The following is an 89,952-nucleotide window of genomic DNA, read 5'->3' on the forward strand; positions in this document are numbered from 1 at the left end:
GGCTGCAAAGCCGATGTTCACCCGGTCGATGTAGGCGATGAAGTACAGCAGCATGATGAACGGCACGATGCGCCAACTGATCTTGCGCAGCGTACGCTTTTCGATATCTAGTTCCATTTTTGTCTCCTTGGTGCTCCATACAATCCCAAGCTCGGTGCGGGCTCTTTCTTTATCGAGTTCTCATCGCACTTCGCTGGTCACGTTCCTGCATGCTTCATCACTGAACCTGCGCGATGCGCAGTAGGTTGGTCGTGCCGGCGACCGTGAAGGGCAGCCCCGCAGAGATCACGATGGACTGGCCACGCTCGCCGAAGTGCTCGTCGAGGACGGTCCGGCTGGCCAGCTCTGTCATCTCCAGCACGTCGACCACTTCGTGGCACAACACCGCATGCACGCCCCAGGCAAGCGCCAGCCGGCGCGCAGTGGCCATGCGTGGCGTCATGCCGAGGATCGGCACTTCGGGGCGCTCCCGCGCCATGCGCAGCGCGGAGTATCCGGAGCTGGTGTAGGCGACGGTGGCGGGCACCTTGAGCAGCCCCGCCACATGCCGCACCGCATAGCCGATGGCATCAGCGGCGTCTGCGCGCGGAGGCGTATGGTAGGCCTGGATGGCGTCGTGATAGAGCGGATCGGATTCGGTCCGTCGGATGATGCTGTCCATCATCGTCACGGCTTCAATCGGATAGCGGCCGGATGCCGATTCCGCCGACAACATGACCGCATCAGCGCCATCGTAGACAGCGGTAGCAACGTCGGATGCCTCGGCGCGCGTGGGCACCGGAGCCGTGATCATCGACTCGAGCATCTGCGTGGCAACGATCACCGGTTTGCCCGCCTTGCGGCAAACACGCACGATCTGCTTCTGGATGGAAGGCACCTGCTCGGCAGGCATCTCCACGCCAAGGTCACCGCGGGCCACCATCACGGCATCCGCTTCGTCAATGATCGCTTCCAGGCTTTGAATGGCGGCAGGCTTCTCGAGCTTGGCGACGATGCTGGCGCGCCCTTGGACGATCGCCTTGAGCTCCCGGATGTCTTCGGGCCGCTGGACGAACGACAGCGCAATCCAGTCGATGCCGAGTGTCAGACCGAAATCGAGGTCGCGGCGGTCCTTCTCGGTCAACGCCGACAGAGGCAGCACGACGCCCGGCACGTTCACACCTTTGCGATCCGACAACGTGCCGCCGTTGACAACGGTGGTGTCTGCAAAATCAGCGCCGCAGGTGTCTACGCGCAACCGGATCTTGCCGTCGTCGAGTAGCAGCTCCGTGCCCTTGTGCAGAGCGGCGAAGATCTCCGGGTGCGGCATGCCGACACGCTGGTGCGAGCCGGGTGCATCGCGGTCGAGATCGAGTCGGAATGCATCGCCGGAAGTCAGTTTGACGGGACCATTCTCGAAGGTACCGATGCGCAGCTTCGGACCCTGCAGGTCCAGCAGGACACCGATGGGCCGGCCGCGCTCGCGCTCGATCACGCGGATCGTATCCAGGCGCCGCCGGTGGTCGTCGTGTGTGCCATGGCTGAAGTTCAGCCGGAAGACATCGGCCCCCGCCTCGAACAGGGCATCAATAACCTCCGGGGTGGTACTCGCCGGGCCCAGGGTGGCGACGATCTTCGCGTTGCGCAGGCGTCTCATGGGAGTTGCTCCAGATCAGGCGCGATCAGGATCGCGCGGAAGTCGTTCACGTTGGTCATCGTGGGGCCGGTCACAACCGCGTCGCCCAGCGCCTCGAAGAAGCCGTGTCCATCGTTGCAAGCCAGCGCGTCCTGCGCACGGAGGCCGAGCTGCCAGGCGCGCTGCAATGTGTCCGGTGTGACGATGGCGCCGGCGATCTCCTCCAACCCATCGACGCCATCGGTATCGCCCGCAATCGCGTGAACCCCAGGCTGCCCGCGCAATGCGAGCGCGAGTGACAAGAGGAATTCAACATTGCGCCCGCCCCTGCCCTTGCCGCGAACGGTGACCGTTGTCTCGCCGCCCGAGAGCAACACGCACGGGACCGGGAACGGTTCAGCGTGGCGCGCCACCTCCAGTGCCATGCTGCCTAACACCTTGCCGACGTCGCGCGCTTCACCTTCGATGGCGTCACCCAGAACGTATGCGGCGAAGCCGGCTTCGCGGGCCACACGCGCGGCAGCCTGTAACGCCATGCGTGGTGTAGCGATCAACCGGGTTTCGATGCGCGGCAGGCGTGTGTCGCCCGGCTTGATGGTCTCCGCGTCTTTAGAGGTGAGGACATTGCGCACCGGCGGAGGGATCGCAATGTCGTAACGGCGGATGATGTCGAGCGCATCGGTCAGCGTGGACGTATCGGGAACGGTAGGCCCGGACGCGATATCGACCGGATCATCGCCTGGCACGTCGGACAGCAGCAGATTGCAGACGCGCGCCGGATAACAGGCCGCAGCCAGGCGTCCGCCCTTGATGGCAGAAAGATGGCGCCGCACGCAGTTCATTTCGGTGATGGTCGCGCCGGAGGCCAGCAGCGCACGGTTCACGGCCTGCTTGTCGGCAAGCGAAATACCCGGCAGGGGTAGCGGCAGGAGTGATGAGCCGCCGCCCGAGATCAGGCAGACCACCAGGTCATCCTCCGTGAGCCCCGACACCAGGTCGAGCATCTCGCGGGCGGCCAGAAGGCCAGCGGCGTCCGGCACGGGATGTGCCGCTTCGACAATGCGAATCTGTTTGCACGGGACGGCATATCCGTAACGCGTCACGACAAGCCCGTTCACCGATGTGCCCCACGCCTGTTCGAAAACGTGCGCCATCGCGGCCGACGCCTTCCCCGCTCCAATCACGATCGTGCGGCCTTTCGGGCGTTCCGGCAGATACGTGGGCAACGTCAGTGCCGGCTGCGCGGCGGCGATAGCAGCGTCAAACATATCGCGCAGCAGCTTGCGGGCGGTGTCGTCGCGCATGTCATGTCTCATCGGGTTAGCCAGCAGCGCGCTGGCGCAGAGATGGCACTGCGGGATGCCGAGCTTGCCGGGTGCGCTTTACCACCGAGCAGGCACAAGGCTCGCCGAACACGCGTCGAGTCATTGCTGTCTCCTATCTGCCTTGTAGTTGACACACGCCTGCAGCTCTTTTTCGTCTGCTTCAGTGATTACGTGCTTTTCGTGCGGGGACGGTCTCATGGGCGAGCCTCCTGGCCCGCCCCGCTGTCATGCGGCTTTGGCTGTTCGGTTCGTAGCGAGGTATTGGCAGACGGCCTGGGTCACCTGCGCAGTGGTCGCCTTGCCCCCCAAATCGCCGGTGTGCAGTGCCGGGTTGCCGGTCACCGCTTCAATGGCAGCCATGACCTGACGCGCGGCCTCGGTCTCGCCGAGGTGTTCAAGCAGCATCACGACCGACCAGAAGGTGCCGACTGGATTGGCCAGCCCCTTGCCCATGATGTCGAAGGCCGAACCGTGGATCGGCTCGAACATGGACGGGTACCGGCGCTCCGGATCGATGTTTCCGGTGGGCGCGATACCCAGGCTGCCGGCCAGCGCGGCGGCCAGATCACTCAGGATGTCGGCGTGCAGGTTGGTTGCAACGATGGTGTCGAGCGTGGCCGGGCGGTTGACCATGCGCGCGGTGGCGGCGTCCACGAGTTCCTTGTCCCACTTCACGTCTGGGAATTCCTTGGCAATCTGCACGGCGATTTCGTCCCACATCACCATGGCATGGCGCTGGGCGTTGGACTTGGTGATGACAGTCAGGAGCTTGCGCGGACGCGACTGCGCCAGCTTGAAGGCGAAGCGCATGATCCGTTCGACACCGGCTCGGGTCATCATCGACACGTCGGTGGCAGCCTCGATCGGGTGGCCCTGGTGCACACGACCGCCCACGCCGGCGTATTCGCCTTCGGAGTTTTCACGAACGATCACCCAGTCGAGATCCTTCGGGCCGCAGCGCTTTAGCGGCGCGTCGATGCCGGGCAGGATCCGTGTCGGGCGCACGTTGGCGTACTGATCGAAACCCTGGCAGATCTTCAGGCGCAGCCCCCACAGCGTGATGTGGTCGGGAATCTGCGCGTCACCGGCCGAGCCGAACAGGATGGCGTCCTTGTCGCGCAGGGCGTCCAGGCCGTCCTCCGGCATCATCGCGCCATGCTGGCGGTAATAGTCACCGCCCCACTCGAAGTTCTCGAACTCGAAGCCGAAGCCGGCGCCCGCGGCAGCCAGCGCTTCCATGACTTCCCGACCGGCCGGCACGACCTCCTTCCCAATGCCGTCGCCTGGGATGGTTGCAATACGGTATGTCTTCATGGGGTGTCTCCTGAATGGAACCGGCGGTGCGTCGCCGTGGGGTGTGCAGCGATTCTCAGGCGTGGACACGGTTGCTGATCGGCTCTAAAGTTAATCCATTCTTAACTATGAGTTAAAGGTAAAACGGTGTCGGCTCCTGGCGTCCAACCTGCAGAACTCGGCTTTTTCGTAGCGCTGGCGACCGCCGGCAGCCTGAGCGCGGCGGCGCGTAATCTGGGCATCACCACGCCCGCAGTCAGCAAGCGCCTGGCGCAGATGGAAGCGCGCATCGGCATGCCCCTCGTGACGCGCACGACCCGGCGCATGAGCCTCACCCCGGAAGGCGAGGTCCTCCTGGAACGTGCGCGTCGCATCCTGGGCGAGATCGACGACCTGGACCAACTGCTCACACAGGCCAAGGGCCGCCCCAGCGGCCTGCTCCGCGTCAACGCCACGCTCGGCTTCGGGCGCATGCACATCGCGCCGGCCATCTCGGAGTATGTAAAGGCGTATCCAGACGTGGACGTGCAACTGCAACTCTCTGCCGACCCGCCCCCACTGAATGAGGACCTGTTTGATGTGTGTGTGCGCTTTGGCGAGCCACCCGATGCACGCATCGTCGCGCGCAAGGTGGCATCCAACCGGCGCCTGCTCTGCGCGTCGCCCGCCTACCTGCGCGAGCGCGGAACGCCCACAACGCCGGCCGAGCTGGCGCGCCATAACTGCATCGGTATCCGCCAGGGCAGCGATGCCTATGGTGTGTGGAGGCTGGCATCCGGCAAAGGTGCCAAGCGCCGGACCGAAACCGTGCACGTGCGCGGCAATCTCACCACCAATGACGGCGAGATCGCGGTGAACTGGGCGCTGGAGGGGCACGGCATTGTCATGCGCGCCGAATGGGATATCGAGCGCTATCTCAAGAGCGGCCGGCTCGTGCAGGTGTTGCCGCAATACGCAACGCCCGAGGCGGACGTCTATGCGGTGTACCACCAACGCCATCAGCTTTCATCTCGCATCCGGCTGTTCGTGGATTTTCTGATGGGCAGGTTCGAAAAGACCCGTATGGGATGACGCTCGATCACCGATGTTCCATATCTTCGTGGACGTCGTGCGCACGCTCGCGTGCCTCGTGCTCACGGAGCTTCAGGGCTTCGCGGTCACGCCGGATGTTGCGATGCTCGGCACGGAGTTCACGGTGCGCCTCGCGGCGCTCCATGCGTTCGGCACGTTCATGACCATGGTCTTCCGGATGTGTTGGCGGCATGGGCTGCGCAAGGGCAGCAGTACCGGCGACTGCAAACAACGCAGCGAGCAAGGTGTGTTTGGTTTTCATGGGGTGGCTCCTCTTGAGTTGTCATGCGTGCCTACCCCCGACGGCTGGTGCGTCGAAATTTCAGGATAGGCCTCTGCAATTCAGCAAGAAGCCGGCCCCGTGGCGCGCAGGCGCGCGCATAAGCTGCGCCCGGGCCACCGACGGTGTGTTTCTGTTTGTATCGACCGCAGGCACGTCACTTGACGCCTGGACTTTGCGCCCAGGCGGCGACTGGCTGCACTGCCATGAGGAGGATGGCCTAGTGAGACACGGCGACCGTTCGGCGGCCGCTGGTGCGAACGTGTCCGGATGCCTTGAGTAGCGCGTAGCCCTGGAGAGTCACCCGGGCATAGCAATGATCCGGGCCACGGCGCTCCAGCGTCACGAGCTGACGTTCGATGAGCGCTTCGACGTCGGCGCGGTCGAGGTCGTCGGATTCGGCACCATCGTTGACGAGAAGCAAGACAGCAAATTCATGGGGACTCAGCACAGTCGGCTCCAGCTTGTCTGTTGGCCGTCGCACGCAATCGGTGCGGGTGGGCGGGCGTGGTTTTCACTGACACCATGAGCACTGCAAGAGCCGCCGAGAACACCGGGAGAGAGCAGCTGGGTTTGCAGGAGAAGCCAGCATAGGCACGTGCGCAGCCGCATTCAAGAGGGCAAATCCCGTGCGTCGTGCGAGGAGATCTGCGACCCCTTGGTCGATGGTGGTCCGCCAACCGTTTGCCGTGCCGTACAGCGCACAGGCGGCAACGATTGCGCATTGCAGAAAAGTCCGCCCTCCTCCGTTTGCGCTAAGTCAATTGCACAAAAGAATGCGCCCCGGTGACTCGCATCACCGGGGCGCTGAGCACTGCGCTCTGGGTTGACCTTACACGTCGTCGGCGACGACGTTGGCGCGGCGGCCAAAGCCATGCAGCGGGTCAACGCGTTCGACGCGCTGGAGTCGCGCGTAGGGGTCGTCCAATTGTGCATGCGCACCAAATGCATGGAGTGCGCGATGGCGTTCCGTGGCACGGTCCGCTGCCTGCACTGCAGCACGGCCATGCACCACGGCGGTCACGCTGCCGTAATGGCGGGCCATGCCGGGCCGAATCGCGTACGTCTGCGCCGGCGAGTCGGGCGATTGCGGCTCGACCCAATCGCTGCGGCCCAGGCGGCCGCGATAGCCAAACCGGTGGAAGCCCGCGGCATCGGCTGTCACCGCATCCACAGCCTTCACGAAGTCGCGCGGTTGCTGTGCAGGCGCATCAACGCGTGCCAGCGAGGGCTCTTCGCGGTCGAGGTTCTTCAGAACGATCGCCTCGCCGACAGGGCGGGAGCCGAGCACCGGCTCGTCCGGGTTGTATTCCGGGCTGCGGGTAAACGGCGTGGGCGGTGTGGCGGTGCCGGCAGGTGCGGGGCGGCCCGCCCACTCCTGCCACGAGCGCACGTGGGTGATATCGCCGTCATCGTCGTGGTCGACCACCAGCAGGCGCGTATTGCGCGGACGCTGCCAGGCGGGTTGCTGCTGCCCATGCAGCCCCCCACGCGACGCGCGAGCGGCAGCACCGGCGGAGGCAGCCGGCGCTGCCGGCGCACGGGCGATCTTGCGGCGAATGGCGCGGTCCAGCCGCGACAGCACCATCCACACCACGAGCACCCCGCCCATGCCGGCGATGATGTTGCCGTACATGCGCAGTTGCTCGAACGGCAGGCCGCTCGGGCCCACGCTGCTGATGGAGTAGCCCACGTACAGGCCCAGCAGGCCCCAGATCGAGATCACGAGCACCGGCCGGAAGATGCGGAACCACAGCACGTGGTGCAAGGTACCGACGACACCCTTGTCCGAAAACGACTGTCGGATCGAGTTTCGCGAAACATCAATGACGAGCATGGTCATGGCGAATTCCCCTGTTGTTGTTGGATGCCCCGGTCAGGGCTGGTCCAGCGGGCACGGGCACGCGTACGCTGGAAGGCGACGGCCGGAAAGCCGACCACCGTGGTGACAAGGTTCAGGATCCAGAACGCAACCGGATACCAGACCGTGTCGATGAAATAGCGCAGGATGTTGTCGTCGTAGCGGCGATCGATAAAGCAACCAACCAGCAACTGCAGCACACAGGTGATGAAGAGCAGCGTGCCGTGCCAGCGCGGGAGCGCTTCCATACGCCATTCGGGCGGCAGGGTAATGAAGAAACCGAGCACCGACCACGTGATGACGATCAGCATGTTGTACGCCCACACCACCGACAGTGCGTACTCGAAGAAGATCGGCCACATCATCGACTGCCGCAGGCTCGCCATCGCCGGCGCGTACTTGATCAGCGCCTGGATACCGCCCTTGGCCCAGCGCAGGCGCTGCTTGTACAGGCCGCGGAAGGTCTCGGGCATCAGGATCCACGACAGCGCGCGCGGCTCGTAACGGATCATCCAGCCACCCACCTGCAGCTTCCAGCTGATGTCGATGTCTTCGGTGAGCATGTCGTTGCTCCAGTAGCCGACATCCTCGATGGCGTGCTTGCGGAACATCACGACCACGCCCGACACCGTCAGCAGCCGCCCATAGATCTGCTGCGTCCGCTTGATGAGCCCCACGATCGACGAGAATTCGCCCACCTGCATGCGACCGAGCAAGGTCGAACGCGTGCGGATGCGCGGGTTGCCTGTCACCGCACCAATGGTCGGGTTCTCCATCAGGTGGCGGATCATCCAGGCAATCGCATCCACATCCAGGATCGAATCGCCATCAATGCACATCAGGTACTCGGCGTCGGTCACCTGCGCGGCGGTGGTGAGGCCGATCGCCTTGCCCTGGTTTGACGACTGGTGGATCACCACCAGCTGCGGGTATTCCGCAGCGAGTTCGTTCAGGCGTTCACCAGTGCGGTCGGAACTGCCGTCGTTCACGGCGATGATGTCGTAGTTCGGATACCGCATGCGCACGAGGTGGCTGATCACCTCGCGCACGTTCGCCTCCTCGTTGTAGCAAGGCACGATGATCGACACCTTGGGGTAGCTCTTAACCCCCAGCAGCGCCAGCGGATGCCGCACATTCTGCGTGCCCCGTTCGAGCAGGAAGTAATGCAGCAGCCCGCCGATCATCCAGAAATACGACATGAAGAACGGGTAGTAGAAGACAAAGCCGGAGATCCAGCGCTTGGCGGCGAGTGCGTCCACCATCTCAGCCTCCCGCCTTGTTGGTGTGGGACGGCGCGGCCGCTTCCGTCGTCGCGGGCTTCTTGTCTGCAGCCGCCTCGCCGGCCTTTGGCGGCTGGCTCTGCGGCGCAGCGCTGCTGTTAAGCTTCTCGACGCTTGCCGCATTGCCGCCCGGCGGCTTGCGCGTCTCGATATACGTCTTGAGCGACATCACATCGCGCAGCACCTCGGTATCGGGCCGACCGGCAATGAAGTCATCCGGGTAGTAGCCGTAGTTGAGCGCACCGGCCGCACGCAGCGCGCGCATCTGGTCACGCAGTTCGGTCGTCGGGATCGGCTTGTCCTGGTTGCGCCAGTCCACCGCCTGCAGCTCGAAGATGGTCTTCTTCAAGCCATCCTTGTGCTTGGCCACGGCGGCGGTCAGCTTCTTCATCCAGTCCTTCGGGTCCTTGGCCTCTTCCATATACGGCATGGCTTCGAGCGCCACGTAGTCGTACGCTTCCAGGAAGTCGTCATAGTTTTGCGCCGTCCACGTTTCAGCCTTCGGATCGAGCACCGGGCCCGAAAAGATGTTGCGCGCAGTCAGCATGTCGCGGCCGTTCTGATAGCCCTGCGCCACCGCGATCAACTCTTTCGAGAACGAGATCAGCGCAGCGGTCTTGGCCCGCGACCACTTGCGCATCAGCTCGGGCGACTGGCGGATCTGGTTGATGTCACCGGGCAGGCCCATGGCCTCGTAGGCCTTGAGCGCAGCGGGGCTGGCATCTTCGTAGTCATCGAGCACGCCATCGTCGTGGAACAGCACACCGTCGATGATCGAGTTCTTGGCCAGATCCTCATAGATGTCGCGGATCATCTGGCGCGCCTGCGGATCGAACGGTGACAGCCGTGGCGGCTTGACCGTGCCCGGCTTCTGCGGCGCACCCGGCAACGACTGCACGAGGTGCGTGGCGGCCGGGTTGTTGGCCGGCAGCTTGTACGACAGCATCGGCAGCCAGGCGTACACCTCCACCTTGGCCCGCGTCTTCAGCTGCCACGACACGCGCGAGAACAGGTCCGCACGCACCGGCATGTGCCGGTTCGGGAAGTACACCGCGTCCACGGCGCCGTTGCCCTTCGGATCGGCGAAGGCCTGCAGGTAGACCACGCGCGGCGCGAGGTCCTTGATGCGGTCGATCAGCTTGCCGAGGTTGGCTTCCTGCTGCTTCGGGTCCGGGTCATAGATGTAATCCATGTCGACCTGCACCACCCGCTGCACAGGGTTGATCTCGCCGTGGTGGGTCACGGGCTCGCGCAGCGAACGCTCAAGATCGCCGGTGTTGGTGTCGTAGCCCATCAGGCTTCGGCGGATGGCGGTCAGCGGCACGTCGGGCGTGTTTGGGCCCGGCTCCAGCGTGAGCATGTACTTCAGGCCCACGTTGGCGGCCTCCTGGTCAAGCATCAGGTTGTGCGCGCCATACGGCCACACCACGGTCTGCACCTTGGTGCCCACGTTCTTCTGGATGATGTCAACGCTGCGCTGCAGGTCGTCGCGCACGCGCTTGCGGTACTCATCATCGGTTTCGTACCGACCCAGGTTGCGCAGGTATTCGTGCGTGCTGGCCGCCGGCATCTCGTTGCCCTGCGGGTTACCCAGCGCGCCGTGGTGCATGTCCTGCGTGTGGGTGGCGAACTCGGCCAGGCCCGAGGCCTGCATCTCGCGGATCTGGTTCCAGTTCATGAAGAAGTCCCGCGGCACGATCTGCTTGTCCGACAGCTTGATCTTCGCGCCGGGTGGGGCGTTGGTCCACTCCGTCACCAGACCGAACACTGCGGGGAACCGGAACTGCTTGAGCAGCGGGAAGACCTTCGTGTAGTGGCTTTCATAGCCGTCATCGAACGTCAGCAGGATCGGGCGCTTGGGCAGCGGCTTGCCGCCACGGCGCGCCGCATCGATCTGCGCGAGCGTGACCGGGTGGTACCCGTTGGCCTGGATCCAGCTGAACATGTTCGTCAGCATCTTGGTATCGACGGCAAACCCGTCGGGCAGCGTCTCGAAGCTGGCGCGCAGGTTGTCGCGGATGTCGTGAAAGCACAGCACGCGGAAGGTCTTGCCGTCGTCCGGATCGGGCTTGGGCAGAAAGTCGACCTGGACGGCGGCAGCAGGGCGAACGGCGGCCACGAGTGCCAGCACCACGGCCAGGGCCATCCAGGCGATGAATCGTCGCAATGACGGTTGTCGGAGAGCTTGCATGGGCATCACAGCGGAATGTTGAGGTTCAGGTACAGGAACTTGCGGTTCTCGGGCTGGCCGTCGTAACGATGGCGGCCAAAGCCGATGCCGTAGGAAACCTGCGTCTTGCGATTGATCTGCCAGACATGTTCCAGCCGCGCTTCGACCATCGGGCTGTTGCCGAACGACTGCTGGTTGTACACGCCGCCAGTCAGGTACAGGCGCTGCGTGAACGACTTGTCGGCATAGCGCCAGGGCGTCCACGACCAGATGGCGGTGGCCGTTCCGCTGTAGTCGCGCGACGGCGTGAAGTAGTTCAGGCCGGTCATGGTGTTGGTGCTGGTATCGGCCCCCAGCAGCACGCCGACGGTGTGGCGCGGCGAGGTGAACACCTGCTGGTAGAAGTTCGCCGCCCAGCGCTTGCGAAGGTTGTTGTCGGTGTAACGCGACACGCCGTACGTCAACGACGCGTAGCGCGTTTCATCCCAGGTGTAGCGCACGTTCCCGCTGAGGGTCTTGCCGGTCACGCCCACCTGGTACGCCTTGTAGGGCACCTCCAGGTCATCGTTGGTGACCATGCCCGACACCTTCCAGTGATCGCTCGGGATCCACGCGGCATCAAGCGTGCCGCCGGTCTTGCCCGCCGCACCCACCGACTGGTGCACCTCGCCATTCACTTCGACGCCGGTGTCGAACCACTGCAGGCCAGCGCCGTTGCGCACGCGGCTTTGCGATGCGCCGTCAAACTGCGCACGGCCGGCAAAATTGTGGAAGAACAGGCGGTAGTGATCGGCAAACGGGCCGCTGTAAGCCTTGGTGCTGATGCCGAATTCGTTGTTGGCGAACACTGAATTGCCCTTGTCCGCCGTGGATTCGATGATGAGCTGTGGGCTCTGATAGACGTCCAGATCCTTGCGCAGCGCGTGCACGGAGCCGTTCTCCGGAAAGCGCTCGTCCAGTCCGTTGGCGACATCCTTGGCCGTCTTCAGGTCGTCCACCGCCAGCGACGCGCGGCCATAGCCAGCCACCACGCTCAGGTCATCCGGGTGCTCGGCAAGCGCCGTCTTGTACATGTCGCGCGAGCGGTACGGCTCGGTCTGCACCATCGCGCCGTCGGCACGAGCGCTGACGAGCGAGGCGGCGAACGGCGCTTCGTGGCGCCACTTGTCCAGCTCGGCAATGCCCTGGTGCGTGCGGCCCGTCAGGATCAGGTACTGCGCTTCCAGCCGCTTGATGCGCGAGTAATCGGGGTTGGGCGTGCCGGCTTCCGGCGCCAGGCGCACGTATTCCGGGTTGTCCGCCTTCATCTTGTCGAGCAGCGCGCGGGCGTCTTCAAAGCGGCCCGTATCCAGCATGGCGTAGAACAGGCCTTCCTGAACGTCACCGGTTTCGATTTCGCCGGGGCTCGCATCCTTGAGCGCACGGGCGTAGGCATCGGCAGCCTTGTCGGGCGTATCGAGATACGCATACGCATCACCTGCGGCCACACGCGTGTACGCTGGCACCTTGCCCGCCTGCGACATGGACTGGTAGCGCTTGACGGCGTCTTTCATGCGCCCGCGCGAGGCCAGAGCCACCACTTCATCGGCCACAATCTCCTGGCGGAACTCTGCGTTCTCTGGCGTATCGGGCACCTTCTTGAGCAGCACCTCGATCTCGGCCACGGCCTGATCGATGATGACGAAGCGTTCCGGCCCGTTGATGACCTTCAACTGCTGGCGCCCCCAGCGGATGCGCTGTGCGGCGGCCGCATGGTCGACGTGCCACGATTCGCTCTCCTTGAACCAGTCCGGGTGCTCGCGCAGATGCTCTTGCGCCAGCGTGGCTGCGCCCTCGCGCGACTCCCGCATGACCTCATCGTGAAAGGCCTGGCGGTCGGTCGGCATCGGGCCGACAGGCGCGTTGTCGGGGGCATTGCCGGCGGCATGTGTGGCGGCGGCATTGGCGGCTTCCGGCGACACCTGTAGCGGTTCCAGGGCACCCGGACCCTGAGCGCTCGGGCCCGACGGCATGGCCGGCGCCCGTGCCGCCGGTTCCGGTGTCGGAGCGCCCGGCGGCAGGATCACCGTAGGCGACGGCGGTGCAGACGGAGGCGCCGGGGGGGCTGCCTGGCCAGCAGGCATCGACGATGCGGGGGCCTGCGTGGTTGCCGCGGGCGATGTCGTGACGGACGACTCTGCGGGCGGCACCGCCTGTTGTGCAACCAGCAGCGTGCTGGCCGGAGACACCGGCAGATCGTCACCGCCGACGATGACGGTGGTAGATGCAGAGGTGGCCGGGCCCTTGCCCGCCGCGTCGGCCAACTGCGTGTCGATCAGGCGACGCGTGGCCGCGCTGGAAGCAGCGTCGGTCGCGGCGTGCGCGATCATGGGCACCGTACCGACCACCACAACGGTGGCGGCAGCAATTGCGCAGCGGCGGGGATGCCATGCCACAGCCGCGCGGGTGCGCTCGGCTGGCAGGCTCCAGGAGAGTGGCTCGTGGGGTGTCATTGTTGTCATGTCCAGTGGGCGGCCCGTGCAGGCGCACGTCATCCGCATTGCATGAAGAGGTGCCTGGGCTGCGTCAGCCGAGGCGGGCCGTACCGTTGGCGGTGCGCACCGGGGCGCGCATCGGCTTGGCAGGAGCTACACCGCCGGTCACGCCGCCAAAGGCCCGCGTCATGGCGGCCCAGCGGGATTCGGCGCCCAGTTCAGTGACCGATGCGTTCACCGATGCATTCGTCCGCTCGGGCGCCCCCATCTGGGGGGAGGAAGACGCCATCACCGCGTCTCGGGCCGGTGCGCTGGCCTGGAGCGGAGTCGGTGTGCGTGCAGCGGTTTGCACGAACAGGTCTGCGTCTTGTGCATCGCCAGACACCTGGACCGATGTCTGTGCAGATGCAGCGCCGATGGTGGCGGCAGCCCCGCCCTGCAGTTCCAGCGGAATCCCCAGGCGCATGGCGGCGTACACGGCCTCGCTCTTGTTGCGCACGTTCAGGCGTCGATACAGCGTGCACGCGTGCGTCTTGACGGTGGCTTCCGAAATGCCCAGCAGGCGACCGACACCCTTGACGGAGTGGCCGCGCGACAGCAACACGAGCACTTCGTACTGTCGCAGCGAAACATTCAGCCGCTGCGCCGCTTCGGACGCCTCCATCGAGAGCATCGGCAAGGCCGCGCTGGCCGCACGTGGCATCAGCGCCGGATACGACTGGCCGCCGGCCAGCACGAGCCGCAGCATGGCCAGCAAGACTTCCTGCGGTTGCGATTTGGCGCAGTAAGCGTCCACACCGCACGTCATGGCAACGTGCGCCTCGTCGGCAGACAGGCTGGCCGCGAGCAGCACCACCCGGCTGGCCTCGCTGCTGTCGATGGCCTCGCGCAATTGGGCAGCGAGTTGGCCGGCGTCAGTCGGGCCATCGGCCTCGTCCAAACCGATGACGAGCAGGTCGGCGCGTTCATCGCAAGCATGCAGTTCGCCAGGGACGCCAGCGGGCAATGCCGGGGCGATGACCTCCAGGCCGAGGGTGGGATGCGCGAGCAACTGCGCAAGTCCGGCTCGTAGCAACGGATGATTCTCCAGCAGGACTGCTTTCATGGTTTCCTCGTTTTCTTGTGAAGCGATTCCGGTCAAGCGCGCACACGCCTGCAGCTGCGAGCGAGCACGCATATGACCGTCGAAACCCCGGGACCGTCCAAAAGAAGCGCCCTGCCGCCGGCGATGTGCCGGCTCTGGAGAAGCGAAGTGCGAATGCCGTGGGGACCGTGGGGACCAATCCGGTTCCGGATTCGCTTATTGGAAAAACCTGTCTGCATGTGGCGGAACTGCCTTGCACATACAGAGTGACCGCAGGACATAGAGCAAGCATCGGGCCACCTACGTGCAGCGCAACATCTGCTTACACTTGGAGCACAAATGACGTCGTGCAGAGGGCGGTGGAAACCCACTGTGGCAAAGGATTGGCGGCCAGCAGCAGCGATTGGTGCGACGCCGCAAATCCACTCCATTTCTGTAACGATTTGGTTACGAATCGGAGGCGTGTGACGACAGGCCGGATCATCCCGCCGGTTGTCCACTGAACGTTTTTACAACCTGTTTTAAAACTTACCGAGTGAGCGCCGCATTCGCCACATCATTGGCGGGACCGCAGGCGGATAGATGACCGATGCGCCTCTTCAGGGCTTATGGCGCATGGCAAAGAGGAAGAGGCTGTCGATGGCGCCCACCACGAAGATGAGGCCAGCAGCCGTATGCAGCATCCAGGCCCCGTCGGCGAACGGCAGTTGGATCGAAGTGTGCGGAATCGCCGCCACCACGCCCGCGGCCACCGACATGCGCAGCACCGGCACCCACCATGTGCGCTTGGCGGGCGGATCGTCGCGATGGCGCGGCGCGGGGTCGGGCGTCGAACGGGGCATGCGGCAGGGACGAGAAGTGATGGCCATGCTGCATTGTTGAACACAACCGATCGAAGCGAAACAGAAAACAGCGCCGTGCAATGCCCGCAATTCCGCTGACTGAAACTGGCTAGGCGGGGTGCGCAGCCAAGTGCCCCAGGTTCTGCAGCATGTCGGCCGTCATCTCTGCCACACCGTATTCGGGCTTCCAGCCCCAATCGCGCCGGGCAACCGAGTCGTCGATGGAATTGGGCCAGCTGGCCGCAATCGCCTGGCGGAAATCCGGCGCGTAAGCCACCTCGAACGACGGACGGTGCCGGCGGATCTCCGCAGCCAGCTGCGCCGGCGTAAAGCTCACGCCTGCCAGGTTGTAGCTACCGCGCTCGCTGATGCGTTCGGCGGGCGCCTCCATCAACTCGATCGTGGCGCGCACGGCGTCGGGCATGTACATCATGGGGAGCGCCTCGTCGTGCTCAAGGAAGCACGTATAACGCTCGCCCTTGACGGCCGAGTGGAAGATGTCGATGGCGTAGTCCGTCGTGCCGCCGCCCGGCGCGGTCTTGTACGAGATCAGGCCCGGATAACGCAGGCTGCGCACGTCCACGCCGTGGTGCTCGAAATACCAGCGGCACCAGCCTTCTCCCGCCAGCTTCGAAATGCCGTAGACGGTCCTGGGCTCCATGATCGTGCTCTGCGGCGTGTTGTCCGCAGGGGTGGTGGGCCCGAACGCGGCGATCGAGCTGGGCCAGAAGATCCGCTCAAGCTGATGATTGCGCGCCGCTTCCAGCACGTTCAGCAAGCCATTCATATTGAGCGCCCAGCCCCACGTGGGCGATTGCTCTGCCGCGGCCGACAGCGCCGCCGCCAGGTGATAGATCTGCGTGATGCCGTGGCGCTCGATGATCTCGCGCAGCTGGCCGCGATCGGTCACATCCAGCGTTTCGTGGCGGATCTGCGGGTGGCGGCCCCGGGGCACCATGTCGCTGGTCACCACGTTGCCGTTGCCGTAGCGCTCGGCCAACGCAGCGGCCAGCTCCGTCCCCAATTGCCCGTTGGCGCCGATGATGAGGATGCGCGGCGCCGTTCCAACATTCGCGCTGATACCGGTGCTCATCAGATAATCCCCAGTTCCTTGCCGGCGGTTTCAAACGCCTTGAGCGCCGCATCGAGTTGCACGCGCTCGTGCACTGCGCTGATCTGCACGCGGATGCGCGCCTGCCCCTTGGGCACCACCGGGTAGAAGAAGCCGACCACGTAGACGCCCAACTCGAGCAGGCGTTTGGACAATGCCTGCGCCTTCTGTGCGTCGTACACCATGATCGGCACGATGGGATGGTCGCCCGGCTTGATATCGAAGCCTAGTTCGACGATCTTGCGGCGGAAATACAGCGCGCTGTCTTCCAGCTTGTCGCGCAGCGCGGTGTCGGCTTCCAGCAGATCGAGCACCTTGATGGTGGCCCCGACAATGCACGGCGCCACCGTGTTCGAGAACAGATACGGCCGCGAACGCTGGCGCAGCAGTGCCACCACTTCCTTGCGCGCACTCGTGAAGCCGCCCGATGCACCGCCCAGGCCCTTGCCCAGCGTGCCGGTGATGATGTCGATCTTGCCAAACACGCCGCGGTGTTCGTGCGAGCCGCGCCCCCGCTTGCCGAGAAAGCCCGTGGCATGGCATTCATCAATGCCCAGCAGCGCACCGAATTCATCGCAGATGGCGCGGATCTCATCCAGCCGGGCGATGGTGCCGTCCATCGAGAACACGCCGTCGGTAAACACAAGCTTGAAGCGCGCGCCCGCCGCGTCAGCGGCCTGCAATTGCGAGCGCAGGTCGTCCAGATCGTTGTGCTTGTAGCGATAGCGCTGCGCCTTGCACAGGCGGATGCCATCGATGATGGACGCGTGGTTCAGCTCGTCGCTGATGACCGCGTCTTCAGCGCCGAGCAGCGTTTCGAACAGCCCGCCGTTGGCGTCGAACGCCGAGCCGTAGAGGATCGTGTCTTCGGTGCCGAGAAACTTCGCCAGCCGCGCTTCCAGCGTCTTGTGCAGGTCTTGCGTGCCGCAAATGAAGCGCACCGAGCTGAGGCCAAAGCCGTGCGTGTCGAGCGCCTCGTGCGCCGCCTTGAGCACCTCCGGGTGCGACGACAAGCCGAGGTAGTTGTTGGCGCAGAGGTTGATGACCTCCTTGCCGTCCGCCGTGCGGATCACAGCGCCCTGCGGCGAGGTGATGATGCGCTCGGTCTTGTAGAGACCGGCTTCCTCGATGGCGTCCAGTTCACGGCGGATGTGCGCGTAGAAGGCGTCGGTCGTAGCGCTGGCCTGCGTTGTCCCCATGGTGCTGCTCCTGTAGACTGCGTTGATCGATAAATCGAACATGTTCGATATATCGAATAATTTGTTCAATTTACAAGATACCACCCGATGGCACAAGCCCCCGCCACCGAAGTCCTTGCCAACGGCCCGCCCGCCGTTGGCGCCAAGCTGCAGGCGCTGCGTCAGGCACGCAAGCTGTCGCTCGATGAACTGTCGCGGCGCGCAGGTGTGTCCAAATCCATGCTCTCGCAGGTGGAGCGCAACCTGGCCAACCCGACTGTCGCCGTGCTGTGGCGCCTGGCCACCGCGCTTGGCGTGGGGCTGGCCGATTTTCTGTCGCCCGAAGGCACGGCCGATGCGGCGCCCGCGGTAACGGTCATCCCCGCTCACTCCATCCCAGTCATCAAAAGCCCGGATGGCAAGTGCGAATTGAAGATTCTTGGCCCCGTCGACCTGGCAGCGCGCTTTGAATGGTATGAACTGGCGATCCAGCCCGGCGGCGTGCTGGCGTCAGAGCCGCACGAGCTGGGCTCGAAGGAGCACATCTCGGTGCTGAGCGGCACGGTGACGGTGCAATCCGGCCCGAGCGAGAAGAAGGTGCGGCATGGGGAATCGGCGCGCTATCCGGGGGATGTGCAGCACGCCATCTCAAACGCCGGCAAGACGGTGGCGACGGCGTTGCTGGTGGTGGAATACGCGCAGTAAGCGCTGCAGATCGGCTGCTGCCTAGGCTGCCTGCAGTTCAGGCGCGCGCCACACGCGCGGCAGCAGCACCCCGAGCATCAGCCCGCGCAGCGCCATGAACCCCAGCATCGACAACCACAGCCCGTGGTTGCCCCACAGCGGCTGCAGCGTGACTGACAAGCCCAAGAACGCGGCAGCCGCCACGGCCATCGTCACCAACAGTTCACGCGTGCGCGTCGCGCCGATGAACACCCCGTCAAACTGGAAGCCCCATACCGACACGATCGGCAGCAACGCTGCCCACACCAAATAGTGGCGCGCGGCTTCACGCACGGCGGCCTGATCGGTCAGCACGCCGATGATGCCGGCGCCCGCCAGCGCGTACACGGCGGCAAAGAGCGCCGCGCCCAGCAATGACCAGAACGTCGACACCTGAACCGCCATGCGCAGCGCAGCACGGTCCCGCGCGCCTATGGCGGCGCCCACCAGGGCTTCGGCCGCGTGCGCAAAGCCGTCCAGCCCGTAAGCCATGAAGGTCAGGAAGTTGAGCAGCAGCGCGTTGGCGGCCAGCACGACATCGCCCTGCTTGGCCCCTGCGTGGGCAAACCAGCCGAAGGCAGCCAAAAGGCAAAGCGTGCGCAGGAAAATGTCGGTGTTCAGCCCCATCAGGCGGCGCCAAGCGTTGCGGGCAAGCAGTTCGGCGCGCGTGAGCGGCGGCAGACCAGTGGGCCGTTGCAGCCAGAGCAGCAGCATGCCGAGCCCAAACCCTGCGATATCAGCCAGCGCCGTTGCGGCGCCAATACCGCCGACGCCCATGCGGGCACCCAGCACGAGGGTCAGCACGGCCAACATGTTGACGGTGTTGATGAACACCTGCAGCAGCAACGCCCGCCGCACCTGCTGTCGCCCGAGCAGCGTACCGAGCACCACGTAGTTGGCCAGTGCAAACGGCGCCGACCAGATGCGTGTGTGGCAATACACCTCGGCCATGCGGGTGACGGATTCGCTCGCACCGAGCAGCGCCAGCGTGATCCGGATCGCCGGCACCTGCAGCACCAGCAATACCGCTCCAATGGCAAAGGCCAGTAGCAGCGCGCGCACCACGCTCGCCCGCAACGCCTGTGTGTCGCCCGCGCCGTGTGCCTGCGACACCAGCCCCGTGGTGCCCATGCGCAAGAAGCCAAACCCCCAGAACACGAAGTTGAAGAAGACCCCGCCCAGCGCCACGCCGCCGATGTATTCCGGCCCCGGCAAGTGCCCCGCCACGGCGGTATCCACGGCCGACAGGATCGGCTGCGTCAGATTGGCCAGCACGATGGGAAACGCCAGCGTCAGCACGCGCCGGTGCCACCGCGCGGGTGACGCAGGTGCAACCGAAGGGGCGAAAGAGGACTCCATAGGGAGGAAAAACTGCGAGGAACGATGAAAAAGGCGGTGCAACCGCTCACGATTTCGCTATCATTGCGCCCCATTGCGGGCTCCGGAATCGGGCGGCAAGTGTGGTACCCCGCACAACGTCGCCGATGACTATACGCGAATCCCCCCGGAAGGCAGACACCGTGTTTTGCCTTTCATCGCGGCCGGACAGGTGCGGTTGATGCTACGCGTCACCCAGCACACGCATGTCCTGGGCTGGTGAGACCCACCACATGGGACGGCGGGCGGCGCCCAAACAGCGTCGCCTCGGTAGAACTAAGCGGACTGGTAAGCAAACCGCGGTGCCCTGTCGAACTTCCGACTCGCCGGGGCGGAGACTCCTCTTGGAAAAAAACGTACAACGCAATCTCGGCGCCTGGGCATTGATGTTGACCGGGTTGGGCTCGATCATCGGCTCCGGCTGGCTGTTCGGCGCCGGCCACGCTGCAAAGGTCGCGGGCCCCGCAGCCATCTTTACCTGGATCATCGGCGCCATCGTCATCCTGGCCATTGCCCTGACGTATTCCGAACTGGGCGCAATGTTTCCGGAATCGGGCGGCATGGTGCGCTATGCACGCTACTCGCATGGCTCGCTGGTAGGCTTCGTGGCGGCCTGGGCCAACTGGATCGCCATCGTCACCGTCATCCCCATCGAAGCCGAGGCGTCCATCCAGTACATGAGCAGCTGGCCGTGGCCCTGGGCGCAGTCGCTGTTCCAGCACGGTGAGCTGACGCCGCCTGGGCTAGTGCTGTCGGCAGTGCTCGTCGTCGTGTACTTCCTGCTCAACTACTGGGGCGTGAAGGTATTTGCCAAGGCGAACAACGCCATCACGATCTTCAAGTTCATCATTCCGGCCGCGACGGCGGTGGCGCTGGTTGCCGCGGGCTTCCACCCAGGCAACTTTGGCATGAGCACGGGCGCGAATGTGGCAGGACAGGGCTTTGCGCCGTACGGCTGGTCTGCCGTGCTGACCGCCATTGCCACCAGCGGCATCGTGTTTGCGTTCAACGGTTTCCAGAGCCCGATCAACCTGGCGGGCGAGGCACGCAACCCGGGCCGCAACGTGCCCATCGCGGTGATCGGGTCGATCCTGCTGGCCGCAGTGATTTACGTGGCGCTGCAGGTGGCCTTCCTGGGTGCGGTGCCGCCTGAGGCGCTGGTGGGCGGCTGGCACGGCATTGACTACCACTCGCCGTTCGCACAGTTGGCGATTGCGCTGAACCTGAACTGGCTGGCCATCGTGCTGTATATCGATGCCTTCGTCAGCCCGTCGGGCACCGGCAGCACGTACATGGCCACCACCACGCGCATGATCTACGCGATGGAGCGCAACAACACCATGCCGGCCATCTTCGGCCGCGTGCATCCGCTGTTTGGCGTGTCGCGTCCGGCCATGTGGTTCAACCTGGCGGTGTCGTTCATCTTCCTGTTTTTCTTCCGCGGCTGGGGCGCGCTGGCTGCTGTCATCTCGGTGGCGACGGTCATCTCGTACCTGACCGGCCCGATCAGCGTGATGTCACTGCGCCGCACTTCGCCGCAGCTGCATCGTCCGCTGCGTCTGCCGGGGCTGTCGCTCATCGCGCCGTTTGCGTTTGTGTGCGCATCGCTCATCCTGTACTGGGCCAAGTGGCCGCTGACCGGAGAGATCATCGTGCTGATGCTGGTGGCCCTGCCCGTGTACTTCTATTACCAGGCCAAGGCCGGCTGGCCCGACTTCAAGACCGAACTCAAGGGCGCGTGGTGGATGATCGCCTACCTGCCGACCATCGCCGCGCTGTCGTACTGCGGCAGCACGGAGTTCGGCGGCCACGGCTACATCCCGTACGGCTGGGACATGGGCATCGTGGCGGTGCTCTCGTTGTTCTTCTACCACTGGGGCGTGGCCAGCGGCTGGCACACGCGCTACCTGGATGAGGTGGACAGCGTGCACGAAGAGCAGACCGAGGTGCGCAGCCGCAAGCGTGCACCGCGCGAAGTCCCGCAAGGCGTCTGACACCGTTGTTGCACGCTGGAGAAAAACGCCCGACCGGTTCTGCCGGCGGGCGTTTTTTCTTGCACTGTTGCGGTGATGCCGCAGCGAGAGCCACGGCCGCTAAAGCTGGGATCGCGTCCTAGTCCGAACCGGCCTTGACGAAATCAATGAACGCCCTGAGCGGAGCCGGCACAAGCCGCCGCCCCGGATAGTAGAGATACGGCCCTGGGAACGGACGCCACCATGCCTCGAGCACTGGCTCGAGCGCCCCGCTGGCCAAATGTGGACGCAGCCAGTCTTCGTAGAGATGCACGACGCCGACGCCGGCAACAGCGGCGTCCACGACAAGATCGATCGCGCCCCCAATACGGACGAGCAGCGGGCCCGATGGGTCAACATTGACCACTTCACCGTCGCGCTCGAACTCCCACGGCGGCATGGCGCCGCTCGCAAATCGCCCACGCAGGCAAGCGTGGTCCAGCAGGTCGCGCGGATGGTTTGGGCGGCCGCGTCGATCGAGATAGCCGGGTGCCGCTGCCGTTGCGAAGCGCTGCGATCGCGGGCCGATCGGAACGGCGATCATGTCCTGTTCGAGCCGCTCGTCATAACGGATGCCTGCGTCGAAACCCGCAGCCAGGATGTCAACAAAGCTCTCTTCCGCCACGACCTCCAGCTGTATCTCGGGATAGGCGTCGAGAAAGCCCGGGATGATGGCGGGCAACACGAGCCGCGCGGCGCTCATCGGCACATTGAGCTTTAGCGTGCCGGCCGGCCTTTCGCGGAAACTGTTGACGACATCGAGCGCGGCTTCCACCTCGCTCAAGGCCGGCCGCAGGCGGCTCAGCAGACGCTGCCCCGCTTCGGTGGGTGAGACGCTGCGCGTGGTGCGGTTCAGCAGGCGCACACCGAGCTGCGTCTCCAGCCGCCGCACCGCCTCGCTGAGCCCGGATGCGCTCGCGCCCATCAGTCTTGCACCTTCGCGGAAGCCCTTGGCCTGCGCCACCGCCGCGAAGGCATTCAGATCACCCAGATCGATTTTCATTGTTCGCCTTTTCGCACAACCCGTGCGGATTATGTCCCCTTATCGCGCACCGCGCTTGCACCTAATCTGCTGTCACCCTTTCTTCTTCGATCTTCGACACAGGAGTGTGACCATGTCTCTCATCGTTCAGTCCGGCACGTTTTCCATCGGCGGCCACCAGGTGCGCCGCCTCGGCTATGGCGCCATGCAGCTCGCCGGCCCCGGCGTCTTCGGCCCACCCAAGGACCGCGACGCCGCGCTGGCCGTATTGCGTGAAGCCGTTGCCTCGGGCATCAACCACATCGACACGAGCGATTTCTACGGCCCGCACATCACGAATCAATTGATCCGCGAAGCGTTGCATCCGTATCGCGACGACCTGCTCATCGTCACCAAGATCGGTGCCCGGCGTGACTCGAAGGGTGCGTGGCTGCCGGCGTTTTCTGCGCAGGCGCTGACCGAAGCGGTGCACGACAACCTGCGCAACCTCGGCGTGGAGGTGCTGGACGTGGTGAACCTGCGAATCATGTTCGACACGCACGGCCCCGCCGAAGGGTCGATCGAGGCGCCCCTCACGGCCCTGGCCGAACTGCAACGGCAGGGGCTGGTGCGGCATATCGGGCTGAGCAACGTCACGGCCAACCAGATCGCAGAAGGACGGCGGATCTGCGAGATCGTCTGCGTGCAGAACCACTACAACCTCGCCCACAGAAACGACGACGCGCTGATCGATGCACTGGCCCGCGACGGCATTGCGTATGTCCCGTACTTCCCGCTGGGTGGGTTCAGCCCGCTGCAGTCGTCCACGCTCAACGATGTCGCGGCGCGGCTGGGTGCAACACCCATGCAGACCGCACTCGCCTGGCTGCTGCACCGGTCGCCGAACATCCTGGTGATCCCGGGCACCTCGTCGGTCGCCCACCTGCGCGAGAACCTGGGCGCAGCGGCGATGACGTTGCCGGAAGACGTGATGCGCGAACTCGACGCCGTCGCACATGCCTCGCACCAGGCGGCGTGATACTGCGCATGACGGCGCCGCGCCATGCCAGCAGCACCCCGTCGATTTGGCTCAGGTGCTGCACTATCATTGCCGACGACCTGACTGCGCGGGACCATCATGGAGCTTCGGCATCTTCGGTATTTCATCGCTGTGGCCGAGCTGCGCAGCGTGCGGGCCGCTTCAGAGCAGTTGCACGTCACGCAGCCGGCCATCTCGCGCCAGATCCAGGACCTTGAAGACGCCATCGGCGCAGCGCTGTTCGAGCGCACGCCACGCGGCCTGAAGCTGACGGCGGCAGGCACTGCATACCTTGATGAAGCGCGCGACATTCTCACGCGCGTCGATGCGGCAAACCGTCTGGCGCGGCGCATTGCAGACGGTGTGCATGGCCAGCTGCGGCTCGGCTTTGTCGAGAACGCCGCGTGGATCGGCATCGTCTCGCAGGCATTCAGCGCCTTCCAGCAGACCGCGCCCGACGTCGCGCTCGAACTCACGCCGATGAATACGCCGGAGCAATTTGAGGCGATTGCAGCGGGCCAGCTCGACGGCGGCTTCTGTTACCGCCTCGGCACGTTGCCGCAGAGCATCGCCGGCGTGCCCGTGCTGGAACAGAACGTCGTGCTGGCGGTGCCGCAGTCGTGGTCTCTTGGCAGCGAGCACGCGGTCCTCGCCAGCGAGCTTGTCGGTACGCCCTTCATCGCGTTTCCGCGCCGCATTTATCCCGCCTACTACGACCGGCTCCTGTCAGCCTGTGCCGAACGCGGGCTCACGCTCGATATCCGGCAGGAAGCATCGACGGAAACCGCCATCCTGTCGCTCGTATCTGCCGGCATGGGTGCGGCCATCGTCAACGCCGCCAATCGCCATCGGCCACCCGCCCGCGTGCGCTTTGTCGAACTGCGCGATCTGTCGGTACCGCTGCCGCTGGAATTCTGTTTCCTTTCGGCGCACACCAACGCGGCACTCCAGCGTTTTATCGCGCAGTTGCAGTAGACCCGGGCGCGTTCCGAGCGCGATGCCTGCAAGGCATCGGCCGCCGCAGAAATCGGCATTGGCCGCGCTTTTTGGCGTCGGCGATAGTGAAGACACCTCGTCTTCACGCTTGCCGCCATGACAACGTCTGCCTCGCTCATCGCCACTGACATCGACTTCGAACGCGTCGGCTTCCAGACCGGGACGCTGCGCCTGCCGTGGTCACATGACCGCTCCGCCTACGGGCATATTCCGATCCCCATTGCGGTGTGCAATGCCGGCGCAGGGACCGGCCCGACTGTGCTGCTGACCGGCGGAAATCATGGAGACGAATACGAAGGCCCCGTCGCCCTGATGAAGCTGCTCCAGCGGCTGCCGTCCATGGCGACGCGCGGCCGACTGATCGTGATCCCGGGGCTGAATTTCCCGGCTTTCCTCAATGGCTCGCGCACGTCCCCCATCGACCGAGGCAACCTGAACCGCATGTTTCCCGGTGTACGCAACGGGCAGCCGACCGAAATGATTGCGCACTATGTCGAGACCGAACTGCTGCCGCGGGCAGATGTCGTGATCGACCTTCATGCGGGCGGCGCATCGTTCGATCACCTGCCAACGCTGCTGGCGTCCCCACCGGCGCACGGTGAACAACGCGCGCTGTACCTGGAACTGGTGCGCGACTTTGGCGCACCGCACACCACGATCATGGATCTGCTTGGCGAAGACCGGACCTTCGCGGCTGCCGCCGAGCGTCACGGCAAGTTGTTCTTCTGCGGAGAGTTTGGCGGCCATGCCGGCTGCGACGCCGACAACCTCGCGATTGTCGAAGCCGGCCTGCAGCGCGTGCTGCATCGGCTTGGCGTGATGCCGGAGCCGGCAGTGCCAGCGCCAAAACAGACGCGCTTTCTGCGCGTGGAAGGCGCGCGCCATTACGTGTACGCAGCGCATGCGGGCGTCTTCGAGCCGACCTTCGCCCTGGGCGACCAAGTCCGCGCCGGTCAACTCGCCGGGCGGCTTTTCGACCCGCACCGCCCCTGGGCAGCCCCCGAGAACATCCCGTTCCGCGGCGACGGCACGGTCATGTGCATGCGTACGTTTGCACGTGTGGAGCCGGGTGACTGCATCGCCCTGCTCGCCTCGGAAGCCCATCTCGACTGAGCGGGCAGCCATTCGGTTGACCTCGCCACATAACAATACGGAGACCACGATGCGTACCCAAACCCTTTCAACGGAGCCGCCCGATGACGTTGCGCCGCTGCCTGTTACCGGCAATGTCGGCCACCCCGTCTACATCGTCCTGCTGTTCTTTGTGTGCTTTGCGTTCTCTTACCTGGACCGGCAGGTCGTCAGCATCCTCGTGCAGCCGATCAAACAGTCGCTTGCGCTGAGCGACACGCAGATCGGTTTGCTGCAAGGCTTCTCTTTCACGATGTGCTATGCGACGGCGGGCGTGTTTGTCGCGCGGCTCGTCGATCGGGCCAATCGCGTCAAGTTGATCGCAGCGTGCATCGCCATCTGGGCGATCTCGACTACCGCGTGCGGATTCGCGACGAACTTTCCGGAGCTGCTCGTGGCGCGTGCCGGCACTGCCATTGCCGAAGCGGCGTTAAGCCCCGCTGCACTGTCGATCTTCAGCGACATCTTTGCGCCGCGCCGGGTCGCGCGTGCAAGCAGCGTCTTCATGCTCGGGCCGTACGTAGGCGGGGGCCTGGCGCTGTTCGGTGGCGGCATGTTGTTGTCTGCGGCGGCGGCGGGCGGCGCAAATGCCTGGCTTGCCGCGCACCACATCGCACCTTGGCAAGCGGTGTTCATTGCGGTGGGCCTGCCCGGACTGGTGCTGGCCGCGCTCGTTGCCCTGACCGTGCGCGAGCCGCAGCGGCGTGAAGTGCTCGCCCACGCGGCGCGCGCCGAAGACGATGTGCCACCGCTCAAAGACGTGCTGAGTGAGCTGTTCGTGCGCAACCGCTTTTGCCTCGCGTACTTTGCAGCGTATGTCGCGCTCATCACGCTGTTCTACTCACACGCGGCGTGGTTTCCGACGCTGTTAATGCGCCGGTTTGATCTTGCACCGAATGTGGTCGGCCAAATGGCAGCACCCGCTTACATGATTGGCGGCATGCTCGGCGTCGCATGCGCCGGCATACTGGCCGCACGCGTCACCGACGAGACGGCATTACGGCGCGTGTTGGGCTTCTCGGCGTGCGCTGCCGCCGTGTTGGTGCCCGCAGCCATTGCGATGCCGCTGGTGGTGCAAAGCGGCGTTGCGGTGCTGCTCTACGGCGTCTGCGCATTTGCCGCCAGCATTGCGATGGGCCTGGCACCCGTGCCGCTGCAGATCGCCATGCCAAATCGCATGCGCGGCCGGTCGCTCGCCTTGCTGGTGTTCATGACCAATGCAATCAGCGGCGGTGTCGGCCCGCTGTCTGTCGGCTACCTGAACGAGCGCATGGGGCAAACTGGCACCAGCCTGGGAATGGCACTTGCAGTGGTGGGCGGTGTGTCTGCGCTGGTCAGCGCGGTGCTTTACACAATTGCGACACGGCGGGTGCCCGCTGCCAACGCCCGATGACTTTTGGAGAACCGTCATGCTGGTGAAATCTGCTTCCCCCGTCCATCACGTTGGCGCGGCAACCATCACACGCGTTGACGAGACCGATTTTGCGCTGCCGCCGGAACGCCTGTTCCCGCTCTGGAACGAAGAAGCGGGCCACGCGCTCGACGAGCGCTTTGCCACCGCGAGCCTTGATCTGACCAACCGCCGCGTGCCACTGAAAACGCATCTGTGGGTGGTGCAGGCCGACGGGCTCACCGTCGTCGTCGATACCGGCATCGGCAACGGCAAATCGCGTCCGTTCAGCGCGTTGTTCGACCGGCTCGACAATCCTGTGCTCGAGCGTTTTGGGGCCGCCGGCTTTCGGCCGGAACAGGTCGATTACGTCCTGCTGACGCACCTGCACGTGGACCATGTCGGCTGGAACACGCATTGGCAGAACGGGCGGTGGACGCCGGTCTTTCCCAACGCGACGTATGTGTTCGGACAGCGCGAGCGGGACTTCTTCGCGATGCCTGAAGGCGAACCGCGGCGCATGGTCTTCGAAGACAGCGTGCTGCCGCTGATTGAAGCGGGGCAGGCCCGCGCAGTGAGCAACGCGGGCGAAGAGATCGTTGACGACATTCGCTTCGTGCCCACGTTTGGGCACAGCTTCGGCCATATGGCGATCGAGATGCGCTCACGCGGCGAAACGGCGCTGTTCTCTGGCGACGTCATGCACAGCGCGATCCAGGTGCACCAGCCGGAATGGAACTCGGTGTTCTGCCTGGATCAGGCGCAGGCGCGTGATTCGCGGCGCTGGCTGTTGGACCGGGCGGCCGAAACGGATGCAATCGTCTTCGCCGCCCATTTTCCGGAAACATCGGCGGGCAAGGTGCAGCGTTCAAGAAACGGTTTCGAATGGAGCTACGCGCAGGCGCAGGTGTAGCACTGGCAGCCGCACGCCACAGGCCGGCGGCATGCTATGTGGATTGTGCAAACGACTGACGGGCCCCTCTGTCATCACGGAAACGCGATGGAACCCGCCCCGCCGTCTGCAGCGGCGCCACTATGCCGCCTTCATCAGTCCCTCCATCGCCTCACGCACATAGGCAATCAGGTCCGGCCCCATCCACGGGCTGGCGGAAAGCTCCGGCTCCCGCTCCATCGCCAGGCGCACCTTGGCCTGCGTCTGCGGATCGTTCCCTGCATACGAGCGGAACAACGCGATCCAATGCCGCGCAAGCTCCTGCATGGCAGGTGCATGCGCCGGCGTGCCCTTGGCCAGATGCTGCCGCACCTCGGCAATGAGGGTCGGCCACTCATTGGCACGCTTGCCGAAGTTCTCACGCATGAACTGCAACTCTTGCGCCGACAGATACTTCGCGTAGATCGCCAGCTTGGTCTCGTTGGCCGCCTCCATGATGAAGTCGAGCATCGCCAGGCTGATACCGGTGCGCGCCTGCAACGCCGGCTCGTTGATGTGCATCGTGTGCAGCTTGGCCGTGAGGATTGGGTCCAGCGCCGCATCCTGCGCGAGCAGCGCCATCCATTGTTTGGCGAGCGCCTGCGCCTCGCTGCTGCGTGAGGCCACCTGGCGCTTCATCGCATCCTGCACGGTCGACACCAGCGCCGCCCACCGCTCATGACGGGCCATATCGGCGTCCATGCGTTCGGCGCGGGCACGTTCTTCCTGCGAAAGATATTTGTCGTACATGGTCATCCATTCCAAGGTCGTGAGCCACTCGGTCAATTCGGGCTCCTCCTCGCGCACGAGCTGGCCGTGCAGGCGCAACAGCCGATCGCGCAGCACGCTGGCTTGCGTGATCTGCTGATCGAGCATCGCGATCTGCCGTTCCACGATCGTGGTGAAGGGGATGTCCGGATTGGCCAGAAAAGCCCCGACATCGGCCAGCGACATGCCGAAGCGCCGCAACGCCTGGATCTGGAGCAGGCGCGCGACGTCAGCCTTGTCGTACAGCCGGTAACCGCTGTCGGAGCGGGCCGAAGGCGTGAGCAGGCCGATGGTGTCGTAGTGATGCAGCATGCGCACCGAGAGGCCGCAGCGTTTGGCGAGATCGCCCACTTTCAACAACATGGTGGCTCCTGTCTTCTGGCTTGGACACAGGCTAGGACCTCACACAATGTGAGGGTCAAGCCCGGTGTGGATGGATCGCAATGGACAGTGCCCCGTGAAGACGCAGGCGCTTCCGGCATTCTGAACCGGGCCCCTCTGTGGTGGGGACCATGTCCCGCGAACCCGCGCCGCTGCGTGCGTCACAAAAAGTTCATTCAACTCTGTGTTCAGCGGGTCGTTTAGCAGAATGTCCGATCTAGCGTCTGCTGCCAACGTCATGACTTTCTCACCGACTCCCTTGCCCGCGGGCATTGCGCCCGAGATGCTGCGCACGGTGTTTCAACCGATCTTCCGCCTGTCGACCACCGAGGTGCTCGGCTACGAAGCACTGCTGCGCGGGCCGGCAGGCTCCGCCATGGAGTCGCCCGCTGCGCTGTTTGCCGCGGCATCGGACACCGCGGGCACGATTGCGCTGGAGACGACCGCCGCGCGTCTGGCCATCGCCAATTTCTCGGCCATGCGTCTGCCGGGCAAGCTGTTCCTGAACTTCAGTGCGCAAGGCGTGCGGCAGTTGCTGCAAGACCATGCGCGCCTGCTACACGCTATTGCCGATCACGATCTGCATCCGTCGCGGATCGTCATTGAACTGACCGAGCAGACGCCCATTGATGATCTGGCCAGCTTTGCCGAGGCGCTGTCGGTGGGACGCGATTTTGGCCTGCAGTGCGCGCTGGACGATTTCGGCACCGGCAATGCCAATCTGAACCTGCTGATCGAACTCACGCCCGACTTCATCAAGCTCGACAAATATTTCCTGCGTGACATTGCCAAGCATCCAGCCAAGCTGGACATCGCGCGCACGCTGCAGCAGACGCTCAAGGGCGGCGCCACCAGCATCATTGCCGAAGGGCTGGAAACCGAGGACGAACTGGGCGTGGTGCGCGACCTGGGCATCCGCTTCGGACAGGGTTTCTTCCTTGCACGCCCCCAGGACAAGCCCACGAGCGACATGTCGAGCCAGGCGGCGCGCGTGCTGCAGTCTTCGCAGATTGCGGTGTTTCCGCAGGCCGTGCGCGTTGGCTGGCGCGCCATCACGGCCAGCAAGCTCTTGCGAATGGCACCCACCCTGCCCCTGCGCAGCAGCAACGACGACGTGCTGCACCTGTTCAACCGCCACCCCGATCTGCACACCGTGGCGCTGCTCGATGAAGACAAACGCCCGCTCGCGCTTATCGCGCGCCGTGCATTCATCGACCGCTATGCGATGCCGTACCACCGCGAGCTGTACGGCAAGAAGCCGGCGCTGGCATTTGCCAACCGGCAGCCGGTTCTGGTGGAAAAATCCGCATCGCTGGAAGACATGTCGGCGCTGCTGATGAGCGAAGACCAGCGCTACCTGACCGACGGCTTCATCATCACCGAGCATGGCCGCTACCTGGGCCTGGGCACCGGCGAAGAACTGGTGCGCACCGTGACCGAAATCCGCATCGAGGCCGCGCGCTACGCCAACCCGCTTACGTTCCTGCCGGGCAATATTCCGTTGAACCTGCATATTGAACGTTTGCTGGAAGCGCGGGCGGAGTTCTATGCCTGCTATGTGGATCTGAACCACTTCAAACCCTTCAACGACCAGTACGGCTATTGGCAGGGCGACGAGATGCTGAAGATGGCCGCCGCCGTGCTGGCCAACGCATGCGAACCCACGCGGGATTTTCTCGGCCACGTGGGCGGGGACGATTTCCTGATCCTGTTCCAGAGCGCCGACTGGCAGGCGCGCATCACGCAGGCCATGGCGGCATTCAACACCAACGCGCTCGCCATGTACACGCCGGCTGACCGCGCCGCGGGCGGCATGCATGCAGAAGACCGCAAGGGGCTGCCGGCGTTCTTCCGCTTCGTGACCATGGCGGTGGGCGCGCTGCACGTGCTGCCCGGCGCCGCACATAACAGCGACGACATCGGCACCGCCGCCGCCCTCGCCAAGCGGCGCGCCAAGCAAAGCGACAGCGGTTTCCATCTGGAAGCCATGCGCCCCACGCAACCCGTGCGGGCCATGGGCTGACACATCTCGGACAACGCTACAGCGTCGCTGGAATCAGCCCGAGTAGCGCGGCCTTCACCACGGCATGCGTCTTGTTGGCGGCATTGAGCTTGGTGACGGCATTGCGGATGTGGAAGTTCACGTTGCGCTCGGTCATCTCCAGGATGGCCGCAACTTCCGCCGCCGTCTTGCCTTCGGCCGTCCAGTGCAGCGTCTGGCGTTCAACCTCTTTCAGGCGCGTGGCGGCATCGGGCAAGACCTTCTCGGCCATGAGCGTGCCGATGCTGGCGTGTGCGCGCTGGCTCAGCCAGATCATTTCGGGCTCGCTGGCGGCCAGTTCGTCTTCGGTGATGGGCGTGGCGCGGCGCACCAGGCTGAAGGTGCCGAAGATGCCGGTGTGGTCGCGAATGGTGTGTGACCACCCGTGGTTAAGCCCGTGCTGGCGCGCGTCCGCCCAGAACGGCGCGTCTGCCGTGGCGATGCCGGACCACAGCACGGGCTTGACGCAGCGCTGCCCAAACTGCAACACCGGGTCGATGGCCAAATAGCGGTTCACACGGTAGTGCTCGCGCCAGGGCTCCGGGTAAGTGCTCCAGCAGAGGGTGTTGAAGCGCGTGATCGGAATCGCTGCACGCAGGGCATAGGCGCAATAGTCGAAACCGAGTAGTGCCAGCGCCGGTTGCAGACAGCGGATGACTGCATCGGCATCGCGCAGGCCGTTCAACTGATGCAGCAATGCTGCACGCCAGGCTGTTGCGCGGTCATGCGGCAATTGATCGTGAGCGCCCATCCCATCGGCCTCCAGAACACACACTGAATCGCCATGCGCATCCCGCTAACCGGCCTTCCTCATTTCAAACGGACGGAAAGCGTGATCGGCCTTGTGTTTTGCTGAGCGCAATCGCTGGCGTTTTTAAACTATACATAATCCGAAACGAATTGCGCGCCGTGCATAACCGATGCAATTAGTAGAATTTCTCGAATATTGGAATAGCGCAATACAGAGATAAATACATGGATAGCCAAACGGCTTTGCGCAAAAACACGCCCATTATTTGAATCTGACTTTTAGCCGCGGCATGCCCACATTCCCCCACCACTGTTTGCGCGGGTGTGTTTCTTACAAGCTACCGGTAGGCGAAATTCGTATCATCGGCTTCCATCATTGCCAGCCCCCTGGCACCCCAGGTGCGCCTCTGGGCGCGTTGGCGCATCGCGCTGTCGAAAACGCCGCAAAGCGTGCGCCAGCGCCACATTGGGGTGGTGCGATAACGCGACACCCAGCAAGGAGCGCACCCCTCTTCCGCGACAAAACGCCGCAGTAAAAATAACAATCTCGACGTCGTACGTGCAGGTTAATCAACGTTCGGGAAAATTGACGTGTCAGATTTACACACACGTGTGGCGATTTGCTCCCACAGCGGAGAATTAAGGCAAGAACGGCTTTCTTATTGGGGTTTCGCTCTGTCAGCGAAACCCTTACAGTCTGGTCCGCGACTCGCCCTCTCGATGTAGTCGAGACCCCGACAAAAACACGACGGTACGAAGCAACAGGGTTTTTGGCGCGTCTTCATCCTCGTCACTTCCCCGGTTTGTGGCGCTTTTTCAAATCCGGATTGCCCGGAATTGGCGGAGCTTTGCCCAAATCCAGAAATGTGGCGCGGACTTAATGCGGCGGTTGCCCGCTCCACTCACCCACTTGTTTAGGAAGTTCCGTTTCATGCGCTCCACTCTGATTTCACTTGGTCTTGTCGCCAGCGCCGCTCTCGGCCTGTTCTCTGCCGGCGCCCAGGCCAACTGCGTTGCCAATCCGCCCACGCAATCCAACACGACCTTCCCCGCCAGCCTGACCGGCAAGCTCGCGTATCACAGCTACGTCAGCTACGGCGACGGCACCAGCCAGATCTTCATCTACGACTTTTCGGCCCGCACGCTGCAACAGGTGTCGAAGGCGGCCTGGGGCATCCAGGACCCGATGAATGCCGTGTTCAGCCCTGACGGCAAGTGGATCGCCTTCATGGGCATCACCAATAACGCGTGGAATGTGTTCTTCTGGCAAGTCGGCTCGACTAGCATGCCGATCAACCTCACCAATAGCACCGGCCAGACGCGCAATGAAGACCCGAAGTTCAGCACCGATGGAAAATCGCTGTTCTTCAAGCAGAACGGCGATGTGATGCAAGCCGCGCTGTCGTACACCAGCTCGGGCCCGGTCTTCACCTCGACTGTGAACCTGACGCGCACGGCACCGACGCTGGAAAACTCGATGCCGTTTGCAACGCCGGACGGCACGGCCATCTACTACACCACCGGGACGGGCTCGGACATGGGGCTGTACAAGCAGACCGTGGGCAGCACCGCCAAGGTGGCGTTCGACACGCCCGCCGGCCTGGCGACGTACTACCCGATCGTGCGCGGCGACGGCACCGTCTTCTACGCCCGCTGGCTCGACGCCACCAGCCAGGCTGACCAGATCTACACCAAGGTCAACCCGAGCGACACGCCAAACCAGCTCACGCTCAACGATTGCAACAGCAACAACTCCGACCCATCGCCCGTGAACAACACGAACTACGTGTTCTTCTCGTCGACCAGCGCCGGTGGCTATCAGCTCTACCTGGGCGATGCGAGCACCGGTCAGCGCTGGAGCCTGTCGCAGTTTGGTGTGAACTCGGACACGACCAAGGCGAAGCTCGGTTCGAACTACTACGCTGGCACGCCGACGGTCGCCGCGCAGGCGGTGACGCTGCTCTCGCAGGGCAAGCCGGCCAGGGCGTCGTCCAGCTACAGCGCCAGCCTCGGCCCGGCCTACGCGTTCGACGGCGACACGACCAACACGCGCTGGGATTCGGTGGAAGGCGTTGCCGGCGCACAATGGCTGATGGTCGATCTGGGTTCGACCCGCACCATCACCGGTGTCGACCTGTACTGGGACGCGGGCGCCAAGGTGTACTACATCCAGACCTCGAACGACGGCTTGACCTGGACGAACATCTACTCGACCTCGAGCGGCGCTTCGTGGGGTCACACAGCGCTGGCCAACCTCAAGGGCAGCGGTCGCTATGTGCGCATGTACGGCACGCAGCGCGCCACGCAGTGGGGTTACTCGCTGGATGAAATGCAGGTGTGGGGCTACTAAGCCGCGGTATCCGCATCAGCATCGTCTGACATGACAAACGCCCCGGTGGCTTCGGCCATCGGGCGTTTGTCATTGGTCATGGGGTCGATGAGCGACCCGCATTGGGACCTACCCCTAGATTGTCAAAAGCTGAACATTCAGCCTGGGCACGACTCGGCACGATGGCGTCTCCGCACCACGCCAGAGGATCGACGATGCCCACCCACAAATCGCCGCACCCCCCTGCGCACGGCATGAGCCGGCGCGATTTCCTGACGCTCAGCACTGCCGCCGCCGGCCTTGGCGCGCTGGGCCTGACCCTGCCGGAAGGCGCGCATGCCGCCGACGCCAACTGGCATGCGGGCCAGCTCGCGCACCTGATCCCGGCAGCCAGCCACGAACGCTTTCTCATCAAGGCATCGTTCCACGCACCGCTTGCACGTGCGCCGTGGCTGATGGTCAACGGCACGCGCGTCGCCGGCGAGCAAACCGATGCCGCCGGCCGCTTCTGGCGCTTCGATGCGCGCGGTCTGCAGCCTGCCACGCAATACACGCTGCGCATTGTCGATGCCGGCGGCAAGCCGCTGGCCGACGCGTGGCCGCTGCGCACCTTTCCGGCGCCCGATGCCGCCCCCGCGCGCCTGCGCATCCTGGCCTACACCTGCGCTGGCGGTTATGACGGCCCCCCGGTGGCCGGCAAGACCGCGTGGCTCGACATGAACGCACGCCGCCGGCTGCTGGCACGCGGTATGTCGTTCGCGCCCGACACCGTCATCGCCAACGGCGACCACATCTATTGGGATCTGCAGACCTCGCAGAACAAGCCCTTCGCACGCCAGGTGCGCGAACTGATGTGGGCGAAGTTTGGCGGCGCGATCGACACATCGGTGCCGATGTCGCACCCGAAGAACGAAGCCATCTTTACGCGCGTGTGCGACTACCAGATCCGCGGGCTGTACGGCACCACACTGCGCTCCACACCCGCGTATTTCCTGACCGACGACCACGACACCTTCGAGAACGACGAGTTCGACGACAAGGTCGCCACCCTGCCGCCGGAGCCTTACGGGCTGGTCGGCGCAGAGCTGACGCAGCGCCGCTACTACCCCGAGTTTCTGCCCGACGCCAACCGCCCCGTGTGGCTGCCCGGTGGAGACAAGGCCGGCATGCCCACCGACACCAACAGCGCCTTCGGCACGCTGCGCTACGGCGCGCTGCTCGAAGCTGTGCTGTACGACTGCCGGCGCTTTCTCGACAACAAGGGCATCCACGCACGCGTCGTGCCGCAGTGGGTGGAAGATTGGCTCGTGGCGCGCACACGCGCTGAAGACACCGCGCACTTCTTCCACGTGCCCTCGCTGCCGTTTGCGTATTCGTCGGGCAAGCTGGGCGACTGGTATCCGGACCTGCTCGATCGGAAGACCGGCCGCCTCGTGGCCAACCAGCCCAAAGCTGGCTGGCAGAGCGGTTGGCATGCACAGCATCAACGCTTGGTGGCTGCGCTAGCCCAGCAGACACAACGCGCAGCCGTCATCGTGCAGGGCGACTTCCATGCATCGGCGGCCGGGTCGATGTCGCGTTCGGGTGATCTGGCGCTCGCGCAACCGGTGCATACGGTCATGACTGGCACGCTTGGCACTGGCGACCTCGCCTTCCCTTCAGCATTCCGCAGCATCGAGACCACGCCGGCACTATCCGTCGCCATGCAGGAGGCGCTACGCCCGACGGAGAAAAACGGCTTTACCATCATCGACGTGACGCCCGAGAAGATGACCTTCTCGCTGTTCATGTGGCGCCCGCCCGAGCCGGTGGACGCCATCGATACGCTGCAGCCGGCCCTGGTGTACGAGGTGCCGCGCCTGGCTTGAGATGCCAGCACACAACAACAAGGAGACGCATGGCGAAGATCTGCATCGTGGGGGCCGGCTCGATCGGCTGTTATCTGGGTGGCCGTCTGCTGGCGGCCGGCGCCGATGTCTCGCTCGTGGGCCGCGCACGCATCGGCAACGAACTGAGCGCGCACAGCCTCACCTTGACGGACTACCGCAATGGGCGCTGGCACGTGCCGCCGGCTGAGGTGCGCTACATGGCCGATCCCAGCGCGGCCGCCGATGCCGATCTCGTGCTGGTGACCGTGAAGTCCGCTGCCACGCAATCCGTGGCCGATGAACTGAAGCCCGTGCTGCGCGCGGGCGCCATTGTCGTCAGCTTCCAGAACGGTCTGCGCAATGCCGACGTCCTGCGCGCCGCCCTGCCGCAGCAGATCGTGCTGGCCGGCATGGTGCCCTTCAACGTGATGCAGCCTGGCCCGGGCGCCTTTCATCAGGGCACGGCCGGTGACTTGGAAGTGGCGGCGTCCCCCGCGCTGCAACCGTTTGTTGATGACTTCCGCCGCGCGGGTCTGCCGCTCACGGAACGCACCGACATGGCGGCCGTGCAATGGGCCAAGCTGCTGCTCAACCTGAACAACGCCATCAATGCGCTGGCCAACCGGCCGCTGAAGGAAGAGCTGTCCCAGCGTGCGTACCGGCGTTGCTTGGCACTGGCACAAACGGAGGCACTCCGGCTGCTGTCGCGTGCGGGCATCCGGCCCGCCAAGCTGACGCCGATACCGCCGACGTGGATTCCACGCCTGCTTGCCACGCCCGATGCGGTGTTTGCGCGACTGGGCGGCAAGATGCTCGCCATGGACCCGCTCGCACGTTCGTCCATGTCTGACGATCTGGCCGCCGGGCGCACGACTGAAGTCGACTGGATCAACGGCGAAGTGGTTCACCTGGCGGAGCGCCTCGGGCAACGCGCCCCCATCAATGCGCAGCTGTGTGCGATGGTGCATGCCGCCGAATCTGCCGCCGCGCGCCCGAGCTGGTCGGGCAACGATCTGCTGGCGGCCTTGGGGGCGCCGAGCTAGGCGCGGCGGGTTAGTCGGCGCCAGCTTCGCTCGCGCCAAGCAACAGCGCCATATCCTGAATCTCGATATGGCCATAGCGCAGGCGGATCGCACCGAGCTTGACCAGCGCTTGCAGCTCCTTGCTGAGCGTCTGCCGGCTGATGCCGAGCATCATCGCCAACGCGTCTTGCGAGGTGGATATGCTCGCACGCCCCTCTGCCGATTGAGACACATCGCCGTGCGCCAGCGAGGCAATGCGCCGCGCCACGCGCGCCCGCGTACCGTGCAGTGCCGCACTCGCCAGCGAGCCATACGCCAGGCGCAGGCGCGTCGCCACCAGCCGCGCAATCGCCCCGGCAAATGCGGCATCACGCATCAATGCTTCAAAGCGCGCCACGCTCACCGCCAGCACTTCCGAATCTTCCAGTGCGATGGCGCAATGGCCGCGCGGTTGTTGATCGAGCGTCGAGACCCCGCCAAACCAGTTGCCTGGCTCCACCAACGTGAGGATGGCTTCATCTCCGTCGGCATTGAAGATGGAGAGCTTGAGCGCGCCGCTGGCCACGCCAAAGAACGCATGCGAACCGGCATCCATCGGATCGCCCTGACGAAAGAGAAATGCGCCGGCGGCGATTTGCACGGGCACCGTGGCTTCGAACAGCGCGTCGGCAACGTGCGGCGCGAGGCTCCGGAACCAGGGGTTGGCGGCAAATGCGTTCATCACGATTCAGTTTCCGGCACTGAGCCTCGGCGCCCTAACACCCATCCGACCGACAGCACGTACCGGCTGCCGGCTACCACGCGCGTCACGCTGTGCTCGCACGCGTCGGGGCGGAACAGCTTGATACGCCGTGTCTGGAAGATCGGTTTCGCGCAGACAAACTCGCCGCCCGCGCGTGGCGACTTCAGCACGATGTTCAGCCGATAGTGCCGGCCGTTGGTGACGGGGTCGGTATGCGGTGGAATTTCCGAGCCGTCCGGATAGCGGATCAGGTAGCTGTCGAACGGGATGGGCCACGGCGCGGTGGCCAGCAGCATCTTGTCGTAGCCCGTGCCCTGGCGGCCGCGCTGCCAGCGAAAGGCGGTGCCGAAGAATGCGCGCAAGGAAGACATGGAAACGAAGCGGCCGGGATGGAATCCGGGCATGTTAGCCGGGAACTATCGGCGCTTGTCGAATTTCTTCCAGTACTGGAACGGCTCCCGGTGGCACTCATAGTCCAGCTCGGCTACGCGCGTCTACAGACGTTCCTGCGCCTCCTGCACGGCGAGGTTGTAGACCGTGGGGCCGATCTCTTCAAGAAAGAAACCGAGCAGCGCGCCGGCCTGGATGTTGCCGATGCGCTCGTCCAACTGCTCGGTGAAGTAGCGCTGGATGGATTGGACGGCTTCTTCGCGGACGTCGCGGAAAGCCAGTGCAGAAAAGGAGACGCCGACAGCGTTGTCAAATCGACAGGCTTTGCGCAAAACGCCGGCGTGCCGAAGCGGCTGAAATGGCGCCATATCGGGCTCTGCGGGCAAGGAACTTGCTGATGCGCGGCGCGGTTGCGCATGCGGGCATGCGTCGCCTATCGTGTCATCAGCACGATTGCATCGCACGCCACGCCTGGGAACCCGCATGCGTATCGAACTGAACCACACCATCGTCTGGTGCCGCGACAAGCAGAAGTCCACGCGCTTTCTGCGCGACATCCTCGACCTGCCCGAGCCAATCCCGTTCGGGCAGATGCTGGTCGTGCCGCTATCGAACGGCGTATCGCTCGACTTTTTCGACAGCGATGCGCCCATCGCCATGCAGCACTACGCCTTTCTCGTCAGCGATGCCGAATTCGAGCAGGCGTTCGCACGCATCCAGGCGAAGGGACTGGCGTACTGGGCAGACCCCGCGAAGAAGCGCCTGGGTGAAACCTACGAACACAACGGCGGGCGCGGCCTGTACTTCGACGATCCGGATGGGCATTTTCTGGAGATCATGACGCGGCCGTATGACCTGGGATCGTAGCTCGCATACCTTGCGCCTCTCGGGCAGCGCGACCAAGGCACACATCCGCCGGACTTCGTAAGGCATCGGCACGATCTTGTACGGCACCGCGACAGGCAGCCGCGCGGATTGCCGTTGCCTTGCGCGCGACGCTACGCCACCGCACCCACGTTGACCACATCGGCCACGCAGATGCGATCGCGCCCCTGATGCTTGGCGTCGTACAGCGCGCGGTCTGCGCGTGCGCTCAGCCGATCGAACGATTCGCCGGGCTGCCACGCCGCCACGCCACCGCTGATGCTGTAGCTGCAAGACTGCGCTCCGGCCGTGACAACGTGCGCGGCAGCGGCCTTGCGCAAGCGTTCTGCCAGGTGCATGGCGCTGCTGCTGTCCGTGTCGGGCAGCAGCAACGCAAACTCTTCGCCGCCAATGCGCCCGAGTACGTCGGTGGGCCGCAACTGTGCTTGCGCCATCTGCACGAACGCGCGCAACACGGCATCGCCAGCAGCATGGCCGAGGGTGTCGTTGATGCGCTTGAAATGATCCAGATCGAGAATCAGCAATGCCAGCGGCCTCGCGTCCCTCAGCACACGGCCAACATGACGGCGCGCCAGCGCCTCGAAGCCCTGGCGCGACAGCGCACCGGTCAGGAAATCGCGGTTGGCCGCATCGCGCGCGTCGGCCAGCAGGGCGTCATGCACCATCAGCATGGCCGACATCGACAGGATGGGCATGATGGCCGCTGCCACCACGAGCAACAGCACGCTGCCGGCGGTGGCAAACATGCTCGGACTGGACGCCGCGTGCAGCGTCAGGAAGTAGACGCCGCGTACGAGCTGACAAATGCCGAACACGAAGGCAATGATGGCCGTGACCCGATACGGATACGTCGATCGACCGGCGGGCGAATGGCGCAACAGCATCCACACCAGTGCCGTACAGAAGGCGGCTGAAAACAGCGTGGTCGAAAACACCCGCATGGGGATGCTGTCGACAGCGTAGCGCCAGTAGATGACCGCCACCCCCACCGCCGTCACACCTGCCAGCAGGGTGGGCCACTGCGGCCGGCGGCCGAGAAAACGCGCACAGCCTGCGTAGTACGCAGCCCCACCCAAGGCCAACAGGACATTGGCCACGACAACCGACAGGCCATCGGGAATCTTCCCGCGCAGCAGGATCAACGGCAGTGCCACCACCACGGCCAAGTTGGCGCCAAACCATTCGGCGATGCCTGCCTTGCCGGCGCGCAGCAACGAACCGAGCAACCCCAGCAGCACGAAGCTCATCAGCGCCGACGTGGCAATGGCGACGCCTGGATCCAGCATGAGCACTCCCGCAAGGTCTTTTGTGGCGGGGATTCTACGAAAAGCCGCGCGTTGCGAACATCACCGGGTGGTGGGGCACACCGCAGCCGCTACCGCGGCCAAACTCAACGCTTAGGTCCGAGGTCGTCTACGGCATATCCGCCGGCGGGTTGCAACGCGGCTTCGGCGGCGTCCACCTGGGCAGGCTCGGCGTCAACGGTCAGCACAAAGCGCCCCCCGATCACGACGTTCTGGAATTTGCGCTCGTAGGTCCCGGCGCTTTCGCCGCCGGGCTCGTAGTCGCCGCACAGGAAGTTGCCGCACAAGGCACCTGCCTCGTCACCCTGGTGCGACAGCGCGACGTGCTCTCGGGTAAGGCCGGTGTTCAACACGGCTTGGCGAGCTGCTTCAGCAGCAGCATGGTCTGTGAAGATGCGGACGATGGTCGGCATGGGGGTTCTCCTCGTCGTGGTGAACCCAAGGTTGACGCATCGGCCGTGCCCAGCAACACGCCGGGCCGCCCGCTCAGAACAGCGCCATCTGCCGCATCCCAAACCCGATTGCCTCCTCCACCCGCATGCGTGCGTGCGTGAGCGACCCCTCGATGCCCGAGAGCGTGCCGGCCAGCCAGCGGTAAAGCAGCGGCGCCTGACCGCGGGGGCTCAGGTGGATTTCACCGAGCTTCTTGCCACGCTTGTCGCGGTAGTAGTGGGAGCGGTAGCCGCGTTCCCAATGCGTGATTGGGCCGCGCCATCGGCGCAAGCGGCGGGGTTTGGTCGGGAAGTTTTCGGCGGACAATGCCGACGCCGGTTCCTCCCAGCCGAAAGCGGGTTTGGCAAACAGCGGCAAACCTTCCAGATCGGGGTAGAAATCCATCGTCGTATGCTCAGCTAGCCGCGCCGCCGCAGGCTTTGCAGACAAAAACGGCGCGCAGCCCGCATGATACCTGGGTTTATGGCAGACAGCACGTGCAAATGGCCTAGCGGCGCGCATCGGAACAACGCTGCGCACGCCGGACACTTCTCGCTTCGGTATGATGGCCGCTCCCAACCTCATGACACGCGGCAATCAGCCGGTACCGAGCATGAAGAACGCCTTTAACACGTTGATGACACCCCGAATTGCTTGCGCCCTGTTGTTGGCGGCAAGCTGCGTCGCCCCGGCTCACGCGCAGGAAAGCGCCGTCGCGCCATTGCTCCGCCATCTGGCCGATCGCCTCGTTACCGCGGATCAGGTCGCACTGAGCAAATGGGACAGCGGCCAGCCGGTCTACGACCCCGCGCGCGAAGCCAAGGTCATCGCCAACGCCTCGTCGCAGGCGACCGCCTACGGCCTGGCGGCGGCGGACGTGAGCGACGTCTTCACAGACCAGATCGAGGCGAACAAGGAAGTGCAGTACGCCCTGCTGAACGACTGGCGCCGGACTGGAGCCGCGCCCACCGCGCAGCGGCAGAGCCTGCCGGAGGTGATTCGCCCCAAGCTGGACGAACTGCAGAAATCCATCCTGCAAGCCTTGCGCGAGGCTGCCACGGCACGCGGCCAGGCGGACTGCCCCGTGCAGGTGGCGAACGAAACCGGCCGTGTGGCGCAGGAGAAATCGCTCGATTCCCTGCATCGCATTGCACTGGACCGTGCAACGGCACGGCTCTGCTCCACCCGCTGATCCCATGAAAAAACGGCGCGGTCCTCAACGGGCACGCGCCGCAGACGAGAACAAAAAAGCCGGCCCAAGAAGACCGGCTATGCGAGAAGAGGCGATGTTCTCAGCGCCGCGACTATCGGCCAAAAATAGGGTTCTCATTTCCGGCGCTTGCAACGCCTTGATTGACAAACGTGCCCCCTGGGCCTGCCGGGTCAAACTTCTCATCCGGTAGGCCTGCGCTGCAGCTAGAAATCCGCCTCCCCCGCCAAAGTTTTCATTCGCGGTTCCAAAACAAAGAACGAAAATGCCGAAATCGCTCGCAGCGTCTCAAACGTAGCGCATTCGTGGGATGAGCCATTCTTCAATCGCTGCACCCCGCCAGCAAGGCCTGGTGGTCAACTTCTGCTGAGCGAATTCAAGGTCTCGAGCAACACTTCCATGGCCGCGTTGCAATCGGTAGAGTCCTGAGGGTCGGCTAGCAGCGCCGCCAATGCGCGGTCAATGGCTTTGTCCAGAAGTTGCCAATCGTCCGGTGCTCTGGGCCTCAAGCTGGCTTCAGCCGAGTCCCAGGCGACCTCGAGATCCTTGATTCGCGTTTTCGCGGCTGCCAGGTTTCCCTCATCCACGAAGTTGGCCGCGTCGGCGACGATGATTCGGAACGAGGTCAGGTCTCCGAGTTTGGACGCCGAGCGCGCTGCGAAAGCGCTATCCGTGCCCGCAGAGTTTGCATCTGTCGGTTTGGAACAGCCTGCCCCAAGCGACACGAAGACAGCGGCAGCCGCAACGGCGACAGAGCGAGCGATTGAGCAATGAGAATGGCGCATGGGTGTTCCCTCGAGGCTGGCGGTGCGGATGAGTCGGAGGGCCGTCGGTCAATAGATCCGTGCTCTGGGTACCGATCGCGCTCACTAGGACAGCGGACAATCAGTAGATCCATGGGATGCAGCGCTTCGTGCGCTACTGCACTATCAGGGCAACAGCCGGTAGTGACGCCATTGCCAAACGGGTTACACCTGGCCAAGGCCAGCGCAAACCGCGAGGAAGACGGCGGTAGTTTCTCCGACGGTGGGGGACAGGCTCTTGGGCACGCAGAATGAGAAAGTCACATTAGGAACATTGCTAAGCCATCGCTTGAATCGGGACGATCTGAGCGCATTCACGAGACATGCCTCCTGTTGGGTGCCTCCATCGAGGGTAGTCTGAGTGGCAAAACATAGATGAGGCATAGGGCGTTCTTTCCCGCTCACATGGAACTGCCGTTGCTTCACGCCTGTTGAATGCCGGTTATGCCGGTGTCGTATCCCTAAGCCACCCGCGAACCATCGATACGCTCGGCGCCGCCATCAGCGCGAACATAGCGCCGAGCAGTCAATCCCGCTGCGTGCCCGCTGCCGCTCGTGCAGCCGGCGCCAGCAACTGAGTCCTGCCCCGCCTTTCCGCCGGCAACTGGCTTCAGCGGACGCCCGTGCCGAGCACAAACAGGATGCCGGCCCGAGCAACCCGATGCGGACGCGGTTTGCGCCCCGGATAGCGCAAGCGCCATGGCTTCGCCGGCGGGGCAGCAAATCGATCGATGCCCACCGGTCGTCGATCGGAGGGCGATCCATGCCGTGCTCCTCCGTCTCACCACATGCGGGTTGCGCGCACACCATCGACCACGTTATCGGGTGATCTGCAGGCCCAGATAGACCAGCAGTTGCTGCCCATCTTCGGCGGGCGCTCCGAACTCGCGGCCGACCGCGCCCAGCAGCGTGTAGGTGTCATTGATCTTCCAGTGCATGCCGAGGTTCAGCAACGTGTGGTGTACGCCGGGGGCCTGCGTCCTGCGCACCTCGGCAATGCACTCGCGCCCTTCACCGCAGGCGTGGCCAGCAACGATGCCCGCAATCCATTGGCTATCGCCGCCGCCCGAAACGAAGTTGCGGCCAACCTCGGTCGAGACCCCGAAACCTCCGACATCGGTTGCCAACTCAAGCGGCAGGAAGAACTCGTGCCCGTCGCTCGCAATGCCGCGCCGCGTGGATCCATCGAGCATGCTGTGGCTGTACTGCGGATAGGTCGACACCGAGAACCCCGCCTGCTCCTGATCAATGAAGCGCCATTTCACGCCGAAGTTGCCAGTTCCCAGCCCCGACTTCCACCGCTGGCCATCGTCACGGACAAACGTCCAGGGAATGTCGGCCTTGAGCTGGATGTGATCGCCCCAGCCGTAGTTGATGTCGGCGTCGGGTGCGGCCACCTCCAGGCGCCCGTGCGTACGGGTTGCGATCGAGCCGAGGTTGACCTCCCAATGGCCATCGCCGGGCGTTTCGGGGTCGTCTGTCACCATAGGCGGGCCGCCTTGCGCCAGAGCGGGCCCGGCGATTGCGGCACTCGCAATGAGTGCCAACCAGCGCGCTGTGCGGCGCAGACGTGCTCTCACGCTGCTCGAAAATGGCTGATGCATAAGCGTCTCTTGATGGGTGAAGTAGGAAATGAATGCGTCCGCTCAGGATTGGGAGGAGATGGCGGACATGGGCTCCGGACGCGCGCGCGACGCGCCAAGCGAGTCAAACCCGAGGTAAAGCACCGGCGCGATGAACAGCGTGATCAGCTGCGAGAGCAGCAGGCCGCCCACGATCGAAACGCCGAGCGGCTGGCGCAGCTCAGCGCCGGCGCCAATGCAGGCGCTCGCGGGCGAAGTTCGCACTTGCGTCATACAGCGGCTTGCTCCAGACAACGCTCGTGCCGTACGCAGCAGCATTGCCCAGGGTTAGAGAGCGTGCGAGAAGGGCGCGGCAGGCGCAGCGCGCCCCGGCGACACGCAGGTCGCACAGGGATGCGCCCGACGCTGCAGCGCTACTTCGCGTTGCCGGGCAGCACGTCGTAACGCAGCAGTCCGGCCTTGGTGTCCGCCGAACCGCCAACGGCCACGTACAGCCGGTGGAGTTCGGGTACCAGGAACGCCGTCTTTGCGCCCTTTTCCGAAGGCACCCGCGCGATCTCGTCATAGTGGTCGGCATCGCGCTGACGGAACACGGCAATGTAGTCGTCGCCGGCTGCGTAGATGCGGCGGTTCTTTGCGTCGAACATCATGCCGTTGGTGCGGCCCGGCGCATCGAAGCTCGCCACCGATTGCCCGGTCTCCGTATTGATGACCACGAGCTTGAACGGCTTGCGGGTGATCACGAACAAGCGCTTGTTCGTCTCGTCCAGATCGATCTGCGAGTTGTCCTTCCCTTCCTTGATCTGCCAAGTGTTCAGCAGTTGCCCCGTTCTCTTGTCGAGCACGGCAATCTCGCCCTTGCCGGCAACATTGACGAACACGCGCGATCCGGCCTGCTCGGCCACGATGCCTTCCGTAAAGTCGGTATCAAACGTGGTTTCGCCCAGTGTCTTGCCCGAGTCAACATCCACCCGCGTCACCAGGGTCTTGGCCATCTTGGTAGGCGCGTTCTTCCCACCGGTGACAAACCACAGCCGGCGCAACGAACGGTCGTAGCTCATCACGTCAGCGCCCGGCGTCAGCTGGATCGTGCCGATCACCGAGTAGCTCTTGCCGTCGAGCACCTTGCTCAGGGTGGCGCCGCTGTTGCTGACAAACAGCCGATTGGTCTTCGGCTCATAGTGGATGGCGTGCGGCGTCTCCATGCCTTTGACGGTCTTTAGGTGTGCGCCGCTGCGCAGATCGAAGACCTCCAAGGTTCCGCCGTCTTCGCCGGCCAGAAACAGCCGGTTGCCTTTGATGTCCGCACCGAAATGATCGAAATCACCGTCGTACCCGGGCAGATCCGTGCGGCTGAGCAGGTGCAAAGGCTCGCCCGCCAAGGCAACGTTGGACAGCAGCGTCGATGCTGCGAGCGCCACGGCGGTGGCGACCGTGCGAATGTTCACTTTCATGGGAGTCTTCACCCTTCACATATGCGGCGCACCGCTTCAGTTGGCCTGCTCGAACAAGGCGTCGTAGCTTGGGATCTTCCTGGCCAGTGCATCCCGCAGCGCGTTCGACTTCTTCAGGTACGCCATTTCCTGGCTGCTGGTGTTCGGGTTGGCCGGCGGATTCTTGAACGCGTAGACCACCAGGCCGATGTTGTTGCCTTTGGCATCGCGCATGGGCATCAGCACGACGAACTTCTTCGGGTTGTCCTTGGTGCGGTTCCAGCGCGGGTCGACAATGGTGATGCCCTTCTTGATCACGTCGATGTCATCGGGGTCGTCCGCGTTGCCGATACGCTCCGGGTAGGAACCCGCAAACATCGTGAAGATGTCGGTCTGGCCCGGCGGCGTGCCATGCAGCGTGATGCTCAGCAGTTCCGGATGCTTGGACATCGTCTCGTCAGACAGCTTCTGGCCGTAGATCTTGTGGGACGGCGGTGTCCAGTTCTTGTCCGCCCAGGAGGGCGCACTGCTCAAAGCGGCCATGCCGGTCAGTGCTGTTGCCAGTGCCAGCTTGAAGAACTTGTTCATGGGTGTCTCCGTTCTTGAGATGTCGTTGGTCGCATCCGATCTGTGGAAGCGTGAGCCCAGTCTAGTGGGGGACTCTGTACGCTTCCTGTAGTGATCCTTAAAATTCATTCAGCCAGGCTGGCGCCGGATCGAATAGCATCAACGGGACGCGATCACGCACCCTGATCACGCACCGCACGAGAACCACCCTCGCCGCGCTATGAGACTGGAGCACCCCGCATGAAGTCGATCGGCAGCCGCATCACCCTTTGGTATGCCATTACCGTCACGGCAACGCTGGCTTGCCTCTTCATCGCGGGCCATTTCCTGCTCGACCGCTATCTCGTCCGGCAACTCGATGAACTCAACGAGGCGCAGTTCAAGCACCTCAAGGCCACCCTCGGCCGGGACTACGCCAAGCTGACGCCGCCGGAGATCGACGATCGCATCCGCCAGGCCACGGAGTCAGCGTCGTCGCTGTTCTATATCGACATGCATGCGTCGATGGCGAACCGGTTCTTCAAGTCGCGCAACCTGCATGGGCAGTCGATTCCCGACATTGCGGGGGAGCGTGCGTATTCGATCAACATGAGCACGATTGGCGAGGTGCGGGTCAGTGAGTTCCAGCTCGCGCCGTTCGATGTCATCGTGGCCACGCCGCTGGCCCCGGTGAAGGATCTGATGGCCGGATACCGGCTGGTCTTCTTTGGCTTGCTCGGCACCGCGCTGGTGATCAGCGTTGCGGTGGGCTACGGCCTGAGCCGGCTGATCCTCCACCCCGTGCGCGTGATCCAGGCCACCGCCAACCGCATCCGCTCCGACGACCTCAGCCAACGCATCCCGGTTGGTGATGTGAAAGACGAGATCGCACAGCTGTCGGCGTTCCTGAACCAGATGTTCGACCGGCTGGAGATGTCGTTTGCCGAGATTCGGCGCTTCGCGGCGGAGGCATCGCATGAACTCAAGACGCCGATGTCGCTGGTGGCGCTGCATGCCGAGCGACTGCTCGTCAGTGAGGGCCTGACGCAGCAGCAGATGGATTCGGTGGCCGTCATCCTGGAGGAGCTCGGCCGCGTAAACCGGATCATCGATGAGCTGCTGTTCCTCTCGCGCGCGGATGCCGGCGCCGTGCTCCTCGAACTGCGCCCGCAGTCTCCGGTCGCGCTCCTGAGCACCTTCGGCCAGGATGCCTCGGCCCTGGCCGAGCATGGCGGCAAGGTCTTCGACTGGTCACACCGCGGCGAAGGTGAGGTCAACATCGATGGCCCCCGCATCCGGCAAGTCCTGCTGAACCTGCTGACCAACGCCTTGCGGGTGAGCCCCCAGGGCGGTGTGGTGTACCTCGATTCGACATTGGCGGCCGGCATTTGGCGCATCAGCCTGGTGGACGAAGGCCCCGGCCTGACACCCGAGGAATGCGAACGCATCTTTGAACGGTTCGTACGCCTTCCCTCGCCCGGACAGGATCAGCGCGGCAGCGGCTTGGGCCTGGCCATCTGCCGCAGCATTGTCGCAATGCACAAGGGAAAGATCTGGGCCACCAGCCGCGACGTCGGGCGCGGGCTGCGTGTGGTGATCGAGATTCCCGCCGCACCCGCGGCGTAATACCTGCGGCAGGACCAGGATCGACACTTCGGCCTGCCGTTGCGTCGCAAAGGTTTGCCGCGAGCAGTGATCGATCCCGCTGGAGTGATACCGCGCCATCCGTGTCCTTGCGCGCGGCCGCGCCGTGACGGGTCCCAGCGCGGCACTCGCTCCAAAACCACCGAGCCCGCTGCTAGCGCCTGGTCATCTCCACGGTTGCTCGGGCACACCCCTCACAGAGCACCGGCATCTAGGGAAAACCCACCCCGAAATCCGGCGTGACCTGAACGCGCTTTCAGAAACAGTTCACGTTCGAGACAGGCTGGCTGTCTAGTGTATGGGCACGGTTGGAACGACCCAACTACCACGTGATCCCTCGCAACCTAGGACGCATAACGATGAAAACCCGAGACAAACTCCTGCTGTGTTCCGCCGTCGCCGGCATGATGGCCGCAGCTCCTGCCGCACAGGCGGCCGACAAGATCACCCTGATGGTTGGGGGCTACGAGAAGATCATCTATCTGCCCGCCAAGCTGGCCGAAGGCCTGGGCTACTTCAAGGAAGAAGGCCTGAACGTTGAGCTGCTCAACGAAGGCGCCGGCGTGGATGCAGAGAATGAGATGCTGGCCGGTGCTGTGCAGGGCGTGGTGGGTTTCTACGACCACTGCGTCGACCTGCAGTCAAAGGGCAAGTACATCGAGTCGGTCGTGCAGCTTGCCCATGCACCGGGCGAGGTCGAGCTGGTGTCGAGCAAGCTGCCGCAGGTCAAGAGCATGGCCGACCTCAAAGGCAAGACGATGGGCGTGACCGGCCTGGGTTCGTCGACCAATTTCCTGACGCAGTACCTGATGGTCAAGGCCGGTGTGCCGATCGGACAGTTCACCTCGCTGCCGGTGGGCGCAGGCACGACGTTCATCATGGCCATGCAGCAGGACAAGATTCAGGCCGGCATGACAACCGAGCCCACGATCACGCGTCTGCTCAAGACCGGCGAAGCACGCGTCCTGGTCGACCTGCGTACGGCAGAGAAGACCAAGGAAGCACTCGGCGGCACCTATCCGGCCGCCTCGCTCTATATGCCGACGGACTGGGTCGAGAAGAACAAGCCCACCGTGCAGAAACTCACCAACGCCTTCGTGAAAACGCTGCGCTACATCAACACGCACAGCGCGGCAGAGATTGCCGAAAAGATGCCCAAGGATTTCTACGTGGGTGACAAGGACGGTTACGTCAAGGCGCTGGAAAGCGGCAAGGCCATGTTCACGGCAGACGGCGTGATGCCCAAGGGCGGGCCGGAAACCGTGCTGTCGGTGCTGAGCGCGTTCTCGCCGAACGTGAAGGGCAAGAAGATCGACCTTGCAAAGACGTACACGACCGAGTTCGTAACCAAGGTGAAGTGATCATGGGCGCAGCAATGGCACCAACGGCAGCAACCTCCAATCCGGCCATCGAGCTGATCAACGTCAGTCGCCGTTTCCTGACACCGGACGGCAAATCGATGACGGCGATCCGGGATTTCACGATGACCGTCGAGCGCGGCGAGTTCGTTGCCGTTGTCGGCCCGACCGGCTGCGGCAAGTCCACCACGCTCAACCTCATCACCGGCCTGGCAAAACCCTCCGCGGGCGAGGTGCGGCTGTTCGGCAACCCGATCGACGGCATCGACAGCCGCATCGGCTTCGCCTTCCAGACCGATGCGCTCTTTCCGTGGCGCAGCGTGATCGACAACGTCGTCGCAGGCCCGCTGTTCCGCGGCGTTGCGCGCGATGAGGCCTACGCCAGCGCGCGCCAATGGCTGGCGCGCGTCAATCTGTCCGGGCACGAAAGCAAGTTCCCGCACCAGCTCTCGGGCGGCATGCGCAAGCGTGTTTCGCTGGCGCAGACCTTCATCAACGGTCCGCAGATCCTGCTGATGGATGAGCCATTCTCGGCGCTCGACGTACAAACCCGTGTGCTGATGCACGACGAGCTGCTGCGCTTGTGGTCGCAATCGAAGGCGTCGGTGGTGTTCGTCACGCACGATCTGGAAGAGGCCATCACGCTGGCCGACAAGGTCTACGTACTGACCTCCGGCCCGGCAACCGTCAAATCGGTTTACACGATCGATATCCCGCGCCCCCGCGTGGCGAGCGAGATCCGGTACGACCAGCAGTTCATCGATATCTCGCGCACGATCTGGAGCGATCTGCGCGAAGAAGTGCAGCGCGGGGCCTCGCAAGAGGAAGCGCGCGTGGCAAAGGAGGCCGCGTGAACAATCAAGCCACCCTCAAACCCCCGGTCGGCGTCTCCGTTCCATCGGCGGCAGAGATTGAAGCCGCCGCCGCGCGCAGTGCAAAGCGTCGCCGGCAGACCGTCTACTTCTGGCGCTACTTCATTCTCATCGTCTTTCTGGGCGGGTGGGAAGTGCTGGTCCGGATGAAGCTGATCGATGAGTTCTTCTTCTCCAAGCCGTCGGAGATCGTCGCGCGCCTCTACACCTGGTTGACCGAAGGCACGTCCGACGGCCCGCTGTGGTACCACCTGTGGGTGACCATGGAGGAGTCCATGCTGGGCTTCATCACGGGGGCGGTCGCCGGCATCATCGCGGGCATCGCGCTGGGACGAAATCGGATGCTGTCCGATGTCTTCTCGGTCTACATCAAGGTGATCAACTCAGTGCCACGCGTGGTGCTGGCGCCAATCTTCATCATGATCTTCGGCTTGGGCCTGACCTCCAAGGTGGCACTGTCGTTCGTGATGGTGTTCTTCGTAGTGTTCGCCAACGCATTCCAGGGCGTGCGTGAGGCCGACCGCAACCTGCTGGCCAATGCGCAGATCCTGGGTGCGCGCGGCTGGCAACTGACGCGCTCGGTGGTCATCCCGTCGGCTATGAGCTGGATCTTCGCCTCGCTGCACGTCAGCTTCGGCTTTGCCATCGTGGGTGCCATCGTCGGCGAGTTCGTGGGCGCGCGATACGGCATCGGCCTGCTGATCAACATCGCCAAGGGCTCGTTCGATGCAGCCGGGATGTATGCGGCGATCGTCATCATCATGGTGGTGGCGCTCGCGGCCGAATACCTGATGACGCTGGTAGAAATGCGCCTGGCCAAATGGCGTCCGGCACCGCTGCAGGACACGCACTGAGTCGGCACGGGTTCGCTGGAAACCGGCGAACCCTTTCCCTCTCGTTCCCGGTCGGTGCCCCACCCGAACACTTCATCATGATGACCCACAAGACAAGCGCCCAGGCATTGGCCAAGCGGGTACCAAAATGCGCCATCGCCGCCGTGGCACTCGTTGCCGCATCGGTTGTGCAAGCCCAGGTTCCGGCAGCGTTTCCCGTCAAGAGTTACGCCCAGGAACTCGTTGACCGCACCGTCGCACAGCATCCCGACCTCCGGGCCGTCGTGATGCACGTGACCCCGCCCAACGCGGCGGACAACGTCATCATTGCCTCTAACATCGGCCGCATCGGCAAGGCCGCCGATGCCGATGATCTCGACGTGATCGCCACCGGCAAGAACCGCATAGCCATGGACCAGGGCAACAAGCGCATCGAGATCGAACTGCCGCTGCACGACGTGGGCGGGCAGACCATCGGCAGCCTGGGCCTGGTCTGGCGGTATCCGGTCGGCGGCAACCACGCGGAGTTCGAGCGCATCGCCGGCGTTATCCGCGATGCGCTGTCTCGACGCATCCTCAGCCTGCCGAACCTGATGGACCCCTACCCGTTCGCGCCGCTGGTGACCACGAAATCCAGGGCGCAGACGCTGGTGGAGGAAGCCCTCCAGCGCCACCCGGAAGTGACGGTGCTGGCCCTGCGTGCAAAGGTGCAGCCCAAAGGCGAGCTTGTCCTGCTGGGCTCTACCTTCGGGCGCCATGGCAAGAAAGCCGATGCAGACGACTTGAAGGTGCTCGACACCACCGCTCCCATCACCGGCGTGTATTCCAACGGCAAGCGCTTCGGCGTCGACCTCCCGATCCGCAACCGCAGCGGCATCGCCGTCGGGACACTCAACGTCGGTTACGCCTTTGGCAGCGGTCAGGACACGAAAACCCTCACAACCCATGCCCTTGCGCTGCGCGACGAACTGCAGACGCGCATTGCGGCAACACCGGCGCTAGAGGAGATCGACCCGTGATGCTCAAGCTCAGGAAGGCGTTCGCCCCGCTGCTGGCGGCCACGCTGCTGACCGGTGCGGCCTGCGCGACCGCTGCTGTGCCCGCACAACCGGGCACCGGCACCACGGCGCTGTCCAGCATCGGCAGCCGGGAGATGGGCCCGCTGATGGACGCGTGGCTGCAGGCATTGCACCAGCGGCAGCCCGGCTTCAACCGGGGCCCGCGCTGGCAGCATGTGGGCGATGCCGCGGCAATCGGCGCGCTGATGTTTGAACTCGCGGACGTCGCCCCGATGACGCGCCCGCCGCTACCGGCCGAGCTCGCGCCCTACGCGCACCAGTTCGCCGGCGACATGATGAAGACGCCGATGCTCGTGCAGGTGGCCCAACGCAACGGCAAACCCGTCTACCTGGCGTTCAACAAGCGGCCCGACGCGCCGCTGCCACCGGCGGTGAAGGATTTCGCTACGTTTGCGTTGAGCCCCGAGGGGCAGCAGATCGCCGCACACCAGCCCGGCTTTGCACCGTTGCCCGCCAACCAGATCGCGCAAGAACTGCCCAGGCTCGATGGCTATCGCGCCACGCTCGACCCCGCGCTGCCCCGCTACGTTGCGGGTGCGCCGGTCAAGGGCGAGATCCGCAGCGTCGGCAGCGACGGCATGAAATCGTTGATGGAGCGCTGGATGCACGACTTTCACGCGCTGCAGCCCGGCGTTCGCAAAGGTGACCGCTGGGAGCACCTCGGCACACTGAACGGCTTCCATGCGCTGATGGCCGGCGAAACCGATCTGGCCCCCATGGGGCGCGAACTCTGGCCCGACGAGGCGGCATCGTTCGCCCAACTGAATGCCGGGCGCGAACCCTTCGAGATCCGCGTCGCGCGGGGTGGGTTCGACACCCAGCAGCGCACCACGGCGCAGGCGGTGTTCGTCAATGCGGTCAACCCGATCGAGCGGCTCACGCTGCAGCAGCTGGCCGCGATTTTCGGCCAATCGCCCACCATCACGCGCTGGGGCCAGCTCGGCCTGACGGGCGAATGGGCCGATCGCCCGATCACGCTCGACGTACCGCCCCTCGTCACGCCAAACGCCATGTCGATGCAGATCATGGCGCTCAAGGGTGGCGCGTGGAGCAACACCGTGCACGAGGCGTCCGTGGTCGACACCGCAAAAACCATCGCGGCCGACACGGGAGCAATGGGCTTCGGCGGTTTCGAAGACGGCGGGCCGGGGGTGAAGCCCGTTCCGATAGCCCGGGACGCCGACAGCCCCGCCATCAACGGAACGCACGAGACTGCATCGAATGGCCGCTACCCGCTGACGCGCTACATGTACGTCCGGCTGCGACGCAACCCGGGCGAGCCGGTGCCTGCGGCGATCAAGGAGTTCCTGCGCTACGTGCTCAGTCGCCAAGGTCAGGAGCCCATCCTGTACTCCGGCTACTACCCCCTGACCGCGCAAGAGGTGAAGGAAGAGCTTGCCAAGCTCGAATAGGCTGGAAGGCGAAAACGAACCGGCATAGAACGACAACACGAGAGGAGATAACCGCCATGCACCGATCCATCACGCTAGCCGCCACGGCGCTGGCTGCCGCCGCATCGCTGGCGATGCTGGCGCCGGCCCACGCGCAGGCACAGCCGAGCGCGACGCCCATGCTGATGTGGGTCACGCCGACGACCCCGACGAACACGCCGCAGACCGAAGCACAGGCCAAGGCCGGCGTGGAGCACGGCCGAGACCTGCCGGCGCCGGAAGTCCTGCAGCCCACGCTGGATACGCAGCTCCCGCCCTATCAGCCGCGGCGCGACATCAAGATCAGCGGCACCTTCAAGGGCGCGGCGTCCGACGTGCTGGTGGTCCTCGCTCAGAAGTGGATGGAGAAGTTCAAGGCCTACTACCCAGACGTCAATCTGTCGATCTCGCCGCCGTATGCGGGCAGCCTGGGGGCCATCGAGCTGATCAAGGGCGACCTGGATTTCGTCTTCGTCTCGCGCGAGTTGAAGCCCGATGACATCAGCAAGTTCAAGGCCAAGTTCGGCTACGACCCGTTGAGCGTGCCAATCTCGGGCGGTTCGTACCGGCACTTCGGCGCACTCGACACCGTCGCCTTCTTCGTCAACAAGGACAATCCGATCGAGCAGATCACCTTCCAGCAGCTCGACCAGATGTACTCGTCCACGCATGCCCGTGGGGGTGCCGCCATTACCAAGTGGGGCGACCTGGGCCTGACCGGCGAGTGGGCCGACAAGCCGATCAACCTGTACGGCATCCGCCCCTGGAACGGCTTTGAGGAGTTCGTGCGCCAGCGGGTGCTGAGCGCGGACGGCAAGCGCGGCGAATGGCGCGATGGCATCAAGTTCGAGAAGCTCGTGTTCCCGATGGCCAAGGACGTCGCTACCGACCGGTACGCCATTGGGTATTCGGGCATGGCCTACATGGATGCGCCCGTCAAGCTCGTGCCACTGGTCGAGAAGGCTGGCGACACACCGCAGGCCCCGACTTATGAGAACGTTGCCCTGGCCACGTATCCGTTGAGCCGCCTGACCTACTTCAACACCAACAAGACCCCGGGCAAGCCGCTGCCCCCGGCACTGGAGGAGTTCCTGAAGTTCGTACTCAGCCGCGAGGGGCAGCAGGTGGTACTCGACCATGCACGCTATGTGCCGCTACGAGCATCGCAGGCGAGCACCGCGCGCGCATTGGTGGAGGGCCGCGCCAACTGACAACGCCACGGACCTGCTGACACAGGCCGATGCCCGCGACGGCATCGGTCGGGCAGTACCAACACGCACCAGGCCGACATGACAGGCCGGGCAACAATAAAGGTGGAGACAATATGAAACTGGCCAAGACAACCCTGGCCCTGGCGATCCTGTTGGCGATCCCGCAAATGCGGGCGCTGGCTGCAGATGCACAAACGCCGAGTGCGCGGGACAGCCAGGTCGATCGCAAGGGCGGGGTGCAATCCTATGCGCAGTATCTCGTCGACAGTTACGCACGACGGCATGCGGAACTGGTCGGCATCGAGTTGCACGCCGCACTGCCAGGCGGGCAGAGCACGATCGTGGCTTCGAGAACGCCCGCACTTGTGGGCACCCCCTCCAGCCCGGAAGACGTGGCCGTGTTCCGCACTGGACGGGCAATGGTCGAGATCAACCGCAAGGGCGACCAAAACGTCGAGGTGACCCTGCCGCTGTTCGACATCGCCCGGCGGCCCATTGGCATTGCGGAGCTGACCTTCCCTTATGTGCCCGGTACCGATGAAGACGCCCTGCTGCATCAGGCCGCGCAATACCGCAATGACCTTAGCCGCCGCATTCTCGATCCGGAGAGCCTGACGGCGCCGATGCAGCTCGACGAACGCATCCCCACCGAGTCCTATGCGCAGTTCCTGATCGACGACGCGCTTGAGCAGTATCCCGGCGTGGAGGTTCTGGCGCTGCACGCGCGTACGGCGAAGGTTGCGGGCTATCCCATCATCGCGTCCAACATTGGCCGATACGGCAAAGCAGCAGAGCCCGGTGATCTGGACGTCATTGAAAGCGGAACACCCCACGGGGCCGTCGATGCACGTGGCGCCCGCTATGAATGGAAGGTGCCGGTCAAGGACGCGGTGGGCACCACGATCGGTGTCCTGGCTGTGGTGTTTCCGTATTCCTCCCGCACGGATCCGGAGGCGTTACGCACGCAGGCCGAGCGCATCGCCGACCGTTTGCGCAGCCGCATTTCGATCGCGTCCGGGCTGGATGCGCCGTACGCGGCCGCGGGCGTGGCGCCGCGCAGCGACGCCATCAAGGAATACAACAAGCCCGAGCTGGCCAACGAACAAAGCCTGCCGATGACCAAGGAGGTGTCTTCCGGCCACGCACTGAGCCAGACGCAGGAAGGCTATACGGAGGCGATCAAGAACGTGGCCGGCGTGGTGTCCACCAACTCGGCGGGCAGCGCCAATGATGCCTTCGCCATTCGCGGCATCAAGCTCAACCTGTTCTCTAATTACCGCCTGGACGGCGGCCTGCCGATCACAGGCGTCATCACCAACCCGATCGAGAACAAGGAGCGCGTTGAAACGCTCAAGGGCGCCAACGCGCTGATGTTCGGGATCGCCAGCCCGGCCGGCATCATCAACTTCGTCACCAAGCGCGCGGGCGAGCAAGATGTCACCACGTTCGGCCTGGCGGGCAACACGTTCGGGCAGTACGGCGGCAGCGTCGACATTGGTCGGCGCTACGGCCCACAGAAGCAGCTTGGCGTGCGGCTGAACGCCTCAGCCACGCACTACGAGAACGGCGTCCACGATCTGGGCGGCAACGGCGAATTCGTCAGCCTCGGCCTGGATCTGAAGGCCACCTCGCGGCTCACCTTCCAGAGCGACTTCGAGTACTACCGCCGCGAGGTACCTGAGCAGGCCGGCATCTCGCTCAAGCCAGCCGTCAATGGCGTCATACCGATCACGCGCGTGCCGGACCCGCGCAACCTGCTCTCTGGCCGGTGGGACTTGTACACCCCTGAAACCTTCAACTGGCAGGGCCGCGCCGACTACCAGATCAGCGACGACTGGAAGGTCTTCACCCAACTCGGCTATTCGGGCTCGCACCGCCACCGCACCACCGTGCGCATCTCCGGCTACGATCTGAACACCGGCGCCAACGGCCTGGTGAACGTGCAGCCGGTCACCAACGAATATCGCAATACCTTCATCCGCACCGAAGTGCTGGGCCATTTTGCGACCGGGCCCATCACGCACGATCTCACCCTGGGCGTCTCGCGCACGTCGCGCTATTCGCTGGCCGCCGACGTGCAGAACATGACGCTGCCACAGCGCCAGAACATCTTCGACCCGATCGTCCTGAACCCACCGGTCTACACCAAGCCCGGGGTGACCAGCCCGTCGCAGACGAGCACCGACGCAGCGGTGTACGCCTATGACACGATCGCACTCACCAAGCGCCTGAAGCTGCTGGTGGGGGCGCGGCAGGTGCTCGACACGGAGGAATCCGGCTCCGTCACGTCGCAGAACCATGTGTTCTCGCCGGCGTATGGGGTGCTGTTCGACGTGCTGCCCACCACCACGCTGTTCGCCAGCTACATGCAGGGGCTCGAAGCTGGCGGCACAGCGCCCGCGAATGCTGCAAACGCGAACGTGATCCTGGCACCGGCCATCTCGAAGCAGAAGGAATTCGGCATCCGCGATTCGTTCTTTAAGGGGCTGTCGGTTAGTGCGTCGTATTTCGAGATCACGCGCGGTAATGCGGTGACCGACCCGGTCACCAACATTTTTGGCTACAGCGGCGACCTGTCTTACAAGGGTGTCGAGGCCACGGCAACCTATGAGATCAACCGCGCCTGGCGCATCCACGCTGCGGTGCTGCGTCTGAAAGCTCGACAGGAGGCCCCGAACCAGCCCCTGATCAACGGCATGACACCGGAGAACACACCGGACTGGACCGGCAACCTTGGCGTGTCGTACAGCCCTGCTGCGGTGCCTGGGCTGACGTTGCGCGGCGGCGTTGCATTGATCTCCAAGCGGCCCGTCAACGCGCAGGACCAGGGCTATATCCCGGGCTACAGCCTCTACAACATCGGTGCCAGCTACACCACCCGCATTCAGGGGCGCCGCACCACATTCCAGCTCGCGATCGACAACCTCGCCAACAAGCGTTACTGGAACTCCGTGACGACCGGCACCTACGGCATCGGCATGGACCGCACCATCAAGTTCAACGTCAAGTTCGACATGTAATCGGGGCCCCGTGGCAGACGTGCGCACGTTTCACGTTTGCCAGAGCCAATCCTGAACGAACTTTCAGGTCACATTCATCCTGCATTCGGGTGCGGCACCTAAGGTAGAGACGATCACGCCCAACCGAGCGTCGACACCCAAACTAGGAGACATCCATGACAAGGACAGCCACCCTGGCCGTCAGTATCGCAGCCGCAATCTGCGCGCTGAGTGCCGTACCCGCCCATGCACTGAAGTACGCAGCGCCGGAGCATTCGCTGAAGGCCGACCCGTCGATTCCGAAATGGAATCCGGGCCCGGTCGAGAGCAAACCCGAAGAGGAGCTGAATATCGTCGGCGCCGACATCATGGACGAGATGGTGATGGAGTGGACCAAGATCTATCGCAAGCAGTATCCGCGCCTGTCGCTCACGATGGACCTGCGTGCTTCCGGAGCCGGCGCACCAGGCCTGGTTTCGGGCAAGGGAGACCTTGCGCCAGTCGGCCGCGAAATGTTTCCGGCCGAGCGCAAGGCCTTCGTCGACAAGTTCGGCTATGAGCCGCTCGAGATCAAAGTCGCCACGGGCAGCGTCGGCTCGCTGGGCAAGACCGCGGCCAGCATCATCCTCGTCGACAAGGACAACCCGATCGATTGCCTGAGCCTGCCGCAACTCGATGCCATCTACTCGAAGACGCGCAAGCTCGGCTACAAGGAAGTCAATACCTGGGGCGACCTCGGCGCTACGGGGGATTGGGCTTCACGCCCGATTCATCTCTACGGCCTGAAGCCCGTCAACGGCATCGAGCAGTACTTCAAAGAAGTCGCGATGCACGGCGGCGAATACAAGGACAACATCCAGTTCGTCAAAGGCAAGGGCTTCACGCACGCGTTCACCGTCGCGGCTGAGGATATGGCCACGCACCCGGGGGGCCTGACCTACGCGCTGATGGCAAACGTCACGCCCAACGTGAAGGTCCTGAAGCTCTCTTCCACGCAAGGCGGCACCTGCTATGCGCCGACGGTGGAGAGCGTCTATGCGCACAAGTATCCGTTCAGCCGCTACGTCTACATCTACGTCAACAAGGCCCCCGGCAAGCCGCTTGAACCGAAGGTCAAGGAGTTCCTCAAGCTCGTGCTGAGCGAGGAAGGCCAGCAGGCGGTGGCCAACGAACGCGTCTTCATTCCGCTTCAGCCGGAAGTGGTGAAGGAGGAATTGAAGAAGCTCGACTAAGAAGACACGACCGTATTCGCCCGGCGCAGCCGTTAACCACAACGGATGCGCCGCGAGCGCACGGACGGGGTGGAAGACAACCCCATGCATGCAGTCCCCGTCCGGAAGAGGAACCGCCAAGTGGGATGCATCATCGCTGTGGTGCGACTTTCGCGGTCTCCGCAACCGCGGCTGCAAGCAATGCCCGCGAGCGTGCCGAAGAACTGCGGCAGCTGTCTGCGCCGGACTGATTTCATGCAATCGGCGCCGCCGGCGCGCCCCCCAGGGCAGGGTCAAAGGAGCTGGTATCCGACTCCGCGCACGGTCTTGAAAAGCGGCTTGCCCGGTACTTCGAGCTTGGCACGCAGCCGGCTCATGTAGACATCCAGCAGATTGGTATCAACGTCGTAGTGCGCCGACCAGATCTTTTCTGAGATCAGCGTGCGAGGCAGGATCCGCCCCTGGTTCTGCATGAAGACTTCGAGCAGCGCGTACTCCCGGCTGGTCAGGTCGACCGCCTTGCCGTTGAGGGTAACGGTATGGCTGAGCAGATCAAGGCAGATGCCGGCATGTTCGAGCACCACCTGCTTGACGGCGGCATGGCGGCGGACCAGCGATCGCACGCGCGCAAGCAGTTCTTCCAGACTGAATGGCTTGGCGAGGTAATCGTCGGCACCGATATCCAGCCCTTTCACGCGGTCCTGTACGCCATCACGTGCGCTCAGGATCAGCACCGGCTCTTGGAACCCGCCCTTGCGCCAAGTACGGAGCAGATCAAGACCATCGCCGTCCGGCAACCCCAGATCGAGGATCACGACATCGTAAGCAGACTCAACGATGGCATCGGTCGCGGCTGCGCAGGTCCGGGCCAGCGTGACGGTGTATGAGCACTCCGTCAGCCCCTGCTGAAGGAACCGGCCTAACCGATCTTGATCTTCAACAATCAGTGCCTTCATACACATCCTCGGCTAGTTCCATCTGGCATTTCGCGCACCACAAGCGGACGCAGCGCCTCAACTCCAGATGATGCTTGCTTATCAGCTGATTGCAATCAGGACTGGTACGTAGAGAACGATTTCCCACGACGATTCCGACGACACCAAACACGCGCAGGGCACGAAAACTGCCCATCCATGCGTGACATAAGTCTGCAGGAAGAAACTTGCGCACCAGAATTCGACATACCGTCACTCGCATGCGTCCCAGATGTGGCCCTGCTCAATGAAACGGAATCTCGAAAATCCACTTGATCGTCCAGCGGTCCGTAGCACGCGTCAGGCCGCGGCCGATGCCGAGGTTGAAAACGAACGGTTTGCGATCCACGTCGAATACAAGGAAGACGGTGTGCTGCTGCTCGCGCAACGGCGCAAGATGGTTAATGCGTCCCAAGCCCGCGTAGTACTCCAGCCCGGTGCGCACACCGGGCGCCACCGTACGGGCAACCTTGAAGGCCGGCACCGCTTCGGGAACACCGCTGCGATCTGGCCCGCTCAGGTTCCAATCGAGTACGGGGTTGAGTCCCACAAACATTGTTCGTTCTGATAACCGTAGATGGGGCGTAACTCCCCCGCCTGCTGAGACTGTTCGAGCCGGGATGCGACGTGGGCCAGCTCAACGTTGATACCAGCGAAGCGGCCAACGCCGTCCTCCGTCCGCACTGGCATCCACTTCATGCGCACCTTGGGGCCGGTGACGTAGAAGGTGCTGTCCCGCGTGAGTGCGGTCGGAACGTACAGCCCAAGCTCGATTGACGGCGTCAAGCCATAGGAGAACTCGGCGGTCGCGCGCCAGCCATGCGGCGTCGTGACCTCGCCCTGATACGACCGTTCCCCGATACCGCTGGGGGTGGTGTTGAGGTGCAACTCCAAGCCCAATTCGCCCGGCGCATTGATGTCGCCGGTGTAGACCTGGATTTCATCGGGGAGTACGGCATGGGCCGACCCAGCGGACAAGCCAAGCACGGCAGCAAGCCCGGCGGCACGCACAGCGCGCGATAACGGCATCGATCACTTCCTCGCAGTGTTCGCGGAGCGCAGCACGCATCAGCGCAGGGTCTTGAGCGCTTCGTCAACGAATGCGTTGGTATAGGTCCGGTCGATCTTCACCGATCCGTAGCTCGGGTTGGCTGCCGCCAGGGTGCGCCATTCCTTCTCGGCACCGTCTTCCGGCATGCGTCCATCGTTGGCGAACATCGGAATCTCTTGCTTGAGCACCGTCAGATAGGCGGCACGATCCTTCCCGCTGATCTCCTTCGGGATGACCGCCAGGATCTCTTCAGGCGTATGGGTGTTGATGTAGCGCAGCGTACGAACAAATGCCCGCGCCAGATGGCGAGCGATTTCCGGATGCGCCTGCACGCGCGCGCTCGACATGTACACCGTGCTCGACGGGAACAGCGCGCCCAGATTCCGGCGCGTGCCGTCAACCGTGGTCAGGTCGGCAAACACGGTGGCAACGCCTTTCGACTCATAGGCATCTCCGTCGGGGGTAGGGGCGACAACGAACTCTGCCCGCCCGTCGCGCAGCGCTTCGATGTTCCTCTCCTTCCCGTCCGTCCCGAGACGCGTGTAATCGCCGATGCCGTGTCCGCCTGCCAGCACCAGTGCGTTGGCCAGCGTGCTCTTCGACGAGCCAGCCCCGCCGGCAATAAAGCGCGCGCCCTTGAGGTCGGCTACGCTGCGGTACTTCTCTTTTGCTTGGTTGGCCACCAGCACCTTGGCGCCAGGCGTGACACCCAGCGTGACCACCGCCTCGGTAGCGATGCCGCGCGACTGGTTGACCACGTTGTGGTGGTAGTACGCCATCACGGCGTCAACGCGGCCATCGTTAAGCATCTCGGCGGTCGATACGTCGTCACGGATGTTCATGACGGTCACGGTGGTCCGTCCATCGTTCAGATAGCCGAGGCGTTCGGCCAGAACCATGGGGAAATTGCGGATCGCCTTGATCTCGTCAACCAGCAGGACAATGCGCTCCGGCACAGCAACGGCATCAGAAAAAGCCGGCTCGGCAGCCAGCGCGCGGCCCGCAAGCAGGCCAAGGAACGTCAGGGCAACGATTCTGGTTTTCATTGGAGAATCCTCAACAGCGCGTTATTCATGGCTCACGGCGAGACGATCGGCGACCACCACCTGCAACTCCGTACGCACGTCTTTCTTGCCGTCGCTGATCGCCTTCCATTCCGGGTTGGCCTTCAGCCGCGCGCGCACTTTCGCGACGACCGCCTCACGCGCGCTCAACGCGGCTTCGTCCTTGTATTGCAGCACCACCATCGCGTTCCACGGGCGTCCGGCCGGGAACCGGCTCGTATAGAGCGAATACCCCTGCAGCACGCCCTCTTCCATCCATCCCTTGAACTGCGGAATGACATAGCCGTCTGCGTACTTCTCATAGTCGGGCTCCGACACCAGCGTCTTGTAGGGGATGACCACGTACACCGCATGCGCAGACTTGCCATCCAACGATGCCAGCCGCTTCATATCGACCGGTGTTGTGTGGATCGAGGTCGTGACCGTCGCCGCCTCCTTCGGAAGGCCCGCTGGTCGTGTCCGCTCGATGTCTCGCCAGCGATACAGGTCGTCCGGTGTAGCGAATGTCAGCACGGCCAAGGCATCCCAGTTGTCCGAATCGGCGTAGCGATTGAAGAGCAGGTTGTACTGCTTGATCCGTCCGTCCCGCTTCCAGCGCGCAAGCTCGAGCGCGGTCGACCGCTCCATCGCCCGACGAAGCGCCGGCCGGTTCGCGGGAGTGGTCTGGTAGGTGATGATCAGTGACTGCGCCTCGCTGGCGGCAGGCTCCGCCGCACCGGAAACGCCGGCATGAAGTGCCCCCATCAGCGCGGCGACAGCTCCGACGGTGCGCGCGATTGCTCGAATCGAGTTGAGTGCCATGAGTATTCCGTCAGGACGACATCGTAAGAAAACAAGAAACTGCGGCCCGCGTGGTGCGGGCATCCCCGAGGCGGTCAGATGTCCAGCACAAGAAGCTCGCCCTTGGCGCGCGAGCAGCACGGCGTGAAGTGCCCGCTCCTCTGCCGCTGCGCGTCCGTGAGCACGCAATCGAGATGTTCCACCTCTCCGGCAATCACCCGCGTGACACACGTGCCGCAGACGCCCGCCTCGCAAGAGGTCGGAATCTTCACGCCGTGCTCGGCCAGTAACGCGGTGACCGTCATGTGCTGGGGCACCCGGTAGACCTTGCCGGTGCTGGCGAGCTGCACATCAAAGGCATGCGTGGTGGAGGGCTTGCCCAGAATGGGCCCGAAGCGTTCGCAGTGCAGTTGCCGCTCCGGCCAGCCACGTTGCCGTGCGGCGGTCAGTACCGCATGGACGAAACCCGACGGTCCGCACACATACACGTGCGTACCGGCCGGCTGCCTGTCGAGCACCTGTTCGACATTGATCCGGGGCAGCGGACCAGCATCGCTGAAGTAATACGTCACCCGGCGTGCAAACGGTGCCTGCGCAAGCCGCTGCAGAAAGGCTGCCCGGGGCCGCGAGCGCGCGCAGTAGTGCATTTCGAACTCCGCCGCGCGGCGCGACAGCCGCTCCGCCATGCTCACGATGGGCGTGATACCGATGCCACCCGCAAGCAGCAGCGAATGCGGCGCGGACTCGTCCAGCGCAAAGCGGTTGCTGGGCTTGCCGATCTCCAGCAAGTCCCCTTCGCGAATGTGCTCGTGCATCGCAATCGATCCGCCGCGCGAAGGATCGGTCCGCAGTACTGCAATCACATAACGGTGCTGCTCCTGCGGGTCATTGCACAGCGAGTACTGGCGCACCATACCGTTGCTCAAGTGCACATCGATATGCGCACCTGCAGTGAACTGCGGCAGCTTTTTCCCGGCCGGTGCACCAGCTCGAATGCGCAGACGGCATCCGCTTCCTTCATCTTCTTCGCAACACGCACCACCAGGCGTGAGCGGTTCGACGTACTGCGCCGCATCCGACGCAGGGTGTTGCAGATACCGGTGTAAGCCAGCACGGGCACGCAAAGCGCACCGAACATGAGGAGCAATTTACCGAACACGCCGCCGACCAGGCCGGTGTGCCACGACAGCAGCCAAAAGTAGAGCTTGTGCCCCAGACTGCTTTGCGCGTAAGGAACGTACTTCAGCACCTTCCCCGTATACGCATCCAGGTACAGCATCGTGCGTGCGTTTGCGTGCGGCGCATCGCGGTCGATCAGGTACATCTCGACCGGCGCACGCGGCTTTTCCGGAATGTGCATCAGCGCATCGCGCGGCTGGGGCGAAAGCGACAGCGCTGTCTGCCAGAACCGCTCAAGCGGCAGGTGCGTTGCGCCGGTCGCGGGCACCTCCGACTTTGGCGGCTTGGCGGGTGTAGGTGAACCAACGAGCGTGTACAGACCATGCGCATACCAGTCGAACGCCTGCGGCAGGCCGCTCAGCACCATCGACAGCAGGATCAGACTGCCATAGATGCCCGCCGTCCGATGCAGGCGATATGTCGACACCGCGCGCGTCGTTCCGGATCTGAGCGAGAACGCATCCCGCCAGCCACTGCGCGGCCACCACAACATCGCGCCACCACAGACCAGCAGCACGCCAAACACCATCGCGCTTGTCCCGGTGATGAGGCTGCCGTTCTTCATGAAGCGGAAGCGGTGAATCTTTTCAATGGTGCCGAGCAGACCGCCATAGCGAGCCCGCTCGCCCAGCACAGCGCCGGTACATGGATTGAGGTAGACGAAATGCTGATCAGTGAACCGGACCATCGCAGACGGCATGCGCGGTGCATTGGGCTCGCCAGCAACCAGCCGGACGTAGTCGAGCGTTGCGATGGGCCGCAGCGCGGCTGCATTGGCTGTGAGCGTGTCGACCGGCACGCGGCCCGTGCAGGTCGGCACCGTCAGCAGTTCGCGATTGAACACCGGCTCCAGTTCTGGACGGAATGCGATCGATGCCCCTGTCACGGCCATCAGCAGGATCACGAGCCCAACCGTCAAGCCGGAATAGCGATGCATCTGAAGGAGGCGGGACCGGAAAGCGGGTGTCATGCGCGGCTCGGTTGATGACTGTTCATGCCGCCATTCTTGGTTCACGAACCTGAACGGAAACTGAATCCTGGGAGAAAGTCAGGGTAAGTCCTAAGGGGACTTCAAAACACACGCGATCCGGCCCTAAAGTGGCCACAGGATGTCTGGGATTGGGGTGAGGACCTGTCTGGTTCGCCCACAATGCAGCGAGGGGTCATCAGCGCGTCAAGCCTGCTTGACCTTGGAGCTTCGCATCGTCTCAGTGCCGACCAAGTTATCGGAATCAAACACGACAGGTAGCCTCTTTCGAGCCAGAATCGGATGAGGAGGATGGCTCTCGACTCAGTTCAAACCTCACGATATCCGCCTGCATCGATCATGTTGGTGAGAACGTAGTGACGCTTCAACTGGTCGCGCGCACCCTGTACCTGTTTCGACGGGACATCGATCGCTTGCCGCAGCGGCATCTTCGGACGGAAACCAGACGAAGCACGAGTCAAGATGCTGGCCGCAAAATTCGGTGGACGGCTCTTGGAGCGCGTTCATACATGCTCCCTGCTTCCTGGAGCAAAACCATTCCTTGCAAATCGGCATGGTCATCAATCGCTGCATCTGATCTGCGGCACCCGCCAGAGGGACCTGGACACGATCGTCGCACGGCTAGGATTGACGCACGACTTTGACAGCATCGTCGGCGCCCCCACCGGAAAGCGAGATGCCTTCTTGTCCATCCTCGTGGGAGATCAAATGCTTCCGCATCAAGCGTTAGCCATCGGCGATTCGATGACTGAACTACGGGCAGCACAAGCACTTCGCATCCCGTTCATTGGAATCGCTAGTCCAGATGCGCCGGACACGTTTCCTGCCGAAACGGTCGTCCTACCCAACCTTGCGGCGGCCGACGCTATGTGGAACTGCGGCCGGTAAGTAGCAGAAAATCAGCACGTGTGCCTCGGTGGTGAGCCGTCGACATCGATCCCAGACACATGGTGCCAACAGCGCAAGATCTCCCAATGGTGTGCGCCAGTCTCACGCGCTGGCGATAAAAATAGCCGGTCCAAAAGACCGGCCATCCTGAAGACACTACTTCCAGAACTTCAAAAATTCCACATGAATTCTATATTTTACGAATGAAAACCCTTTTTTAACTATGAGGACTATTTTTTAATCCGATAACGGCGCCAGGATTTGCGTCAGCCCAGATCCACAGGCACAAAAATCTTCGTATCGTCACGCTGCACCAGCAGGGCGACATGCTTGCCGGCGCGGTCCACCAGCGTGCGCAGCTCCTGCACCGACGACACTGGCGTGCCGTTGAGCGACAGGATCACGTCGCCCGGTTGGATGCCGACCTTGGCCGACGGGCCGGTCACGTCCATCACCACCAGGCCGCCGGGCAGGCCGTTCTGGCGCTTCTCTTCCGGTTGCAGCGGCCGCACCGCCAGGCCCAGGCGGCCTTGGTCCGGCGCCGCCTTTTCACTGGACGCCACTTTGGCATCCTTGGCGGCGCCCACGGTCACAGTCAGTGTGGTCGGCTTGCCCTGGCGGATGATCTGCAGCGGCACAGTAGAGCCCGGCTTGATGTCGGCCACCTGTTCGGGCAGATCGCCCGACCGGTCGATACGTGCATCGCCAATCTGCAGGATCACGTCGCCAGGTTGCAGGCCGGCCTTGGCTGCGGGGCCGCCGTCTTCCACCGAGTTCACCAATGCGCCTTCCGGCTTGGGCAGCTTGAAGGAATCGGCAAGCGACTGGTCGACCTCCTGCACCGCAATGCCCAGGCGGCCACGCGTGACCTTGCCGGTGGACACAAGCTGCTGCTCCACCTTCATCGCCACATCGATCGGCACGGCAAACGACAGGCCCTGGTAGCCGCCGGTCTGGCTGTAGATCTGCGAGTTGATGCCGATCACCTCGCCGCGCTGGTTGAACAGCGGGCCGCCCGAGTTGCCGGGGTTCACGGCCACATCGGTCTGGATGAAGGGCACATAGGTGTCGTCCGGCAGCGAGCGCGACTTGGCACTCACGATGCCCGCCGTGACGGTGTTCTCGAAACCGTACGGCGAACCGATGGCCAGCACGGGCTCGCCCACCTTGGTGTTGGCGGGGCTGCCGATCTGCACCACCGGCAGGTTCTTGGCCGAGATGCGCAGCACTGCCACGTCGGATTGCTTATCGACCCCCAGCACCTTGGCCTTGAACTCGCGGCGGTCGGTCAGCTTGACGTTGACCTCCTGCGCGCCATCCACCACGTGGGCGTTGGTGAGGATCAGCCCATCTGCCGAGACGATGAAACCCGAGCCCAGACCGCGCACGATCTGGTCGCCACGCTGCTGCGGCATCTGCGGCATGAACCGCTTGAAGAATTCGGAGAACGGATCATCCGGGCTCATGCCGGGCGGCAGGCCCTGCATGCTGGTGCGCTGGGCATGCGCGGTGGTGCTGATGTTAACCACGGCCGGGCCGTAACGGTCGACGATGCCGGAGAAGTCCATGGGCGCTGCCACGGCCACCGGCGCCACGCCGGAAGCGGGCGCGGTCGTTGCCGTTGCGGTGGCAACGGGTGCCGCCACCGCACGTGAAATCATGTCTTTCTGAAGATAGGCATAGCCGCCTGCAACGGCGACCACAGCGGCCAGGCCAGCCGCACTGCGTGCCAGGGTTTGACGCGTCATTGTCGTGTCCTCTCTTGCTGAGCACGAGGGTCACGGCCTGCGGAGTCGCCGGCCGTGCCCATCGGTTGAAGGCATCGTAGGCGGGCAAACTTAAACGAGACTTAAACGTGGACGGCGTACGCGGACATCACACGAAACAAAATGTTTCTACGTGTTGGCCTTGAAGGGGAAACGCAGCACCACGCGCAAGCCGCCGCCTTCGCGCGCTTCCAGCGCCAGGGTAGCGTCATGCGCCTGCGCGATCTCCCGAACGATGGCGAGCCCCAGGCCGCTGCCTCCGGTGGGCGCCTGCGCGGGACGATAGAACCGATCGAGCACGCGCTCGCGTTCCTCCGCGGGGATGCCCGGGCCGTTGTCCTCGACCACGAGCTGCGCGCCGCCGTCGGGCGTGTGTGCGGTCGACACATCGACGCGCGCACCGCGCGGGCAGTAGTTCAGCGCGTTGTCGACAAGGTTCACCAGCAGCACGCGCAGCGCATCGGCATTACCGATGACGGATGCGGGCTGCGACTCCACCGCGATCCCCAGGTCAATGCCCTTGAGCACTGCCGCCGGTGAAAGTTCGGCAACCACATCGGCCGCCACGGCGTCGAGCGCAACCGTTGCGCGCTGCGTATCGGCAGCGCCCGGCTCCTGCCGCGCGAGCGTCAGCAACTGGCCAACGAGGCGAATCATGCGTTCCACACCACGATGCAGATCGGCGTGCGCGGCGCGGCGTTCGTCTTCGTTCTCGGCACGGTCGGCCACCTGCAGCTGCAGCTTGAGCGCAGCCAGAGGCGTACGCAGCGCGTGGGCGGCGTCGGCGACGAACGCGCGCTGGTGCGCAAGTGCGGTGCCGAGTCGCGCCAGCAGATCGTTCAACGCATTCGTCAGCGGGCGGATCTCGTCAGGCAACCCCTGCGTGGGCAACGGCGAGAGCGCTGCCGCATCGCGCGCCTGCACCTGCCTGGCCACCGAGCCCAGCGGCGCCAGCCCGCGCCCGACCGCCAGCCAGACGATCCAGCCCAGCAGCGGCAGCAGGATCAGCAACGGGGCCACCGTGCGCAACGCCATGCGCGCCGCCACCTCGTGCCGCGCGCTATAAGGCTGGGCGATCTGCACTACGGCAGGCCCGAAGGCGACGCTGTAGATGCGCCACGGGCCTTCCGGCGTATTTGCGTCGGAAAAGCCCAGCTCCGCCTGGTCCGGCAGATTGGGTCGCGCGTGAGAGAGATACAGGCTGCGGCCGGTGCCGTCCCAGATGCGGATCACCACATCGTCGTCACGCGCAATGCCGGCAAGCGCCGGCGGCGGCGGGTCGATCCACTGACTCGGCAGCGCGGCGGCCACCTGCTGCATCTGGTAGTCGAACAGCGCGTTGGCTTCCTGGCGTGCCTGCGCGTAGATCAGGCCGGTGGCGATGACGATGCCCGCCAGCAGGCCGCCGGCCAGCCACCACAGCAGGGTTTTACGGATCGATTGCATGGCTTATTGGTGCGCGTCGCCGTCGGCAGGTTCCGCAGGCGACGTTGACGCCTCACGTGGAATCACATACCCCACGCCGCGGATGTTCTGGATGAAATGGCTGCCGAGCTTCTTGCGCAGCGCATGGATGTAGACCTCGACCGTGTTGCTGCCGACCTCTTCGTCCCAGCCGTAGAGGTTGTCCTGCAACTGCGCGATCGACCACACCTTGCCCGGCCGCGCGAGCAGCGCATGCAGCACCGCAAACTCACGGCCCGACAGCTTGACCGGCACACCGGCGCGCAGCACCTCGCGGGTGACGGGGTTGAGCAGCACATCGCCGTGGCGCATGAGCGGATCGGCACGGCCGCCCTGTCTGCGCAGCAGCGCGTGCATGCGCGCAGCCAGCTCCTGCAGGTCGAAGGGCTTGACGAGGTAGTCGTCTGCGCCGGCATTGAGGCCGGCTACGCGGTCGGCCACAGCATCGCGCGCGGTGAGGATCAGGATGGGGATGGCGATGCCGCGCTGGCGCAGCTCGCGCACCACGTCGAGTCCGTCGCGCTTGGGCAGGCCGAGGTCGAGCAGCATGAGGTCGAACATGGTGGTGCCGGGTTCCGCACCGGCGGCACCGGCGGCGCCGGGCGCGGTCACGGCGTGCACGGCAGCCTCGCCGTCACGCACCCAATCGATGGCGAAACCGTCGTGGCGCAAACCCTTGCGCACGCTATCGCCGATCATGTCGTCGTCTTCTACGAGCAGTACGCGCATGGACGCATCAAAAATAGGCCGGGGAAGACCCATTGTAGAACTGCCGCGCGGGCGGCCCACACTTTGTACAGAGCCGCCCGCAAACTCACCTCCGCATCAGAACCCGCCCGATTTGATCAACTGATTCAGCGCGCCAATGTTCAGGCTGCCCCAACCCGTCGGATAGTCCCAACCCTTGGCGGCGTTGTAACCGTAGCGCTGGTAGCCGTTGTTGCCCGAGACCACGTCATAGCGCAGCAGCGACGCGTTGGCCGGAATGGCGCTGTACAGGCGCGCCGCCGGAAAGCCCAGGTTGCCGTTGGCCGCCAGCAACCGTGCCCAGAAGCCGACAAAGATGGGCGATGCCAGGCTCGTGCCGCCAATCTGCTGCAGTTGCCCGTAGTTGTAGATGTAGGCACCGGTGCTTTGCGCCGCGTCAAACGACACATCGGGCAACAGCCGCGCATTCCCGCCCTGCCAGCTCGGCGCCGGCAGGATCTGGCTGATGCCGCCGCCCGTGGCCCAGAGCTTGCCGTTGCCGTCGAGGCCTTCGTTCCACACGGTCTCGCTGGCGAAGCTCGATCCGCTCGTATAGAGCGTGGTGCCGCCAATGGCCAGCACGTGCGGCGATGATGCCGGCCACGACACGCTGTAGTTGCCGCCGTCCCGATAGCCGCGGTTGTTGCACTCGTAGACGCCCTCGTCGCCGGAAGACACGGAGAACGTCTGCCCCTGCGCGGCGGCCGTGGTGAAGATGGCCTCTTCGGCATCGAGCGTGCCGTCGGCGCTGGCGTCGTTCTCGCACCAGCCGAGCGACACGTTGATGATCTTGGCCGTGTTGTCGGTCACCGCCTTGTTGAAAGCCTTGGTCAGGCCCGTGTTGCCCGGCGCATTCAGATCCGCCATGTAAAAGGCCAGCTTGCCGACCGCGCCGCCGGCCGCGCCCACGATGGATTGGCTGTCGAGGTTCCACTCGCCCTGGCCTTCCTGGTCATCGGTGTAGTTGCCGCTCGTGCCGTTGGTCTTGATCGTGGTGGTGGACACCGCGGCGTAGCCGTTGTTGCTCGTGAACGTGCGCAGGTCACGCAACGTTTGCGATACACCGCCGATGGTGATGACGCCCACGGTGGTGCCCGCCGCCGTCGGCACGCCGGTCGCGCCATACAGCGCTGGGAATTCCTTCGGGTAGTGGCCCGTCGCGGTGCCGGCCGCCAGCGTGCGCGCTTCGGCCACATCGCCCATACGCAGCAGCGGACGCGCACGCGCCACGTTCTGCAGGCCCAGTACCGAGCCCACGATACCGCCCAGCGCGCGAGGCACCTGCGCCTTGCCGCTGTTCGCAAACCCGCTGCGGCCGGCCAGCTGGTAATGCACCAGCGGCGTGTTGAACGCCGCCTTGACCGTGCCTGCCGTACCGCGCGCCGACACCAGCAGCCGGTTGGGCGCCACATCGATATCGATAAAGCCGTTCTGCCGCAGATAGCCCACCACGGCGTCCACCTGCGCCTGCGTGGGCGCGTGGTCGGCGAGGAACTGCTCGCTGGTCAGGTACCTGCGGTAGTGCGGGCTGCGCGGATCGTTCACATCGTGCGCGAGCGCCTTGAGCTGAGCCTCGTTGCGCAGCTTCAGGCTGATCAGCACGTCGGCGGTCTGACCGGGAGCGACCTCGTTGGCGGCGCCGCGCGCCATGAGTTGCGGGCCGGTCACGAAAGCCTTGGTGTGGGTGTCGACCCAATCGGTGGCGGCATGCAGCGGCCCGGCCGCGAGCACCAGCGGCCATGCATACGCCAGATGGCGGCACAGGATGGAGACGCGCTGCATGGGGAGAGCAGTACGGAGCATCGGATGTCCCTTTGAGGAGTACGACGTTGCAGAACCACGCCGCTTGTGACGACGTGGGCGTCGTTCACCGTAGCCAAGGCGCTCGCCTCTCAACAGTGCAAAAACAGTCAGTTGCACTTGGGGCGCGCTGCGTCTAACAACCCCTCGCCAAGCGGTTGCGCACGGCTGCGCTTGCCTTTATCGTGATGCGATCCGCCATTCGAACCCGCGCGCAGATGAGCGCCCAGCAAGCCACTTCCCCCGCCACCCCCGATACACCCACCGACCTGCGCGAACGCATTCGCGCGGCGCGTCCGTCGCTCTCTCCGGCTGAACGCCAGGTGGCCGACTGGGTGCTGCGCCAGCCCGGTACGGTGCTCAGCCTGCCGGTAGCGGCCATCGCGCGTGAGGCCGGCGTCAGCCAACCTACGGTGATCCGCTTCTGCCGCTCGATGGGCTGCCACGGCCTGTCGGATTTCAAGCTGCGGCTGGCGCAAGGCAACGTCGCCCGCGATACCGCGCCGGCCCGCGTCGCTCCCCCCTCGGGCATGCGCGTCCTGCAGAACGCCATCGATTCGCTCACCACGCTGCAGGGCCGCTTCGACCCGCACACGCTCGATGCGGCGGTGGCGCTGGTCGACAGCGCACATCGCATCGACCTATACGGCTTCGGCAGCTCGGGCGTGGTGGCGCTCGACGCGCAAACGAAATTCTTCCGCTACGGCATTCCCGCGAATGCGTATAGCGATCCGTATCTGGTGTCGATGTCGTTGAACGTGCTGCAGGCGGGCGACGTGGTGATCGCCATTTCCAAATCGGGCGCGTTGCCCGAACTGCAGACAGCGGTGGAGCGCGTGCGCGAACTCGGCGTGCGCGTGATTGCCGTGACAACGCCTGGCAGCCCGCTCGCGGCACTCGCCGATGTCGTGCTGCCCGCGGGCGTGGACGATGCCGTGGCCGACCGTTCGATGGTCGCGCGCCTGTTGCACCTGGCGCTACTCGATGCGCTGGTGCTGGAAGTGGCGCTGCGCAAGGGCAGCGCCCTCCAGCACGCGGATCAACCCGAGTAGCGCTGAAGCGGCGTCAGTGTCCCTGGGCCACGGCGTGGTCCATGGCAGCACAGAGGCCGATCAACCCCGGGTACGGTGAATGAATCACATACACCGGCATTGATGCCACATAGGCCGAGAAGCGGCCCTTGTCTTCAAAGCGCCGCCGGAACGGTGAGTTGGCAAACGCAGGCCCCAGACGCGGCACGATGCCGCCGCCGATGTACACGCCGCCGCGCGCGCCCAGCGTAACCGCCAGGTTGGCCGCGATGGTGCCGAGGAACGCGCAGAACGTATCGACGGCATAGCGGCAGCGTGCGTGGTCGCCGGCGTCGTCTTCCATCTCGCCGAGTGCGATGGCGGTGATGTCGGCGGCGCGGCGCAAGGTGGGGCCTTGCTGCCAGAGGTCGAAGCACGCACCCAGGGCCTCGTAGATCAGTTCCAGACCCATGCCGGAAATCAGCCGCTCGGCTGACACATGACCGAAGCGCTCACGTGCGAAGCGCCAGATCGCGGCTTCCTCGTCGTTCATCGGCGGAAAGGCGACATGACCGCCCTCGCCGGCCACGGCAATGTAGCGGCCTTCCGGCGTCGGCAGCAGCGATGCGACGCCCAACCCCGTGCCGGCGCCGAGCAGCGCACGCGGTGCATCGGCCAGGCTGGCACCCCCGCCCACCTGCTCCAGTTCGTCCGCAGGCAGATACGGCAACGCGTGCGCCAGCGCCGCGAAGTCGTTGAGCACGACGAAGGTGTCGAAGCCCAGCGACTGGCGCATCGCCTCGATCGAGAACGCCCAATCGCGATTGGTCATGCGGATCTGGTCGCCCAGCACCGGGTTGGCGATGCCGATCGCGGCATGGCGCACCCCAGCGGCTGCGATTTCCGGCGGCAACGATGCGAGGTACGCGCGCATGGCCGCTTCGAGCGACGGATAGTCGTCGCCAGCCAGCACGCCAATGTGGGCCAGGCGCATGGGCGCCATCTCGAGCGCAAAGCGCACGTTGGTGCCGCCCACGTCGGCCACCAGCCGCGGGTAGGCCAGCGTGTCGGCCACGGTGCCCGCGTTCACCTCATGTAGACCAATAGACATCGAGCGGCACCTCCCGCTGATGAATGACATAGCTCACCGGCAGCGCGCGCTGAGCCCCGCCTTGCGCGGCCTCGTCGAACACGCCGCGCTTGACCGGCCCCGAGATCGAGAGGAACAACCGCCGCGCCGCACACAGCGCAGACAGATTCAGGCTGATACGCCGATGCGGCGCAGCGCCCGGGCGCACCGGCAGATACGCCGGCGCCTGCGTGCGGTCGATGCCATCGTTCAATTCAGGCGCGTCGGGAAACAACGATGCCGTATGCCCATCGTCGCCCATGCCGAGAATCACTACGTCGGGTTGCTGAAACGGATCATTGGCAGTCGCCACACATGCATCCACGTCAACCGATTCGCCATGCACATGCGGTGACAACACGAGAGGAAAGAAACGCGCCGCCGCCGCCGCATCCTGCAACAGGTGCTCGCGAACGAGGCGCGCGTTGCTGTCGGCATGCCCGGGCGGCACGGCACGCTCGTCGACCAGCGTGATCGACACATCGGCCCAGCGCAGCGGCAACACGCGCAGCGCGGCAAACAGCGCGATGGGCGAACGCCCGCCCGAGACGGCCAGGCACACGCTGCCCTGTTCCTCGATCACATGCGTGAGCGTGTTGGCAATGGACGCGGCCAACGCCTGCACCTGCGCGGCGGCGTCCGGAACTGCGTGCCAGCGCATTGCCATTACATCTCCTCGTGCCAGGCGGCGTTGTCGCGCGAGAGCAGCGCGCTCGATGCCGCCGGCCCCCAGCTGCCCGCGGTGTAGCCCTTGGGCGGGATGCGTGCTTCGTTCCACGCTTCAATGATCGGTTCGACCCAGCGCCAGGCTTCGGCCTGTTCATCGCGGCGCACGAACAGACCCAGCTTGCCGTTGACAGCGTCCATCAGCAGACGCTCATACGCGCCAGCATGGCGCACTCCGCCGTGGTTGGTGAAGTCCAGGTCCAGCGTGGAGGGCTGCAAGCCCAGCGCCGCGCCCGGCGTCTTGGTCAGGAACTGCAGGCGGATGCTTTCTTCCGGCTGCAGACGGATGACGAGGCGATTCTCCGGAAACTGGATCAACGGCTTCGGAAACAGCGCATGCGGCACGTCATGAAAGCGCACCACGATCTCCGCCAGCCGCTGCGGCATGCGCTTGCCGGTGCGCAGGTAGAACGGCACGCCAGCCCAGCGCCAGTTGGCAATCTCGGCCTTGATGGCGACAAACGTTTCGGTACGGCTGTCGGGCGGAATACCCTGCTCATGCAGATAGCCCTGCACCGGCTGCCCCGCGATGGCACCTTCCTGGTACTGGCCGCGCACGGTCTTCTCGGGCACCTCTTGCAGCGGGATCGGCTTGAGCGCCTTGAGGATCTTCAGCTTTTCGTCGCGGATGGCATCTTGCGACAGGCTCGACGGTGGCTCCATGGCGACGATGCACAGCAGTTGCAGCAGGTGGTTCTGCACCATGTCGCGCAGCGCGCCGACGCCGTCGTAGAAATCGCCGCGCTTTTCCACGCCGAGCTGCTCGGCAATGGTGATCTGCACGTCCTTGATCCACTCGCGGCGCCACAGCGGCTCGAACAGCGCGTTGCCGAAGCGGATTGCCATCAGGTTCTGGACGGACTCTTTCCCGAGGTAGTGATCGATCCGGTAGATCTGGTCTTCGGCAAAGAACTCGGCCACGGCCGAGTTGATGCGCTCGTTCGACGCGAGATCAGTGCCCAGCGGCTTTTCCAGCACCAGCCGCACATTCGGCGTATTCAGCCCGACACGGGCAAGCTGCTTGCAGATATCGATGAAGAAGCCCGGCGCCGTGGCCAGGTAGCAGACCGTGACCGGGGCGCGGTCCTCGCCCAGCGCGGCGGCCAGTCCATCGAACTGCTCGGGTTTGCGGGCGTCCACCTGCTGATAAACGATGCGCTCAGCAAACGAGGCCCAGGCGTCGTCGGAGACGGGTGCACCGGAATACAGGCGCATGGTCGGGCGCGTTTCGCGCTCCAGCAGGGCGAGGTAGCCGGCTGTCTCCAGCGGCTGCGTGCCGATGGCGAAGATCCGCCCGCGCGGGTGCAGTTCGCCGCCCTGATGCGCATCGAACAAGGCAGGAATCAGCTTGCGGCGGGCAAGATCGCCCGTACCGCCGAACAACACCATGTCGAATGCGGGCACCGACATCGTCATCTCCTGTGTATGAGCCATTGATTAGGCTAGCCTAGCTGACTAGCGGGACAACACGTGCTTTAAGCTCATTTTGTAGTATTACTACATCGCGAGCAAGGCGTTCTTGAAACTGCCCGGGCAAGCGTTTCCCGCGAATCTTTTGCCCGGAAGCGTGGCCTTCCGCGTGGTTTCTGGCACGCAATTCGCGTGCTCGCCGGTATGACTGGCGCTGATCGGATACGGTACCTGTGGAAAACCCTGCACCACATTCGGCGCATTTGTAGGAAAATTACAGCATTCCGTCCCGCCCGGACCTACCCCCCAGGAGAACCCGCATGGCCCTGCACCGCACATTGGCCGCCGTCACCCAGCGCATCATCGACCGCAGCCGCGGCCCCCGCCAGGCCTATCTGGACGTCACCCGCAAGAATGCCGGCCGCAGGGTCGAGCGTACGCTGCTCTCGTGCACGAACCTCGCCCACGGTTTTGCGGCCATGCCAGGCGAAGCGAAGATCCGCCTGAAAGCGCTGGAGCGGCCGAACCTCGGCATCGTCTCGGCGTACAACGACATGCTGTCGGCGCATCAGCCGCTGGAGGCATTCCCTGCATGGCTCAAGCAGGCGGCGCTGGACGCCGGCGGCACCGCGCAGTTTGCCGGCGGCGTGCCGGCCATGTGTGATGGCGTCACGCAGGGGCAGGACGGGATGGAGCTGTCGCTGTTCTCGCGCGACACGATTGCCCTGTCGACGGCCGTGGCGCTGTCGCACCAGATGTTCGACGCGGCGCTGTACCTGGGCGTGTGCGACAAGATCGTGCCGGGGCTGGTGATCGGCGCGCTGTCGTTCGGCCACCTGCCCGCCGTGTTCGTGCCGGCCGGCCCCATGACCACCGGCATCAGCAACGATGAAAAAGCCCGTACGCGCCAGCTGTACGCAGAAGGCAAACTCTCGCGCGCCGACCTGCTGGAAGCCGAATCCAAGTCGTACCACGGGGCCGGCACCTGCACGTTCTACGGCACGGCCAACTCCAATCAGATGCTGATGGAGGTGATGGGCCTGCACCTGCCGGGCACCGCGTTCATCAACCCGAACACGCCGCTGCGCGAGGCGCTCACGCGGGAATCGGCTCGCCAGGCGCTCAAGCTCGTCTTCAGCGGCGACCAATACACCCCCATTGCCGACGTGCTGGATGAGCGCGCCTTCGTCAACGGCATCGTCGGCCTGCTGGCCACCGGCGGCTCGACCAACCACACGCTGCACCTGGTTGCGATGGCGCGTGCGGCCGGCATCCTGCTCACGTGGGACGACTTCAACGATCTGTCGGGCGTGATTCCGCTGCTGGCACGGGTGTATCCGAACGGCAAGGCCGACGTGAACGAGTTCCAGGCCGCGGGGGGCCTCTCCATCGTCATTCGCGAACTGATCGACGCCGGCCTGCTGCACGACGACGTGACAACGATCATGGGCAAGGGCCTGCGCCGCCATGCGCAGGAGCCGTTCCTGGACGGTGAGAAACTCGTCTGGCGCGATGGCGCAGCTGCCTCGCTCGATACCAACATCGTGCGCGGCGTGGCCGAGCCGTTCTCGCCGGACGGCGGCCTGCGCGTGCTCGACGGCAACATCGGGCGCTCGGTCATCAAGGTGTCGGCGGTCAAGCCGGAGCATCGCTTTGTGGAAGCGCCGGCGCGCGTGTTCCTTGCCCAGGACGATCTGATCAACGCCTTCAAGGCCGGTGAACTCGAGCGCGATTTTGTGGCTGTGCTGCCGTACCAGGGCCCGGCCGCCAATGGCATGCCCGAACTGCACAAGCTCACGCCGACGCTGTCGGTGCTGCAGGAGCGCGGATTCAAGGTGGCGCTGGTGACGGACGGCCGCATGTCGGGCGCGTCGGGCAAGGTGCCGGCCGCCATTCACATCACGCCCGAAGCGCTCAACGGTGGGCCGCTGGCGCGCGTGCGCGATGGCGACATCGTCGTGCTGGATGCGGAAGCGGGCACGCTGCAAGTGCGCGTGCCGGAGGCTGAGTGGAATGCCCGCCAGGTCACCGCGCCGGATCTGTCGCACTACCACGCAGGCGTCGGGCGGGATTTGTTCTCGGGTTTCCGCCGCAATGTGTCGCCGGCGGAAGAAGGCGCCTGCACGTTGTTCGTCTCGGCGGGCGCATAAGCTGAAGCCAGACCGACCGGTCCAGGCCCATGCCTGGGCCGGTTGCCTCTACAGCATCGACTTGTCGATCGAGATGCCCAGCTCACCGGCCATCTGCTCGACAAGCGCCTGCAGCCGGGCCACCTTGTCGGCCAACTGCTTCTGCTCCGCTTTCAGCGCCTCGAACTCGGACGGCACGATCGACTCGTCAACGCCGCCGGCCTGCCGCATGTCGGCTTGCGCAACGTCGCCGCACAGCAGGTGCATCCAACGGCTTTCACGCTCCCCGGGCATACGCGACAGCTTCACGACGTAGGGCGGATCGTTCTCAGCCAGTTCCTCCAAAAATGCTTCAACGGATGAGATGTCGGCAAAGGCGTGGAACCGCGCCGCGTTCAGTCGCAGCTCGGCCGCGGTCTGCGGGCCGCGCAGCAGCAGCACGGTGAGCAGCGCGATGGACTGGCTCGGCACACCGAGCACGCGATTCATGTTGTGCTCGAAGCGCGGTACGCGGCTGCTGCTGCCCTCCATGACCAGGCTGAGCGATTTCAGCCCATCAATGGCCGTGAGGATCTCGGCTTCGGTGACGGACATGACAGGCGCACGTGCGGTTTTCTGATTGCAGCCGGCCGCCAGCGCGTTCAGCGTGAGCGGGTAGGTGTCGGGCACGGTGTGCTGCTTCTCGACCAGAACGCCCAGCACGCGTCCTTCAAGCGCGGTCAGGGTACGGATGGCGCGACGCTGTGGAGCCTCGGAATGGATGTTCATGATGGGACGGCGACGGATACGCTGCAGGTTGGAGCCAATCGGACCCCAGCATCATATCCGCCGCGCGCAGGCAGGCGGCCCTGCCAGCGTAACAACAACCGAAGCTCAGCCCTTGGCCGGACCGCGCACCAGCAACACCGGCGTGGTTGCCTGACGGATGAACTTCTCAGCCACGCTACCCAACATTACATGGGCCAACCCACGGCGGCCGTGCGTGCCGATCACCACCACATCGGCGCCGCTGCGCACCGCTTCGCCCTGCAGGGCGCCCGCCACATCCTCGCCCACGCTCTGCGTTTCCACCAGCACCGTTTCCTGCTGCAAACCGGCAGAGGTGAGCGTGGCGGCGGTGTCGGCCAGCAGCGCGGTGCCGGCCTGGATAAACGACTTGCGCAGCTCGGTCGGATCGTAATAGCCGACATCGAACAGCATGGCGGGGCTGTCGACGATATAGACGGCGCGGACGGTGCTCTGGAATGCCTTGGCCAGGCGCACGGCCTCGGCCAGGGCCAGCTTGCTGGTTTCGCTGCCATCAATGGCGACCAGGATCTTCTTGTACATGGTTCAAGCCTCGCAGGGGAGTGGTTGTCGGAATACTGTGCCGGGGCAGCAACATGGCCGCCCACGCACTATTCTGTGACATCCACGGCCCTTTTGCGTTGCGCCAGATCAGATGGCCGCGACCATGCGACGCAACAATGCACCACCTTCCACCCGCCCCTACGCCTGAGTTGATTGCCGCTTACCGCAGCGCGCGGTATCGCGTCAGCACGCCGGAAGGCGACGTGCTGCTGCGCGTCGACGCCATCAACCCATGCGTGGCGGCCTTGCTCGCGCAAGCCGACGCACCGTGGGCCGTCTTCGTGACGGCGCATCAGCCTTTCTCCCGCGCGGTATCTGCCGATGAAAACGCTGCGCGGCAGGCCGAGCTGCTTGCCTGGGCCATCGCGCGCGGCATGGCATGGCTGCCTGGCGAAGGCGGCCCGCCGGGGGATGCGCCTTCGAACACGTGGCCGCCCGAGCCGAGCCTGCTGCTGTTCATCGAAGACGAGGCCATCGCCGACACGCTGATGCTCACGTTCGAGCAGAACGCCGTCGTGCTGTGCGATGCGCATGGATTTTGTACCTTGCGTTGGCACCCGTATCTGCCAGACTGATTCTGCACAGGGCACTTGGCGCACAGCGCTTTGCGGCACCGCAAGTGGCGCTTCCGATTCCTAAGTGCTTGCGTAGATACATCAGCAGGAGGTTTGTATGGAACTGCACATGCAATCGCATCATTGGGAGCGCCGCATGCCAGACTGGCTCGCCGCCAGCGTGGCAGGCCTCGTGGGCGGGGCACTGGTCATCGTGCTCGAGTTCTTCTGGTCGACCATGGTGCTCAATGAAAGCCCCTGGCGCCCGACCCACAAGATCGCCGCCATGATCATGGGCCGGGGCGCACTGGAAGAGATGTCGTTGTTCAGCTACAGCATCGTGGGCACGGCGCTCGTGCTGCACTTCGTGCTGGGCGCCATCATGGGGATGATCCTCGGGGCCATCATCGCGCCGTTCCACTTCGATTCGAGCCCCGGCATGCTCGCGGCCGTCGGCGTGGCCTTCGGCATCGTGGCGTACGTGGTCAACTTCTACGGCATGACGGCGGTGTTTCCGTGGTTTGTTTCGGAGCGCGGCTCGGGGCCACTCCTGGCGAACCTGCTGTTTGGGGTGGTGACGGCCATCACCTACGGCATGCTGGAGCGGCGCGTGCGCGAACCCATGCACTGAACCATCGACCTTTTTCCTGCGGCGCCGCAAGCTGAGCGGGGCCATCAGGAAGCGGCCGCCTCTGGCAACACACGCCAGAGGCGGCCGTTTTACATTGCGGCGCAGCACACAGATGCCACATCGGCGCTATCCGTACGCGGGATGCGCCTCGTCCTTACGTTGCCTTGCACGATCCGGGTGCGCGACCTAGCCTGTCTTTAGCGTGTTGAGGGAGTCCCTCGCCGGAGGTGCCCATGGCCCTTGCGATTGCGCTCGTGCTGATCGTCGTGCTGGCGGTGGGGTTTCACTTTGCCAGCCCGTGGTGGATCACCCCCATCGCCTCCAACTGGGTGCGCATGGACGACACGCTGACGATCACCATCGTCATCACCGGCGTGCTGTTTGTCGCCATCAACCTCTTCGTCGTCGCGGCGCTTCTGCGCTATCGCCATCGCGATGGCCAGCCCAACCGGCGCGCCGCCTACGAGCCGCACAACAAGCGCCTGGAATGGTGGCTGATCGGCATCACCACCGTGGGTGTGGCAGCGCTGCTCGCGCCCGGCCTGTTCGTCTATGCCGATTATGTACGCCCCCCGCCAAACGCCCTGCAGATGGAAGTGCTCGGCCAGCAATGGCAATGGCGCTTCCGCTTTGCCGGCCCCGGCGGCAAACTCGGCACGACCGACGTGCGCTACATGAGCAACGACAACCCGTTCGGCATGAACCCGGCTGACCCGAACGGGCGCGACAACTACCTGATCGAAACACCCGAACTGCACCTGCCGATCAACCGCCCGATCCAAGTGCTGGCGCGCTCGCGCGATGTGCTGCACGACTTTTATGTGCCGCCGTTCCGCGCGCGCATGAACATGGTGCCGGGCATGATCACCACGTTCTGGTTCACACCCACCAAGGCAGGCCGCTACGACATCCTGTGCGCGCAGCTCTGCGGCATCGGGCATTCGAACATGCGCGGCGTGGTGGTCGTGGAAGACGAGGCATCGTTTGCACGCTGGCTGGCACAGCAGACCACCTTCGAGCAGAGCCAGAAAGCGAAAGTGCAGGCCGCCTCAGGTGTTGCCGGCGGCAGCGGCCAGGCATTGGCCGAGCAAGGCCAGACGCTCGCCCAGGCCAAGGGCTGCGTCGCCTGCCACTCGGTGAATGGCGGCCCTGGCGTCGGCCCGACATGGAAGGGTTTGTACGGCTCCACGCAGATCATGGCCGACGGCTCGACCGCCGTGGCCGATGAAGCCTATCTGCGTGCCTTCATCCGCGATCCGAAAGCGCGCGTGGTCAAGGGCTTCGCGCCGATCATGCCGATATTCGACCTGAGCGAGCAGGAAGTCTCGGCGCTCGTGGCCTACATCAAGGCGCAAGGTGGGCCGGCACCCGCCACAGCCGCAAAACCGTAGCGAGGAGGCACGATGTCCTACGGCAAGAATGACCACGGCGACCACAGCCACGCACCGCAGAGCTTCTGGACGCGCTATGTCTGGAGCCAGGACCACAAGGTCATCGCGGTGCAGTACTCGCTCACGGCCATCGCCATCGGGCTGGTCGGGCTTGTGCTGTCGAACCTGATGCGGCTGCAGCTGGGCTTTCCGGGCAAGTTCGACTTTATCGACGCCAACCACTACTACCAGTTCGTCACCATGCACGGAATGATCATGGTGATCTACCTGCTCACGGCGCTGTTCCTGGGCGGCTTCGGCAACTACCTGATCCCGCTGATGCTGGGCGCGCGCGACATGGTGTTTCCGTTTCTGAACATGCTCAGCTACTGGGTGTATCTGCTGGCCGTGCTGGTGCTGGTGGCGAGCTTTTTCGTACCAGGCGGGCCCACCGGTGCGGGCTGGACGTTGTATCCGCCGCAGGCGATCCTGCCGGGCACGCCGGGCACCGAATGGGGCATCGTGCTGATGCTGGTGTCGCTCGCGATCTTCATCGTGGCGGCCACCATGGGCGGGCTGAACTACGTGACCACCACGCTGCAGGCGCGCACGCGGGGCATGACGCTCATGCGCATGCCGCTCACGGTGTGGGGCATCTTTACGGCAACAGTGCTCGCGCTGCTGGCGTTTCCAGCGCTGTTCGTGTCGGCCATCATGATGCTGCTCGACAAGACGCTGGGCACCAGCTTCTTCGTGCCGGCGGTGGTGTCGATGGGGCAGCAGCTCAAGCACAGCGGCGGCAGCCCGCTGCTGTTCCAGCACCTGTTCTGGTTCTTCGGCCACCCCGAGGTCTACATCGTCGCGCTGCCCGCCTTCGGCATCGTGTCGGACCTCATCAGCACGCATGCGCGCAAGAACATCTTCGGCTACCGGATGATGGTGTGGGCCATCCTCATCATCGGTGTGCTGTCCTTTGTCGTCTGGGCTCACCACATGTTCGTGGCGGGCATGAACCCGTACTTCGGCTTCTTCTTTGCCACCACCACGCTGATCATCGCCATCCCGACCGCGCTCAAGGTCTACAACTGGGTGCTGACACTGTGGCGGGGCGACATCCACCTGACCGTACCGATGCTGTTCGCCATCGGCTTCATCAGCACGTTCGTGATCGGTGGGTTGACGGGGCTGTTCCTCGGCAACGTCAGCGTAGACATTCCGCTGTCCAACACGTACTTCGTGGTTGCGCATTTCCACATGGTGATGGGCGTCTCGCCGATCCTGGTGGTGTTTGGCGGGCTCTATCACTGGTATCCGAAGGTGACGGGCCGCATGCTGAACGACACGCTGGGGCGCGCGCATTTCTGGATCACCTTCATCGGCACGTACCTGATCTACTTCCCGATGCACTACCTGGGCGTGCTGGGCATGCCGCGCCGGTACTACGCGTATGAGGGTTACAGCTTCATCCCACCCTCCGCGCAGACGCTGAACACGTTCATCACCGTCATCGCCATCATCGTGGGGCTGGCGCAGCTGCTGTTCCTCTTCAACCTGGCGTGGAGCCTCGTGCGCGGCAGGAAGGCCGAGGCCAACCCGTGGCGGGCGACCACGCTCGAATGGCAGACGCCGCAGACACCGCCCGTGCACGGCAACTGGGGCCCGACGCTGCCCGTGGTTTATCGCTGGGCATACGAGTACAGCCCGCCCGGCCGTGCGGATGACTTCGTGCCGCAGAACGAACCGCCCACCGGCGCTCCCGACATGGGAGCGGAAACGGAAACGGCGCCGGCAACCTCCATCCTCCCCGCCAGCGGGGTGCGCACATGACGACCCTGCCCCGCCACTTCGCGCCCGATGCATCTCCTGCATTGCCGCACGCCGGGCGCATGGGCTTGCGCGTCTTCATGGCCGTGGTGACGGCGCTGTTCGCGCTGCTGATCCTGGCCTACGCCATGCGCATGCGCGAGCCGGACTGGATGCCCGTCCCGCACCCGGCACTGCTGTGGTGGAACACCGGCATGCTGGCGCTGGCCAGCGTGGCCATGGAACTGGCACGGCGCGCGATCGCCCGCCGCGCAATCTGGCTGCTGGCGGGTGGCGCGCTTGCCGCGCTGTTCGTGTTCGGCCAATGGGCAGCATGGCAGCAGCTGTCTGCCACCGGGCAAGGCGTGGCAGTCAACCCATCCAACAGTTTTCTGTATGTGTTCACCGGCCTGCATGCTGCGCATGTCATCGGTGGCCTTGTCGTCTGGGCGGTGACGGTCGCGCGCCTGCGCAAGAACGCCGATCGCACCCAACGTGCCGTTGCCCTCTGCGCGACGTACTGGCACTTCCTGCTGGCCGTGTGGCTCGTGCTGCTGGCCGCAATGTGGTGGATCACGCCCGCCTTCGTCAGCGCCATCTGCGGGCCGCTGTATGGAGCCACGCCATGAACAACTCCGCGCTTCCCACCGAACCGGCCACCTCTGCCGAAGGCTGGCCCGGCGTCGTCAACGACTGGTCGGGCGACCGCGAAACCTTCAGGGTGCCGTGGGGCAAGGCCATGATGTGGATCTTCCTGCTGTCGGACACCTTCGTCTTCAGCAGCTTCCTGATCGGCTACATGACGGTGCGCATGTCGACCACCGCGCCATGGCCCGACCCGTCCAAGGTGTTCGGGCTCTCGGTGGGCGGAGTGGAAGTGCCGCTCCTGCTGATCGCCATCATGACGTTCGTACTCATCAGCAGCAGCGGCACGATGGCCATGGCGGTGAACTTCGGCTACCGGCGTGAGGCAAAGCGGGCGGCGCTGCTCATGCTGGCGACCGCCATCCTGGGCGCGGCGTTCGTGTCGATGCAGGCGTTCGAGTGGACCAAGCTGATCGTGCACGAGGGCATCCGCCCGTGGGGCAACCCGCTGGGCGCAGCGCAGTTTGGCGCGTGCTTTTTCATGATCACCGGCTTCCACGGCTTTCACGTGACCTGCGGCGTGATCTACCTGTTGCTGGTTGCCCGCAAGATCCTGCAGCCGGGCTTTGCCGAACACGGCAACTTCCAGATCGTGGAGATCGCGGGCCTGTACTGGCACTTCGTCGATCTCGTCTGGGTGTTCATCTTTGCGTTGTTCTACCTGTGGTGAGGCCTGACATGGACCACACGGAACCCTCTGCCCACGGGCAACAACACCCCATCGGCATCTACCTGAAGATCTGGGGCCTGTTGTTCGTGCTGAGCACGATGTCGTACCTGGTCGATTATTTCCACGTGCAGGGGCTGATGCGCTGGACGCTGATCATCGTGTTCATGATCGCCAAGGCCGGGCTGATCGTCTCCGTGTTCATGCACATGATGTGGGAGCGATTGGCGCTGGTGTACGCCATCCTGATGCCGCCGCTGGCGTTGCTGGTGCTGATGGTGCTGATGGCGGCGGAAGCGCACCACACCTTTGGCATGCGCATGCTGTTCTTCCATTGAGCCCCGAGCTGGGCGGGGCCTAGGACGGCCCGGCGAGGCTCGCATCCGGCCCCCGGAGGGCGGAACGCGAGCCTCAAAGTGCGGATGGATCGAATGTTTTTGGGCGGAACGTGAGCCTCGGACAGTGGCGTTCGAGCCTCGGAGGCTGAAACGCCAGCCTCCGAGCACGGCAGTCGTGTGTTTGACATTGGGGCACGACCCCGTGACGGTGGCGTTCGACCCTCAATGCGTCACGTTCGGCGCTCGCACGGTGGAGCGCCAGTGTTTGCGCCTGGAGCGCCACCATCCGACGGTGGAATGCGAGTGTTCGACCGTGGAGCGCGATGCCCCAACACTCGCAGGCGAACGGGCGGCCCTGCCCAGGGCCACCGCGTTGCCAGGGCGATGAGATTTAGCCGAGGTGGATGGCGTCCAGCGCCTGCGTGAAGTCCGCCACCAGATCGGCTTCATCCTCAATGCCGACCGACACGCGCACGAGCGAATCGGCAATGCCCATCGACGCGCGGCGCTCAGCACCCATTTCCCAGTAGATGGTGGGGGCGACCGGAATCACCAGCGTGCGCGTGTCCCCCAGGTGCGTGGCGCGCACGGCGTAGCGCAGGTGGTCGAGCATGTCGACGTAGTCGGCGCCGTCCACCAGTTCGAAGCTCAGCAGGCCGCCGTAGTGGCGGAACAGCTCGGTGGCGCGGGCGTGCTGGGGGTGCTCCGGCAGGCCGGGGTAGTACACACGTGCCACCTTCGGGTGCGCGGCCAGCGTGCGGGCCAGCGCCAGCGCATTGCTGCAGGTGCGGTCAATGCGCAGGGCCATCGTTTCGGCGCCCACGGCAATGCGGTGCGCGGCATCGGCAATCAACGTCGCACCCTGGTCGCGCAGGCCCTTCTTGCGGATCTGCTGGATGCCCTGCATTTCCGGCTTGGCCTTGCGGTAGGCCGGATAGATGTTCGGATAGGCCGCCCAGCCAAATAGGCCCGTATCCACCACCGCGCCGCCCAGCGCGTTGCCGTGCCCGCCGATGTACTTGGACAGCGAATGCACCACGAGGCTCGCCTGCACCTCGCGCGCGCGGAACAGCCATGGGGACGTCATCGTGCTGTCGACCACGTAGATCAGGCCGCGTGCCTTGCAGATATCGCCAATGCCCTTCAGATCGGCCACTTGGGTGCGGGGGTTGGCAATGGTCTCCACGAAAACGAGGCGCGTGTTCGGCTGCACCGCGTCGGCCACCGCCTGGGCCGACGTGGCATCGACGAACGTCACCTCCACGCCCAGGTTGCGCAGCGTTTCGAACACGCTGTTGGTGTTGCCGAACAGGAAGGCGCTGGAGACCACGTGGTCTCCAGCGCGCAGCATGGTCGAGAACACCGCCATGATGGCTGCCATGCCGGTGGCGAAGCACGCGGTGGCCACACCTGATTCCATCATCGTGATCTTGGCTTCCAGTGCCGCCGTGGTCGGGTTGCCCTGGCGCGCGTAGGTGTAGCCGGGCTTGCCCTGGAACACGTCGATCAGCTCGCGCGTATCGGCATAGCCGTATGTGGTGGACGTGTGCAGCGGCTTGTGGATGGCGTAGTGCTCGACGCCGGCTTCGCGGTCGGCGTGCAGGAGGGCGGTGGTCAGTCCGGTCATGGCGGGGGCAGCAGAAAGGCAGGAAACAGCAGGAAACGGCAGGAAAGTTCTGCATTATCGCGCGATTCAGGGGCCACCTGGGGGCCAGAACCCCGGCGGGCGTGGAACATGGCTTGCGTCGCACCTCGCGTTGCAAGACCGACCGGATTCCACGCCTGGTGACGAGCCCATCTCCTGCATCCTCCCCCCCTTCCCATCCTGCTGAGGCATCGAGCCTGCAGCAGCGGATCGTGGGCGCGTTGTGGCGCGCAATCTGGCGCTACCGCAAGCGCGTGCTGGTGGCCGTGGGGCTGCTGGTGCTCGCCAAGCTCTGCGCGGTGGGCGTGCCGATCGTGCTCAAGTGGATCGTCGACGGCTTTGGCGATGCCACGCGGGCGCGCGTGTTTCCGGCCTTCCTGCTGCTGGCTTATGCGGTATTGCGCTTTGGCGGCACGCTGTTCGGCGAGCTGCGCGACATGGTGTTCTCGCGCGTGTCCCAGCCCACGGTGGCGGGCTTCATGGCCCAGGCGTTCGAGCACCTGCACCAGCTCGGGCCGCGCTTTCATGCAAGCCGGCAGACCGGTGGGCTGATCCGCGATGTGGAGCGCGGCACCACCGGCATCGAGTTTCTGCTGGGTGTCGCGCTGTTCACGATCCTGCCGACCATGGTGGAGATCGGCTCCGTACTCATCATCATGATGAGCCGCTACAGCGGGTGGTATCTCGTCACCATCCTGGCCACGTTTGCCGCCTACTGCACCGCCACCGTGCTGCTCACGCGACGCCGCGTGCGCCTGCAGCGGCAGATGAACGAGTTCGACTCGATGGCCGGCAGCCGGCTGCTCGACAGCATGCTCAACCACGAAGCCGTGAAGGTCTACACCAGCGAGCGCTTCGAGGCCCACCGCTACCGCGACATCCTGCGCCAGCGCATCGAGACGGCGGTGGCCAACCAGCGTGCGTTGTCATTGCTGCACGTGTCGCAAAGCGGCGTCATTGCCGGCGGTGTAGCGACCGTCATGCTGCTGGCCGGGCAGGACGTGACGCGCGGCGTGCTGTCGGTGGGCGATCTCGTGCTGATCAACGCGTACATCATCCAGGTGTGCCTGCCGCTCAACGCGCTGGGCTTCATGTTCCGCGAGGCCAAAGACGCCGCCATCAATGCAGAGCGTCTGTTCCAACTGCTTGAGCAGCGCGCCGATGTCGTGGACCTGCCCAACGGCGCACCGCTGCGCGTGACGCAGGGCGAGGTGCAGTTCGACCACGTGGATTTCGGCTACGAGAACACGCGGCCCATCCTGCACGAGCTGTCGCTGCACATTCCTGCGGGCCACACGGTGGCGGTGGTGGGCGGCAGCGGCTCGGGCAAGTCGACGCTGGCGCGGCTGCTGCTGCGCTTCTACGACCCGTGGGCGGGGCGCGTGTCCATCGACGGGCAAGACCTGCGCGTGGTCACGCAGGACAGCGTGCGGCGCGCGATCGGCATCGTCCCGCAAGACACGATCCTCTTCAACGACACCATCGCCTACAACATCGCCTACGGGCGCGAAGGCGCGACGATGGCCGAGGTGATCGAGGCGGCGCGCGCGGCCTATGTGCACGACTTCATCGCCGCGTTGCCCGAGGGCTACCAGACCATGGTGGGCGAGCGCGGGCTCAAACTGTCGGGCGGTGAAAAGCAGCGCATTGCCATTGCGCGGGCGCTGCTGAAGAACCCGTCGATCCTGATCTTTGACGAGGCGACCTCCGCCCTGGATACACGCTCCGAACGCGCCATCCAGCGCGAGCTGGATCGGCTCTCGGCACATCGCACGACGCTGGTGATTGCGCACCGGCTCTCCACGGTGGTGGACGCGCACGAAATCGTCGTGCTGGAAAAGGGCCGCATTGTCGAGCGTGGCCGCCATACCGACCTGCTGGCCACCAACGGTGTCTACGCCCAACTCTGGACGCTGCAGCGTCAGCAGTCCGACCTGGAACAGGCCCAGCACCGGCTTGCACAGCAGCCGATCAACCTGGTGGCGCTGGTGGTGAGCGTGCTCGACGGCCTGCGCGAGGGCATCGATGCACGCCGCATCACCGTGTATTCCGTCATCCGCTCGGAAACGCCGAGCATCACGGGCGACCCGAGCCGCCTGCAGGGCATCGTGGGTGACGTGCTGAGCCACGCCGTGCTGGCCAGCCACCCGGGCAGCCGCATCGAGATCGTGCTGGAGCGCGTGGAAGGCATGGCGCAATTGCGCGTGACCGACACGATTGCCATACCGGCTGCGGCAGCTGCTGCCATTCCCACCGCCTCGCACACACCCGCCGAGATGGAGCCCGACGCCGCCCTGTCGGCTTTTGGGCCGTCGGCAACCCCGCCGGCGCCCGCACCGTTCGACGTGCTGGACCCGGTGGAACCGCTCGCGCCGCTGCGGCAAGAGCCGCGCGCGTTCGACCCTGTGCTGGCGGCGACCGCACAGGACACGGCCGCCACGCCTGCAGCCACGCTTGACCCGTTGTGGATTCGCTCGGTTGTGGAGCAGCACGGCGGGCGCTTTGCCGTCGTGCCGCTGCCCCACGGTGACGGCACCACGTATGTGATGGACTTTCCGATCCGCGCGGTGGCGCCG

77 protein-coding genes and 2 pseudogenes (1 of these 79 cut by a window edge) are annotated in these 89,952 nt (G+C 64.4%); 35 read left to right on the forward strand and 44 right to left on the reverse strand.

The features are described from left to right. From BEK68_RS18500 to BEK68_RS18515, 4 genes are all read right to left on the reverse strand, one after another. Positions 1-117, reverse strand: partial view of an MFS transporter gene (locus BEK68_RS18500; RefSeq protein ID WP_024974317.1) — the beginning only. It extends 1,185 nt beyond the left edge of the window; the window shows 117 of its 1,302 coding nt (coding positions 1-117); the start codon lies at positions 115-117; the stop codon falls past the left edge of the window. Between the two features lie 100 nt (positions 118-217). Beyond that, entirely contained in the window at positions 218-1,636 is a 1,419-nt protein-coding gene (pyk, locus tag BEK68_RS18505) for a pyruvate kinase (protein ID WP_024542359.1), read from the reverse strand. Further along, the gene (locus tag BEK68_RS18510; protein ID WP_024542358.1) at positions 1,633-2,919 is read right to left on the reverse strand and encodes a glycerate kinase type-2 family protein; all 1,287 of its coding nucleotides are present in this window, start codon (positions 2,917-2,919) and stop codon (positions 1,633-1,635) included. The genes pyk and BEK68_RS18510 overlap by 4 nt, the downstream gene beginning before the upstream one ends. Before the next feature lie 246 nt (positions 2,920-3,165). After that, on the reverse strand, positions 3,166-4,254 hold the full coding sequence (locus BEK68_RS18515; RefSeq protein ID WP_004631332.1) for a tartrate dehydrogenase: 1,089 nt from the start codon (positions 4,252-4,254) through the stop codon (positions 3,166-3,168). Between the two features lie 126 nt (positions 4,255-4,380). On the opposite strand from BEK68_RS18515, the gene BEK68_RS18520 reads away from it, so the two are divergent. Next, positions 4,381-5,304, forward strand: a complete 924-nt coding sequence (locus tag BEK68_RS18520; RefSeq protein WP_004631331.1) for a LysR family transcriptional regulator — start codon at positions 4,381-4,383, stop codon at positions 5,302-5,304. Positions 5,305-5,317: 13 nt separating this feature from the next. After that, positions 5,318-5,635 carry a hypothetical protein gene (locus BEK68_RS25825; RefSeq protein ID WP_170816398.1) on the forward strand — a complete coding sequence of 106 codons (318 nt, stop codon included), beginning with the start codon at positions 5,318-5,320 and terminating at the stop codon, positions 5,633-5,635. Positions 5,636-5,804: 169 nt separating this feature from the next. Here BEK68_RS25825 and BEK68_RS25120 read toward each other — a convergent pair whose 3' ends face one another. From BEK68_RS25120 to kbl, 9 genes are all read right to left on the reverse strand, one after another. Continuing rightward, positions 5,805-6,035, reverse strand: a complete 231-nt coding sequence (locus BEK68_RS25120) for a hypothetical protein (protein ID WP_004631329.1) — start codon at positions 6,033-6,035, stop codon at positions 5,805-5,807. Between the two features lie 381 nt (positions 6,036-6,416). Beyond that, positions 6,417-7,427 (reverse strand): poly-beta-1,6-N-acetyl-D-glucosamine biosynthesis protein PgaD, encoded by a 1,011-nt coding sequence (locus tag BEK68_RS18535; RefSeq protein WP_024542355.1) that lies wholly within the window; start codon positions 7,425-7,427, stop codon positions 6,417-6,419. Then, positions 7,424-8,707, reverse strand: a complete 1,284-nt coding sequence (gene pgaC, locus BEK68_RS18540; RefSeq protein ID WP_004631327.1) for a poly-beta-1,6-N-acetyl-D-glucosamine synthase — start codon at positions 8,705-8,707, stop codon at positions 7,424-7,426. Before pgaC ends, BEK68_RS18535 begins: the two co-directional genes overlap by 4 nt. 1 nt (position 8,708) lies before the next feature. After that, positions 8,709-10,871: a poly-beta-1,6-N-acetyl-D-glucosamine N-deacetylase PgaB gene (gene pgaB / locus BEK68_RS18545; RefSeq protein ID WP_024542354.1), complete on the reverse strand. Its 2,163-nt coding sequence runs from the start codon at positions 10,869-10,871 to the stop codon at positions 8,709-8,711. A gap of 50 nt (positions 10,872-10,921) precedes the next feature. Continuing rightward, entirely contained in the window at positions 10,922-13,387 is a 2,466-nt protein-coding gene (gene pgaA / locus BEK68_RS18550) for a poly-beta-1,6 N-acetyl-D-glucosamine export porin PgaA (protein ID WP_024542353.1), read from the reverse strand. A gap of 73 nt (positions 13,388-13,460) precedes the next feature. Further along, the gene (locus BEK68_RS18555) at positions 13,461-14,474 is read right to left on the reverse strand and encodes a LuxR C-terminal-related transcriptional regulator (RefSeq protein ID WP_024542352.1); all 1,014 of its coding nucleotides are present in this window, start codon (positions 14,472-14,474) and stop codon (positions 13,461-13,463) included. Between the two features lie 578 nt (positions 14,475-15,052). Beyond that, complete coding sequence (locus BEK68_RS18560) at positions 15,053-15,295, reverse strand: hypothetical protein (RefSeq protein WP_009240075.1); 243 nt, start codon at positions 15,293-15,295, stop codon at positions 15,053-15,055. A gap of 109 nt (positions 15,296-15,404) precedes the next feature. Beyond that, a complete protein-coding gene (locus BEK68_RS18565; protein WP_024542351.1) occupies positions 15,405-16,388 on the reverse strand; it encodes an NAD-dependent epimerase/dehydratase family protein in 984 nt (327 codons plus the stop codon). Then, entirely contained in the window at positions 16,388-17,605 is a 1,218-nt protein-coding gene (gene kbl, locus BEK68_RS18570) for a glycine C-acetyltransferase (protein ID WP_024542350.1), read from the reverse strand. Before kbl ends, BEK68_RS18565 begins: the two co-directional genes overlap by 1 nt. 87 nt (positions 17,606-17,692) lie before the next feature. Between kbl and BEK68_RS18575 the strand changes: the two genes are divergently transcribed. Continuing rightward, a complete protein-coding gene (locus BEK68_RS18575) occupies positions 17,693-18,289 on the forward strand; it encodes a helix-turn-helix domain-containing protein (RefSeq protein ID WP_024542349.1) in 597 nt (198 codons plus the stop codon). A 21-nt stretch (positions 18,290-18,310) separates the two neighbouring features. Here the strand turns inward: BEK68_RS18575 and BEK68_RS18580 are convergent, their stop codons facing one another. Further along, entirely contained in the window at positions 18,311-19,666 is a 1,356-nt protein-coding gene (locus BEK68_RS18580; RefSeq protein WP_024542348.1) for an MATE family efflux transporter, read from the reverse strand. 362 nt (positions 19,667-20,028) lie between these two features. On the opposite strand from BEK68_RS18580, the gene BEK68_RS18585 reads away from it, so the two are divergent. Further along, the gene (locus BEK68_RS18585; RefSeq protein WP_024542347.1) at positions 20,029-21,678 is read left to right on the forward strand and encodes an APC family permease; all 1,650 of its coding nucleotides are present in this window, start codon (positions 20,029-20,031) and stop codon (positions 21,676-21,678) included. A 118-nt stretch (positions 21,679-21,796) separates the two neighbouring features. On the opposite strand, the gene BEK68_RS18590 is transcribed toward BEK68_RS18585, so the two are convergent. Then, a complete protein-coding gene (locus BEK68_RS18590; protein ID WP_004631317.1) occupies positions 21,797-22,699 on the reverse strand; it encodes a LysR family transcriptional regulator in 903 nt (300 codons plus the stop codon). A gap of 112 nt (positions 22,700-22,811) precedes the next feature. Here BEK68_RS18590 and BEK68_RS18595 point away from each other — a divergent pair, with 112 nt between their 5' ends. The 5 genes from BEK68_RS18595 to BEK68_RS18615 all read left to right on the forward strand — a co-directional run bounded on the left by BEK68_RS18595 (position 22,812) and on the right by BEK68_RS18615 (position 28,126). After that, on the forward strand, positions 22,812-23,696 hold the full coding sequence (locus BEK68_RS18595; RefSeq protein ID WP_024542346.1) for an aldo/keto reductase family oxidoreductase: 885 nt from the start codon (positions 22,812-22,814) through the stop codon (positions 23,694-23,696). A 99-nt stretch (positions 23,697-23,795) separates the two neighbouring features. Continuing rightward, complete coding sequence (locus BEK68_RS18600) at positions 23,796-24,671, forward strand: LysR family transcriptional regulator (protein WP_024542345.1); 876 nt, start codon at positions 23,796-23,798, stop codon at positions 24,669-24,671. 117 nt (positions 24,672-24,788) lie between these two features. Further along, a complete protein-coding gene (locus tag BEK68_RS18605; RefSeq protein WP_024542344.1) occupies positions 24,789-25,805 on the forward strand; it encodes a succinylglutamate desuccinylase/aspartoacylase family protein in 1,017 nt (338 codons plus the stop codon). 49 nt (positions 25,806-25,854) lie between these two features. After that, positions 25,855-27,216: an MFS transporter gene (locus BEK68_RS18610; protein ID WP_024542343.1), complete on the forward strand. Its 1,362-nt coding sequence runs from the start codon at positions 25,855-25,857 to the stop codon at positions 27,214-27,216. Between the two features lie 16 nt (positions 27,217-27,232). Further along, positions 27,233-28,126 carry an MBL fold metallo-hydrolase gene (locus BEK68_RS18615; protein ID WP_027693601.1) on the forward strand — a complete coding sequence of 298 codons (894 nt, stop codon included), beginning with the start codon at positions 27,233-27,235 and terminating at the stop codon, positions 28,124-28,126. A gap of 120 nt (positions 28,127-28,246) precedes the next feature. Here BEK68_RS18615 and BEK68_RS18620 read toward each other — a convergent pair whose 3' ends face one another. Further along, entirely contained in the window at positions 28,247-29,275 is a 1,029-nt protein-coding gene (locus BEK68_RS18620; RefSeq protein WP_024542341.1) for a MerR family transcriptional regulator, read from the reverse strand. Positions 29,276-29,531: 256 nt separating this feature from the next. On the opposite strand from BEK68_RS18620, the gene BEK68_RS18625 reads away from it, so the two are divergent. Further along, positions 29,532-31,316: a phosphodiesterase gene (locus BEK68_RS18625; protein WP_024542340.1), complete on the forward strand. Its 1,785-nt coding sequence runs from the start codon at positions 29,532-29,534 to the stop codon at positions 31,314-31,316. 16 nt (positions 31,317-31,332) lie between these two features. Here the strand turns inward: BEK68_RS18625 and BEK68_RS18630 are convergent, their stop codons facing one another. Continuing rightward, entirely contained in the window at positions 31,333-32,085 is a 753-nt protein-coding gene (locus BEK68_RS18630; protein WP_024542339.1) for an autoinducer binding domain-containing protein, read from the reverse strand. A 930-nt stretch (positions 32,086-33,015) separates the two neighbouring features. On the opposite strand from BEK68_RS18630, the gene BEK68_RS18635 reads away from it, so the two are divergent. The 3 genes from BEK68_RS18635 to BEK68_RS18645 all read left to right on the forward strand — a co-directional run bounded on the left by BEK68_RS18635 (position 33,016) and on the right by BEK68_RS18645 (position 37,324). Beyond that, positions 33,016-34,434, forward strand: coding sequence for a discoidin domain-containing protein (locus BEK68_RS18635; RefSeq protein WP_024542338.1), 1,419 nt, complete (start codon positions 33,016-33,018; stop codon positions 34,432-34,434). Between the two features lie 194 nt (positions 34,435-34,628). Beyond that, the gene (locus tag BEK68_RS18640) at positions 34,629-36,281 is read left to right on the forward strand and encodes an alkaline phosphatase D family protein (protein ID WP_024542337.1); all 1,653 of its coding nucleotides are present in this window, start codon (positions 34,629-34,631) and stop codon (positions 36,279-36,281) included. Between the two features lie 29 nt (positions 36,282-36,310). Then, positions 36,311-37,324: a 2-dehydropantoate 2-reductase gene (locus BEK68_RS18645; RefSeq protein WP_024542336.1), complete on the forward strand. Its 1,014-nt coding sequence runs from the start codon at positions 36,311-36,313 to the stop codon at positions 37,322-37,324. A 10-nt stretch (positions 37,325-37,334) separates the two neighbouring features. Here the strand turns inward: BEK68_RS18645 and BEK68_RS18650 are convergent, their stop codons facing one another. From BEK68_RS18650 to BEK68_RS18660, 3 genes and pseudogenes are all read right to left on the reverse strand, one after another. Continuing rightward, the gene (locus BEK68_RS18650; RefSeq protein ID WP_065851847.1) at positions 37,335-38,024 is read right to left on the reverse strand and encodes a Crp/Fnr family transcriptional regulator; all 690 of its coding nucleotides are present in this window, start codon (positions 38,022-38,024) and stop codon (positions 37,335-37,337) included. Continuing rightward, positions 38,024-38,416 (reverse strand): hypothetical protein, encoded by a 393-nt coding sequence (locus tag BEK68_RS18655; protein WP_024542334.1) that lies wholly within the window; start codon positions 38,414-38,416, stop codon positions 38,024-38,026. Before BEK68_RS18655 ends, BEK68_RS18650 begins: the two co-directional genes overlap by 1 nt. Positions 38,417-38,461: 45 nt before the next feature. Further along, a pseudogene (locus BEK68_RS18660) lies at positions 38,462-38,767 on the reverse strand (DUF2164 domain-containing protein). 151 nt (positions 38,768-38,918) lie between these two features. Between BEK68_RS18660 and BEK68_RS18665 the strand changes: the two are divergent. Then, positions 38,919-39,302, forward strand: a complete 384-nt coding sequence (locus BEK68_RS18665) for a VOC family protein (protein ID WP_024542333.1) — start codon at positions 38,919-38,921, stop codon at positions 39,300-39,302. Between the two features lie 131 nt (positions 39,303-39,433). Here BEK68_RS18665 and BEK68_RS18670 read toward each other — a convergent pair whose 3' ends face one another. The 3 genes from BEK68_RS18670 to BEK68_RS18680 form a co-directional block, all read right to left on the reverse strand. Next, positions 39,434-40,606 carry a GGDEF domain-containing protein gene (locus BEK68_RS18670; RefSeq protein WP_024542332.1) on the reverse strand — a complete coding sequence of 391 codons (1,173 nt, stop codon included), beginning with the start codon at positions 40,604-40,606 and terminating at the stop codon, positions 39,434-39,436. A 104-nt stretch (positions 40,607-40,710) separates the two neighbouring features. After that, the gene (locus BEK68_RS18675; RefSeq protein ID WP_004632709.1) at positions 40,711-41,037 is read right to left on the reverse strand and encodes a hypothetical protein; all 327 of its coding nucleotides are present in this window, start codon (positions 41,035-41,037) and stop codon (positions 40,711-40,713) included. Positions 41,038-41,110: 73 nt separating this feature from the next. After that, positions 41,111-41,461, reverse strand: coding sequence for a hypothetical protein (locus BEK68_RS18680; RefSeq protein WP_024542331.1), 351 nt, complete (start codon positions 41,459-41,461; stop codon positions 41,111-41,113). A gap of 208 nt (positions 41,462-41,669) precedes the next feature. Between BEK68_RS18680 and BEK68_RS18685 the strand changes: the two genes are divergently transcribed. Beyond that, positions 41,670-42,248: a chorismate mutase gene (locus BEK68_RS18685; protein WP_404944685.1), complete on the forward strand. Its 579-nt coding sequence runs from the start codon at positions 41,670-41,672 to the stop codon at positions 42,246-42,248. A 374-nt stretch (positions 42,249-42,622) separates the two neighbouring features. On the opposite strand, the gene BEK68_RS18690 is transcribed toward BEK68_RS18685, so the two are convergent. From BEK68_RS18690 to BEK68_RS18710, 5 genes are all read right to left on the reverse strand, one after another. Further along, positions 42,623-43,051 (reverse strand): hypothetical protein, encoded by a 429-nt coding sequence (locus BEK68_RS18690; protein WP_004632703.1) that lies wholly within the window; start codon positions 43,049-43,051, stop codon positions 42,623-42,625. 836 nt (positions 43,052-43,887) lie between these two features. Continuing rightward, positions 43,888-44,556, reverse strand: a complete 669-nt coding sequence (locus BEK68_RS18695; protein ID WP_024542329.1) for a hypothetical protein — start codon at positions 44,554-44,556, stop codon at positions 43,888-43,890. Between the two features lie 159 nt (positions 44,557-44,715). Then, positions 44,716-44,925, reverse strand: a complete 210-nt coding sequence (locus tag BEK68_RS18700) for an efflux RND transporter permease subunit (RefSeq protein WP_024542328.1) — start codon at positions 44,923-44,925, stop codon at positions 44,716-44,718. Positions 44,926-45,065: 140 nt separating this feature from the next. Further along, the gene (locus BEK68_RS18705; protein ID WP_024542327.1) at positions 45,066-46,106 is read right to left on the reverse strand and encodes a YncE family protein; all 1,041 of its coding nucleotides are present in this window, start codon (positions 46,104-46,106) and stop codon (positions 45,066-45,068) included. A gap of 36 nt (positions 46,107-46,142) precedes the next feature. Beyond that, entirely contained in the window at positions 46,143-46,673 is a 531-nt protein-coding gene (locus BEK68_RS18710) for a hypothetical protein (protein ID WP_024542326.1), read from the reverse strand. A 219-nt stretch (positions 46,674-46,892) separates the two neighbouring features. On the opposite strand from BEK68_RS18710, the gene BEK68_RS18715 reads away from it, so the two are divergent. The 9 genes from BEK68_RS18715 (at position 46,893) to BEK68_RS18755 (ending at position 59,289) form a co-directional block, all read left to right on the forward strand. Further along, entirely contained in the window at positions 46,893-48,257 is a 1,365-nt protein-coding gene (locus tag BEK68_RS18715) for a HAMP domain-containing sensor histidine kinase (RefSeq protein WP_004632694.1), read from the forward strand. A gap of 377 nt (positions 48,258-48,634) precedes the next feature. Continuing rightward, positions 48,635-49,636 carry an ABC transporter substrate-binding protein gene (locus BEK68_RS18720; RefSeq protein WP_004632691.1) on the forward strand — a complete coding sequence of 334 codons (1,002 nt, stop codon included), beginning with the start codon at positions 48,635-48,637 and terminating at the stop codon, positions 49,634-49,636. Positions 49,637-49,638: 2 nt separating this feature from the next. Next, complete coding sequence (locus BEK68_RS18725) at positions 49,639-50,487, forward strand: ABC transporter ATP-binding protein (protein WP_027693600.1); 849 nt, start codon at positions 49,639-49,641, stop codon at positions 50,485-50,487. Beyond that, complete coding sequence (locus tag BEK68_RS18730) at positions 50,484-51,359, forward strand: ABC transporter permease (protein ID WP_004632687.1); 876 nt, start codon at positions 50,484-50,486, stop codon at positions 51,357-51,359. The genes BEK68_RS18725 and BEK68_RS18730 overlap by 4 nt, the downstream gene beginning before the upstream one ends. 77 nt (positions 51,360-51,436) lie before the next feature. Next, complete coding sequence (locus BEK68_RS18735) at positions 51,437-52,357, forward strand: hypothetical protein (RefSeq protein ID WP_024542324.1); 921 nt, start codon at positions 51,437-51,439, stop codon at positions 52,355-52,357. Continuing rightward, positions 52,357-53,829: a PstS family phosphate ABC transporter substrate-binding protein gene (locus BEK68_RS18740; protein WP_024542323.1), complete on the forward strand. Its 1,473-nt coding sequence runs from the start codon at positions 52,357-52,359 to the stop codon at positions 53,827-53,829. The genes BEK68_RS18735 and BEK68_RS18740 overlap by 1 nt, the downstream gene beginning before the upstream one ends. A gap of 56 nt (positions 53,830-53,885) precedes the next feature. Then, positions 53,886-55,058 carry a PstS family phosphate ABC transporter substrate-binding protein gene (locus BEK68_RS18745; protein ID WP_024542322.1) on the forward strand — a complete coding sequence of 391 codons (1,173 nt, stop codon included), beginning with the start codon at positions 53,886-53,888 and terminating at the stop codon, positions 55,056-55,058. Positions 55,059-55,171: 113 nt separating this feature from the next. Continuing rightward, complete coding sequence (locus BEK68_RS18750) at positions 55,172-58,078, forward strand: TonB-dependent receptor (protein WP_024542321.1); 2,907 nt, start codon at positions 55,172-55,174, stop codon at positions 58,076-58,078. 155 nt (positions 58,079-58,233) lie between these two features. Continuing rightward, on the forward strand, positions 58,234-59,289 hold the full coding sequence (locus BEK68_RS18755) for a PstS family phosphate ABC transporter substrate-binding protein (RefSeq protein ID WP_024542320.1): 1,056 nt from the start codon (positions 58,234-58,236) through the stop codon (positions 59,287-59,289). A 272-nt stretch (positions 59,290-59,561) separates the two neighbouring features. Here BEK68_RS18755 and BEK68_RS18760 read toward each other — a convergent pair whose 3' ends face one another. The 6 genes and pseudogenes from BEK68_RS18760 to BEK68_RS25965 form a co-directional block, all read right to left on the reverse strand. After that, positions 59,562-60,224: a winged helix-turn-helix domain-containing protein gene (locus BEK68_RS18760; protein WP_004632676.1), complete on the reverse strand. Its 663-nt coding sequence runs from the start codon at positions 60,222-60,224 to the stop codon at positions 59,562-59,564. A 262-nt stretch (positions 60,225-60,486) separates the two neighbouring features. Further along, a pseudogene (locus tag BEK68_RS18765) lies at positions 60,487-61,271 on the reverse strand (hypothetical protein). 39 nt (positions 61,272-61,310) lie between these two features. Beyond that, positions 61,311-62,339 carry an ABC transporter substrate-binding protein gene (locus tag BEK68_RS18770; RefSeq protein ID WP_024542319.1) on the reverse strand — a complete coding sequence of 343 codons (1,029 nt, stop codon included), beginning with the start codon at positions 62,337-62,339 and terminating at the stop codon, positions 61,311-61,313. A 21-nt stretch (positions 62,340-62,360) separates the two neighbouring features. Then, positions 62,361-63,158 carry a hypothetical protein gene (locus tag BEK68_RS18775; protein WP_024542318.1) on the reverse strand — a complete coding sequence of 266 codons (798 nt, stop codon included), beginning with the start codon at positions 63,156-63,158 and terminating at the stop codon, positions 62,361-62,363. A 74-nt stretch (positions 63,159-63,232) separates the two neighbouring features. Further along, a complete protein-coding gene (locus BEK68_RS25960; RefSeq protein WP_349289606.1) occupies positions 63,233-64,063 on the reverse strand; it encodes a PDR/VanB family oxidoreductase in 831 nt (276 codons plus the stop codon). Beyond that, positions 64,060-65,253, reverse strand: a complete 1,194-nt coding sequence (locus BEK68_RS25965) for a PepSY-associated TM helix domain-containing protein (RefSeq protein WP_349289607.1) — start codon at positions 65,251-65,253, stop codon at positions 64,060-64,062. Before BEK68_RS25965 ends, BEK68_RS25960 begins: the two co-directional genes overlap by 4 nt. Before the next feature lie 513 nt (positions 65,254-65,766). On the opposite strand from BEK68_RS25965, the gene BEK68_RS18785 reads away from it, so the two are divergent. Then, positions 65,767-66,192 (forward strand): HAD family hydrolase, encoded by a 426-nt coding sequence (locus BEK68_RS18785; protein ID WP_024542316.1) that lies wholly within the window; start codon positions 65,767-65,769, stop codon positions 66,190-66,192. Between the two features lie 266 nt (positions 66,193-66,458). Here BEK68_RS18785 and BEK68_RS18790 read toward each other — a convergent pair whose 3' ends face one another. The 4 genes from BEK68_RS18790 to BEK68_RS18805 form a co-directional block, all read right to left on the reverse strand. Next, positions 66,459-67,940: a DegQ family serine endoprotease gene (locus tag BEK68_RS18790; RefSeq protein WP_004632664.1), complete on the reverse strand. Its 1,482-nt coding sequence runs from the start codon at positions 67,938-67,940 to the stop codon at positions 66,459-66,461. Between the two features lie 147 nt (positions 67,941-68,087). Next, positions 68,088-69,404 carry an ATP-binding protein gene (locus BEK68_RS18795; RefSeq protein WP_024542315.1) on the reverse strand — a complete coding sequence of 439 codons (1,317 nt, stop codon included), beginning with the start codon at positions 69,402-69,404 and terminating at the stop codon, positions 68,088-68,090. A gap of 3 nt (positions 69,405-69,407) precedes the next feature. Next, positions 69,408-70,151, reverse strand: coding sequence for a response regulator transcription factor (locus BEK68_RS18800; RefSeq protein ID WP_004632660.1), 744 nt, complete (start codon positions 70,149-70,151; stop codon positions 69,408-69,410). A 96-nt stretch (positions 70,152-70,247) separates the two neighbouring features. Next, positions 70,248-71,972 carry a S53 family peptidase gene (locus tag BEK68_RS18805; protein WP_024542314.1) on the reverse strand — a complete coding sequence of 575 codons (1,725 nt, stop codon included), beginning with the start codon at positions 71,970-71,972 and terminating at the stop codon, positions 70,248-70,250. Between the two features lie 215 nt (positions 71,973-72,187). Here BEK68_RS18805 and BEK68_RS18810 point away from each other — a divergent pair, with 215 nt between their 5' ends. Continuing rightward, entirely contained in the window at positions 72,188-73,021 is an 834-nt protein-coding gene (locus tag BEK68_RS18810) for a MurR/RpiR family transcriptional regulator (RefSeq protein ID WP_004632656.1), read from the forward strand. A 13-nt stretch (positions 73,022-73,034) separates the two neighbouring features. Here the strand turns inward: BEK68_RS18810 and BEK68_RS18815 are convergent, their stop codons facing one another. Genes BEK68_RS18815 through zwf form a run of 3 tightly spaced genes read right to left on the reverse strand, consistent with a single transcriptional unit; the run spans position 73,035 to position 76,244 of the window. Further along, positions 73,035-74,090, reverse strand: a complete 1,056-nt coding sequence (locus tag BEK68_RS18815; RefSeq protein ID WP_024974348.1) for a glucokinase — start codon at positions 74,088-74,090, stop codon at positions 73,035-73,037. After that, positions 74,071-74,775: a 6-phosphogluconolactonase gene (gene pgl, locus BEK68_RS18820; protein WP_004632653.1), complete on the reverse strand. Its 705-nt coding sequence runs from the start codon at positions 74,773-74,775 to the stop codon at positions 74,071-74,073. The genes BEK68_RS18815 and pgl overlap by 20 nt, the downstream gene beginning before the upstream one ends. Beyond that, the gene (zwf, locus tag BEK68_RS18825; protein ID WP_004632651.1) at positions 74,775-76,244 is read right to left on the reverse strand and encodes a glucose-6-phosphate dehydrogenase; all 1,470 of its coding nucleotides are present in this window, start codon (positions 76,242-76,244) and stop codon (positions 74,775-74,777) included. The genes pgl and zwf overlap by 1 nt, the downstream gene beginning before the upstream one ends. Before the next feature lie 320 nt (positions 76,245-76,564). Here zwf and edd point away from each other — a divergent pair, with 320 nt between their 5' ends. Beyond that, entirely contained in the window at positions 76,565-78,394 is a 1,830-nt protein-coding gene (gene edd / locus BEK68_RS18830; protein ID WP_004632649.1) for a phosphogluconate dehydratase, read from the forward strand. A 48-nt stretch (positions 78,395-78,442) separates the two neighbouring features. Here edd and BEK68_RS18835 read toward each other — a convergent pair whose 3' ends face one another. Together BEK68_RS18835 and BEK68_RS18840 are read right to left on the reverse strand one after the other, a co-directional pair. Then, positions 78,443-79,141 (reverse strand): YceH family protein, encoded by a 699-nt coding sequence (locus BEK68_RS18835; protein WP_024542632.1) that lies wholly within the window; start codon positions 79,139-79,141, stop codon positions 78,443-78,445. A gap of 105 nt (positions 79,142-79,246) precedes the next feature. Continuing rightward, positions 79,247-79,702 carry a universal stress protein gene (locus BEK68_RS18840; protein WP_004632644.1) on the reverse strand — a complete coding sequence of 152 codons (456 nt, stop codon included), beginning with the start codon at positions 79,700-79,702 and terminating at the stop codon, positions 79,247-79,249. Positions 79,703-79,839: 137 nt separating this feature from the next. Here BEK68_RS18840 and BEK68_RS18845 point away from each other — a divergent pair, with 137 nt between their 5' ends. The 7 genes from BEK68_RS18845 (at position 79,840) to BEK68_RS18875 (ending at position 85,731) form a co-directional block, all read left to right on the forward strand. Further along, on the forward strand, positions 79,840-80,298 hold the full coding sequence (locus BEK68_RS18845) for a DUF3293 domain-containing protein (RefSeq protein WP_024542631.1): 459 nt from the start codon (positions 79,840-79,842) through the stop codon (positions 80,296-80,298). Positions 80,299-80,395: 97 nt separating this feature from the next. Continuing rightward, entirely contained in the window at positions 80,396-80,908 is a 513-nt protein-coding gene (locus BEK68_RS18850; protein ID WP_004632638.1) for a hypothetical protein, read from the forward strand. 233 nt (positions 80,909-81,141) lie between these two features. Next, positions 81,142-82,299 carry a cytochrome c oxidase subunit II gene (locus BEK68_RS18855; RefSeq protein WP_028866784.1) on the forward strand — a complete coding sequence of 386 codons (1,158 nt, stop codon included), beginning with the start codon at positions 81,142-81,144 and terminating at the stop codon, positions 82,297-82,299. A gap of 12 nt (positions 82,300-82,311) precedes the next feature. Beyond that, on the forward strand, positions 82,312-84,105 hold the full coding sequence (gene ctaD / locus BEK68_RS18860; RefSeq protein WP_028866783.1) for a cytochrome c oxidase subunit I: 1,794 nt from the start codon (positions 82,312-82,314) through the stop codon (positions 84,103-84,105). Beyond that, a complete protein-coding gene (locus BEK68_RS18865; RefSeq protein ID WP_028866782.1) occupies positions 84,102-84,710 on the forward strand; it encodes a cytochrome c oxidase subunit 3 in 609 nt (202 codons plus the stop codon). The genes ctaD and BEK68_RS18865 overlap by 4 nt, the downstream gene beginning before the upstream one ends. Next, a complete protein-coding gene (locus BEK68_RS18870; RefSeq protein WP_028866781.1) occupies positions 84,707-85,396 on the forward strand; it encodes a heme-copper oxidase subunit III family protein in 690 nt (229 codons plus the stop codon). Before BEK68_RS18865 ends, BEK68_RS18870 begins: the two co-directional genes overlap by 4 nt. Before the next feature lie 8 nt (positions 85,397-85,404). Then, positions 85,405-85,731 carry a cytochrome C oxidase subunit IV family protein gene (locus tag BEK68_RS18875; protein WP_028866780.1) on the forward strand — a complete coding sequence of 109 codons (327 nt, stop codon included), beginning with the start codon at positions 85,405-85,407 and terminating at the stop codon, positions 85,729-85,731. Between the two features lie 391 nt (positions 85,732-86,122). Here the strand turns inward: BEK68_RS18875 and BEK68_RS18880 are convergent, their stop codons facing one another. Beyond that, the gene (locus tag BEK68_RS18880; protein WP_065851849.1) at positions 86,123-87,358 is read right to left on the reverse strand and encodes a cystathionine gamma-synthase family protein; all 1,236 of its coding nucleotides are present in this window, start codon (positions 87,356-87,358) and stop codon (positions 86,123-86,125) included. Positions 87,359-87,588: 230 nt separating this feature from the next. On the opposite strand from BEK68_RS18880, the gene BEK68_RS18885 reads away from it, so the two are divergent. After that, on the forward strand, positions 87,589-89,952 hold a 2,364-nt coding region (locus BEK68_RS18885), incomplete at its 3' end, for an ABCB family ABC transporter ATP-binding protein/permease (RefSeq protein ID WP_065851852.1).

The sequence above is a fragment of the Ralstonia pickettii genome (genome assembly GCF_001699815.1).
Taxonomy (GTDB): Bacteria; Pseudomonadota; Gammaproteobacteria; order Burkholderiales; family Burkholderiaceae; genus Ralstonia; species Ralstonia thomasii.

Bases quoted from the DNA above. Each gene is read 5' to 3' on its own strand.
- BEK68_RS18725 (WP_027693600.1), top strand. From the start codon at position 49,639: ATGGGCGCAGCAATGGCACCAACGGCAGCAACCTCCAATCCGGCCATC.
- BEK68_RS18635 (WP_024542338.1), top strand. From the start codon at position 33,016: ATGCGCTCCACTCTGATTTCACTTGGTCTTGTCGCCAGCGCCGCTCTC.
- BEK68_RS18600 (WP_024542345.1), top strand. From the start codon at position 23,796: ATGGAGCTTCGGCATCTTCGGTATTTCATCGCTGTGGCCGAGCTGCGC.
- BEK68_RS18735 (WP_024542324.1), top strand. From the start codon at position 51,437: ATGATGACCCACAAGACAAGCGCCCAGGCATTGGCCAAGCGGGTACCA.
- BEK68_RS18590 (WP_004631317.1), bottom strand. From the start codon at position 22,699: ATGAAAATCGATCTGGGTGATCTGAATGCCTTCGCGGCGGTGGCGCAG.
- BEK68_RS18510 (WP_024542358.1), bottom strand. From the start codon at position 2,919: ATGCGCGACGACACCGCCCGCAAGCTGCTGCGCGATATGTTTGACGCT.
- BEK68_RS18605 (WP_024542344.1), top strand. From the start codon at position 24,789: ATGACAACGTCTGCCTCGCTCATCGCCACTGACATCGACTTCGAACGC.
- BEK68_RS18875 (WP_028866780.1), top strand. From the start codon at position 85,405: ATGGACCACACGGAACCCTCTGCCCACGGGCAACAACACCCCATCGGC.
- pgaC (WP_004631327.1), bottom strand. From the start codon at position 8,707: ATGGTGGACGCACTCGCCGCCAAGCGCTGGATCTCCGGCTTTGTCTTC.
- BEK68_RS18710 (WP_024542326.1), bottom strand. From the start codon at position 46,673: ATGAACAAGTTCTTCAAGCTGGCACTGGCAACAGCACTGACCGGCATG.
- BEK68_RS18620 (WP_024542341.1), bottom strand. From the start codon at position 29,275: ATGTTGTTGAAAGTGGGCGATCTCGCCAAACGCTGCGGCCTCTCGGTG.
- BEK68_RS18560 (WP_009240075.1), bottom strand. From the start codon at position 15,295: ATGCCCCGTTCGACGCCCGACCCCGCGCCGCGCCATCGCGACGATCCG.
- BEK68_RS18720 (WP_004632691.1), top strand. From the start codon at position 48,635: ATGAAAACCCGAGACAAACTCCTGCTGTGTTCCGCCGTCGCCGGCATG.
- BEK68_RS18685 (WP_404944685.1), top strand. From the start codon at position 41,670: ATGAAGAACGCCTTTAACACGTTGATGACACCCCGAATTGCTTGCGCC.
- BEK68_RS18785 (WP_024542316.1), top strand. From the start codon at position 65,767: ATGCTGGCCGCAAAATTCGGTGGACGGCTCTTGGAGCGCGTTCATACA.
- BEK68_RS18515 (WP_004631332.1), bottom strand. From the start codon at position 4,254: ATGAAGACATACCGTATTGCAACCATCCCAGGCGACGGCATTGGGAAG.
- BEK68_RS18675 (WP_004632709.1), bottom strand. From the start codon at position 41,037: ATGCCGACCATCGTCCGCATCTTCACAGACCATGCTGCTGCTGAAGCA.
- BEK68_RS18775 (WP_024542318.1), bottom strand. From the start codon at position 63,158: ATGGCACTCAACTCGATTCGAGCAATCGCGCGCACCGTCGGAGCTGTC.
- BEK68_RS18870 (WP_028866781.1), top strand. From the start codon at position 84,707: ATGAACAACTCCGCGCTTCCCACCGAACCGGCCACCTCTGCCGAAGGC.
- BEK68_RS18705 (WP_024542327.1), bottom strand. From the start codon at position 46,106: ATGAAAGTGAACATTCGCACGGTCGCCACCGCCGTGGCGCTCGCAGCA.
- BEK68_RS18690 (WP_004632703.1), bottom strand. From the start codon at position 43,051: ATGCGCCATTCTCATTGCTCAATCGCTCGCTCTGTCGCCGTTGCGGCT.
- BEK68_RS18555 (WP_024542352.1), bottom strand. From the start codon at position 14,474: ATGAAAGCAGTCCTGCTGGAGAATCATCCGTTGCTACGAGCCGGACTT.
- BEK68_RS25825 (WP_170816398.1), top strand. From the start codon at position 5,318: ATGTTCCATATCTTCGTGGACGTCGTGCGCACGCTCGCGTGCCTCGTG.
- BEK68_RS18665 (WP_024542333.1), top strand. From the start codon at position 38,919: ATGCGTATCGAACTGAACCACACCATCGTCTGGTGCCGCGACAAGCAG.
- BEK68_RS18615 (WP_027693601.1), top strand. From the start codon at position 27,233: ATGCTGGTGAAATCTGCTTCCCCCGTCCATCACGTTGGCGCGGCAACC.
- BEK68_RS18790 (WP_004632664.1), bottom strand. From the start codon at position 67,940: ATGACGCGTCAAACCCTGGCACGCAGTGCGGCTGGCCTGGCCGCTGTG.
- kbl (WP_024542350.1), bottom strand. From the start codon at position 17,605: ATGGGGACAACGCAGGCCAGCGCTACGACCGACGCCTTCTACGCGCAC.
- BEK68_RS18805 (WP_024542314.1), bottom strand. From the start codon at position 71,972: ATGCTCCGTACTGCTCTCCCCATGCAGCGCGTCTCCATCCTGTGCCGC.
- pgaA (WP_024542353.1), bottom strand. From the start codon at position 13,387: ATGACACCCCACGAGCCACTCTCCTGGAGCCTGCCAGCCGAGCGCACC.
- BEK68_RS18700 (WP_024542328.1), bottom strand. From the start codon at position 44,925: ATGACGCAAGTGCGAACTTCGCCCGCGAGCGCCTGCATTGGCGCCGGC.
- BEK68_RS18845 (WP_024542631.1), top strand. From the start codon at position 79,840: ATGCACCACCTTCCACCCGCCCCTACGCCTGAGTTGATTGCCGCTTAC.
- BEK68_RS18815 (WP_024974348.1), bottom strand. From the start codon at position 74,090: ATGTCTATTGGTCTACATGAGGTGAACGCGGGCACCGTGGCCGACACG.
- BEK68_RS18855 (WP_028866784.1), top strand. From the start codon at position 81,142: ATGGCCCTTGCGATTGCGCTCGTGCTGATCGTCGTGCTGGCGGTGGGG.
- BEK68_RS18650 (WP_065851847.1), bottom strand. From the start codon at position 38,024: ATGAACGCATTTGCCGCCAACCCCTGGTTCCGGAGCCTCGCGCCGCAC.
- BEK68_RS18610 (WP_024542343.1), top strand. From the start codon at position 25,855: ATGCGTACCCAAACCCTTTCAACGGAGCCGCCCGATGACGTTGCGCCG.
- pgl (WP_004632653.1), bottom strand. From the start codon at position 74,775: ATGGCAATGCGCTGGCACGCAGTTCCGGACGCCGCCGCGCAGGTGCAG.
- BEK68_RS18565 (WP_024542351.1), bottom strand. From the start codon at position 16,388: ATGAGCACCGGTATCAGCGCGAATGTTGGAACGGCGCCGCGCATCCTC.
- edd (WP_004632649.1), top strand. From the start codon at position 76,565: ATGGCCCTGCACCGCACATTGGCCGCCGTCACCCAGCGCATCATCGAC.
- BEK68_RS18755 (WP_024542320.1), top strand. From the start codon at position 58,234: ATGACAAGGACAGCCACCCTGGCCGTCAGTATCGCAGCCGCAATCTGC.
- ctaD (WP_028866783.1), top strand. From the start codon at position 82,312: ATGTCCTACGGCAAGAATGACCACGGCGACCACAGCCACGCACCGCAG.
- BEK68_RS18535 (WP_024542355.1), bottom strand. From the start codon at position 7,427: ATGACCATGCTCGTCATTGATGTTTCGCGAAACTCGATCCGACAGTCG.
- BEK68_RS18640 (WP_024542337.1), top strand. From the start codon at position 34,629: ATGCCCACCCACAAATCGCCGCACCCCCCTGCGCACGGCATGAGCCGG.
- BEK68_RS18880 (WP_065851849.1), bottom strand. From the start codon at position 87,358: ATGACCGGACTGACCACCGCCCTCCTGCACGCCGACCGCGAAGCCGGC.
- pyk (WP_024542359.1), bottom strand. From the start codon at position 1,636: ATGAGACGCCTGCGCAACGCGAAGATCGTCGCCACCCTGGGCCCGGCG.
- BEK68_RS18800 (WP_004632660.1), bottom strand. From the start codon at position 70,151: ATGCGCGTACTGCTCGTAGAAGACGACGACATGATCGGCGATAGCGTG.
- BEK68_RS18865 (WP_028866782.1), top strand. From the start codon at position 84,102: ATGACGACCCTGCCCCGCCACTTCGCGCCCGATGCATCTCCTGCATTG.
- BEK68_RS18810 (WP_004632656.1), top strand. From the start codon at position 72,188: ATGAGCGCCCAGCAAGCCACTTCCCCCGCCACCCCCGATACACCCACC.
- BEK68_RS18750 (WP_024542321.1), top strand. From the start codon at position 55,172: ATGAAACTGGCCAAGACAACCCTGGCCCTGGCGATCCTGTTGGCGATC.
- BEK68_RS18770 (WP_024542319.1), bottom strand. From the start codon at position 62,339: ATGAAAACCAGAATCGTTGCCCTGACGTTCCTTGGCCTGCTTGCGGGC.
- zwf (WP_004632651.1), bottom strand. From the start codon at position 76,244: ATGTCGGTGCCCGCATTCGACATGGTGTTGTTCGGCGGTACGGGCGAT.
- BEK68_RS18740 (WP_024542323.1), top strand. From the start codon at position 52,357: ATGCTCAAGCTCAGGAAGGCGTTCGCCCCGCTGCTGGCGGCCACGCTG.
- BEK68_RS18795 (WP_024542315.1), bottom strand. From the start codon at position 69,404: ATGCAATCGATCCGTAAAACCCTGCTGTGGTGGCTGGCCGGCGGCCTG.
- BEK68_RS18840 (WP_004632644.1), bottom strand. From the start codon at position 79,702: ATGTACAAGAAGATCCTGGTCGCCATTGATGGCAGCGAAACCAGCAAG.
- BEK68_RS18670 (WP_024542332.1), bottom strand. From the start codon at position 40,606: ATGCTGGATCCAGGCGTCGCCATTGCCACGTCGGCGCTGATGAGCTTC.
- BEK68_RS18630 (WP_024542339.1), bottom strand. From the start codon at position 32,085: ATGGGCGCTCACGATCAATTGCCGCATGACCGCGCAACAGCCTGGCGT.
- BEK68_RS25965 (WP_349289607.1), bottom strand. From the start codon at position 65,253: ATGCATCGCTATTCCGGCTTGACGGTTGGGCTCGTGATCCTGCTGATG.
- BEK68_RS18575 (WP_024542349.1), top strand. From the start codon at position 17,693: ATGGCACAAGCCCCCGCCACCGAAGTCCTTGCCAACGGCCCGCCCGCC.
- BEK68_RS18625 (WP_024542340.1), top strand. From the start codon at position 29,532: ATGACTTTCTCACCGACTCCCTTGCCCGCGGGCATTGCGCCCGAGATG.
- BEK68_RS18580 (WP_024542348.1), bottom strand. From the start codon at position 19,666: ATGGAGTCCTCTTTCGCCCCTTCGGTTGCACCTGCGTCACCCGCGCGG.
- BEK68_RS18835 (WP_024542632.1), bottom strand. From the start codon at position 79,141: ATGAACATCCATTCCGAGGCTCCACAGCGTCGCGCCATCCGTACCCTG.
- BEK68_RS18595 (WP_024542346.1), top strand. From the start codon at position 22,812: ATGTCTCTCATCGTTCAGTCCGGCACGTTTTCCATCGGCGGCCACCAG.
- BEK68_RS18850 (WP_004632638.1), top strand. From the start codon at position 80,396: ATGGAACTGCACATGCAATCGCATCATTGGGAGCGCCGCATGCCAGAC.
- BEK68_RS18760 (WP_004632676.1), bottom strand. From the start codon at position 60,224: ATGAAGGCACTGATTGTTGAAGATCAAGATCGGTTAGGCCGGTTCCTT.
- BEK68_RS18715 (WP_004632694.1), top strand. From the start codon at position 46,893: ATGAAGTCGATCGGCAGCCGCATCACCCTTTGGTATGCCATTACCGTC.
- BEK68_RS18680 (WP_024542331.1), bottom strand. From the start codon at position 41,461: ATGGATTTCTACCCCGATCTGGAAGGTTTGCCGCTGTTTGCCAAACCC.
- pgaB (WP_024542354.1), bottom strand. From the start codon at position 10,871: ATGGCCCTGGCCGTGGTGCTGGCACTCGTGGCCGCCGTTCGCCCTGCT.
- BEK68_RS18695 (WP_024542329.1), bottom strand. From the start codon at position 44,556: ATGGTGACAGACGACCCCGAAACGCCCGGCGATGGCCATTGGGAGGTC.
- BEK68_RS18745 (WP_024542322.1), top strand. From the start codon at position 53,886: ATGCACCGATCCATCACGCTAGCCGCCACGGCGCTGGCTGCCGCCGCA.
- BEK68_RS18645 (WP_024542336.1), top strand. From the start codon at position 36,311: ATGGCGAAGATCTGCATCGTGGGGGCCGGCTCGATCGGCTGTTATCTG.
- BEK68_RS18655 (WP_024542334.1), bottom strand. From the start codon at position 38,416: ATGTCTTCCTTGCGCGCATTCTTCGGCACCGCCTTTCGCTGGCAGCGC.